Genomic DNA, 112,314 nt, shown 5'->3' on the forward strand with positions numbered 1-112,314 from the left:
AGTTGAACGGTGATCTGTACCGTCTTTAATGTCGGTTCGTGAGTGGCGCGGGTCGAAGACAATCGGTTATCGATTCTGGATCGAGAGGTCGCGGGTTCGAATCCCGCCCGGGGTGCGCATGCCCCGGTAGCTCAGCGGACAGAGCACTTATTCCGGTTGACGAAAACACATCCGCGCCATTCGCGAACGGCACCAGGACGGGTCGAAGTAGATCGGTTATCCCAAACCAGCTGGTTGTGGGTTCGAGTCCCACCCCCTCACCGAAATGAGGGGTAGCTCAAACGGCAGAGCAGCCGGAAAACATCGGTCGACGTCCCCATATCCGTCCACTCTTCATTTCGGAGGAATTGCCGTGCAGAACATCCGTGACCCCCTCGCCGAGTTCGGCGCCGACAAGGTGCGCAACGCGGCCGGCGGCGTCGTATTCGAGAAGGACCTGTGGGCGCGGGTCGAGGATTTCCTCATTCTCGGCACGTCCGGCGGCACCTATTACGTCGACGGCGGCAAGCTGACCGAGATCAACGTCGGCGTCGTCTACAAGGCGCTGCACACCGACGGCCCGCGCGTGGTCGAGATGCTCACCGAGATCTCCACCGCCCGGCCGCCCCGCGCCCCCAAGAACCAGCCCGCCCTGTTCGCGCTCGCCGCGGCCTACGCGCGCGGCGACGAGGCGACCCGCCGGGCCGCCAAGTCGGCGCTGCCCAAGGTCGCCCGGACCACCGACCACCTCGCGACGTTCTTCGGCTACTACAAGAACCTCGGCGGCAAGCGGACCGGCCGGGGCACCAGCCCGGTCATGGGCCGCTCGCTGCGGACCGCCCTCGGTTCGTGGTTCCTCCAGGGTGAGGCCGACGACGTGGCGTTCAAGGTCTGCAAGGCGGGTCAGCGCAAGACGCCGTCGGGTGAGTCGTTCGCGCTGCGCGACGTGCTGCGGATGGCCCACCCGGCGGGCGACACCGAGCAGCGCAAGGTGCTGTTCGGCTGGGTCGCCGGCAACGTGTCCGACGACGTCGCACGTCAGGCGCTGCCCTCGGTCGACCGGTTCCTCACCGCCAAGGCCGTGACCACGGTCGAGGAGGCGACCCGGCTCGACGTGCCGTGGGAGTTCCTGCCCGACGCGATGCTCACCGAGCCGAGGGTCTGGGACCACCTCGTCGACACCATCGGCATGACCGCGCTGCTGCGCAACCTCGCCCGGATGACCCGCATCGGCACGCTCGTGCCGCTGGGCGACGCGACGCGGCGGACGGTCGCCCGCCTCACCGCGTTCCACCAGCTGCGCAAGGCCCGCGTCCACCCGCTGGACGTGTGGCTGGCGATGCGCGTCTACGGCTCGGGCCAGGGCCGTGGCGGCGCGTCGTGGACGCCGGTCCCGGCGATCATGGACGCGCTGGAGGAGGCGTACGAGAAGACCTTCGGTTTCGTGAAGCCGACCGGCAAGAAGCTGCTGCTGGCGGTCGACTCGTCCGGCTCGATGACCTACGCGCAGTGCGTGGTCGGCGGTTCGCCCGTCGGCACGCCCTACGAGGTCGGCTCGGCCATGGCGGTCACGCTGGCGCGGATCGAGAAGGGCAACGTGCACGCCATCGAGGTCGACACCCAAGTCCACGCCTCGAAGGTGAGCGCGCGGACCAACCTGCGCGACATCGCCACCTGGCGGGCGTCGGGCGGCGGCACCGACCTGTCGCTGCCGTTCACGCACCTGCTGAAGGAGAAGACGCACGTCGACGGCGTCGTCGTCTTCACCGATAGCGAGACGTGGGCCGGCCGGGGCACCCCGGCGGACGCGCTGTTCCGTTATCGCAAGACGGTCAACCCGGACACCCGGGTGGTCGTGGCCGCGATGACGGCGGCCGGTTACTCGATCGCCGACCACCACGACCCGAACGCGCTCAACGTCGCCGGCCTCGACGCGTCGCTGCCGCTCGTCGTGAACGGCTTCATCCGCTAACGGGCCTGCTGGAAGGCGCGGCCGGCCCTCGTGGCGGTGCCGTCCTCGGTGAACAGCCCGCTGTTCGGTTCGGCCTCCTTGGCGGGGAGGCCGAACCACGCGTACCGCTGCACATAGGGCAGGGAGGCGAGCATCTTCGACGAGGCGGCCAGGAAGGCGGCCTGCTCGGCGTCGGAGGCGTACTCCGAGCCGTTGGAGAAGTCGATCAGGGCATACTCGGTCAGCCAGATCGGCTTCTTGTAGCGCTGGTAGACGCGCTGGAGATAGGTCTTGAGCTGCTGCGTCGCCGCCGCCGCGCGGAAGTCGCCGCCGTACCAGTGCAGGGTGACGAAGTCGACGCGGTAGCCGCGCTGCTTGGCCCCCTTCATGAACCGGTCGAGCCAGCCGCCCGGGGTGTCCCCGCCGAACGCGACGCCGGGCGAGCCGAGGACCTTGCCGGCCTTCTCCAGCTGCGGCCACAGCTCCAGCGCGCGCTCGACGGTCATGTTCGCCTGCCCGGCCAGGTCGGGCTCGTTGAAGCTCAGCAGGTAGGGGCCGGCCTTCCGGGCGGCGGTCAGCTGCTCCGGCGTGACGCTGTCCGCGCCCCAGATCATCGGGACGAACTCCACGTTCCTGGGGGTCCGTACGCCGTTCTCATGGCTCGCCCAGGTGTAATACCAGCTGGCCCCAGACTTGGCGAGCGAGGTGCTGACCCCGTTCATGGGCCAGACGCCGACCCCCTTCTTGACCGAGGGGGCGGCGGGTGGCGGGGGAGGCGGCGCGGGGGTCTTCGACGGCTTGGGAGAGGGCTTCTTCGACGGCTTCGGGGACGGGCTCCTGCTCGGCTTGGGAGAGGCGGCTTTCGACGGCGACGGGCTCTCGGCGACCACCACGGGTGGCGGAACGGCGATGGGCCTCGGCGGTTCGTCGGTCGTCCAGGGCTGGAGGACGAACACCCCCGCCGTCACCGCCGCCGCGCTCGCCGCGGCCGCGAGGGGCACCCACACGCTCTTGGCCGCCACGGCCGTCGTCTTGACCGCCACCGGCACGAGGAGCTTCGACAGCACGAACCCGGCCGGCACGGCCACCAGCGGCAGCCCGAGCAGCAGCCGTTCCAGCGGGACCATGCCCTGGGTGCGGCGGCCACAGTGCGCGCAGCCCCGGATGTGCCGGGCGAACCGCTTGCGCCACAGGGGCGACGGCACCCCGTCCCAGCCCAGGAACATGCCCCTGAGCTCGGCGCACTGCGCCTGCGCGTTCAGGCAGCGCACGACCGACTGCGCGACCTCGATCTGCTCCTTCATCCGCTGCACCCGCACGGCCGCGTGCTTGGCCGACAGCCCGAGCGAGGAGGCGAGATCGGCCCGGCCGAGCTCCCCGGTCTGCTCCAGCCACCACAGCGACAGCAGCGCCCGGTCGTCGGGGTCGAGCCAGCGGGTCGCCTCGGCGACCTCCCGCCGCTGGTCGGTCAGGCCGAGCTGGAGGATGGTCATCGCGGCGAAGTCGGAGGCCGGGTCGGCCACCTCGGTCGCCGTGTCGAGGTCGGTCCTGCGGTGCTGGGCGGTGCGTTTCTCGGCTTCGTGGTCGCGTACCTGCCGGACCGCGATGGCCACCAGCCACGACCGGTAGGCGGCCAGGTCGCGGAGCTGCGGCAGCCCGCGGACCATCCGGATCAGCGTCTCCTGCACGACGTCGTCGGTGTCGTCGTGGCCGTTCAGAGCCCTGCCGACGATGTTGTAGACGAGCGGGAGCGAGTCGGCGACCAGGCGGTCGAGGGCAGCCTGGTCTCCGTCGCGTGCCGCCGCGACCATCGACGTATCGGGCCCGATCCTCGCTCGCATGGTGCTTCCCCTTCTGAGGGCCGTGCTTCGGAGACCCCGGCACGGGCCTCGGACAACGAAATCTACTGAACCTTTTCTGCTGTTTTTTGTTGTTCTGCTGTGACCTGGGGGTCTCCGGTTACAGGAGCGACGCTCCCGGACCAACGATCCCCCACAGAGGACTCCGAATCCGTATGAATCGACACAAAAGTCTCGTGGCCGCCGGCGCACTCGTCGCCGTGCTGGCCGGATGCCTCGCCGGCACCTCGGCGGCGAGCGCGGCACCCGAGCCGTTGAAGGGTTCGATCAGCGCTTCCTCCTCAGAACGGGCCGACCTGGCCGCGTCCGCCGCCTTCGACGGGAAGACCACCACCCGCTGGTCGAGCAAGTTCGCCGACCCGCAGTGGCTCCAGGTCGACCTGGGCAAGCCCACCAAGATCAGCAAGGTGGTGCTGAACTGGGAGGCCGCCTTCGCCACGGCCTTCACCATCCAGACCTCCGACGGCGGCGGCGTGTGGGACGACGCCACCCCCGTGACACGCGGAACGCGTGGCCTCCAGACCCTGGACGTGACGGCGACCGCCCGCTACGTCCGCCTGTACGCCACCAAGCGCGCCACCCAGTACGGCGTCTCCCTGTGGGAGTTCGAGGTGCACGGCACCGGCGGCGCTTCGGCGACCCCGACGCCGACCCCCACTCCCACGCCCACGGTGAGGCCCACGGACGGCGACCCCGCGGTCGGGCCGGTCCCGGCGGGCGCGGTGCGCGTCGCCGAGTTCGTAGCCGAGTGCCCCTTCACCCACCGCCTGCCTGACGACCCGATCGTCATGCCCGGCCTGGCCGGCGCTTCGCACATGCACAGCTTCATGGGCAACAAGGTGACCAACGCCAGTACCAACCTCGGCGACCTGCTGGCCGGCTCCAGCAGCTGTGACCCGAAGGTCGACCTGTCGTCGTACTGGGTGCCGACCCTCTACAACGGCGACACCCCCGTCGAGCCGAGCAGCGCGACCTTCTACTACCTGGGCGAAGGCGTCAGCGAGGCCCTCCAGCGCCAGACCCGCGCGTTCCCGCAGGGCCTGCGCGTCGTCGCCGGCAACGCCAAGGCCACCGGCGCCGACAGCACCAGCTCGGCCCGCTGGTCGTGTCTGCACGCGGGGCACGTGGGGGCGTCCAAGAACTTCGTGAACTGCCCGGCCGGCACCAAGCTGGAGACCTACCTGGACTTCCCGCACTGCTGGGACGGCAAGAACCTCGACAGCGCCGACCACAAGTCGCACCTGTCCTACCCGCAGGGCAACGCCTGCCCCGCCACCCACCCGGTGGTCGTGCCGAAGGTCCGCATGGTCCTGCGCTACTCGGTCAACGGCGACCCGTCGGCGTTCCGCCTGTCGTCGGGCCCCGGCTACACGATGCACGGTGACTTCTTCAACGCCTGGCCGGTGGCCGAGCTGGAGCGCCGCGTGCGCGACTGCATCCGCCCGAAGGTCAAGTGCGGCCCTGACGGCACCGCTTAGGACTCACGAGGAGGGACGAAAGTGCGACTGACATCTGGCGCACCCTGGGTTATCGCGCTCGCGGCCCTCTTGGTGACCGGCTGCGCCGCCCCACAAGTTCATGGTCCTGCTGTGGCGGCGGCGCAGCCTTCTTCCGCGCCCGTGTTCAACCCGACGGACGTGGCCTGGATCCAACTGGAGATCCCCATGACGGAGTCGGTCCTGGCCCTGGCCGACCTGGCCCCCCAACGGACCCAGAACGCATCGGTCCTGGCCCTGGCGTCCCAGGTGGCCGCGAAGGAGAAGCAGCAACTTGCGGGACTACGGGGTTTGTTGAGCGAAGCGGGGCTTCCGCCGACAAACGTCCACGAGGGTCATGACATGCCCGGTATGGTGACCAAGAGCGACCTGTTGATCGCGCAACGTCTCAACGGCGGGCCGTTCGACAAGCTGTTCCGGAAACACCTGACGGACTTCCTGACCCAGTCCCTGCTGGTCGCGAAAGGCGAACAGACATCCGGCGCGAACGAGGCGACGAAACAGTACGCCCACGACCTGGCCGCAGCCCGCTCGACGACCCTGGCCGACCTCAAATGACGACCCACTGGGAGTCCCTGCTCAGACCCCCGGCCGACGCGAAGTGGGAGTCACTGCTCGACGGCGACGGCCCGTCCACGGGGACCCTCCACCCGGTCCCCGCCGACCGGGCCCCGTTCACGGCCGCTTCGCGCTCTTCGCGCCCTTCACGCCACCGGATCGGCGACGCGGACCCGAAGCTGGCAGCCCCCCGCTTCCGCCCAGGTGGTGTCGTGGCCGGCCTGCTCTGGGCCGGCGCCCTCCTGGCCACGGCCGCCTGCTGGATCGACCTCCCCGAGGTGGCCTCCACCACCGACGGCCTGGCCTGGCTGGGCCGCCTGACCGGCCTGCTCGCCGGATACGGCGCCGCGATCCTCGTGGCCCTGATGGCCCGCGTCCCCTACCTCGACCGCACCATCGGCGCCGACCGCCTGTCCCGCTGGCACGCCCTGGGAGGCCGGGGCATCCTGGCCCTGTCGGCCGCGCACATGGTCTTCGCCATGACGGCCCACGCGCTGAGATCCGGCGTGTGGGAGGGCACCTTCGGTCTCGTCCTGTACGGTCCGGGCATCCTCGAAGCGACCATCTCTTTGGCGCTGCTCCTGGGCGTGGGCCTGATCTCAGCCCGCGCGATCCGGGTCCGGATGTCCTACGAGACCTGGCATTACGCCCACTTCCTCACCTACCTGGCCATCTACCTGGGCTTCGCCCACCAGCTGACCGGCCCATCCTTCAGTGGCGGCGGCGCGTGGGCGTGGCGAGCCCTCTACATAGCCGTGGCCGTCCTGCTGATCTGGCACCGCTTCGCCGTGCCGGTGGTGCGCTCACGCCGCCACCGCCTGCGAGTGGCCGGAATCCGGCGAGAATCCGCGGACGTGGTCTCCGTCTACATCGCCGGCGAGAACCTGGCGGGCCTGAGGGCCGAACCGGGCCAGTTCTTCCGCTGGCGCTTCCTGACCAAGGGCATGTGGTGGGCGGCCAACCCGTATTCCCTGTCCGCCGTCCCCGACGGCCGCTACCTGCGCATCACCGTGAAAGCGGCCGGCTCCCACAGCCGGGCCCTCTTCTCGTTGACCCCCGGAACCCGAGTCTGGGCCGAAGGCCCGTACGGCGCGTTGACCGCCGCCCGGAGCCGCTCCGACAAGATCCTGCTGATCGCGGGCGGCGTGGGCATCAGCCCGCTACGAGCCCTGTTCGAGTCGATGCCCGGGCGAGTGACCCTGCTGTATTTGGCCCGCACGGTCGAGGACCTGGTGCTGCGGAACGAACTCGACGCCATCGCGGCGGCCCGGGGGGCGCGCATCCACTACACCGTGAACGAGGACCTGACGGTTCCGTTGACGGGCCGCTCGTTGTCACGCGCCATGCCTGACCTGCCGGACTACGACGTGTTCGTGTGCGGACCCCGCGGCATGACCCAGAAGGCGATGAACGCACTACGGCGTGCGGGCGTCCCGAGACAGCAGATCCATTTGGAGAACTTCGACTTCTAGACGTCGAAGACGCCGCGCCGCACCCCGTCGACGAACTCCCGCCATTCCTGAGCGGTGAAGTCGAGAACAGCGCTGTCCGGTCCGCGCTTCCGTCGCGTATTACATGATGTTCGGTGCGAGGGTTGGATCGCCCGGGGCGGAATCGATCACGGCGGGAAATCGCCACTCGAAACTTTGACCTTGTGCCTGAGAAGGGCGCACATCCTCGCGCATCTGTCATGATCAATCAGTCGTCGGCGTGTTGAGCAGGCATTTCGTCCAGCTGGAAATCATTATCTTCCCGAGAGTGGCTAACTCCGGATGCCTCGACTGGATCTTTGCTGCTGAAGTTAGCCCGACTTTATTGCCGCCCCCGCAGGGCCTTGATAATCGGCGGAATTGCGGCGAGCAGGGCCGCAACGCCGCCGAAGACACCGGCTATGACCACTGGTTCAGTAGTGGCTAGTTGGGCTACAGCGAAAGCAGCCAACCCAACCACGGCTAAGACGATCAGGGCGCTTGCCCAAATCAGATAGTGCTCACCACGTCGCATGTCGCAGCCCCTTTGGTTGTTCCCCGGGAAGGTACCAACCCTCAATCCCCCATGTACGGACGAACCCCATGTTGGCCACAAACTCTGGGGAACCTTTTCGATTCAGCGACTTGTCGGCGGGACGGGGGACCGAGACAGGTAACGGCATCGCCGGTTATCCGCAGATGACCAGGCAGGTCGTGCGGGCCCTGGAAAGCAGGGTGGCGCCGCCGAACCCTTTCGCGGTCATCTGGCGCTGGCGCTATGAAGCGGCTCTCCTCGTCGGGGGGCCATTTCTCGTCTCCGTGGCCTCTTGGCAGATCGTGGTCACCGTGGCCGGGTTGCTCGCCGGGCTGGTCTCCGTCTCGCCGTTCGCGCGGAGGATCGCGGTGGCCCGGTTCTGGTGTGTCGTCACGCCCCACCGGATCCGCACCGCCTGCGCCGAGGCTCTCCTCATCACCCGGCGCGGCAGGCTGCCGGTCGTCCTCTGGACGCGGCCGATCGAGTCGGGGGAACGGGTGTGGATCTACTGCCGGGCCGGGATCGTCGCGGCCGACTTCGTGGACAACGCCCCACTCATCGCCTCGGCGTGCTGGGCGCGGCAGGTCAGTGTCACAGAGTCGCCTAGCCGACCAGCAGTCATCCACGTCGATGTCATCCGATGACTTGCGTTGTCAGGAAACCTGAGTGATCCTTCTCTTAGGAAGGTTTCTTTATAGAAAGCTTAAGTTCGCGGCCGTCACCCCGCGTTCCCGAGCTGATCTTCCGTCATGGGCTCCGGCTCTCCTCACGAGGTGGCCGGAGTTCGCGTATCCGCTCCACGGAGCTCCACGGAGGAGAGCCAGGTGTTACGTAACAAGGTGGCCGCAGCCGCCGCCGGTCTGATGGCCGGTTCGCTGCTCGTAATCCTGCCGTCCGCGCCGGCCGGCGCCCACGGCACCATGTCGAACCCGCCGAGCCGGGTCTACCAGTGCAAGAACGAGGGGCCCGAGTCGCCCGACTCCGCCGCCTGCGCCGCCGCCGTCGCGGCCGGGGGCACCCAGGCCTTCTACGACTGGAACGAGGTCTCCCTGCTGGAAGCGGGGGGCCGACACCGCGAGCTGATCCCCGACGGGAAGCTGTGCAGCGCGGGGCGGGACAAATACCGGGGGCTCGACCTCGCGCGCACCGACTGGCCCGCCACGCCGTTCTCGGCGGGGCCGCGCACGATCACCTACCACGCCACCGCGCCCCACTCCAACAGCAACTTCGAGTTCTACATCACCCGGGACGGCTGGAACCCCTCGCAGCCGCTGCGCTGGTCGGACCTGGTGCACATCCAGACGTTCAACAACTTCAATCCGACCACGTTCACCAACTGGACCATCAACATCCCGCAGCGGTCCGGCCGCCACATCCTCTTCTCGATCTGGCAGCGCGTGGTGGGCTCGAACGAGGCCTTCTACACCTGCTCCGACGTGGTCTTCTCCGGCACCAACCCGACGCCGACCCCGACGCCCACCCCCACGGTGACGCCGACGCGGACGCCGACCCCCACGCCCACTCCGACCGTCACGCCGACCCAGAACCCGGGCGGCACCTGGGCGGCCGGCGTCTCCTACCAGGTCGGCAACCGGGTGACCTACGGCGGTGTCACCTACCAGTGCCGCCAGCCGCACACCTCGCTCGTCGGCTGGGAGCCCCCGAACGTGCCTGCCCTGTGGCTGCGCGTCTGATCTCGTGAGTGAACGCGGGCCGCGTCCGACGGGCGCGGCCCGCCGTCGAAGGAGGCGGGCATGCGCAGGCTGCTCATCGCTGTCTTGCTGTCCTGTACGGCCTGCGCCGGCGTACAGGCGGAACAGGCCCCGGTCAACGCGGCCGACGTCATGTTCCTGCAGATGATGGTCGAGCACAACAAACAGGGCCACGAGCTGGCCCGGCTCGCCGAGAACCGGGAGCTGCCCGCCGAGGTCGAGCAGCTCGCGGCCGCGATGCGGGTGACCCAGGAGACCGAGACGAGCACCATGACCACCTGGCTCCTCCAGTGGGACCAGCCGCTCACCCTCGACCAGGACGCCCACCACGCCCACGGCGGCGCGTCGATCGACGCCAAGAAGGACTTGGCCCGCCTGAGGAAGGCCGACGACGCCGACTTCTCCCGGGAACTCCTCAACGCGCTGATCGCCCACCAGGACGACGCGATCCAGTTCGCCCGCTACGAGAAGGGCAGCGGGTCCAACCCCGGCGCGCTCGACCTGGCCAGGCAGATCGACGTCGCCCGGTCGGCGCAGATCACCTACATGCTGGACCTGCTTGACTCGTAGGCATGCCGGAACTCCAGTTACTGCGGGCCGACCACGCCGGGCCGCTCCTGGCCTTCGAGACCGACAACCGCGCCTTCTTCGCGCGCACCGTCGAAGACCGGGGCGACGACTACTTCACCACGTTCCCCGACCACCACCAGGGCGTGCTCGACGACCAGGAGAAGGGCGTCCTGCGCTTCCACGTCCTGGTCGCCGACGACGGCGAGATCCTGGGCCGCTTCAACCTGTACGACCTCGACGGCGGCACCGCCGAAGTGGGCTTCCGGCTGGCCGAGAAGATGACCGGTAGGGGCGTGGCGACCCAGGCGGTCCGCGACCTCTGCGACCTCGCGAAGGGCTATGGGCTGAACAGCCTGCGGGCCGGGGCCGATGTCGGCAACCGGGGTTCGCGCGGGGTCCTGCGGCGGGCCGGGTTCGTCCAGACGGGCGAGACGTCCTTCTGGCGCGACCTCCACGACGAGTTCCTGATCGGCGGGGAACTGCGCGTCCGCCGCCTCGGGTTCGGCGCGATGCACCTGTCACCCGGCGACGGCGAGGTGGCCAGACGCGCGGTCGACCTGGGCGTCACGCTCATCGACACCGCGTATCTCTACGGCTGGGGCGCGAACGAGGAATTGCTGGCCCGCACCTTGTGGCCGTACCGGAGAGAAGTGCTGGTGACCACCAAGGTGGGGGTGGCGCGGCCGGGCCGGCTCGACGGGCGGCCCGAGGTGCTGCGCGCCCAGGTGGACGCCGCCCTCGAGCGCCTGCGGATGGACCGGCTCGACCTGCTCCAACTGCACCGGGTCGACCCGGAGGTCCCGCTCGCCGACCAGGTCGGCGCGCTCAGGGACCTGCGCGACCAGGGCAAGATCGGGCACATCGGGCTCTCCGAGGTCACCGTCGACCAGCTCGCCGAGGCGCGCGGGATCGTCGAGGTGGCGAGCGTGCAGAACCGCTACAACCTGCTCGACCGCGAGCACGAGCCGGTGCTGGAGGCCTGCGAGGCGGCCGGGATCGCCTTCCTGCCCTGGCGGCCGGTGCTGCCCGGGGTGGCCGATCCGGCGGTGGCCGAAATCGCGGCCGAAACAGGCGCGACCCCGGCCCAGACGAGTCTCGCGTGGCTGCTGGCCCGCTCGCCGGTCATCCTCCCGATCCCCGGCACGTCCACGATCGCGCACCTGGAGGAGAACGTCGCCGCCGGGGCGGTCCGGCTCGCCCGCTCCCAACGAGATCGACTCGGCTAGGAGGGCCGGCCGGGTCGCTCCGGTGGATTCAGCGGGAGACGCCGATGCCGCCCGGCGTCGTCGCGCCGAAGCGCTCGATCTCCCTCGGCAGGTTCAGCGGCTTGATCGCCGCCTTCGCGCCCGCGATCTCCTCGGTGATCAGGTCGGCCGGGACCAGCCACGACACCTCGAACTCCAGCCCGTCAGGGTCCTTGGCGTAGAGGGCCTTGGTGGTCGAGTGGTCGGAGGCCCCGACCAGCGCGCCGAGCTCGCTCAGCTTCGTGGAGATCCGCTCCAGTTCGGCCAGCGTGTCGACCTCCCACGCCAGGTGGTAGAGCCCGACCGCGCCGCGCCCGGCCGTGGTGGGCCCGGCGTCGCCGCCGACCTCGAACAGGCCGAGGTCGTGGTCGTTGTTGGAGCCCTCGGCCTGGAGGAACGCGGCTCCGGGGAAGCCCATGACCACTCGGAAGCCGAGGGCCTTCTCGTAGAAGTCGACGCTGCGTGCGACGTCGCGGACGTACAGCACGGCGTGGTTGAGTCGCTGAACCGGCATGACTCCAGCAGCAACCGGGGGTCTCGGCTTGTTCCCGCGAAACTGTCGGGCCCAGGTCCTAAGGTGGTCGGCGGCCATCTCGAAGGGGGACGTGAAGGATGATCGTCGACCGCGTGGCGCGGGAGCGCGCGGAGAACCAGATGCTGTTCCGGGCGGTCCACGAGGTCGCGCTCGGCCACGCCGGGGGCGCGGTCGAAGACGTGTTCGCGGCCTTGCAGGAGGCGCTGCCGCCGGCGCCCCGGCTGTCCGGCGACGAGGTGCGCCGGATCGCCGAGCAGATCAGCGTGGGCCGAGATCCCTCCGGTCTGTGAGCCGTTCCGACAGCGCGGCGGGGTCGGCGACGACCGTCTCCAGAACCTGACCGGCCGCGCCGAGCGCCGCCGCCTCCGAGCCCAGCCGGGAGACCTCGACCGGCGGGGCCGTGGCGCGCATCTGGGCGAGGCGTCCGCCGATGGTCTCGGCGACGACGCCGCCGATCCAGGGGAACAGCGGCGCGTAGATCCCGCCGAGCACGATCGTGTGGGGGTCGACCAGGTTGATCGCCGACGACAGCGCCACCCCGAGCGCCCAGCCCGCCTTCTCGCAGGCCGCCTCGGTGGTGGGGTCGCCCTGTTCCAGGTGGGCGACGATCGCCTCGATGCCGTGGGCGAAGGGGCTGCGGTCGGCGACCGCGTCGAGGAAGGCGTCCTGCCCCGCATACTGCTCCAGGCAACCGCGCGCCCCGCAGCGGCACTCGGGGCCCTCCGGGGTGACGACGACGTGGCCGAGCTCGCCCGCGAAGCCGCGTGAGCCGCGGAACAGCGCGCCGTTGACGACGAGCCCGGCACCGATGCCGATCTCGCCCGAGACGTAGAGGAAGTCGGCCCGCCCGGCGCCGAACCACAGCTCGCCGAGGGCGGCCAGGTTGGCCTCGTTCTCCACCCGCAGGGGCACTCCGAGGTCGAGGGCGGCGCCCACGGGCACGTTCCGCCAGCCGAGGTTGGGGGCGTTGTGGATCTCGCCCGACTCGACGTCGACCGGTCCCGGCACGGCCAGACCGGCGCCGACGACGAGGAGGCCGGTCCCCTCGGCCTGGGCGAGGGCCGAGCGGGCCAGCCGCCGGAGGTCGCCGATGACGTCCATCGGTTTTGACAAGCGGTTGTCGACAGCCTGGGTCAGCCGGAGCCTGACCCGGCGGGTGAGGTCGACCACCCGTACGGCCAGATAGTCGACGTTGATCTCCAGGCCGACGGCGGCGACGCGGTCGCCGCTGACCCGGACCTCGACCCCCGGACGGCCGCGCTCCCCGGCCCGCACCGCGCCGGTCTCCACCACCAGCCCGGCCTCGAGCAGGTCCGCGACCAGCTTGGATACGGTGGTCTTGGTCAGGCCGGTGACTTCGGCCAGGCTCGCCCGGGTGAGCGATCCGTGCGATCGGACCTCCCGCAGGACGAAGGCGAGGTTGCGTGCCCGCATCGCGTCGTGCCGTACGGCCTGCGCCATTCGCACCTCCTGACAGTCGGTCCAGAAATCTGGACGAAATCCTAGACACGCCTACTTGACCGGCGGGAGTCCCCGTTCCATATTTAGTCCACAACGTAGACTAATTCGGAGGCGCCCCATGTACACCCCCACTCCCGAGGACAAGTTCACATTCGGGCTGTGGACTGTCGGCTGGCAGGCGCGCGACCAGTTCGGTGACGCGACCCGGGCCCCGCTCGACCCCGTCGAGACCGTGCACAAGCTGGCCGAGCTTGGGGCCTATGGCGTGACCTTCCACGACGACGACCTGCTCGCCGTGGAGCCCGACCGCGACAGGGCGATCGAGAACTTCAAGAAGGCCCTGGCCGACACCGGCCTCAAGGTTCCGATGGCGACCACCAACCTGTTCACCCACCCGGTGTTCAAGGACGGCGGCTTCACCAGCAACAACCGCGAGGTCCGCCGCTACGCCATCCGCAAGGTGATCCGCAACCTCGACCTCGCGGCCGAGCTGGGCGCCAAGACCTACGTCTGCTGGGGCGGCCGTGAGGGCGCCGAGTCCGACGCCGCCAAGGACATCCGCGCCGCGCTCTCCCGTTACAAGGAGGCCATGGACATCCTGAGCCAGTACGTCGTCGACAAGGGCTACGACATCCGCTTCGCGATCGAGCCCAAGCCGAACGAGCCCCGGGGCGACATCCTGCTCCCGACCGTCGGCCACGCGCTGGCGTTCATCAACGAGCTCGAGCGCCCCGAGATGGTCGGCCTCAACCCCGAGACCGGTCACGAGCAGATGGCGGGCCTGAACTACTACCACGCCATCTCGCAGGCGATGTGGCACGGCAAGCTGTTCCACCTCGACCTCAACGGCCAGCGCGGCATCAAGTACGACCAGGACCTCATCTTCGGCCACGGCGACGTGCAGAACGCGTTCTTCCTGGTCGACCTGCTGGAGCACGGCGGCTACGAGGGCCCCCGCCACTTCGACTACAAGCCGGTCCGCACCGACGACAAGAACGACGCGTGGGACTCGCTCGCGGCGAACATGCGCACCTACCTGATCCTCAAGGAGAAGGCCAAGGCCTACCGGGCCGACCCGGAGGTCCAGGAGGCGCTGGCCGCCAGCAAGGTCGACGAGCTGGGCGCCCGCACCCTGGGCGAGGGCGAGACCCTCCAGGACCTGCTGAACGACGACTTCGACCTCGACGGCGTGGCCGAGCGCGGCTACCACTTCACCCGTCTGTCGCAGCTCGCCCTCGAGCACCTGTTCGGCGTGCGGTAATGACGCTCGTCGCGGGGGTCGACTCGTCGACCCAGAGTTGCAAGGTCGTGGTGCGCGACGCCGACACCGGCGCGCTGGTCCGCGAGGGCCGCGCCAAGCACCCTGACGGCACCGAGGTCCACCCGAGCCACTGGTGGACGGCGCTCCAGGAGGCCATCGCCCAGGCGGGCGGCCTCGACGACGTCGCCGCGGTGTCGGTCGGCGGGCAGCAGCACGGCATGGTCTGCCTCGACGAGAACGGCGAGGTGGTCCGCCCGGCGCTGCTGTGGAACGACATCCGGTCGGCCCAGGCGGCCCGCGACCTGATCGCGGAGCTGGGCGGCCCGGAGAAGTGGGCGGAGGCGGTGGGCAGCGTGCCCGTCGCGTCGTTCACGGTCACCAAGCTGCGCTGGCTGGCCCAGCACGAGCCGGAGAACGCCGCGCGCACCGCGTCGGTCTGCCTCCCGCACGACTGGCTGACCTGGAAGCTCGGCGGCACCCCCGCGACCATCACCACCGACCGCGGGGAGGCCTCGGGCACCGGCTACTGGTCTCCGGCCACCGGCAACTACCGGCTCGACCTGCTGGAGATGGCCATCGGCCACACCCCTCAGGTCGCCAAGGTCCTCGGCCCGCGCGAGCAGGCCGGCCAGTACAACCAGGCCCTGCTGGCGCCGGGCACCGGTGACAACATGGCCGCCGCCCTCGGCGTCGGCGCCCACCCGGGCGACGTGATCGTCTCGATCGGCACGTCCGGCACGGCCTTCGCCGTCGCCGAACACCCGTCGGCGGACGCGTCCGGAGGCGTCGCCGGGTTCGCCGACGCGACCGGGCGGTTCCTGCCGCTGGTCGCCACGATGAACGCCGCCCGCACGCTCGACGCGGTCGGCAGGGTGATCGGCGTGGGTCCGGCCGAGCTCAGCGATCTGGCCCTCGGGGCGCCTCCCGGGGCCGACGGCCTGACGCTCGTGCCGTACCTGGAAGGCGAGCGCACCCCGAACCGGCCCGACGCGACCGGTTCGTTCCACGGGCTGCGGCTGGCCAACGCGACGCCGGGCCACTTCGCCCGCGCGGCCGTCGAGGGCATGCTCTGCGGTCTGGCCGACGCGCTCGACGCGCTCGGCCTGGCGCCCAACCGGGTGCTGCTGATCGGCGGCGGCGCGCGGTCCGAGGCCGTGCGCACCATCGCGCCGAGCGTCTTCGGTGTGCCGGTGCACGTGCCCCCGCCCGGGGAGTACGTCGCCGACGGCGCCGCCCGTCAGGCAGCCTGGCTGCTCACGGGCGGCGAGGAGCCGCCGGAGTGGGCCGCCGGCGAGGTCACCGTCTACGAGGGTGACCCCATCTCCGGCCTGCGCGAGCGTTACAAGGAAGCCGCGAAGTGACCCTCCGGGGGTGGGGTTCGCCCCACCCCCGGCCCTGCGGCGACCCTGATCCCCCCTAGGGGGTATCCATCAGGGGCGAATAGGGTCTTAACCGGATGCATATCCGGCCGCTGAAGAGGCACTCTCGAAGTATGGTCAAGAGGCTCTTCCCCGTGCTCGCGGTCGCCGGTCTGGTGCTCGCGATGGCCGCCGTCGTGGCCGGTCAGCTTGATCCCATCCCTCGACTCGATCCGGTCGCGCTCTCGATCAGCGAATACGCCGCCCAGGAGGGCGGAGTGCTGACCGAGTTCACCCTCGCGATGCTGGGGCTGGCCTCGCTGGTCCTGCTCGCCGGGCTCAAGGCCGCTTCGGCGCCGATCGACGGCTGGCCGGAGCGCCTGCTCCTCATCTGGTCCCTCACCCTGCTCCTGATCGCCGCGATCCCCTGGGAGCCGGCGCAGGACTACCTCCTGGCAATCGCCTTCCTGGCGCTGCCGGCCGCGACCGCGCAGCTCGCGGGCCGGTTCGCCGACGACGACGCGTGGCGGCCGGTGGCCCGCACGCTGGAGTGGCTGACCCTGCTGGCCGGTCTCGGCCTGGCCGCCGTCACCTATGTGGCGCTGCCCGGCCGGGGCGTGATGATCGGGGTGGCCGAGCGCGGTCTGCTCCTCGTGGAGTTCGCACTGGTGGCGGCGGTGGCCTGGCAGCTGGTGCGAGTCGGACTCATGACCGCCATCACTACAGTTCCGGGAGTGGCCCGTCAGCCGGTGCAGACCGCGGTGCAAAACGCCACGTCCGAGGCGGTCAGCCCGCACGCTCACGCCGCGTGATCGGAGAATCCAGACTCCCGAACAACACAAAAAGGGGCAAACTGCTAACCTCATCGGCTACGTACGGCCGATGAGGTGCCATGGCTTCGAGCAGATCCATCCGGTTCAAGATTTCCGCGCTGTTGATCATCCCGCTGGTCTCGCTGGTGGGCCTGTGGGGATTCGCCGCTGTCATCACCACCGGTGACTCGCTCGATCTGCTCAAAGTCGAACGCCTCTACGACGGCATCGGCCGTCCCGGCGACACCCTCGTGCTCAGCCTGCAGCGGGAACACCTGCTCTCCGCCGAATACGTCGCCACCGGGACCCGTGAGGCGTTCGACCGCCTGGTCGAACAGCGCCTGATCACCGACGACGCGCGGGAGAACCTGCGCGAGCGGTCCAGCGTCCCCGACGTGCGGGACGCGCTGACGCCGGCCATGGAGGGCCGCTACAGCGACGTCATGGCGGCCGTGGACGAGCTCGACGACCTGCGCAACGACATCGACACCCGGGCGGTCGGGCTGACCGGCCTCGGTGAGCGCTTCGGCGTGCTGCCGACCGCGATGCAGGCGCTCGACCACACCATCACGCTCAACAACGACGTGCCGCTCTACCAGCAGTCGCGCAGCCTCGGCCTGCTCTCCTTCGCCAAGGACTTCCTGGCCCGCGAGAGCGCCCTCGGGGCCGGCGTGCTCGTCAACGAGCGGCCGTTCACCGTCGAGGAGAGCCGGGCCTTCATCCGCTACTCCGGCACCCGCGACTTCCTGTTCGGCCAGGGCATGAAGGAGCTCGACCCCGAACTGCGCAAGCCGTTCGAGGACATGCTGGTCTCCGACGCCTACCGGTCGTACATCCGGCTGGAGACGCGGGTGGTGAGCGCCGGGCCGGTGACCCACGCGGCGTGGCGCAAGGCCGTCGACGCCACCGAGAAGGCCTTCCGCGAGGCGATCCTGTCGAGCGAGCAGCGCCTGTCGGTCCGCGCCGAACCGGTCGCGGTCAGCACGTTCGTCCGCACCGGCATCGCCGGGCTGCTCGGGCTGATCGCCGTCGCGCTGACCCTCTTCGTGTCGGTACGCCTCGGGCGCGGCCTGACCCGGGAACTCGCCGCCCTGCGCAGCGCGGCGCAGCAACTGGCCGAGGTCCGGCTGCCCCGGGTGGTGGAGCGCCTGCGGCGCGGCGAGAAGGTCGACGTGGCCGCCGAGGCGCCCGCCCTGGAACCGCCCGGCACCACGGGCGAGGTCGCCGACGTGGCGCACGCCTTCAGCGCCGTGCAGCACACCGCCGTGGACGCGGCCGTCGACCAGGCCAGGCTGCGCGAGAGCGTCGGCCAGGCCCTGCGCAATCTCGCCCGGCGGAGTCAGGGGCTGCTCCAGCGGCAGCTCAAACTGCTCGACGGGATGCAGCGCCGTACCGAGGACCCGGGCTCTTTGGAGGAGCTCTTCCGGCTCGACCACCTCACCACCCGCATGCGGCGGCACGCCGAAGGCCTGATCGTGCTGTCGGGCGGCACGCCGGGCCGGACCTACCGGCAGGCCGTGGCCGTCGCGGAGATGCTCCAGGGCGCCGTGGCCGAGGTGGAGGACTACCCCAGGGTGCGCGTGTACCCGATGCCCGAGACGGCGGTCAAGGGGGCCGCCGTCGCCGACCTGATCCACCTGTTCGCCGAGCTCATCGAGAACGCCTCGGCCTACTCGCCGCCGCAGACCGAGGTGTCGGTCCGGGGCGAGGCGGTCGCCAAGGGGTTCGCGGTCGAGATCGAGGACCGGGGGCTCGGGCTTTCCCCAGCAGACCTCGACAAGATCAATTCGCGGCTGGCCAGCCCACCCGAGTTCGACCTCGCCGACACCGACCGGCTCGGCCTGGTCGTCGTCGGACGGCTGGCCACCCGACTGGGAGTCCGTGTGGAACTACGGCAGTCGCCGTTCGGCGGGACCACCGCCATCGTGCTCATCCCGACTTCGGCGCTCGCGCCGGAACCGGTGCTGGAAGGGGTGCGCGCATGAGCGCGTCGTCGGAGGAGTGGGTCGACGACGGGCCGGTCGTCCGGTCCTACGCGCTCACGAGAGGCCGGGCGACGACCGACGCGCCCCTGGACCTCATGTCGGTGGTCGCGGCCACCGGCGCCAGGATCCAGCAGGGCGCCGACCTCGGCCGCGAGCACCAGCGGCTGCTGTCGCTCATTCCCCGCTCCCGCCAGGTGGCCGACGTCGCGTCGGAGGCCGACCTGCCGCTGGGCGTCGTCAGAGTCCTGCTGGGCGACCTGCTCGACCACGGCCTGATCCTGGTCCGCCCCCCGAACGCGGCCAAGGCCCCCGCGGAGAACATCCTCCGCGAGGTCATCAACGGCTTGCGGGCCCTGTAAGGGGGTTCAGCGCTGGGTCGCGGTGAGGGTCTTCAGGGCGTGCTCGACGAGCGTGACCAGGACGACCTTGGCCGAGGCCCGGCGCCGGACGTCGCAGAGCATGACCGGGATCTCCGGGTCGAGGTCGAGCGCGATGCGGACGTCGTCGGGCTCGTAGCGCTCGGCGCCGTCGAAGCAGTTGACCGCGACGATGAACGGAGTGCCCCGCTGCTCGAAGTAGTCGATCGACGGGAAGCAGTCGGTCAGCCTGCGGGTGTCGGCCAGCACGACCGCGCCGAGCGCGCCGTAGGACAGCTCGTCCCACATGAACCAGAAACGTTCCTGTCCGGGCGTGCCGAACAGGTAGACGACGAGCCCTTCGCGGATCGTGATCCGGCCGAAGTCCATGGCGACGGTGGTGGTCGTCTTTGTCTCGACGCCGTCGAGGTCGTCCACGCCCACACCGCGGTCGGACAGCACTTCTTCGGTCCGCAGCGGGCGGATCTCGCTGATCGCCCCGACCAGCGTGGTCTTGCCGACGCCGAAGCCGCCGGCGACGAGGATCTTGAGAGCGACCGGCTCGTCAGAGGGCGCGAAGGCCATTGATCACTTCCTTGAGAATGCGCGCGCTGGGCAGCGGCGCAACCTGAGCCGGTGGGCGCACCCGCACCAGCCCCTGGTCTTGCAGATCACCGAGGAGCACCCGGACCACCCCGAGGGCGAGGTTCAGGTCGGAGGCGATGTCGGCGACCGAGGCGGTGTCGGCCGCCAGCTCCAGGATGTGGTGCTGTTCCGGCGAGATGTCGGCCCGGTCGCGCGGGCTGGCACCTGTCGTGGTGATCAGCGCGATCAGGTCGAGGTCGTCGCCGGAGGAACGGGCCCTGCCACCGATGAGCGCGAAGGGACGGACGACGGGCCCGGCGTCGTCGTCCAGCCACTCCTTGCGGGTCACGGTGTGGTCCGCCGGGGGTTGGTGGAGATGTGTTGACCCACTCTCTTCACCAGCATCGCCATCTCGTACGCGATGTGGCCGACGTCGGCGTCCGAGGCGGCCAGCACGGCCAGGCAGGTGCCCTGCCCGGCGGCCGTCACGAACAGGAACGCGGCCTCCATCTCGACGATGGTCTGGCGGACCTCCCCGCCACCGAAGTGGCGTCCGGCACCCCTGGCCAGGCTCTGGAACCCGGCCGCCACCGCGGACAGGTGCTCGGAGTCCTCACGGGAGAGTCCCTGGGAAGCCCCCACGACCAGACCGTCGGTGGAGAGGATCACCGCCTGACGGACGGCCCCCACCCGGCTGATGAGGTCGTCGAGCAACCAGTTCAGTTCGCCGGACGCCGTGACTTTCCCGGTCATTCCTCACCCTTCTCGCCGTTCGCGTTATCTGCGTAGTCTGCATCCTCACGGCCCCTGCGCGCGCCCTGTTGGAACGCGGAGAACATCGCCCGCGCCTGCTCCGGCGACCGTTCCTCCGTCGGCTCGGCGACGGGAGCGGTCAGCGGGGCCTCGCTGAGCTGCGGCGCCATGTTGGCCTGCCGAACCCGGCGGGGCAGACCGTTGTGGGTGCCGCTGGCGACCGAGGTCGGCATGTTGTTCGGCAGAGTCGGCCGGGAGGCGCCACCGGTGGTGGCACTGGCGGAGGCGCCGGCTGAGGCGATCGTACGGGTCCGGGTGGGCAGGCCGCGCGCGGAGCGCACCGGCTTCTCCTCGGGCTCCACCGGCGGCACCAGCTCGACGGCCGGAACCGGTTCCACGCGCCGCTCGGCGGGGGTGAAGTAGGGGGACGGCTCCTCCTCCTCGACCGGGGGCGCCTCGTCGACCGCGACGACGGTCTCCTGCTTCTTGTGCCGGGGCTCGTGGCTCGCCTCGCCGTCGTCCACCTCGGCCGCGGCCAGCACGGGCTGCGAGCCGTTGCGCGAGGGCAGGCCGCCGCCGGGCGTCCCGTCGGCCACGATGCTGCGCGGGATGAGCAGGATGGCGGTCGTGCCGCCGTACGGGGAGGAGCGGAGCACCACGCCGATGCCGTAGCGGGCGGCGAGCTGACCGACCACGAACAGCCCGAGGCGGTCGGAGTCGGCCAGGTCGAACTCGGGCGGTGCGGCGAGCTTGGCGTTGATCTCGGCGTACTCCTCGGGGGTCAGCCCGAGACCTCGGTCCTCGACCTCCATCACCAGGCCGTTGGCGACGAGCTCGGCCCGCACCTGCACCCTGGTCTGCGGCGGCGAGAAGATGGTCGCGTTCTCGATCAGCTCCGCGAGCAGGTGGACGACGTCGGCCACGGCCGCGCCGACCAGCGAGGCGCCCGGCATCGGCAGCACCGACACCCGGGTGAAGTCCTCGACCTCGGCGACGGCGGCGCGCATGACGTCCACGACCGGAACGGGCTTGCGCCACGACCGGCCGGGCGCCGCGCCCGAGAGGATGATGAGGCCCTCGGCGTGGCGGCGCATGCGGGTCGTGAGGTGGTCGAGGCGGAACAGGTCCTCCAGCGACTCCGGGTCCTTCGACCGGCGCTGCATGGCGTCGAGCAGCGTGAGCTGGCGGTGCAGCAGGCTCTGGTTGCGGCGGGCCAGGTTGAGGAACACGTGGCCGACGCCGCGCCGCAGGGCCGCCTGGCCGACCGCGGCCTCGATGGCGGTCCGCTGGACGGAGCTGAACGCCGAACCGACGTCCTCGACCTCGGCCGAACCGCCGGCGTCGATGGGCGGCGCCTCGTGCTCGACGTCGACGTCCTCGCCCTTCTTGAGGCGGTCGACGACGTAGGGCAGCCGCTCGTCGGCGAGTTCGAGCGCGGCGTTGCGCAGGCCGGCCAGGTCGGCGACGAGGCGGCGGCCGAAGCGCAGCGAGAAGATGATCGTGGCCACGACGGCGATCAGACCGACGCCACCCGCGATGGCGATCCGCCCGAGGATCCCGGTGGCCAGCTCGGCCGAGTGGGCGTTCAGCGCCTCGGTGGCGGGCACGCGGGCGCGGTCGAGCTCGCCGACCAGGCTGTCGGTCGTGGGCTGCCAGCGCATCACGTCGGGCGGCAGCGCGCCACCCAGCCGCTGCTGCGACAGGATCACGTCTTCGATCTCAGTGAACCGCTTGTACAGGTCGGAGTTGAGCACCCGCTCGTACGGGCCGCGCACGTCGGGCGGCAGCGTCGGCAGGTTCTTCGCGTAGTAGAACTTGCGCAGGGCGACGAACTCGGCGAACGCCTTGTGCGCCTCGGCCGACATCTGGTTCTGCGCCAGCGAGCTCTTCACCAGGGCGTCTTCACGGGCCAGCATCTCGTGGGCCGTGCCCATCGTGACCAGGGCGCTGGCCTGCTGGAACATCGTGACGTCGGGGATCTGGACCATCTGCTCGTAGAGATCGAACAGCTCATCCAAGATCGTGTTGTACGCCACAATCGCTTGCAGAACGTTGTACTTGCCGACTGAGATCGAGTCGCGGATGTTCGACAGCCCGTCGAGGGCGTCGAGCAGGCCCCCCATCGACCGCTGGAGGTTCTCGGACATGATCGCCCGGTTCTCCTCGGCCGTGGCGACCTTCACGAAGGCGGTCACCGTCGACGTCGTCTGCGCCTGCAGCGCGTTCAACTCGGGGGAGGACGTCCGGTTCTCGCTCAGGAGCCGGGCCACCATCGCGCGCTCCGCCTGGAGCCGCAGCCCGAGGTCGGTGGAGCTGACGCCGACGGAGTCGTACAACTGCCCCGTGCGCAGCAAGGCCACGCCGTCACCGACAGTGAGGTTGAGGACGAAGCCCCATAACGCGCTCAACGTCAGGAGAGGTAAGAGCAACAAGAGAAAGATCTTGAACCGAATCGACCGGTTTCTTGAACCCATGGCCACTCCTGCAGTGCGTGGAGGCTCGCGCCGCATTTGGGGGGAAATGCACCTCCGGAAGATCGCACAGGAGACTAGCACCGATACAGATCGAGCGCAGTGGAGGAATTGATGATTAGCGTGATCACCGGGGCCGGTTCGGGCATTGGTGCTGCTGCGGCCCTTGATCTGGCCCGAAAGGGATACCAACTTGTGTTGGTTGGGAGGGATCGTGACCGCTTAGAGTCAACTGCCTCCCGTGTCCGCTCTGCTACCGATAGTGATGTCAGCGTGGAGACGGCCGACTTCACCCGCTTCGCCGAAGTGCGCGACCTGGCGGCCCGGCTCCGCGACAACCACGACCACATCGACGTCCTGGCCAACAACGCGGGCGTCATGGTCCCCGACCGCAGAGTGACTGCGGACGGTCACGAACTCATGATCCAGGTCAACCACCTCTCACCGTTCCTGCTGACGAATATTCTTCTAGATCGCGTCGGGCGCGTCGTGACGACCTCCTCGCGTGCGGCCAAGGCGGGCAAGCTCGAACCCGACGACCTGTCCCGGGAACGCCGCCGCTGGAATGGCTGGCTCCAGTACGGCGACACCAAACAAGCGAACGCTTTAATGACGGTGGGACTCGCCACCCGCGGAGCCAAAGCGACGTGTTTCCACCCGGGCGTCATCAAGACGACATTCGCCGGGGGGACCGTGTTCATGAAACTCATCACCCTGCCCGGCCTGCACGAGCCCGTGGAGAAGGCGGCGTCGCGCTTGGCGTACCTGGCGACGTCGGAGGACGGTGAGCGCCTGGCGGGAACCTTCTTCCGCGACAACCGCCCGGACAAGGTGCCCGCCCAGATGACCGACCCGGACCTGGCGGAACGGTTGTGGACGGCGAGCGCCGAGGCGGTGGGGCTGGACGGGTAGCAGGCCTGCGAGACGGGTGATTCCCTTCGGGCTGGGTTGGCGGATGGCGGTGCCGCCCTTGGCCGCAGGACGCGGCCTGCTTGGGGGGCCAATGCGGCGCGGAAACTCAGACCGCATCCGTGTGACTCGGATGCTCGCCGGTTGACATTGACGGGACTTCCGAGGAGTCGGCCAACACGGTGGCCGAGGTGCCGGCGTCGTGGCGACGCGAGGGCGTCACCGTGGTGGCCGACCAGACGGGCGACCAGCGGAGGTCGCAGGCGACCGTCCATGCCGGTTGCGATGAATGCATAACCTTGTGTGACTGTTCGTTTACTATCTGCTGGTGACTCTCTGTCTCGCGGATGCCGCATCGATGTGGTTGCTGGCCTCCCGTCTGGAAGAGGCGGCCCAGGAGATCACCCGGCTGCAGGGTGGCTCGGTGACTGTCGGCCTGCCGATTACCGCCACTCCCGAACTGGCCCACTACGAGGCCCACCTGCGGAACATGGTCGAGTGGTGCCACTCCTCGGCCGCCGAGATCCGCAAGCGCGCGGCCGTCGCCGCTCAGGCCGACCTCATCGGCTGGGACCCCGCTGGGGACAACACCGCCCGCGAGGCGCTGATGACCGCGGCGGCCGGTGGCTTCGACGAGCAACTGGCCGCCTTCGACGCCTTGGGGGAAGACGGTGACGTGGCGGCGTACTTCGCCGCCCTCACTCCGGGGCAGGCGCTCGCGGTGGCGCTGGCCCGCGCGTCGCAGGTCGGCGCCAGGGCGGGCGTCCCGTTCGAGCTCCGCTACGCGGCCAACCGCCAGCTTGTACGCCAAGCCCACGCCGAGGCCATCCGAGTGGGGGACAAGGCGGCGGCCGACAGGTACACCAGACTCCTCAACCCGGACCGGCAACTCCTGCTCTTCGATCCGAGAGGCCTCGGGAAGATCGCCGAAGTCAAAGGTGATCTCGCCACGGCGAAGAACGTCTCCATCTTCGTGCCGGGCACCGAGAACAGCCTGCTGAACTACCTCAGGGGATCCGAGGGCACCCTCTCGACCCTTCATGGGGCCGCCACGGGAATCTCTGCGGACACCGCCACCATCCTGTGGATGGGCTCCCCGCTGCCGCAGAGCGTGGGAGCGGCGATGTTCGATCTGCGGGCCGACCGCAGTGCCCCAGAACTGCGTGACTTCTTCGATGGTCTCCGGCTCTCGCCCGAGGTGCGGACCACTCTCATCGGTCACTCCTACGGAAGCACTGTCACCGGCCACGCGGTGAAGGCCGGTCTCCATCCCGACAATCTGATCGCTGTCGCGAGCCCGGGTTGGGGTGTCACCTCTACGAGCGAACTCCACGCTCCGGAGACGAAGTTGTTCGCGATGCGGCACCAGGGTGACTACATCAAGCTCGTCCCGCCGGCTGAAGACGCCATCGGTTTTTTCATACCGGTGCCCGACACGATCGCGGGCCACGGCGAGGATCCCGTCTTCATGCCCGGCGTCGAGCGCCTGTCGTCGGGGTCGGAATCCCACCCCTTTTACGAAATCGACGCGGATGCCCACTCCGATTACTTCGGGGGCAGCGATGCCGGTCGAATCGCCGGACTGAACCTGGCCAGAGTGATCGTCGGCGACGACTACGAGACTTACGAGGAAGCGAAGGCCGCTCTGTGAAGCGCATCGTCGTCGTACTTCTGCTGTTGGTCGTCGGATGTGCGTCCGAGCCTCGGCCGCCGATTTCCGCCGCACTCAACGATCTAGATGCTGCCCTTGAGCGGGCACTTCAGGTGAGCTCACTCACGGAGAAACCTGTGCGCACGCCCGGAAAGTGGTGGTGCGAACTCGGGGAGGGACAAGCTTTCCAGCTCGGTTTCACCGCCCCCGCCCGGGATCCGCGCGCCACCGTCGTCGCCGTTGCTGAGCTCTGGCGTCGTGAAGGGCTGCTCGTTCAGATGGATCGCACCCAGCACGCCACTCGACCCGAAGTGATCGTCCGTGGTCGGCTGATCGAGATGTCAGTCCACGGCTTCCCCGAGCGCGGGACCGTCTGGATCGCCGGGAACACGGCCTGTCTCGACGGGGAGGTGCCCCCCGCATGGCGGGATGTGTGAACCAGGCGCGCACAGAACGGCGCCCCTGATCAAGGAGTGAGCCCGTCCCGCGACGTCCCCGAACAGTGACAATTCGCCCGTGTGGTTGAACACCCAGTGATTCTCGCTCACAGTGGTTCTCAAACATCTCCCAGCAAGTGTTCTCCCAGAGTTTTTTCGCAGCTCTCTGGTCTGTTTCCTCTCGTCCCCGATAGCGTCCCGGGGTGGCAGCGGCAGTGACTTCTTCCAGCCCCCCGGTTGTCTCGCAGCGCGACCCTTTCCTCGACAACGCCAAGTTCTGGGCGATCGTCCTGGTCGTGTGCGGGCATCTGGTGGAGGATCTGCGCGACGTACCGTACGCGCACGCGCTCTACCTTTTCGTCTACACCTTTCACATGCCGCTGTTCATCACGATCAGCGGCTATCTGTCGCGTAACTTCACCCGGTTACGGGCGCAGAAACTCGTCTCGACGCTGCTGGTGCCCTACGTCATCTTCGAGATCGCCTACTCGCTGCCGAGGCTCATCCTCTACGGCAAGTTCCAGCTCACCCTGCTCGACCCCTATTTCCTGACGTGGTTCCTGCTGTCGCTGTTCATCTGGCGGCTGTCGACGCCGGTCTGGTTCCAGGTGAAGTGGCCGCTGGCGGTGGCGGTGGGGATCTCGCTCATCAGCGGGGCCTCGGCGCTGCCGGACGAACTGTCGATGAACCGGACCCTCGGGCTGCTGCCCTTCTACGTGCTGGGCCTGGTGCTCACCCCGCAGCACTTCCAGATGCTGAAGAAGAGGTGGGTGCGGATCACCGGGGCGGTCGTCCTGCTCGCGGGGATCGGGATCACGTTCCTGGTCCACTACGACGTGTCGACCGAATGGATCCGGTGGCGCCACGCGTACACGCGGATCGGGGTCGACAACCTGACCGGGGCGGGCATCCGGCTGTTGATGCTGGTCATCGGGGCGGTGCTGGTGGCGTCGTTCCTGTCGGTCATCACGTCCAGGCGGACGTGGTTCACCGCGCTCGGCGGACTGACCATCTACGCCTACCTGCTCCACGGCTTCGTCGTGAAGGTCCTCGACCGGTTCCACGACCAGCTGAACAACCCGGTCGGGGTGGCCGCGGTCATCCTGTTCGGCGTCGTGCTGACCGCCGTGCTGTGCACGCCGCCGTTCCGGACCCTCTTCCGATGGGCGGTCGAGCCGAACCTGAAGTGGGCCTTCAAGACCGACGGCGCCCGTCCCAACGCCACCACGCCGGACCAGCCGGCGGCCGAGAACCCGCGATCCGTCAATCCTTGACCACGGAAAACGGCGCCTCCCTCTGCGAGGAGGGGGCGCCGTCCGGTCGTACGGGGAATTCAGATCATCACGTGTTCGTCGGGGTGGCCGACGAAGGAGAAGACCGCGTTGCGGGTCAGCTTGTAGTCGGCGGCCTGCCAGGTGTGCTGGGAGGCGTCCGAGCCGCGCATGTAGACGAAGTTGAAGCGGTCGGCGGAGTAGATGCGCACGCCGTCCTCCTTGAGCCGGCGGACCAGCCTGGTGTCCTCGCCCGCGTTGACGGCCTCGAAGGCGTAGGTGCGGAGCAGGTCGGCCTTGGCCAGGATGGTCGCGCCCTGCACGAGGTGCGTGTAGCGGTTCTCCAGGCCGGGCAGGCGGTAGACGGTCGTGTTCGTGTCGGGGAAGTAGGTGTAGTGCGCGCCCTTCCCGGTCAGCTCGGCGTCGGCGTAGTCGAAGACGCGCACCAGGTCCCACAGGTAGTTGGGGCCGTAGAGGTTGTCGTCGTCCATCTTGGAGATGAGCTCGCCCTCGGCCTGGAGGATGCCGTGGTTGAGGACCTCGCCCAAAGTGAAGTGGGGCGGGGCGTGCAGGACCTTCACGGCGGGGATGCCGGCCGCCAGGGCCTTGTCCCGGACCACGTCGGCGTCCTCCGACAGGCCGTGGAGCACGAGGATCAGTTCGAGGTTGCGGTGCTTCTGCCGCGCCACCTGCGCGATCGCGTGTTCGAGCTGGCCGGCGCGGTTGGTGGGCAATACGACCGAGACGCTGCGGGAGCGCTCGGCCACCGGGTGGCCCAGGTCACCGAGGATCTGGTCGACGCGGTGGGAGAACAGGTGCTTGTCGAAGACCTCGCGCAGGGCCAGCATGCCCTGCCGGGCGCGCAGCTCGGGGCTGTTGATGTAGTACAGCGCCCGGTTGTACGCCTCCTCCTGCGAGTGGGCGATCGGGATGAGCGGCCCGAACGTCTCTTCGATGGCCCGCGACCAGCCCGACAGGACCGTCGTGCCGCAGGCCGACAGCTCGAAGACGCGGCGCGCGCACATCGTCGGTGAGTCGATCACCGAGTTCACGTTCAGGAAAACCTTGTACATCTTGTACGCCGCCAGCATCTGCTCATAGGGCAGTTCGCCGACGATGTGGGGGCGGTACTCCTCGGGCCAGGCGTACTTGTCGGCCACCGAGGCGTTGCGGGCGAAGATGTGCAGACCGAGCTCCCGCGTCGGGGCGATGACGGTCTCCATCTGCTCCCGGCGCTCGGGGTGCTTGTCACGGAAGTACATGCCGCCGAAGACGACGTCGTACTTGCGGCCCCAGCGGGTCATGATCGGGTTGTGGATGCGCGGCTGCGCGGCGAACTGGAGCACGCCGACCCGGTCGTGGCCCAGGATCTCCCTGTACTTCGGGATCATGTCGCCGTCGCAGGTGTACACCTGGTCGAACAGCTTCGCCGTGTCGATGAAGAAGTCGAAGTTCGGCGGGTCCTCCTTGTTCCAGAAGACCGTCGGGATGCCCTCCGCCCTGCACCACGCGATGAGGTCGCGCAGCTCCTGCTTGGGCGCGTTGGTGCCGGTCATCTGGTAGCGCCAGCGGCCCTGGTTGCCGTGCCAGGCCGACTCGCAGAACAGCACGTCGGGGCGCTTCTCGGCGAAGATCTCGCGCCAGTCCTGGAGACCGAACTCGATCTGGTCCCACTCGTACTTGAACGCCAGGCGGGAGAAGTCGTCCAGGATCACCGCGACCTTGAGGTCGGGGCGGTTCTGGATGCCCTCCGGGTCGGGCCACTTCAGGTTCGGGATCTTGACCGTCGGGCCGCGCTTCTCGGCCTCGGCCTGCACGTCGAAGGCCGACGGCGGAGCCTTGGGAGCCTTGTTGCCCCGCCACGCCCGGCGCAGGTCGCTCGGCAGCTTGACGATCTTCTTCGGGTTGGTGCCGGCCTTGGTGATGGCCTCGCCCACCCGGTACTGACGCCCGGTCTGGGTGGCCTTCGCCTTCCAGAGCGCGTACTCGGCCCGCGCCTCCTGGTAGGCGAGGCGGGTCTCCAGCTCGCGGATCGTCTCCTCGTAGAACTCGACGGTGCGGCGGTCCTCGGGCAGCCAGTTGACCGGGCCGAGGCGCTGGAATCTCGGCTCGTCGGGGGTCGCGTCGGTCTCAGACATGCCTCGTCCCTGCTCGTCGTCTCAAGGGTCGATATCGTACGGCGCAGGCCGTGGTCGTTTGGTGTGTTTGTCGGACTTAGTCCCCGACAGTGCTCCGGGCGGCCGGCGAGAGGTTCTCACCCTGGAGCCAGGCCGCGATCACCCGGGCGATGCGCGGACCGGCCTTGCCGTCCCACAGCATCGGCAGGTCACCCGACGGCGTCGTCGCGCCGTTCGCCAGCGCGACGCCGGCCGCGGCGGGGAGCGAGGCGGGGGTCACCAGGCGGTTGGTCCCGTGGGTCACCGTGATCGGGCGCTCGGTGTTCAGCCGCACGGTCAGGCACGGCACCTCCAGCATCGTGGTCTCCTCCTGGACGCCGCCCGAGTCGGTCACGACCAGCGCCGCGCCCCGGACCAGCGACAGGAAGTCGACGTAACCCAGCGGGTCGATGATCCGCAGATTCGGCCCGTCGACCAGACCGGCCTCCGCCAGCCGGGTGCGGCCACGCGGGTGCAGCGGCACGATCACCGGCACCTGCTCGGCGACCCCGAGCACCGCGTCGACGAGCTCCTTCGCGGCGGCCGGGTCGTCGACGTTGGCCGGACGGTGCAGCGTCGCGACGGCGTACGCGCCCGTGACGCCCAGGCGCTCCTGCACCGGCGCCGGGTCGAGCTTCGGCAGCGCGGAGAAGAGACTGTCGATCATCGGGTTGCCGACCAGATGGACCTTGGACGACGGCACGCCCTCGTTCGCCAGGTAGGACAGCGCCTCCGGCGAGGTCGCGAACAGCAGCTCGGAGAGGCTGTCGACCACGATGCGGTTGACCTCTTCGGGCATCGTCCGGTCGAACGAGCGCAGGCCCGCCTCGACGTGGGCGGTGGGCACCCCCAGCTTCGCGCAGACCAGGATCGCGGCGAGGGTGGAGTTGACGTCGCCGTACACGACCACGAGCGAGGGCTTCTCCCGCTCGACGACCTCTTCGAGACCGACGAGGAGGGCCGCGGTCTGCTTCGCGTGGGAGCCGCTGCCGACACCGAGGTTCGCGATGGGTTCGGGGAGCCCGAGGTCGGCGAAGAACACGTCGGACATCAGGGCGTCGTAGTGCTGCCCGGTGTGGACGATGCCCTGACGGATGCCCAGGTCGGCCAGTCCGTTGACCACGGGAGCGGCCTTCGGGAAGTTGGGCCGGGCGCCCAGGACGTGCAGGACGAGGGTGTCCTGGAGACGCGAATCCCTCACTGACCTTGCCTTTCATCCATGATGGGGGCAAACGTTGCCTATGGTACGGTCACGCCGTGGTAGCTGAGGCCAACAAGCCCATTCCGGCAAAGGCCGCGAAGGCCAGTGCCCGAAGGTTCATGAAGGGGTTCGTCAAGAACCCGGTGACGACGTCCCGGATCTTCGTGGGGAAGGTCGTGCAGGACCCCCTCCGGGTGGCGCACGCCGCCGCGGAGACCGTGCCGAAGCCGCTTCGCCCGCTCGTGGGCAAGGTGGCGTGGCCGGTCGCGCGGGTCGCCAAGGTCACGATCCGCAAGATGTGGCGGCGGATGGCCAGGGCGCCCCTCAACGACTCCCGGGCCGTGTTCGACGCGGGTCACATGACCCAGGCGATCGACATGCTCAAGCCCCATGAGCGCTGGGTCTTCATCAAGAAGCGGCTGTCCCTGTACGAGGGTGAGCGCGGCGCGCTGCTGCCCAACCCGATCCCGCCGAAGCCCAAGGTGATCATGGGTGAGCGGGTGCCGGGCCGGGCGCTGCACATCGTGACCAACGCGCTGCCGTTCACGCAGGCCGGTTACACCGTGCGGACCCACCGCATCGTGACGGCGCAGAAGGCCGCCGGGCTCGACCCCCACGTGGTGACGAGCTGGGGCTGGCCCGCGCTCCAGGGCTTCCCCGACGTCGAGCCGTTCGAGGAGATCGACGGCATCCCCTACCGCCGGCTGCTGCCGAGCGGCCCGGACATCCCGATGGAGACCCGGGGCCGCATCACCCGCGGCGCCGAGGACATCACCGAGCTGGTCCGCCAGCTGCGCCCGCAGGTCCTGCACGCCGCCACCGACCACCGCAACGGGTCGGTCGCGATGGCCGTGCGGGAGAGGACCGGCACCCCGTTCGTGTACGAGGTCCGCGGCTTCCTGGAGGAGACCTGGGCCAGCCGCGACCCGGCCCGCGTGGGCACCGAGCGCCACCGCCTGATGCGGGAGCGCGAGGCCACCATCATGAACTCGGCCGACGCCGTGGTGACGCTGGCCGAGACGATGGTCGGCGAGATCGTCGAGCGCGGCGTGCCGCGTGAGCGCATCTTCCTGGCGCCCAACGCCGTCGACGCGTCGCTGCTGACCGCCGAGTACGACGGCGCGTCGCTGCGCCGCCAGTACGGCATCGAGGACCACGAGATCGTCATCGGCTCGGTGTCGTCGATCGTGGCCTACGAGGGCTTCGCGACGATGCTGTCGGCGGCCGCGTTGCTCAAGAGCGCCGGGACCCCCGTGAAGGTCCTGCTCGTGGGCGACGGGACCGAGCGCGAGAACCTGCTCGCGCAGGTGAACAAACTCGGTATAGGTGACATCGCGATCGTGCCGGGGCGCGTCGGGCCCGACGAGGCTCTCCAGGCGCAGGCGGCCATCGACATCTTCATCTGCCCCCGCGAGGACCTGCGCGTATGCCGTCTGGTGACGCCGCTGAAGCCGGTCGAGGCGATGGCGCTGGGCAAGCCGGTCATCCTGAGCGACCTGCCGGCCCTCGCGGAGCTCATCGGCGCGGGCGACCCGGGGATCCTCGTCCCGGCCGGGAACCCGGAAGCCCTGGCCAGGGCCGTGGCGGAGCTCCGCGACGACCCCGAGCGGCGGCGCAAGATGGGCGCCGCGGGCAAGGAGGAGGTTGCCGCGAAGCGAACGTGGAGCAGCCTTGCCAACACATATCGCGAAATTTACGAATCCCTCGCCCGCTAGAGATATTCACCAGGGACGCCGGATGTGCAGCATCAGGCATCATTGGTGCCGACTTGAGATAGCCTTTGCGACCATGAAGTGTTCTCTCCACCTCCAGGCCACGTCGTGAGCGAGATCGATCTCACGGTCATCGGGCTGGGCTACGTCGGCATGCCGCTGGCCAAGGAGGCCGTGGCGGCAGGTCTGAAGGTCGTCGGGCTCGACGTTGACGCGCGCAAGGTGGACGCGCTCAACGAAGGTCGTTCCTACATCGACGACCTCACCGACGCCGACCTCGACAGCATGATCTCCAACGGCTTCACCGCGACGCTCGACCCCACGGTGCTGGCCCGTTCCTCGACCATCGTCATCTGCGTTCCCACGCCGCTCGACGAGGACCACCGCCCCGACCTGTCGGCCGTCGAGGGCGCCACCCGCGCCGTCGCCGAGAACCTGACCGAGGGCACCCTCGTGGTGCTCGAGTCGACGACGTGGCCCGGCACCACCGACGAGGTGGCCCGGCCGATCCTGGAGAAGTCGGGGCTCCTCGCGGGCGCCGACTTCCACCTGGCGTTCTCGCCGGAGCGCATCGACCCGGGCAACCCCAAGTTCGGGCTGCGCAACACCCCGAAGGTCGTCGGCGGCTACACCACCGCCTGCCGCGACCGGGCGACCGAGTTCTACGCGCGCTTCGTCGAGCGGGTCGTCCCCGTCTCCGGGACGCGCGAGGCCGAGATGGCCAAGCTGCTGGAGAACACCTACCGCCACGTGAACATCGCGCTCGTCAACGAGATGGCGATCTTCTGCGACGAGCTGGGCGTGAACCTCTGGGAGTCGATCGAGGCCGCCGCGACCAAGCCGTTCGGGTTCCAGAAGTTCCTGCCGGGTCCCGGTGTGGGTGGTCACTGCATCCCCGTCGACCCGTCGTATCTCTCGTACGCCGTGCGCAAGCTGGGCTTCCCGTTCCGGTTCGTGGAGCTGGCGCAGGAGATCAACGAGCGGATGCCGTCCTACGTGGTGACCCGCGTGCAGCGGCTGCTCAACCGCGACAAGAAGGCCGTCAACGGCTCGAAGGTGCTGCTGCTCGGGGTGACGTACAAACCCGACATCGCCGACGAGCGGGAGACGCCCGCGATACCGGTCGCCGAGGCGCTCATGGAGCTCGGCGCGGTCGTCAGCTACGCCGACCCCTACGTCAAGGAGTGGTCGGTCGAAGGTACTCCGGTGCCGCGCGAGGAAGACCTCGAGACGGCCATCCGGGAGGCAGACGTCACGGTGCTGCTCCAGCAGCACTCGATGTTCGACCTGGAGCTGGTCGAACGGCAGGCCCGCCTGGTGCTGGACACCCGGGGCGTGCTGGCGACCGGCGAACGCGTCGAGCGGCTGTAAGGGGGCCAGGCGCGTGCACGTGCTCGTCATGACGGTGGTGCATCACCCCGAGGACGCCCGGATCCTGCACCGGCAGATCCGCGCGCTCGTCGATGCAGGTCATGAGGTCACGTATGCCGCGCCCTACTCGGCGCGCGGGGTGGTGCCCCGCTCGTGGGTGAACGGGGTCGACCTGCCCCGGGCGGCCGAGCGGCGGCGGTTCACCGCCGTGCGGGCCGCGCGCAAGGTGTTCAAGAGCATGCGCGGCAAGGTCGACATGGTGCTCATCCACGACCCCGAGCTGCTGTTCGCGGTCGCCGGGGTGCGCCATCGGCCGACGGTCGTCTGGGACGTCCACGAGGACACCCCCGCGACCCTGTCGCTGAAGCCGTGGCTGCCGTCGTTCCTGCGGCCGCCGACCCGGTTCATGGCCCGCATGCTGGAGAGCTGGGCCGAACGCAACTTCCACCTCCTGCTGGCCGAGACCGCCTACGCGGGCCGGTTCCGGGAGGCGCACCTGGTCGTGCCGAACGAGACCTGGGTGCCCGACACCGTCTCGCCGCCCGGCGACGACCGGGTGGTCTACCTGGGCTGGCTGTCGGAGGCCCGGGGCGTGCGCGAGGCCATCGAGGTCGGCCGCCTGCTGCGGCCCCACCGGGTGGTCGTCGAGCTCATCGGCTACGCCGACCCGCAGTCGCGCCGGATGCTGGCGGCGGCCGTGGAAGAGGGCGCGCTCGAATGGCGCGACTTCATGCCCAACGACGAGGCGCTCAAGCGGCTCGACGGCGCGCTGGCCGGACTGTCGCTGCTGCACGACGAGCCCAACTACCGCCACTCCATGCCCACGAAGATCGTGGAGTACATGGCCCACGGCATTCCGGTCATCACCACCCCGTCCCCCCGCGCGGTCGAGCTCATCGAGCGTTACCGCAGCGGCGTCGTGGTCCCGTGGAGCGACCCCGAGGCCGTCGCGAAGGCCGTGCTGGCCCTGCGTGACAACACCGAGGAGCGCCGCAACGCCGGCGCCCGGGGTTACGCCGCCGCCCGGGGCAACCACCACTGGCCCAACTCCGCCCGCCGGTTCGTCACCCAGCTCGAAGCCTGGACCGGCGTCAAGCCGTAGTCTGCCCGTACGTCGATCCGGATGAGGTGACGGTTTGCGCTGGCTTGCTCTGCTCCTTGGGATCGCGATCCTCGGGGGCGTGGCCACCGTCGTGATCGCCCTCCAGGAGCCGGAGCCCCCCCACGCCGCGCGCATCGGCAGCACCTCACCGTCCACCCCGAGCCCGACCCCGTCGGAAGCCGCTTTCACCGACCCGTGTGGCACGTTCGACACGAACATGCGCACGCCCTACTCGATCACCGGCTACTGGATCATGCCGTCGGCCGACCGCTGCAACTGGCGCCGTCAGCTGGAGGAGATCCACATGGTCGGCGGTGACACGGTGGTCCGCATCGGCTTCGGCCTCCAGCCCCGCTCGGTCGACGCCGAGGGCCGGATCCTCGAATCGCCCACCGGCGACGAGACCCCCAAGCCCGACGAACGCTACGGCTACTGCGTCGAAGACGGCCTGACCTGCTACCAGGCGGCCGAGCGCGACCTGAAGGCGGCCAACCCCGGCAACCGCGTGTCGTGGTCGTTCGTGTTCCGCACCGACGAGTCGTACGGCGACGGCGTGTTCCGCTGCCCGCAGATGGAGAAGAAGATCGTGATCGGCGAGCGGGTGTTCTTCCGCCTGATCGCCGACGAAGACGGCTCCGACGACGCGACCTGCGACTTCACCACGACGGGCAAGGGCTACCACCTGATCCTGGTGTCGGCCGGTGCGACCGACAGCCTCACCGAGCTGCTCGACCTCGGCGACCGGTTCGGCATCAAGGTCTTCCCCTCGCTGCCGCTGGCCCCGCGCGACCCGACCGGCGTCACCCGCGCCAACCCGCGCCACATCGGCACCCTCACCACGCTGACCCGCCGCATTCTCCAGGACTACGGCAGCCGCTTCGCGGGCCGCGAGTCGCTCGGCGGCGTCTACCAGCCGTTCGAGCTCCAGATCAGAGACTGGGCCGACCCTGAGAACGTTCCCACGCTCCAGGTGTACGCCGAACAGCACCGCATCGTCGAACAGACCCTCCCCGGCAAGCCGATCCTGGTCAGCCCCTATCTCGACGCCCGCAAACGGGTCGAGTACACCTCCACCCCCAAGCAGGTCGGCGAGGGCTTCAAGGCGCTGGCCCGCACGGGTGTCGGCATCATCGCGCCGCAGGACTCGCGTGGCACCGGCAAGGTCGGGCTGTTCTGGCCCAACTGGAAGAACCAGCCCGTCGACGAACGGCTGAAGCCGGTGGTGGGGGAGAGCACGTACAGCACCGCCTACTACGGCGCGACCCGCGACTACTACCGGGCCATGTTCGAGTCGCGCCAGCAGCTGCGCGACGAAGAGGGCATCGACGTGCAGCTGTGGGCCAACGTCGAGGCGTTCGAGCCGTCGGCGAGCGAGAAGTGCGGCACGCAGGGGACCCGGGGCCGGACCGACAAGCCCCGTCTCGACACGGCGGTCACGCTGGTCGGGCCGTACGTGTCGAAGATCATCTCGTACATGTGGAGTGACTTCTTCACCTGCGGGACCCCGTCGCTGGCGGAGGATCTCGCGGTCGACTGGGAGCGCCCGATCGCCATCCAGGCCGTCCGCGAGAAGCGGGACATCCAGGAGGGCCTCCAGATCCGCGGCTACCACCTGCGGGACGTGAAGGTCACGCTGAGCTGGACCGGCCTGGAGACTCCGCGCGTGGTCGACTCGCAGTCGGTGGGCCTGTTCGACGGCGAGCCGATGGCCGACTTACCACCCGCTGTGGGGAAGGTGTGGATTCCGGTCGACTGGGCGAGCGTGCCGGCGGGCACCTGGGTCAGGGTCGAGGTGACCGCCGCCGACGGCCGCAAGGCCGCCGAGCCGGTTTACTACCACAACGAGTGATCGCGGCAGCGTGTAACGTGCCTGCCATGGTCCCGCGCATCCCCGTCAGCGTGGATCTCGTCGTGCTGACGGTCAGGTCGAACGCTCTCTGCGCCCTCGTGTGGCGCCGGGACCGGCCGCCTTACGCGGATCTGTGGGCCCTGTCGGGCGGCTTCATCCATCTCGACGAGGACCTCCCGGCCGCCGCCGCCCGCGTGCTCGCCGAACGCGCCGGCATGGCGGGCGCGCCCGTGCATCTGGAGCAGTTGCGCACCTACGGCTACCCCGACCGCGACCCGCGCCAGCGCGTCGTGTCGGTCGCCTACCTGGGCCTGGCCCCCGACCTGCCGGCCTCCACCGAGGCCCACATGAGCTGGCAGCCGCTGAGCGAGCTGACCGAGATGGCCTTCGACCACCGCCGCATCATGATCGACGGCCTGGAGCGGGCCCGGTCGAAACTGGAGTACACCTCACTGGGCGCGGCCTTCTGCCCGCCCGAGTTCACGGTCGCCGAACTGCGCAGGGTGTACGAGATCGTGTGGGGCCGCCCGCTCGACCCGCGCAACTTCCACCGCAAGGTCACCAAGACCGAGGGCTTCCTGGTCCCGTCGGGCCGCACGACCACCCGCGACGGAGGCCGCCCGGCGATGCTCTACCGGCGCGGTCCGGCGGAGGCGCTTCACCCGCCGATGCTGCGGGTCTGAGGTTCACCGTCGGCGTTCTTCCGCTGGAGCGCGTGTTCCACGTGCAGGAACGCCTGGATGAAGATCATGCTGGTCTGGGGCCTGAGTCCGCGCCGGAAGGCGAGGTCGCTGGCCGCCCGGAGCAGCCCAGGGCCCTCTAACTGGAGCGTCATCGCCTCGGCGACGCTGCCGGTGGCCTCCTTCTTCCACCCGTCCGCCTCGCCGAGCAACTGCCGGCGGTAGGCGGGGGTCACCTCCTCCCGCGCGGCTTCGCAGGCCAGCAGCACGGCGGCCCGGTAGGCGGCGGTGGCGTCGCCCTGGCCGGCCCGGCGCAGGATGGCCGCGCCGATGCGGCCCCATGCCCTGGGCATGCGGAAGGCGGTCGGCGCCGGCTGCGCCAGGCGTACCTCCGGTTCCAGGATGTCGCCCGGCACGTAGGGCGACGCCGCCGGTCCGGCGGGGGCGTACCGGGTCTCGATGGCGTCCCACACCTCGGCGAACTCCCTGGTGAGTGTGCTGATCTTCTGAGGTGAGGCGTCCATGCGGCCGTGCAGGGTGCCGTGTTTGTAGAGGACCGTGACGATGGTGCGGATGAGCGGCCAGGCGGGGAGCCGGGTGAACTTGCCGTTCATGACGTTGGACAGCGTCGAGGTGGAGAGCGAACGCCACTCCTCGGGTCCGCCCTCGTCGATCATGGACTTCGCCAGTCTCACCATCTCGGGGTAGAAGGGTCGCCCCGCCTCGCGCCAGAGGTCGTCGAGCTTGGCCAAGAGGGCGTCGCAGTCGACCCGTCCGCGGCGTTTATCGCCCATGCGTGAGTTCCGTTTCCGAAGGAGTCAAACAGCGCGAGTAGCGCGTTCGGCCAATCACCGGCCACCGAAAGATCACCGGCGCGGCCGGTGATGGAGGTGACATTAATGGCTTCGGTGGGGCTGCGTCCCATAATTCCCAAAGGTCTCAACCATGAGGTTTCACCTTGTCGTCCAGTTTCATCCAGAGTCGTCCATAGGCGTCCAGACCTGCGGAAAGTCGTGCAGCTAAAATGATCTTCGAGATTTCGGGCGGGGCCGCTGATATCTCTGAGGCAACCGATTATGGCGCTATCAGAATGAAAGTCAGGAAATGACGCCCATCGTGTCTCTGGTCATCGCGGCGCTGTTTTCCGCAGTGGTCGCGCTGGTCTGGTACATCGTCAGTCTCCGGTCGGGCAAGACCGCGTCCATGGCCCTCATGACCTCCGGCGGGGCCTATCTGGGGGTGGCCACCCTCTGCCTGCTGGTGCTGGAGTACCTCCAGTGAGCCGGCTGCGCCTGCGGGAGGTGCATCCGCGGCTCGTCGCGAACGTGGTCTGGCTGCTCGGGTGGAACCCGCTCGCCGCGACCGTGCCGGACCTGCCCTACTACGGGGTCTGCGCGTGTTCGGCGACGTGCCGGAACCTGCTGACCGCGCCGCCCGGGTCGGCGAGTCCGCGGTCGATGCCGCTGCTGCTCGACGGGGCCGAGGTCATCGGGCTCAGCCTCGACCCCACGGGTGAGCGCATCACCGACCTGGAGGTGCTCGATCCGGCGCTGTACGGCCGGTCGGCTGGGGCGGAAGATATCGGGGTTTCTCGTGGGGTTTGACAGCTACTATTCCCCCTGTGCTGATATCGGAGCCCCGCCCCATGGTGGCGGGCGCCGTCGAACCCCCCTTCGCGCAGCCCCGCTTACGGGTGCTCGACCTGCTGCGGTTCTGCGCGGCGATGGCCGTGGTGCTGTTCCACTTCGGGGAGACCCGCGCCTGGGGGACGCCCAACGCGTTCCCGGCCCTGAGCGGCGTGACGATGTTCGGCGCCTACGGGGTGCGGCTGTTCTTCATGATCAGCGGCTTCGTGATCCTGATGAGCGCCTGGGGGCGGACCCCCGGCGAGTTCGTGGGCTCCCGGATCGCACGCTTATATCCGGCCTATTGGGCCAGCGTCGTCATCCTGGGCGGGCTGGCCCTGATGGGCTTCATCACCGACCACCGCCCGACCCTGAGCGAACTGCTCGCCAACCTGACGATGTTCCAGCACGGCCTGCGCGTCCGCGACCTGGAGATCGTCTACTGGACGCTCTGGCACGAGCTCATCTTCTACGTGATGATCGCGTGCTTCGCGGTGGTCGGGATCACGTACCGGCGAGTGCTCGGCTTCATGGGCGGGTGGATCGTGCTGCTCGCGCTGGCCGAGCGGCTCGACATCTCCCTGCTGAAGGTCGCGCTGGCGCAGTTCGGCGCGCCCTACTTCATCGCGGGCATGGCCCTCTACCTGATCTACCGCTTCGGCAGCTCACTGCTGCCGTGGCTGTTCGTCGGCATCGCCTACGCCTTCGGCATGGTGCAGCTCCTCGGCGAGGGGCCCTCGGCGATCAAGCGGTTCGGCGAGCCGCTCGGCACCGCGCTCGTCGTCGGCGTGATCTCGCTGATGTTCCTGGTGATGATCCTGGTCGCCGTCGGACGGCTCGACGGCGTCGACTGGCGCGGGCTGACGCTGCTGGGCGCGCTGACCTACCCGCTCTACCTGTTCCACCACCACGTCGGGTTCCTGCTGATCCAGTGGCTCAACCCGATCCTCGGCCACCGCTTCACGCTGCCGGTCGTCATCGGGGCCGTGCTGCTCGTGGCGTGGGCGGTCTACCGGTTCGTCGAGGTGCCCGCCCAGCCACGCTTGAAGGCGGCGCTGTCGCGCTCGCTGAAGATCGCCGACTAGCTACCTGTCTTCAGGCAGATTCCGGGGCGTGAGCCGCAGCCGGCCTCCGGCCGACCGCGACTCACTTCTTCTTGGACGGCTTGGGCCACGCCTCGCCGGGCTTGAGGACGCGGTCGCCGAGCAGGGTCGAGACGGTGACGAGCTTGTAGCCCTTCTTCGTCAGCGTGTCGACGACGGTCTCCATCGCCTTCACCGTCTCCGGCACGATGTCGTGCAGCAGGATGACGGCGTCGCGCTTGGCGAACTTGAGCGTGCGCTCCTTGATGACCTTGGTGTCGCGGGCCTGCCAGTCGAGGGTCGAGCCCGTCCAGAGGATCTGCGGCAGCCCGAACGTCTTCATCAGCGAGCCGACGCGGGTGTCGGTGGCGCCGTTCGGCGGGCGCATGAAGACCGGCGTGATGCCCGCGGTCTCCTGGATGACCTGCTGGGTGGAGGCGATCTCGGAGAGGATCTCCTCGTCGGACAGCTTGGTCAGGTCGGGGTGGTCCCAGGTGTGGTTGCCGATCTCGTGGCCCTCGTCGACCATGCGCTTCATCATGTCGGCGCGGCTCTCGACCTTCCGGCCGAGGACGAAGAAGGTGGCCTTCGCCTTGTGCTTCTTCAGGTTGTCGAGCAGGGCCGGCGTGTAGGGCCAGGGGCCGTCGTCGAACGTGAGGGCGATGCACTTGAAACGCTCGCAATAGGGCTTGACCTTCGCGTTCGCCGGTGCGGCCGGGGCGAGCAGGGACGTGGTTAAGGCGAGGGCGAGTGCCCCCCGGACGATCACGCGCATAGCGCCGAATCCTAGACGAACTCCCTGGGACCACCCTGAGACCACTTGGGAAGTATGGTGTGGGGCACATCGCCGCACCGGAGGGGTGGAACCAATGCCGCAGTTCAGGGCCGTCCTCGACACCATGACGGCCTACACGCCGGGCAAGGCCGTGGTGTCCGCCGAAGGTCGTTCGTACAAGCTGTCGTCGAACGAGTCGCCCGAGCCGCCGCTCTCCAGCGTCGTCGCCGCCATCGCCGAGGCCGCCGCGAACGTCCACCGCTACCCTGACCCGGCGGCCACCCGCCTGACCGAGGCGCTCGCGACCCGCTACGGCGTCCCCCCGGAGCACATCGCGCTCGGCGCGGGCTCGGTGACGGTGGCCCAGCAGCTCTTCGAGTCGGTCGGCGACCCGGGCGCGGAGGTCATCTACGCCTGGCGCTCCTTCGAGGCCTATCCGCTGCTCGCCGACCTGTCGGGAGTCGTCTCCGTACGAGTCCCGCTCGCCGCCGAGACCCACGACCTCGACGCGATGGCCGCCGCGATCACGCCGGCCACCCGCATGATCCTGGTCTGCAACCCCAACAACCCGACCGGCACGACCAACCGCGCGGCCGAACTCGTCGAGTTCCTCGACAAGGTCCCCTCCGACGTCCTGGTGATCCTCGACGAGGCCTACCGCGAATACGTGCGCGACCCGGCGGTCCCCGACGGCCTGACCATCTACGGCGACCGCCCCAACGTCGCCGTGCTGCGCACCTTCTCCAAGGCCTACGGCCTGGCCGGCCTGCGCGTCGGCTACCTGATCGGCCCCGAGCCGATCGCCGCCGCGGTCCGTAAGACGATGGTCCCCTTCGCCGTCAACCACCTCGCGCAGGCCGCCGCCGTGGCGTCGCTGGCCGCCGAGCAGGAACTGCTGGAGCGCGTCGAGCGCGTTGTCGCCGAACGCACCCGCGTGCGCGAGGCGCTGATCACCCAGGGCTGGACGGTCCCCGAGTCGCAGGCCAACTTCGTCTGGCTCCGCCTGGGCGACGACACGGCCGCGTTCGCGGCGGCGTGCGCCGTCGAGGGCGTCGCTGTACGCCCGTTCGGGACGGAGGGTGCCCGTGTGTCCATCGGGGACCGCGAGGCCAACGACGTCTTCCTGAGCGCCGCGCAGGCCTTCAGGTCACGCGCCTCCGCTCGGTAGAGACGACCAGCGCCACCCCCGCGACGATGACGAGACCGGCGACCACCATCATGGTCGTCACGGTCTCGCCCAGAATGATCATCCCCAGGGCGACCGCGACGACCGGGTTGACGTAGGCGTAGGTGGACACGAGCGAGATCGGCGCGTTCCCCAGCAGCCAGACGTACGACGTGAACCCGACCAGCGACCCCACCACGATCAGGTAGGCCAGCGCCCACCACGACCGCCCGGACACCTCCGACAGCACGAGGTGCTCCCCGGTCAGCACACTGCCCAGCAGCAGCCCGCCGCCGCCGACCACCATCTCCACGGTCGACGCCGCGAACGGGTTCCGCGGCATCGGCGCCCGCCCCGACATGAACGACCCGACCGCCCACGAGAACGACGCGACGAGGATCACGACCACCCCGACCGCGCCCCCCGACACCCCGCCGGTCAGCGAGATCCCGGCCACGCCGAGGAAGCCGATCAGCACCCCGGTCAGCGTGAGGACGTGCGGCCGGTCACGGAAGACCATCCGCATGACGACGAGCCAGAGCGGCGTCGCCGCGACCAGCAGCGCGGCGAGCCCGGTGGAGATGTGCTGCTCGGCCACCGCGACCATGCCGTTGCCGCCGGTCAGCAGCAGCAGCCCGACCAGCGCCGCGTCGAGGAACTCGCGCCGGGTCATCCGGAACGCCTCGGGCCCCTTGCGGACCAGTAGGAACGCGCCGAGGATCACCGCGGCCACGACGAACCGCAGACCGCCGGAGACCAGGGGCGGCATGGTCTCGATGACGATGCCGATGCCCAGATAGGTCGATCCCCAGACGATGTAGACGGTCGTCAGGAGGATCCACACACGTATGTCACGACCGTCCCGCTGCATGGCTCATGACAATAGCCAAACGCGGGCAAAGCGTTCCAGGGCGGGTCCTGAAATCGGGCACGATCAGCCGGGTCGAGGTGACCCTGTCCTCGTCGTCGGTGTACAGCCAGACGGGGATGTCCCCGTCGTCCTCATCCAGCTGGGCGAGCCCGGCCATCCGGCACCGGGCGGCGCGGTGTTCGACTGGCCGCAGGAGGGGTCGCAGGCACACGCCCCGTAGCAGGGAGATCGCCGATCGTGCGGCCCGGAAGTCGTCACCGAGCAGCCTCAGGATCGACGCGCCGAGCTCCGGGAAGACCTCGGCGAGCTTCCGAGAGGGTTCGCCGCCGGCGTCTCTCGTTTCGGCCATGCGGCGAGCATGCGAGATTAGCGTGAGGCGATGCGATACAGACTCCCCAAGAGCCCGGTCACCCGGTTCAACGCGTGTGTGATGGACCTGCGCACCTCTCCCCGGTGGGGCGGGCTGGTCAGCCGCCGCGTCACGGTCCTCACCTACACGGGCCGGCGCTCCGGGCGCACCTTCAGCATCCCGGTCGGCTACCGGCGCACGGGTGACACCGTGGTCATCGGGTCGCAGTTCCCCGACGCGAAGGTGTGGTGGCGCAACTTCCTCGGCGAAGGCGGCCCGGTGACCCTGGAACTCGACGGAACCCCCCGCACCGGTCACGCCACCGCCCACCGCGATGACCGAGGCCGCGTCACGGTAACCGTCACCCTCGACTGACCGCAGTCGCCCAGGCGGTCGGGTGCGCCGTCGAGCGGCGACAGCGACCGAGGGCGGGCCGCCTCACCGCAGGCGGCACGCTTCCGAGCAACCGCACATATCGAACCACGACAGTTCATGCGCGATCGTCCGAGGGGCGGGCGTTCCTTGAGCTTGAGCGGTCTTACCGGACGAAAGGATCATGCACCGTGGTCCGCCGTCTCCGTAGCCCTCCTGGGCGGTGACCCGAGGAGGTCTGGTTCGCGCCGTCAGGAGGAGTGATGCCCTGCCGTGTCGGTGCCGTGATCCTTGGCCGGGCCGGGCGGGATGACGTGGCGATCCGGTCGGCCTGGCGGCGTGAGGTGGTCCGGCTCGTGCCGTCGGTGAGGAGCGACGTCCAACGCGTCAGCACCGCCGTCCTTCGCAGGGCCGAGCATTGCGTCTCACCATTGCCGCCTTCGAGAGGGTGGTCCTTGTCAGAAGCGGCTCTTTCGAGCGACCTCGTCCGCCATTCCTGACTTTGTTTTTGATAGTGCTATTGGGAACTCCAGACACCCCCGTACCGCACTTGTCGAAATCGGTGAAGTGAATGCCGCCCGGATATATCCGGATCCTTCCGGACGTGAAAAGCCCGGCACCCCCGAATAGGGGATGCCGGGCTTCGGACGTGCTCTAGCGGTTCAGCTTCTCCACGATCAGCCGGTAGAGCTGCCGTGGCCGGCCGGGTTGTGGTGTCCGGTTCGGTGGGAGCGGCCACGCTAGCCCCTCGTCGACCAGCGTGCGCAGGAGTCTCCGCGCCGTTCTCGGTGTCACCCCCAGCATCTTCCCCGCGCCCTCGGCGTCGACGACGGTGTCGCCGCCTTCCAGCTTCGCCGCCAGTCTCGCCAGCACCTCGACGCCCTTCGGCTTGGCCGGCCCGGCGGACTGCGGGGGCATCCGGGGCGGTGGCACCAGAGTGCGTCCCTCCCGGTCGACCGCGAAGCCCTGGGCCTGCTTGCCCGCCTGCGTACGGGCCAGTGCGGCCCGTGCGTGGGTCTCGGCGTCGTGTGTGGTCCGGCCCATGCCGACGCCGACCTCGACCGCCAGGCCCAGCTCGTCGCGGATCCTCGCCGCGAAGGGCAGCACCCGGAAGCCGTCGGTGGCTCCGGCGATCGATCCCCTTGTCGCCACCACCAGGTAGCTGTGGTCGTCGATCGGCCACACGCTGGCGTTGATGCGGTTGGCCTCCTGCACCAGCAGGCGGTGCAGGGAGAGCCGCAGCTCGTCCCGCCAGTATCTCGGCGCCGCCCGCCTTATGGGCTCCCGCAGCGTCGGCACCTCGACGAGGATCACCGTCAGCTGGGATTCCTCCAGCCGGTGGTGCGCCCCGAGCAGGGCCGCCGTGTGGAGAGCGGTGCGGACCGCCGCCGAGGTGGGCCGGATCCGGACCGTGGGGATGCCCGCGGCCGTTAATCGGTCGGCCACGCCCGGAATGCAGGTCAGGGCGCCCGTCGTGGCGCCCTGGCGGACCAGCCGCTCGTGATAGGCCGCGATCGTGCCGGTGGCTCCCGGCTCGTCGCGGCTGTGTACCTCTGCCGTGGATATGCCCAGGTCCGCGAACGCCTCATCGACCTCGCCCCGGCTCAGCACGTCAACGCTGACCCGGCGGGGATCGATGCGGTCGTCGAGGGCCGCCCGTGCGATCGCGGCCGTCAAGGCCGCTCCGCCGAGCTGGACGTGGGTCGCCGGCATCGTCAGGACCCCGGCTCGCCGGGCCAGCTCGTAAGGAATCGGGCTGGCGAATAGGCAGGCGTCGACGCCGCCCAGCCGGGTCACCTTGTCGGATGCCTCCTGCTCGTCCCGGTATGCGGCCGCCACGAGGCGGCACGGCACCGGGGCGGCGGCGTGTCCCATGAGCATGACCCGCTCGACGAGGTCATGGGGCCCCACCACACCGATGGTGAGGTCCGGCGTCCCAGCGCCCATCCCGCCCCCCACGCGTCCGCGCGGCGAGTCTTCAGTGCGCTCGACCAATGTTCGTCCCATCCCGCGCGCCTTCTCGATTGGTTTCTCTTTGGAACGATCGCTCCCGGAGGCCGTAATGTCACGCCCGGATTTTCCGGAATACCGTTCCGAGAAGCGCGGCACGGTCCTTTCCCATTATGTTGTGGCTGGTCAATGCCATTATGGACGTCGAACTAGGCAAAAGGGGAAATCTCGCGTTCCACATCGGCGCCGAGGGCTCTGAGGCGCTGGGCGATGTCCGCGTGCCCCCGGTCGATGCGGTAGCCCGACTCGATCACCGTCTCGCCCTCGGCCGCCAGACCCGCCAGCACGAGCGCGATGCCCGACCGGAGGTCGTGCGCCTCGACGTGGGCGCCCTGCAGCGGGGTCGGCCCGTGGACGAGCGCCTGGCTGCCGTTCACCTCGACCTTGGCGCCCATCTTGTTGAGCTCCTGGGCCAGCGCGAAGCGGCCGTCGAAGACGCGCTCGTGGATGTAGCTCGGGCCGTCGGCGAGCGTCGCCATCGCCATCAGCTGCGGCTGGAGGTCGGTCGCGAAGCCGGGATAGGTGTCGGTGATCACGTTGATCGGCCGCAGCCCCCCGTCGCGGCGGGCGTGCACGACCGCGCCCTCCTGGAAGAACTCCACGCCCATCTGCTCCAGCTTCCACCGCACCACGCCGAGGTGTTCGAGGGAGGTGCCGAGCAGGGTGACCTCGCCCCCGGTGATCGCGGCGGCCATCATGAACGCGCCCGCGTCGAGCCGGTCGGGCATGACGGTGTGTTCGACGGCCTTCAGCTCGCGGACGCCCTCGACGGTGATGAAGCCGGTGCCCTCGCCGCTGATGTTCGCGCCCATCTTGCGCAGCATCTCGATGACGTCGAGGACCTCGGGCTCCAGCGCGGCGTTCTCGATGACCGTCGTGCCCTGGGCCAGCGCGGCGGCCATGATGAGGTTCTCGGTGCCCGTGTGGGAGGGCCGGTCGAGATAGAGCGCGGCGCCGGTCAGCTGGGCGGCCTTGATGTGGATCGCGCTCTCCTGCTCGTCGACCAGCGCGCCGAGCCGTTTGTAGCCGTTGTAGTGGAAGTCGAGGTTCCGGGCGCCCAGATTGCACCCGCCGACCCCCTCGACGATGACCTCGCCGACCCGGTGGAGCAGCGCCGGCACGAACAGGATCACGCCGCGGAACCGCGACGCGATCTCCTCGGGCAGCACCGGGGAGCGCACCCCCGAGGCGTCGATGACGAGCGTGCGCTCCTCCTCGTGGAACTGCACCCGGGCGCCGACGGCCTCGGCGAGCTCGACCGCCCGGCGCACGTCCTCGATGAGGGGGACGTTGCGCAGGACCGTCCGGCCCTCTGCCGCCAGCAGGGCCGCCCCGATCATGGGCAGCACGGCGTTCTTCGCGCCCTGAACAAACGCGGTTCCACGCAGCGCATTGCCACCGCGCACGCGGTAACGAACCATGAATGAGTCTCCTCGGTTGGGGGTGGAGAGGATGGTGCGGCAGGTGCGGTAGCCGGGTATCGGCCCACAGTAGCCGCTAGGCGGGGTCATTCGCGGCGAAACCACCCCTGCAAAGTCCGGCCCGTAAGGCCGTTAAAGGCCGCCACATAGCGACCCGGTGTTCTGACCTGGAATGCGAAGTTCCATGCCAATCATCCCGACATCAGCGCATGGAACAAGAACACCTGACCGGCCCGACCGAAACGCTTCGAAATCAGGCCCAAAACCGCTGTCTCTCCAGGTAGCGGCAGGTTGGCCCAGTCACGTGCACGCAGCCACGGACCGAAATCCAACTCGCCGCCACCACCGGCCGAGTGGCGCCATCCGTCGCGTACCGACAGCGCGCCTTACCGGAATACCGCTCTTTCGCCTGTCCTTTCTGTCAGGACCAGGTGCCCGGATCAGCGAAAACGGGGATCAACGCCCGGCGGCGATGTCCGTGCGGTGGAAGGAGCCGCGCATCTCGATGCGGTTCACGAGTTCGTAGGCGCGGGCGCGGGCCTCGGCGACCGTCTCGCCCGTGCCGACCACGTTGAGCACGCGCCCGCCGTTGGAGACGACCTCGCCGTCCCTGAAAGCGGTGCCGGCGTGGATGACGTAGGCGCCCTCGACCTCGGCGTCGAGGCCGTGGACGACGTCGCCCTTCACGGGGGTGTCGGGGTAGTTCTCGGCGGCGACGACCACGGTCACGGCCGCCCCCGGGCGGGACAGGATGGGGGGCTGGGACGCCAGTTCGCCGGTGGCGGCGGCCAGGAGCAGGTCGGCGAGGGGGGTCTCCAGGCGGTCGAGGACGACCTGGGTCTCCGGGTCGCCGAAGCGCGCGTTGAACTCGATGACCTTGGGGCCCTTGCTCGTGAGGGCGAGACCGGCGTAGAGGACGCCGGTGTAGGGCATGCCCCGGCGGGCCAGCTCGTTGACGGTCGGGGCCACGACGGTCGCCATGACCTCGTCGACCAGGCCCTCAGGGGCCCAGGTCAGCGGGGTGTAGGCGCCCATGCCGCCCGTGTTCGGGCCCTCGTCGCCGTCGTAGGCGCGCTTGAAGTCCTGGGCGGGCTGGAGCGCCACGGCGGTCTTGCCGTCGCACAGGGCGAACAGGGAGACCTCGGGGCCGTCGAGGTATTCCTCGATCACCACGCGCTCGCACGCGGCGGCGTGGGCCAGCGCGGCGGCGCGGTCGGTCGTGACGACGACGCCCTTGCCGGCTGCCAGGCCGTCGTCCTTCACCACATAGGGCGGGCCGAACGCGTCGAGGGCGCCGGCGGCCTCTTCGGGGGTGGTGCAGGAGAAGGCGCGGGCGGTCGGGACGCCGGCCGCCTCCATCACCGACTTGGCGAAGCTCTTGGAACCCTCGATCGCGGCGGGTTCGCGCGAGGGGCCGAAGCAGGGGATGCCGGCCGCGCGCACGGCGTCGGCGACCCCGGCGACCAGGGGCGCCTCGGGGCCGATCACGACGAGGTCGGCCGCGAGATCGCGGGCCAGCGCCGCCACGGCGTCGCCGTCGAGAGGCGACACGTCGTGGAGCGACGCCACCTCGCCGATGCCCGCGTTGCCGGGCGCGCAGTGCACCTCGGCGGGTCGGAGAGCACGGCAGATCGCGTGCTCGCGGCCTCCTGAACCGATCACCAGAACTCGCACCCACACATTCTCGCAGGCCCCAGAACCGCAGTTATCCTGGGACCCTGTGATATTTTGAGTTGGCTTTGCGGTGTCAAGAGGCGATTGGAGGTGGTACGGGTGTCTTCTGGCGATCCCGTCAGTACGTGCACGCGCACGTCTGACGTGCGCGACATCCCTCTCCATTTCCATATGACCGACGCCCGCATGCCCGCGCCCGTGTAAGGGGTGACTCCGCTGTTCGCGTGGAGCATGTGAGCCCGGCTTCGAAGGGACCCTCATGCGCTCCGCCACCCTCTTCCCCCGGATTCGCGCTCCTCGTCCCGTCGTGGTCTCCACGGCGGGTGAGCCGAAGAAGTTCCCCTGTGTTCCGTCGAGCGACTCGCTCGTCACCTTCGGCGCCTACATCGGCGGCCGGAAGGTGGCCTGCGACGGGATAGCGCAGGCCGTCCAGCTGGTCCGCCAGCACAACGAAGACGCGCCGAAGCCCGAGGCCTACGTCTGGGTCGGGCTCTACGAGCCCGAGGCCCCCGAGGTCGAGTGGCTGGCCGAGACGTTCGGCCTCCACCCCCTCGCCGTCGAGGACGCGGTCAAGGCCCACCAGCGGCCGAAGGTGGAACGTTACGGCGACTCGCTGTTCGTCGTGCTGAAGACGGTCGCCTTCCTCGACCACGAGGTGCTGACCGAGTCGGCCGAGATCATCGCCACGGGCGAGATCATGGTGTTCGTCGGGCCCGACTTCGTGGTGACGGTGCGCCATGGCGCCCACAGCCCGCTCAGTGACGTGCGCGAGAAGCTGGAAGACAAGACCAAGCTGCTCAACCGGGGGCCCGCCGGGGTCCTCCACGCGATCGCCGACCACGTCGTCGACAAGTACCTCTACGTCGCCGACCAGATGCAGGCCGAGCTCGAAGAGGTCGAGGCGGCGGTGTTCGCCGAGGTCAGCTCGCGTGACATCAACCGGATCTACCACCTCAAGCGCGAGATGCTGGAGCTCAAGCGGGCCGTCGCGCCGCTCTCGACGCCGTTCTCCCAGCTGTCGCAGCGCCGCATCATCCCGTCGGAGATGCGCGAGTACTTCCGTGACGTCTCCGACCACCTGTCGCGCGTCTGCGAGCAGGTCCAGTCGAGCAACGAGCTCTCCGACTCGATCCTGCAGGCCGCCTTGGCCCGCACGAACGCCCTGGCCAACGAGGACATGCGCAAGATCTCCTCATGGGTGGCGATCCTGGCCGTGCCGACCATGATCGCGGGCATCTACGGCATGAACTTCGAGCACATGCCCGCGCTCGACGCGGTGTGGGGCTATCCGGTCGTCGTCGGCGTCATGGTCGTCGCCTGCGCCCTGCTCCACCGCGCCTTCCGCCGCAACGGCTGGTTGTGAAGCGCGGCCGCTGAGATCTCTCCCGCCGCGCCTTCGAGACGCGGCGGCCGATTTTCAGACCGCCGCGACCGCTTTCACGGAACGCGGGAGCGGGATGCCGCGGGTCGCCCACAACTCCCGCATGCGGTCGGGATAGTCGGTCACGATCGCGGCCACGCCCAGGTCGAGCAGTTCGGCCGCCTCGGCGACGTCGTTGACCGTCCAGACCACCACGGGCAGGCCGCGCCGGGCCGCGCCCGTCATCAGGTGCTTGTCGACGAGGACCCGGTCGGGTGACAGCACGGTCGCGCCGACCGCCTCCGCCGCGCCGGCGATGTCGACCTCGAAGTCGCGGATGTCGAAGCCGGCCATCCACACGGGATCGATGGTCGCCGCCTCCACCAGCGCGTATCTGTTCGGCACGGCATCCCGCGCCGCCGCCAGGACCCGCCAGTCGAAGCTCAGGACGGCCGAGTTGTCGATCCGGCGGTGCCTGGCCAGTTCGTCGAGCACCAGGTTGGTGAAGAGCTTCGGGTCGGCCGAGAGGTCGGGCCTCGTGGGGTCTGACTTGAGCTCGACGTTGAGCCGCACATGGTCGGCGCCGTAGGCGCTGACGAGCCCGAGCACCGCGCCCAGGGTGGGCATGCGGGTGTCGGGGCGGCCGACCTGGGTCAGCATGAACGGATCGTTGTCGCGCACGGGGCGGCGCACCCCCACGTCGAGGGTGCGCAGTTGCGAGAGGGTCAGCTGGTTGATCGGCCGGCCCACGAGTTGCTCGCCGCCGGTGTCGCGGCTGGTGATCGGGGAGACGGTCAGGTCATGACTGAGGACCAGCTGCTGGTCCGCGGTCAGTACGACGTCGAACTCAAGGGCGTCGACGCCGATCTCCAGCGCGTAGGCGAGACCGGGCAGGGTGTTCTCGGGCCGCAGGCCGCGGGCACCCCGGTGCCCGTGCAACTCAACAGGTCGATGCACAACCGCGAACCCTACAAGGCACGCCGGTCGGTCCCCTGTATTGGGGCTCCGATCGGCGTGCCCCCTGCTCAGACCAGCGACCTGATCTGCAGCGTCTGGGTCCGGCCCGGGCCGACGCCGATGGCGGAGATCGGCGCGCCGGACATGTCCTCCAGCGCCTTGACGTAGGCCTGCGCGTTGGGCGGCAGGTCGTCGAGGGTCTTGGCGGAGGTGATGTCCTCTTCCCAGCCGGGGAACTCCTCGTAGATCGGCTTCGCGTGGTGGAAGTCGGTCTGGGTCATCGGGATCTCGTCGTGGCGCACGCCGTTGACGTCGTAGGCCACGCAGACCGGGATGCGCTCCAGGCCCGACAGCACGTCGAGCTTGGTGAGGAAGAAGTCGGTCACGCCGTTGATGCGGCTGGCGTAGCGGGCGATCACGGCGTCGTACCAGCCGCAGCGGCGGTTGCGGCCGGTGGTCGTGCCGTATTCGTGGCCCACCCTGCGCAGCCACTCGCCGGTCTCGTCGAGCAGCTCGGTCGGGAAGGGGCCGGAACCGACCCGGGTCGTGTACGCCTTCACGATGCCGATCACCCGGTTGAGGCGGGTCGGCGGGATGCCCGAACCGGCGCAGGCGCCGCCGCTGGTCGGCGACGAGGAGGTGACGAACGGGTAGGTGCCGTGGTCGATGTCGAGCAGGGTGCCCTGACCGCCTTCGAGCAGCACGAACTTGTCGTCGTCGAGCGCCTTGCTCAGGATGAGCGAGGTGTCGGCGATGTGCGGGCGCAGCCGCTCGGCGTAGCCGAGGTACTCCTCCAGCACCTTGTCGGAGTCGAGCCCCCGACGGTTGTAGATCTTGGTGAGGATCTGGTTCTTCTCGTTGAGGGCGACCTCGATCTTCTTGGCGAGGATGCCCGGGTCGAGCAGGTCCTGCACCCGCACACCCATGCGGTAGATCTTGTCGCCGTACGCCGGCCCGATGCCCCGACCGGTCGTGCCGATCTTGGCCTTGCCGAGGTAGCGCTCGGTGACCTTGTCGAGGGCCTTGTGGTGGGGCATGATCAAATGCGCGTTCGACGAGATCAGCAGCTTCGAGCAGTCGATGCCGCGGGCGGCCAGGCCGTCGATCTCGCCGAGCAGCACCCCCGGATCGATGACGACGCCGTTCCCGATCACGGGTGTGACGTTGGGGGACAGCACTCCCGTGGGCAGCAGATGCAAGGCGTATTTCTGGTCGCCGATGACGACGGTGTGACCCGCGTTGTTGCCGCCCTGGTAGCGGACGACGTAGTCGACGACGCCACCGAGGATGTCGGTGGCCTTCCCTTTGCCCTCATCGCCCCACTGGGCGCCCACGAGAACGACAGCAGGCATGGTCAATCTCCCGGAACAAAAACCAAAGCCCCTGCGCGCAAGCGACAGGGGCTCTTGCAAACCGAGACTACCTGAGGTGCCGGAAAAAGGGGATCTCCGGTCAGTTCGACAGCGCGTCGGCCGCTTCGGGGGAGGAATCACGCAGGAACTGCTGGCACCGTTCGGCCTCGTCCTGCTCCCCGATCGCGTAGGCCGCGCGGGCCAGCGCGTTCAGGCAGCGCAGGAAACCGCGGTTGGGCTCGTGCTCCCACGGGATGGGCCCGTGGCCCTTCCACCCCGCCCGCCGCAACTGGTCGAGGCCGCGGTGGTAGCCGGTGCGGGCGAAGGCGTACGACGTGATCGCGTGACCCGCGGCGAAGTAGTCGTCGGCGAGCGCGCCCCAGGCGGCGGAGTAGGTGGGGAAGCGCGCCGCGACGTCGGCGGGCTTGATCCCGCTCTCCATCATCTTGCGGGCCTCGTCGTTGTCGGGAAGCTGCGTGGGGGGTGGGCCGGCCAGCAGGTTCTCGTGCGTTTCCACAGCGGCTCCCGTTCTCGTGATCGGTCTTTGAACACTGTCTTACCAGTAGCGGCAAACCGTAATCATTTAGTCCTGCGTATGCCAAAGGCCCGAATCTTCGACGATCCGGGCCTTCCGGTCATAGCACTTAGCTGATCTTGGTGCCGGCGGACTTGAGGTGCTGGCAGGCCTCGACGATGCGCTTGGCCATGCCGGCCTCGGCCAGCTTGCCGTAGGCGCGCGGGTCGTAGGCCTTCTTGTTGCCGACCTCGCCGTCGACCTTCAGCACGCCGTCGTAGTTCTTGAAGATGTGGTCGACGATCGGACGCGTGAAGGCGTACTGGGTGTCGGTGTCGATGTTCATCTTGATGACGCCGTAGGAGATCGCCTCGTGGATCTCCTCCAGCAGCGAGCCCGAGCCGCCGTGGAAGACCAGGTCGAACGGCTTGTCCTTGCCGTACTTGGCGCCGACGGCGTCCTGGATGTCCTTCAGCACCGACGGGCGCAGCTTGACCGCGCCGGGCTTGTAGACGCCGTGGACGTTGCCGAAGGTGGCGGCGAGCAGGTAGCGGCCCCGCTCACCCAGGCCGACGGACTCGACGGTCGCGATGGCGTCCTCGGGGGTGGTGTACAGCTTGTCGTTGATCTCGTGGGAGACGCCGTCCTCCTCGCCGCCGACGACGCCGATCTCGATCTCGAGGACGACCTTCGCCTCGGCGGTCTTCTCGATGAGCTCGGAGGAGATCCGGAGGTTCTCCTCCAGCGGCACGGCGGAGCCGTCGAACATGTGCGACTGGAACAGCGGCTCCTCGCCGCGGGAGACCCGCTCGCGCGAGATCGCCAGCAGCGGGCGCAGGAACCCGTCGAGCTTGTCAGCCGGGCAGTGGTCGGTGTGCAGCGCGACCGTCACGTTGTACTTCGCGGCCACCACGCGGGCGTACTCGGCAAGGGCGGTCGCACCGGTGACCATGTCCTTGATGGTGGTGCCCGAGGCGAACTCGGCGCCGCCGGTGGAGACCTGGAGGATGCCGTCGCTCTCCGCCTCGGCGAAGCCGCGCAGCGCAGCGTTCACCGTCTGCGACGACGTCACGTTGATCGCCGGGTAGGCGAACCCGCCGGCCTTGGCCCGGTCGAGCATCTCGGCGTAGACCTCTGGGGTTGCGATAGGCATCGAAAGTCAGCTCCAATGAGTGAGGATTGGCCTAGACCAGTATTCCGAAGCGTGCCCGGATGTGTGAAGCGCCCCGGCTTGCCGCGGGTTCACATCATGCCGGGGTACGCTCTTGTCGCGATGGACCTCACGAATCTTCTCAGCGCCGAATGGTGGATCGTCACCTTCGGGCTCATCGGCATCCTCGTCATCATCTTCGCCGAGACCGGTCTTCTGATCGGCTTCTTCCTGCCCGGAGACTCGCTGCTGGTGGTGGCGGGAATGGGCGCGTCGGCGCAGGTGGCCTCGGCGGTCGGGCTCGACACGCCGTTCCCGCTGACGGTCCTGCTGATCGGTGCGCCCGTCTGCGCGATCGCGGGGGCCCAGCTCGGTCACTACATCGGCGCGAAGGCGGGTCCCCGCCTGTTCGCCCGGCCCGAATCGCGGCTGTTCAAGCAGGAATACGTCGAGAAGGCGCAGCACTACTTCGAGAAGTTCGGCCCGGAGAAGGCCGTCGTGCTGGCCCGGTTCATCCCGATCGTGCGGACCTTCCTCAACCCGGTCGCCGGCATGCTGGGCATGAACCCCCGCCGCTTCCTCATCTGGAACATCGTCGGCGGCATCCTCTGGACCGACGGCCTGCTGATCTTCGGCTACTTCATCGGCAGCCGGATCCCCAACGTCGACCGCTACATTTTGCCCGGCGCGGCGGTGATCATCCTGCTGTCGGTGATCCCGATCGTCCGCGAGATCATGAAGAACAAGAAGGCCGCCGCGGGCGCGCCTCCGGTCGTTCCCGGCACCGAGCCCAAGGGGAAGCACCACCGCGAGACGGCGTGACCCAAACCCGATAGCGGATCGTAATATCTTACTTTTTGGGACAGCTCGGTCTTCCCAAGCGGTTACCGTCAGAAGAGTGGGACGACATAGGTCCGATCCGTTGGGGATCGCCCGGATCGTGCTCATCGTGATCGCGGTATGCGCCTTGCTGTCGCTTGTCGTGGTGGGCGTCGTAGGGCTGCTCACCGCCACCGACCCCATCGAGGCCCCCGACACCCCTGTTCCCCCGGCGGCCTCCGCCCAGGCCGCGCGGACCGCCCCGGCGACCCTGCAGATCTCCTGCCAGGCCGAGAGCTGCCCGGTGTTCGTCCGGATCCCCGGCGGCGACGTGCTCTTCAACGGGCAGCTCACGAAGGGGGAGCAGGTCGCCTACTTCGACGGGAAGCTCGACGTCGTCCTCGACGACGCCTCACTCGTGAAGATCTGGGAGAACGGCAAGCCGCGCCCCCCGGTTCCGCCCGGGGAGCCCGGCTCGTTCACCGTCACTAGAGGCCAAGGTCAGCCAAGCTGAACGCCGAGCGGTAGGGCACCCCGGCGGTCGCCAGATTGTCGTCGCCCCCTCGGTGGACGATCGTCGCGATGCCCACCACGACCGCCCCCGCCTCGTTCAGCGCCTGTACGGCGGTCAGCACCGACCCGCCCGTCGTCGTCGTGTCCTCCACGGCCAGCACCCGGCGCCCGGCCACGTCGGGGCCCTCGACGCGGCGCTGGAGCCCGTGGGCCTTGCCCTCCTTGCGGACCACGAACGCGTCGAGCCGCCGCCCCCGCGCGGCGGCGGCGTGGAGCATCGCCGTGGCCACGGGGTCGGCGCCCAGCGTCAGCCCGCCGACCGCCTCGAAGCCGAGATCCTCGGTCAGGTCGAGCATCACCCGGCCCACCAGCGGCGCGGCCGTCCCGTCAAGGGTGATGCGGCGCAGGTCGACGTAGTAGTCGGCCTCCTTTCCCGACGAAAGGGTCACCCTGCCGTGCACGACGGCCTTGCTCTTGATCTCGTCCAGCAGAAGCTCTCGGTCAGTCATGACCCCCAGCGTAGGGACGTTCCAGGGGAGTCAGTTTTCCTGACTGCTCATCGTCACGTTACAGACGGGCTCAGGAGCGGAATCATCAGGCGGTCAACCCCGGGTAATCGAGAGGTAACATTGAGTGTCCAAATCGGGCAAAGCGACCCGCAATTGCTCGACGCCCTCCGGGCCGGCGACTCCGCCGCCTACGGCGCCCTCTACGAACGCCACCGCCCCGCCGCCCGCGCCCTCGCGCGGCACCTGCTCCGCCTCGGTTCCATCGACGACGCCGACGACATCGTCGCCGAGACCTTCACCCGCATCCTCGACCTGATCCGCCGGGGCGGCGGCCCGAGGGGGGAGTTCCGCCCCTACCTCCTGGCCGCCGTCCGCCGCGCCGTCTACGACCGGGCCGACCGCCGCGACGTCCCCACCCACGAGATCGAGCGCTACGCCCCCGGTGAGCCCTTCGTCGACCCGGCGCTGGCGCGCTGCGAGCGGGCCGACGTCGCTCGGGCCTTCCAGTCGCTGCCCGAACGGTGGCGCGTGGTCCTGTGGCACACCGCCGTGGAAGACGCCCAGGCGGCCGAGATCGCCCCGCTCCTGGGTCTGACGGCCAACGGCGTAGCGGCGCTGGCCTACCGCGCGAGGAAGGGTCTGAGGGATGCGTACCTTCGCGCATAACAGAGGGCAGGAACTGGACAAAATGGTACGGTCGGCGAGGAGACAATCGGCGGGATTCCTCCTCGCGCCCTGAGCTGCCCGATTACCCTGAGACGGCCATGTTAAGGAAGGCGGTGTCGCGTGGATCGCTGCGCGCTTTTCGTCGACGCCGGCTATCTGCTGGCCGATGGCGCGATGGCCGTTCACGGAACCCGCCACCGTGAGGCCGTCAGCTGGGACTACCCCGGCCTCCTCCAGCTCCTCACCAACCTCGCCCGCGAGCGCACCGGCCTGCCCCTGCTGCGCTGCTACTGGTACGAGGCCACGGTCGAGGGCCGCCGCACCCCCGAACACGACGTGCTGGCCGACATCCCCGGCTTGAAGCTCCGCCTGGCCCGCATCCGGCCGGGCCGCCGCGAGGGCGTCGACGCCCAGGTCCACCGCGACCTGATGACCCTGGCCCGCAACAACGCCGTGGCCGACGCCGTCGTGGTCAGCGGCGACGAAGACCTGGCCCAGGTGGTCAGCGACGCGCAGGACCTGGGCATCCGGGTCACCGTGATCTCCATCGCCTCCGACGGGAGCTGGGCGGTGTCCCGCACTCTGCGCCAGGAGTGCGACGACCTGATCGAGATGGGCAGCGGCCACCTGCGCCCCTTCGTCACCCTGGTGACCGGCGCCGACGGCGTCGTGTCGCAGAACGGCTCCCGCCACACCGGCGCCCTCCCGGCCGTCAACGGCGCCCAGGCGGCGCTGCCGCCCGCGCCGCCGCCGGCCGCCCCGCCGCCCGCTCCGGCCTCGCCGCCGCAGCAGGTGCCCCAGCCGCAGTCGAAGGGCTCCCACGCGGCCCCTCCGTCGAGGCCGCCGACGCCGACCTACACCTACAACCCGCCGCCCCAGGAACAGCCCGCGCCCCCGCCTCCTCCGCCGCCCCAGCCCCAGTACCAGGGCTCCCACGGCAGTGACCGGGGCACCGGCGGCGGCTACCGCGAGTCGAACACCGGCAGCTTCCCCGCGGCCCAGCTCGGCCCCTACACCGGCCCCCAGGCCGCGCCGGTCTCCGCCGCCCACGGCGGCGCGACCACCACCCTGGCCGACGCCGTCAAGGCGGCCCACAAGGAGGGCCACGACTTCGGCGACTCGATCGCCCGCGACGCCCCGGCGCTCTGGCTGGAGGCCGTTCTCGCCAGGAAGCCCCGGATGCCCTCCGACCTGGAGGCCAGGCTCCTCCAGGGCTCCTCGCTCCCGATCGACTTCCTGCTCCACGACGAGGTGCGCCACGCCCTGCGCCGGGGTTTCTGGGACGCGCTGGAGCGGGCCCGCCGCTAGCTCAGGTTTAACTCAGGGCGTCGAAGCCGGCCCTGAGGTTGGCGACGCGCTGGCCCAGGTCGGCCAAGGGACCGGTCATGGGGGAGTCGCCGTTCTTGCGGGCGAGGTCGCGTACCCGCCCCAGTTCCTCCTCGACCGCGGTGAGGCGGCGGGAGAGTTCCGGCAGGACCGCGGGCTCGTCGCCGTTGCCGGGGAGTTCGGCGGCGAGGCGTTCGCGCAGCAGGGCGGCCTGCTCGGACAGGCGGCGGTTCATGTTGTAGAGCTCGACGAAGACCGCGACCTTGGCCCGCAGGACCCACGGGTCGAAGGGCTTGGTCAGGTAGTCGACGGCCCCCGCCTGGTAGCCGCGGAAGGCGTAGTCGGGGGCGCTGTCGACGACGGTCAGGAAGATGATCGGGATGTTCCTGGTGCGTTCGCGCCGCTTGATGTGGGCGGCGGTCTCGAAGCCGTCCATCCCGGGCATCCGGACGTCGAGGAGGATCAGCGCGAACTCGGTGCTGAGCAGGGCTTTGAGGGCTTCTTCGCCGGAGCGGGCGCGAACGGGGGTCAGGTCGAGGGAGCTGAGGATCGCCTCAAGCGCGATGAGGTTCTCCTCACGGTCGTCGACCATGAGGATCTTCGCCCGGTCTGGCATCGATCACGCACCTTCAGTGGAATCCGTCGCATCCGAGTCTGCCCGACCAGCACTACCCGATACACGCCCGCGCATGAGCCATCCGCGGAGACGTTCGAGAAGTCGGTCGACGTCGACCGGTTTGGGCACGTAGTCGGAGGCGCCCGACGCGATGCTCTTCTCGCGGTCGCCCCGCATGACCTTAGCGGTCAGGGCGATGATCGGCAGGTCAGCGAACTGGGGCATCCGGCGGATCGCAGACGTCGTGGCCCATCCGTCCATTTCGGGCATCATGATGTCCATCAGAACCAGGGCGACGTCCTCGTTGCGTTCGAGCTGCTCGATGCCCTCGCGCCCGTTCTCGCCGTAGACGACGGTGGTGCCGTGGCGTTCCAGGACGCTCGTGAGGGCGAAGACGTTGCGGATGTCGTCGTCGACGATGAGGATCTTGGCGCCGGTCAGCGGGTCGTCGCCGACCCAGTCGCGGCCGTTGACCTCCTCCGCCGGACGCGTCTGGAGCTGGCCCGTCGCCACCGGCAGGGGGAGCTCGGGGAGCACCTCGTCGGTGGTGGTCTGGAGCACCGTCTCGGGGCGTTCCACGCCCGCCAGGGTCGTCGCGGCGCCGCCGTCCCTGGCCGAGAGCGGGCCGGCGTAGGCCGTCGGCAGATAGAGCGTGAAGGTGCTGCCGTGGCCGGGCTCGCTGTCGACGTGGATCTCGCCGCCCAGCAGGCGGGCGATGTCGCGGCAGATCGACAGGCCGAGGCCGGTGCCGCCGTATTTGCGGCTGGTGGTGCCGTCGGCCTGGCGGAACGCCTCGAAGATCACGTCGAGTTTGTCGGGCGCGATGCCGATGCCCGTGTCGACGACCGAGAAGGCCAGCATGTTGTCGCTGGTCTGCAGGGTCTCGTCGACGAAGGCGACGTCACCGGCCGGTTGGACGCGCAGCCGGACCTCGCCGCGCGGGGTGAACTTGACCGCGTTCGAGAGCAGGTTGCGGAGCACCTGCTGGAGGCGCTGCTCGTCGGTCCGCATCTCCGTCGGCATCGCGTCGTCGACGTCGATCGCGAACGACAAGCCCTTGTCCTGGGCCAGCGGGGCGAAGGCGGCGTCGACGTAGTCGTAGAGCTTCGGGAGCGACAGCTCGGCCGGGTGGATGTCCATCCGGCCGGCCTCGACCTTGGACAGGTCGAGGATGTCGTTGATCAGCTGGAGCAGGGCCGAGCCCGCGCCGTGGATGGTCTTGGCGAACTCGACCTGCTGGTCGGTCAGGTTGCCCTCGGAGTTCTCGGTCAGCAGTTTGGCCAGCACGAGCAGGCTGTTCAGCGGGGTGCGCAGCTCGTGGGACATGTTCGCGAGGAACTCGCTCTTGTAGCGGCTGGAGACCGCGAGCTGCTCGGCGCGCTCCTCCAGCGTGCGGCGGGCCTGCTCGATCTGGAAGTTCTGGATCTCGATCGCGCGGTTCTGCTTGGCCAGCAGCGCCGCCTTGTCCTCCAGTTCGGCGTTGGAGCGCCGCAGCTCCTCCTGCTGCCGCTGGAGCTCGTCGGACCGCTCCTGGAGCTCGGTCGCGAGCCGCTGGCTCTCCTTCAGCAGATCTTCCGTACGGGAGTTCGCGATGATCGTGTTGATGGTGATCCCGATCGACTCGACGAGCTGCGTCAGCAGGTCGAGGTGCACCTCGGAGAACCGGCCGAACGAGGCCATCTCCAGCACGCCCAGCACGTGGCTCTCGAACAGGATCGGCATGACCACGATCTGCGCCGGGCGCGACGACGTCAGCGCCGTGTCGATCGTGAACGAGTCGGCCGGCACCTGGTGGATGATGATCTGCTTGGCCTCCATGGCGGCCTGGCCGACCAGGCCCTCGCCGAGCGCGAACCGCCGCCGGGGGCTGCGGCCGGGCTGGATGCCGTAACCGGCGATCAGGGTCAGCTCGCCGTCGACGACCAGGTAGCAGGCGCCGTAGCTGGCCGACACGAGCGGCGTCAGCTCGCTCATGATCAGGCGGGCGACCTCGATCATGTCGCGGTGGCCCTGCATCAGGCGGGAGATCCGGGCCAGGTTGGACTTCAGCCAGTCCTGCTGCTGGTTGGCGGTGGTGGTGTCGCGCAGGTTGGACACCATCGTGTTGATGTTGTCCTTCAGCTGGGCCAGCTCGCCCGGGGCCTCGACGGTGATCGACCGGGTCAGGTCGCCGCGGGCGACCGCGCTGGTCACCTCGGCGATGGCGCGCACCTGGGTGGTCAGGTTGCCGGCCAGCTCGTTGACGTTCTCGGTGAGGCGCTTCCAGGAGCCCTCGACGCCCTCGACGCGCGCCTGACCGCCGAGCTGGCCCTCGGAGCCGACCTCGCGGGCGACTCGGGTCACTTCGGAGGCGAACGACGAGAGCTGGTCGACCATCGTGTTGATCGTCGTCTTCATGACGAGCATCTCGCCCTGGGCGTCGACGTCGATCTTGCGGGTCAGGTCGCCGCCGGCGACCGCCGTGGTCACCTCGCCGATGTTGCGGACCTGGTAGGTCAGGTTGGTCGCCATCGAGTTGATGTTGTCGGTGAGGTCCTTCCAGACCCCCGACACGCCGGGCACGCGGGCCTGCCCGCCCAGCTTGCCCTCGGTGCCCACCTCGCGGCCGACGCGGGTGACCTCGTCGGCGAACGACGAGAGCTGGTCGACCATCGTGTTCATCGTGTCCTTGAGCTCCAGGATCTCGCCCTGGGCGTCCACGGTGATCTTCTTGGTCAGGTTGCCCTGGGCGACGGCGGTGGAGACGGCGGCGATCTGGCGGACCTGGCTGGTCAGGTTGTTCGCCATGAAGTTGACGTTGTCGGTGAGGTCCTTCCAGACCCCCGACACACCGCGCACCTGGGCCTGGCCGCCCAGCCGGCCCTCGGTGCCGACCTCGCGGGCGACGCGGGTCACCTCGGCCGCGAACGACGAGAGCTGGTCGACCATCGTGTTCATGGTCGACTTGAGTTCGAGGATCTCGCCCTGGGCGTCGACGTCGATCTTGCGGGTCAGGTCGCCGCCGGCGACGGCGGTGGTGACCTGGGCGATGTTGCGGACCTGGTAGGTCAGGTTCTTGGCCATCGAGTTGACGTTGTCGGTGAGGTCCTTCCAGACGCCCGACACGCCCTTCACCTCGGCGCGGCCGCCCAAGCGGCCCTCGGTGCCGACCTCGCGGGCCACGCGGGTGACCTCGTCGGCGAAGCCCGAGAGCTGGTCGACCATCGTGTTGAGGGTCTCCTTGAGCTCCAGGATCTCGCCCTGGGCGTCGACCGTGATCTTCTTGGTCAGGTTGCCCTGGGCGACGGCGGTGGAGACGGCGGCGATCTGGCGGACCTGGCTGGTCAGGTTGTTGGCCATGAAGTTGACGTTGTCGGTGAGGTCCTTCCAGACCCCCGAGACGCCGCGCACCTGCGCCTGGCCGCCGAGCTTCCCCTCGGTGCCGACCTCGCGGGCGACGCGGGTGACCTCTTCGGCGAAGGCGGAAAGCTGGTCCACCATCGTGTTGACAGTGATCTTGAGCTCGAACATCTCGCCGACGGCGTCAACGGTCACCTTGCGTGACAGGTCGCCGTTGGCGACGGCCGTGGTGACCTCACCGATGTCGCGCACCTGTGCGGAGACGCGGCTGGACATCGTGTTCACGGCCTCGGTCAGGTCACGCCAGCTGCCCGACATGCCGCGCAGGTTGGCCCGGCCGCCGAGCTTGCCCTCGGTGCCGACCTCGCGGGCCACCCGGGTCACCTCACCGGTGAACAGGGCCAGCTGGTCGACCATGCCGTTGATCGCCTTGCCGAGGCGGCGCACCTCGCCGCGCGCGGCGCGGTCGAGGTCGATGCGCTGCGACAGGTCGCCCTTGGCCACGGCGTCGATCACGTCGGCGGCGCCGGTCACCGGCGTGACCAGGGCGTCGATCAGGCCGTTGACCGACTCGACGCTCTCGGCCCACGAGCCCACACCGGGCCCGGGGGTCAGCCGTTCGCCGAAGCGTCCCTCTTTGATCACCTCGCGGCGGACGCGGGCGAGCTCGTTGGCCAGGTGTTCCCGGCGGTCGGCCACCTCGTTGAGGAGCAGCCGGATCTCGCTCAGGATGCCCGGAGGGGCGTGGGGGACCCTCCGGCGGAAGTCTCCGTCTCGCCATACGGTCAACGTGTCCAGGAGTGGCTTCAGGTCGGACTCGGTGTATCGGCGTTCGGTCCGGGCCGGTTCGACGTCCGCACGCGTCATGTGGCCTCCTTACGTGTCTGCCCAGTCTGTCACGTTCCGTGGTAGCTCTACCGGCCGTTGATTGACCACGCGTCAGAGCGAATTGTGGTAAGCACGTGTGCAGTGGCGAATTCTCCACGCGCCGTTCTCGCCGCCTCTTTCACGATGGGCGAGACGGCCGTTCCGGCGGCGAAGCGGTTCACCCAGGAGGTGATGACCGCGTGGGCTGCCATGCCCGTCGGCGCCGAGGCCGAGCGGCTCACCCGCGCGCTCGTCGAAGGGGTCTCCGGTGAGTCGTTCGAGGTGAGATGGCTCCACCAAGGCGACTCTATCCAGCTTGAGGTGGTCGAGCGCGGAGTTGACTACGGTCCTCCCCTCGACGCGGCCGACTGGGGGGTCTCGTTCTCCGGGAACTCCCGGGTGAGGTGGGCCCGGCTCGATCTGCCGGGCGGTGGCGGCGTACCGGAGGAAGAGGCCTGGACCGAGCCCACGCCCAGCCCCGGCTGGCTCGGGTTCCTGGCCGACGCCAGCGATCTCCTCGCGGGCACCCTCGACCCGGGCATGGTGCCGGCGATCATCGCCCAGATCGTGGTGCCCCGGCTGGCCTCCTGGTGCGCGGTCTACACGGCCGACCAGGGCACCGGCCCGCTGCGGCTCGACTATCTGTGGCACGCCGACGAGGCGCAGAGCGACGCGCTGCGCGAGCGGCTGACCGATGTGGTGCTGCCGTCGGCCGACGGTCCCGCGGTGCTCAGCGTCGACGGCACCCAGGCGCTCGGGTTCCCGCTGACCGCGCGCGGGCGGCGGCTGGGCGTCATGTGCCTGGGGCGGCGCGACCGGCTGCCCGACGAGACGCTCCAGCTGGCCGAAGACCTGGCCCGGCGGGCCGCGCTGGCGCTCGACAACGCCCGCCTCTACGCGCAGCAGGCGGCGGCCAACCGGGCGCTCCAGCGGAGCCTGCTGCCGCCGGAGGAGCCGCGCACGCCCGGCCTCGACTCCTATGTCATCTACGAACCGGCCGGGGAGACCAACGAGGTCGGCGGCGACTTCTACGACCTGTTCCCGATCGGCGACGGCGTCTGGCGGTTCGCCATCGGCGACGTGTGCGGCACCGGCCCCGCCGCCGCCGCGGTCACCGGCCTGGCCCGCCACACGATCCGCCTGCTGGCCCGGGAGGGCTACGGCATCGCGGCCGTCGTCGAGCGGCTGAACCAGGCGATCCTCGAAGAGGGCGAGCGGGCCCGGTTCCTCACCCTGCTCCACGGCGAGATCACGATCGCGGCCGACGGGCTCGACATGCGCCTGGTGTCGGCCGGTCACCCCGAGGCGCTGCGACTGCGGCCGAGCGGCGTCGTCGACGTGGTGGGAACGCCCCAATCGCTGCTGGGGGTCTTCCCCGAAGTGGAGTTCGAGGCCGACTCGATCCACCTGGGGCCGGGAGACGTGCTGCTCGGCGTCACCGACGGGGTGACCGAGCGGCGGCAGGGGTCGCGGCTGCTCGACGACGAGAGCGGCCTGGCCAAGCTGCTCGCCGAGTGCGTCGACCTGTCAGCCCGCGCGGTCGCCGAGCGGATCAGGCGCGCCGTCCAGGACTTCGCCCCCGAGCCCAGCGCCGACGACCTGGCCATCCTCGTGCTCCGGGCGCCGCTCGACCCGCTCTAGCAGCATCACGGCCAGGCCCACGACCGCGAGGCCCGCGCCGACCAGCGCCGCCGACATCCAGCCCCAGCCCGCCGCGATGGCCAGGCCGCCCAGGTAGACGCCGCCCGCGTTGGCGAGGTTGAAGGCCGAGTGGTTGGACGCCGCCGCCAGGGTCGGCGCGTCGGCGGCGTACCGGATGACCATGGTCTGGAGCGGCGCGGTCATCAGGAACCCGACGGCGAGGATCGGCGCCACCAGCACCGGCGAGGGCCAGACGGAGAAGGCGGCCAGGACCAGGGCCAGCCCGGCCAGGCTCGCGTAGGCGGTGGGGCGGGCTGCGAGGTCGGTCAGCGGCCCGGCGGCGGCCACGCCGATGGTCATGCCGACGCCCGCCAGCGCCAGCACCCACGTCACCGCGCTCTCGGGCAGGCCCATGACCTCGGTGGTGACGGAGGCCAGGTAGGCGTAGGCGGCGAAGACCCCGCCGAAGCCGAAGACCGCGGTCCCCAGGAAGAGCAGGACGCGGCGGTTCCGGAACGCCCGCAGCTCACGGCGCAGGCTCGCGTGCGCCTCGGGGGGCTGGTAGGGGACCAGCAGGCTCAGCGCGAGCAGGGCGAGCACCCCGATGGCGGTGACCACCAGGAAGGTGGCCCGCCAGCCGAGATGCTGGCCCAGCAGGGTCGCGCCGGGGACGCCGACGATGTTGGCCAGCGTCAGTCCCAGCATGATCGACGCGACCGCGCGCCCCTCCCGGCCTTCGCGGGCGAGCCGGGTGGCCACGACCGAGGCGACGCCGAAGAACGCGCCGTGCGGCAGCCCGGCCGCGAATCGCCCGGCCATCAGCCAGCCGAAGCCGGGGGCCAGCGCCGACAGCAGGTTGCCCGCCACGAAGAAGGCCATGAGCGTCGTCAGCAGGTGCTTGCGGGACATCCGCACCCCCGCAGCGGCGAGCAAGGGCGCTCCGACGACCACGCCGATCGCGTAGGCGGCGACGAGGTTCCCGGCGGCGGGCACCGAGGTGTCCAGGTCGCCGGCGACGACGGGCAGCAGCCCCATGATCACGAATTCGCTGGTGCCGATGCCGAACGCGCTGATCGCCAGCGCCAGGAGTGCGAGATGCATCGTCTCCCTCACCGAGCCGGGCGTGGAGCGGGAGGCGGTGGCCCGGGAGCTCGCCCTTTCCGTCGACGCGCGCCTGCGGGCGGCGCGGCGGGTGAGTGTCAGAGACCCGGCGTCGCCGGTTGCTTGCGGCTGTCCATGACCCTGGTGGCGAACTCGATCTGGGTGCGCATCTGGCGGATGCGCTCCTCGACGACCAGTGAGGCGTGGCCGGCGTCGTAGCGGTAGACCTGGCAGTCGACCGGGACCGCCTCGATGAAGTGCTCGATCTGCCTGATGGGGCAGCGGGGGTCGTTCTCCCCGGCCAGGATCAGCAGCGGGGCCTCGACCATGTCGGCGTAGGTGATCGGGGAGGACGCCGCGTAGCGTTCCGGGACCTCCTCCGGCGAGCCGCCGAGCAGGGAGCGGTGGAGGGAGCGCAGGACCTCCGACTCGTCCTCGTAGGCGGCGCGGTGGTCGGCGATCGGGACGGCCGCGATGCCGGCGCTCCAGATCTTGGGCTGAGTGCCGAGGCCGAGCAGGGTCAGGTAGCCGCCCCACGAGCCGCCCGCCAGGATCAGCCGGTCGGGGTCGGCGATGCCCCGGTTGACCACCCAGTCGCGGACCGCCGACACGTCGGCCAGCTCGATGTGGCCGACGTCGCCGTGCAGGGCGTCGCGCCAGGCCGAGCCGTAGCCGATCGAGCCCCGGTAGTTGATCCGGACGACCGCGAAGCCGCTGTCGACCCAGGCCGCCACGTGGGGCAGGAACGAGTCGTTGTCCTGCGCCGACGGGCCGCCGTGTAGGAGGAAGACGGTCGGGTAGGGCGCCGCCTGGCCGGTGGGGCGGGAGATCATCGCGTGGATCCAGCCGCCGGGGCCGTCGACGTCGACGTCCTCGACCGGGACCGACGGGGGCGCGGTCGGGCCGGGGCTCATCACGACGTGGCCGTGGCTCGACCTGATCACCGGCGCGTGGGCGGCGCTCGACCAGGAGTACTCGACCGTGCCGTCGGGGCGGGTGGCGGCCTCCTCGATCACGCCGTGGGGCGTCTCGATCGGGATCATCGCGCCGCCCACCAGGTCGTACTTGAAGAGCTGGGTTCGGCCCCTGTGGTGGTTGACGATCAGCAGGGCGCGGCCGTCGTCGTACCAGTCGGCGGTGACCTCGCCGGGGTCGCGGAGGTAGATCTCGCGCTGCTCGCCGGTCAGCGGGTCCCAGACCAGCGGCTCGTGGCGGCCGCGGCGCTCGTGCAGGACCAGCAGGCGGCGGTCGCCGAGGACGGGGGAGAAGCGGATGCCGCGCACGCCCTTGCCGGGGCCGTCGTACAGGTCGCCGACGACCGAGCCGTCGGACTTCACCACGCGAAGTGCCGGGTGGCGGGCGTCGCCGTGTTCGCTGTGGTCGATGGCGACCAGGGCGCCGTCGAGGGAGATGCCGGACACCGAGGCCGACTCCTTGTGCTGGTAGAGCACGGTGGGGTCGCTGCCCTCGCCCATCAGCACGATCTGGAAGCCGAGCCGGCACGCGCGCCCTATGGCGGCGGTGCCGTTGGCGGCCAGCGCGAGGCCGGCGGGGTGACCGGGCGAGATGTCGAGCGGCTTGGCCGCGCCGCCGTGGAAGTGCTGGCGGATCCAGACGCCGTATTCGTCGCCGTCGGTGTCGGCGAACCACCAGATCCACTGGCCGGTGGGGTCGATGTCGCCGTAGGCCGTGCCGTTGGGGCGGTCGGTCACCTGGCGGCTGGTGCCGGTGGCCCGGTCCCAGGCGTAGATCTCCCAGGTGCCGGAGGCGTTGCTCCGGTAGACCGCGTGGTGCGGAGCCTGACGAGCCCAGGTGGGCAGCGTCATGCGCGGGGAACGGAACCTGGTCTGCCAGCGTTCCTCGGCCTTCATCGGCTTTCCTCCCGGGTCCGCCGTCGGTCGCGGTCAAGTATGTCCCGTCAGCCCCCGGAATGGCCGACAAACAGGGGATCTCAGGTGGGAATTTACGGTGAAAAACCCCTTTGGTCACTAGTGCTGCGGGCACCTTTTTCAGCTTTTCGGACGCCACACCGTGACCTGCACCGACATCCGCACGCGCGCGCCCTCGCGGACGTCGCCCGCGCGCGCGTGCCAGGCGTTCGGACCCATCGCGATCACCGACATGACCTCGGCCGCCGTCAGGTCGAGCCACCCGGCGACGGGCTCGGTCACGTCGCGTGCGAAGTGGTCGCCGAGTGTGTCGGACAGCCGCCGGTCCTTTTCGTCGTCGACGGTGAGAAGACCGAAACGCTCGACCACGGGTTCCAGATGGTCGGGGTTTGGTGTGACCGTTATCAGGCGTCCCGTGGGTTTCAGGACACGATGAAACTCACTGGCGTTCCTGGGGGCGAACACGTTGAGAACCGTGTCAAAGGCCGCGTCGCGTACCGGAAGGGGTTTCCAGACGTCGGCGGCCACCGCGCCGATCTTCGGATGGGCCTTGGCGGCCTTCTTCAGGGCGTGTTTGGAGACGTCCAGAGCCAGGCCCCGATCCCGCACGGCCCGCGCCAGGTAGTGGCCCGTCCCGGCGCCCGCGTCCAGGACGTCGCCCGCCGACAGCGCCGCGACCGTCTCGGCGATCGGGGCGTAGTGGCCGCGTTCCAGGAACGCCGTCCGGGCCGCGACCATCTCCGGGGTGTCGCCCCGCACCGGGGTGTTCAGCAGGTTGAGGTAGCCCTGCCGGGCGACGTCGAACGAGTGGCCGCGCGGGCAGCGGACCGACCCGTCACTGAGGATCAGGTCGTCGCGGCAGACCGGGCAGACCAGCAGGTCGATGACGTCTCCAAGCATCCGACCAGTATCCCGTCAAGTCTCCTGCAGCCGTTCTGGGGTGAACTGTCCCTATGACGAAGAACAGGCGCAGTTGCCCGAGTTGTCGGACTACTCTCGACGAAGGTCCCATCGTCTACCGCTGCGCGAAGTGCCAGCGTGCGGTCTACGCCGCCGACGTGAACTTCGATTATTCCAACCGATGATGCACGATGAGCGCATGTGGCGGAATAAAGTGCGGTAATGCCGTACGAACCGATGACCTTCGCCGGTGTCGAGGTCACGCCGCTGTGTGATGCGATCGGGCCCATGGGGCCGAGCATCAGCCGGCCGCTGCCCGAACTGTTCCCCGGAGGGTCGTTCGCCGACGGCGAGGAATGGATCCTGCACTTCCACTGCTTCCTGCTGCGCACCGGCAGCCACACCATCCTGGTCGACACCGGCGTCGGCGACCTTACCGGTCCCGCCGCGGGCTGGGCGCCGGTCCCCGGGCGGCTGCTCCAGGAACTCGACGCGGTGGGCGTCGCCCCCGCCGACGTGGACACGGTGATCCTCACCCACCTGCACAGCGACCACGTGAGCGGCTGCGTCGCCGAGGGCGCCCCGGTGTTCGCCAACGCCCGCCACGTGATCCAGGAGGCGGAGCTCGACTGGCCGGGCGGCGGGCTGATGCGCGACCGCATCGTCAAGCCGCTGGGCGAGCAGCTCCAGGTCATCCACGGGTCCAAGGACCTGTTCGAGAACGTCCGGGTGGCGCACACCCCCGGCCACACGCCCGGCCACCAGGTGGTCCTGGTCGGCGATCTGATCGTCTCCGGCGACGTGCTCCACCACCACCAGCAGCTCGCCGACCCGACGATCGGCTACTACTACGACGACGACTCCGAGCGGGCGCTGACCAGCCGCCAGGTCGTGCTGGGCCGGGCCGCCTACCTCGCGACCTCCCACTTGGCCGAGCCGTTCACGAAGGTCCGCTGACGCAGGCGCACGACCTGGAACACGCCGAGCGCCCAGATCGGATACTGGACGGCCAGCGCCCACCGGAAGTCGCCGTGCAGGTCGAGCCCGACGCCGATCAGGCCGAGCAGGGCGACCGTGACCATGAAGCCGCCGCCGTTGACGATCCCGGTGGCCACGCCGATGCGTTCGGCCGGGTTGTGGCTGCGGGCGAAGTCGAAACCGATCACCGAGCCCGGCCCGTTGGTGGCCAGCACGGCCATCAGCAGCACGAGCAGCCACAGGGGCGAGGGGCCCGGCCAGAGCAGGACGGCCGTCCACACGGCCGCGGTCGAGCCGACGATCCCCAGGATCATCCACCAGCGGCGGTGCGGCCACCGTCCGGCGATCCAGCCGAAGAGCGGGTTGCAGGCCAGCGACACCACGGTGACCGTGGTGAGCAGCGCCCCGGCCGCGTTCGGCGACAGGCCCTGGTCCTGGAGCAGGAACGGATAGCCCCAAAGAAGCAGGAACGCCGCCATCGACGACTGGGTCGCGGCGTGTGACCACAGGCCGAGCTGGGTGCCCGGCTCGGCCCAGGCGGCGCGCAGCCCGCGCGCGGTCGCGGCCCTCTCCGGCCGGGCCTCCCTGAGCACCACGGCCACCACGGCGAAGGCGACCACGCTCAGCCCCGCCGCGCCGAGGAAGGTGTCTCTCCAGCCGAAGGTGTGCAGGGCCGAGATCAGCGGCACGGCGGCCAGCACGCCCCCCAGCGCCCCCAGCAGCCCCGTGGTCTGCACCATCAGAGGGTTGCGGCCGGACGGGAACCACAGGTTCACGATGCGGATCACACTGATGAACGTGGCCGCGTCACCCGCGCCGATCAGGACCCGGGCCGTGATCGCCCCGCCGGCGTTGCCCGCGAAGGCGAAGACCAGGTTGCCCGCCGCCAGCACGACCGCCCCGGCGATCAGCATCGTCTTGGAGCCCACCCGGTCGACGAGGATGCCGACGGGGACCTGGAGAGCGGCGTACACGAGCAGTTGGAGCATCGCGAGCGCCGACAGTCCGGCGGCGCCGAGGTCGAAGCGGGCGGCGGCCTCCAGGCCGGTGACGCCGAGGGTCTGGCGGTGGAAGACCGCGACGAGGTAGGCGACGACTCCGGCGCCCCAGTAGAGGTAGGCCTTCCGCGTCCCCGGCATGGGGGGAATTTTACCTTTGGACCGTTTCGCCCTTCGGGCGGTGCGAAGATCGCATGCCATGAGAAGACTGCTCGCCGTCGCCGCCGCCCTCGTCGCGGTCATCCCCGCCGCGCCCGCCGCGGCCGCCCTCCCGTCGGGGCTGGTCTTCTACCGGTACGAGAAGGGCGTGGCCATCCACTCGCCCTACGCCCGGCAGATCGTCGACCCGAACGGCCAGTTCTCGGTCTCGCCCGACGGCCGCAAGATCGCCTACATCGACCTCAAGGGCAAGGTGCACGTCAGGGCAGACGCCGTCGACAAGGTCGTCGCCTCCGGCGCGGTCGCGGGCACGCCGTGCGCCACCCCGGCCTGGTCCCCCGACAGCACGAAGGTCGCCTATGCGCTCATGTCCACCGAGGGCAGCGCCCCGATCGCGGTCGTGGGCGCCGACGGCAAGGGCCGCAGGACGGTCGGCCGGACCTACGGCGTCTGCCATCTGGCCTGGTCGGGCAACGGCCGCTACCTGGCGGGCTACACCGGCACGACCGACGGGGTGCACCTGCTCGACGTCAGGAGCGGGAAGTCGCGCAAGGCCAAGGGGATCGGCGGGGCCAACCACGTGCAGTCGCTGTCGCCCGACGGGCGCAAGGTGGTCTACCAGGCGCTGAAGCCGACCGCCGAGGGCGGCGACGGCACCTGGCCGCTCTGGTACACCCCGCGCATCGTGGACACCGTGACGGGCAAGCGGGTCGTGCCGCCGGTCAAGGGCACCCTGATCGGGGCCATGTACCTGAACGACGGGCGGCTGGCGGTCCGGGTCAAGGGCGCGACCCGCAACACGATCGTGGTGCTCGACCGGGGCTTCAAGGTGGTCAGGAAGATCGCCGAACCGGCGATGTACCGCACGTACGGGCTGCTGCGGGTGCTGTGACGGGAAAAGGCCCGGCCCCCAGAAGGAGCCGGGCCTTCCCGCCCGTGGCTAGACCAGCGCCGGCTCCTTGCGGGGGACGGGGAGCTCGTCCTCGTCGTCGTCCCCGCCGTGGGAAAGGGTCGGCAGCCAGTTCAGCCAGCGAGGCAGGTACCAGTTCCACTCGCCCAGCAGGCGCATCGTGGCCGGGAGCAGCACCGCGCGGACGATCGTGGCGTCGATCAGGATCGCCGCCGCCAGGCCCACGCCCATCTGCATGAACGTCAGCAGCGACAGGGTGGCGAAGACCGCGAACACGGCCACCATGATCAGGGCGGCGCTGGTGACCACCCCGGCCGTCGAGCGGATGCCGTGGGCGACCGCGTCCTCGGTGCGCATGCCCTTGTCGTAGGCCTCCCTGATCCGGCTCAGGATGAACACGTGGTAGTCCATCGACAGGCCGAACAGGATGACGAACAGGAACATCGGCAGCCAGTCGGTGATCGTGCCGGTCGACTGGAAGCCGATCACGCTCTCGCCGTACCCCCACTGGAAGACCAGCACGAGCACGCCGTAGGCCGCCGCGACCGACAGCAGGTTGAGCAGGATCGCCTTGACCGCCACCACCAGCGAGCGGAACGAGACCAGCAGCAGCACGAACGCGAGCAGCAGCACGAACCCGAAGACCAGCGGCCGGGTGGCCGACATCTGGTCGTTGAAGTCCATCGACCCGGCGGTCGAGCCGGTGACGTGGGCGCCGGGCACGGTGGCCGGGATGATCGTGTCGCGCAGCGCGTGGATCGCGTTCTCCGAGACCGCGTCGGTCCCGGTGCCCTTGATGCCGATGCTGATCCTGGCGACGTCGCCGCGCGGGTTGACGTCGACGGTGAACGGCTCGTTGAAGTGGCCGGAGGCCAGCGCCCGCTCCTTGAGCCGATCGATCGCGGCCGTGTCGGGGTTCTTCACGACCACCACGGCCGGCTCGTTGCCGCCGGGGAACGCCTTGTCGATCGCCTTGAACGTCTCGGCGATCTTGTAGTCGCCCTGGAGTTCGTCGATCGTCTGCGGGCCGGGCTTGAGGCTCAGCCCCGGGACGGCCAGCGCGACCATCAGGCCGCCGGCGACGACGATCGAGACGACCGGGTACTTCAGCACCGGGCGCAGGATCGCCCCCCACAGCCTGCTCTCGCCGCCCCGCACGCCCAGGACGCGCCGCCAGGTGACCCGGCCCCCGGTCAGCACCCGGACGGTGCCGTGGAAGGCGCGGGCGTCGATCTTGTCGCCGATCAGCGACAGCAGCGCGGGCAGCGCGGTCAGCGAGCCGACCACGGCGGTCAGCACGACCAGGATGGTGCCTTCGGCGAAGCCCATGAAGATGCCGTTGCCGGTCAGGAACATGCCCGCCATGGCGACGATCACGGTGATGCCGGAGATCAGCACCGCCCGGCCGGAGGTGCCGGCCGCGATCTCGATCGAGCGCTGCTTGCTGCGTCCCTTCGCCCGTTCCTCCCGCTCCCGCATGATGTAGAAGAGCGAGTAGTCCACGCCCACGGCCAGGCCGATCAGCAGCATCACGTTGGTGGTGGCGGCGTCCACGGCCAATAGCTGGCTGGTCAGGGCGAGCAGGCCGGTCGCGCCCACGATCGCCGTCAGCGCCAGCGCCACCGGGATGACCGCGGCCAGGATCGCGCCGAACGCGGCCAGCAGGATGCCCAACGTGATCGGCAGCGACAGCTGCTCGGCCCGGACGAAGTCCTGGTCGATGGCCTCGCCGATCAGCTTGTCGGCGCTGGCCCCACCGGCCTGCTCGACCCGCAGGTCAGGGTGCCGGGCCTGCACGCCGTCGACCGCGTCGAGCAGCGGTTTCACCCGGTCGGCGGCGGTGTCGGCGGCTCCCTTCATGGTGAACTGGATCAAGGTGGTCCGGCCGTCGGGCGACACCGGGGACGGCGTGGCGATCTTCTCCACCAGGCCGGTCGCGGTGATCGAGCGCTCCACGTCGTCGATCGCCCGTTGGAAGGCCGGGTCGTCGGTGGTCACCTTGGCGCTCTGCACCAGAACCATCTCACTGGCCGGGTCGACGAACCCGGCGCCGTCCAGGATCTGCCCGGCGGCGCGTGAGTCGCCGTTGGAGCTCTCGTAGGACTTCATCTCCGCCGTGCCGACGGCGCCTCCGACGAACGTGGCCGCGGCCACGAACCCCACCCAAATCAGCAGCGCCCACCAGCGGTTGCGCGCGCTCCAGCCGCCCACCCGGGCGGCGATGTTCCGATCCTTCGTCATGTCTTCGAAAGTAGGAATCGATCGGGGCCGGAACCTCCTGCGTGAACGGGAGATCGGCTCTCCTTCCGAAGAGCTAGGGGACAACCCCGGCTAACCTCAGGGCTGTGATGCCCGCAGACGTGTTCTACGCCCAGCTCCACCGCGTGATCCCGGCCGCCGCCGGGTTCGTCACCGACGCCGGGGGGCGGGTCCTCCTCGTGAAACCCAACTACCGCGAGCGGTGGGGGTGGCCCGGCGGCCACGTCGACGACGGGGAGACCCCTGAGATGGCCTGTGCCCGGGAACTCAGGGAGGAGGTCGGGTTGACGCTCGAGACCGGGCGGCTGCTCGTCGTCCATTGGGTGCCGGAAATGGACGAACGGCCGTTCCCTCTCGTCCATTTCACCTTCGACTGCGGCACCCTCCCCGACGGCGCGCGGATCACGTTGCAGGAGGACGAGCTCGACGACTGGGGCTTCTTCACCGCCGCCGAGGCCGACGAGATCCTCCCCGGCTGGCAGGCCGAGCGCCTGCACGCCTCCATCGCCGCGCGCGCGTCGGGACAGGTCACCTACCTGAGTTGAGGCGGGCGAGCTCGTCGCCGGACAGCTCCAGGTCCAGGGCCTTGACCGAGTCGACGATGCTCTCCGGGCGGCTCGCGCCGGGGATCGGCACGATCCGGGGGCTGCGGGCCAGCTGCCAGGCCAGGCAGACCTGCTGCGGCGACACACCGTGGGCGGCGGCGATCTCGCCGAAGGCGGCGTGCTTGCTGCCCAGGTCGGACGCCGAGCCCATGCCGCCCAGCGGCGACCACGACAGGAACGCGATGTCGATCTCGTCGGCGACGTCGATCTCCGGCTCGCTGGTGCGGAACCGGGGCGAGAACTCGTTCTGGACCGCCACCAGGTCGTCGCCGAGGATCTCCAGGGCCACCCGCATCTGCTCGGGGTCGGCGTTGGAGATGCCGGCCGTCTGGACCTTCCCGGCCTGCACGAGCTCTTTGATCGCGCCGATCGCCACCTCGTACGGGACCTCCGGGTCGGGCCGGTGGTGGAAGTAGAGGCCGATCGACTCCACCCCGAGGGCCTTCAGCGAGCGGTCGCAGGCCTGGAACAGGTACTCGGGACGGCTGTCCCTGCCCCAGCCGCCGCCGGGCGTACGGGTGTGGCCGCCCTTGGTCGAGACCAGGACCGAATCGGCGTCGCCGCCCCAACTGGCCAGGGCCTTGGCGACCAGGCGCTCGTTGTGGCCGACGTCGGTGTGGGAGGGCGTGTAGGCGTCGGCGGTGTCGATCAAAGTGACCCCGGCGTCGAGGGCCGCGTGGATCGTGCGGATCGACTGGGCCTCATCGGGCATGTGACCGGCGGTGGACATGGGCATGGCGCCAAGTCCGATTGCGCTGACCTGACGGCTTCCGATGCTTCGGGTTCTCATGGGTCCAGCTTTACAGACGCCTCAGCAGCGCCTGCTTGGCGGTCGCGAACTCCTCGTCGGTCAGCACCCCGTCGCGGTGCAGCGCGCCGAGTTCGCGCAGGCGGCGCAGGACCACGTCGTGGTCCTCCTCGGGCGCCTCGATCGCGGGCGGCTCGGCCAGCGGGTGGGGCAGCCGGGCGATGACGGCGGTCACCAGCAGGGCGACGGTGCGGGTCTCCTTGCTGAGGCCCCACAGGGTGACGGCGGCCGGGTCGTGCTTGATCGGCATCCGGGTCGACGGCTCGCTCCTGCGGGTGAACCTGAGCCGGCCGTTCTCCATGCCGCCGTTGGGGATCCACTCCACGGCGGCGACGTCGGCCAGCGGGATCCGCTGCGGCCCGGCCTTCTGCTTGGCGCCGTCGGCCGCCCAGTTGGGCTCGATCATGATCACGTCGCCGTCGAAGGTGACCATGCCGTCGGAGGCGTTCGCGGTCAGCGGCACCGGCGGGCCGGGCAGCAGATAGCGGTTGCTCGGGCCCTCGGGCACCCCTTCGGCCAGCAGCGCGGCGCGGACCTCGTCGGCGAAGTATTCGGCCACGCCCGCCCGGTCGGCGTCGATCGTGAGACGGTAGGGGTCGGCGGCCTCGGGGAGGCGTCCGCCGGTGGCCTGGGTGAACGGGTCGGCGCCCTCCCGCATGCGTAACTTCAGCAGGCCACCCTTGCGGCCGGGCTGGTAGGCGATCCCGGCCACCGCCGCCAGCGGCACCACGAGTTCCCCGAGGGCCTGGCGCAGCTTGTTCACGCTGCGGTCGGTGGCGGGCACGATCCGGATCAGGTCGCCGTTGAAGGTCCACGTGCCGTCTCGTACCAACACCTCGGTCATGGCCGGATCTTACGCATTAGGTGGCACAGTGGGTGATATGCACGTGGGGATTCTCGGGCCGCTCGAAGTGCGGGCCGATGGGGGCGGCTCCGTCACGATCGGCGGGGCCCGGCTGCGTGCTCTTCTCGTACGTCTGGCGCTCGACCCCGGCCGTCTGGTCACCCACGACGAACTGGCCGAGGCCCTGTGGGGCGCGGCGCCCCCGGCCGACCGGGCCAACGCCCTCCAGTCGCTCGTCTCCCGGCTGCGCCGGGTGCTGCCCGACCCGGGAGCGCTGCGCTCCGAGCCCGGCGGATATCGGCTGGCGCTGCCGAAGGAGAACGTCGACGCCCACCGGTTCGCGGCGCTGGCCGCCCGGGGCCGGACCGCGCTGAACTCCGGGGACCACCGGCAGGCCGCCGCCTGCCTGGGGGAGGCGGCGGCGCTCTGGCGGGGCCGTCCCCTGGCCGACGTGGCCGACGCGCCGTTCGCCGACGCCGCCGTGGCGCTGCTCGACGAGGCCTGGCTGACCGCCACCGAAGACCGGCTTGAGGCCGAACCGGTGATCTCCGAACTGCGGGACCTGGCCGCCCGCCATCCGCTGCGCGAGCGCGTCCACGCCCTGCTGATGCGGGCGCTGGCCGCGTCCGGCCGCCGGGCCGAGGCGCTGACCGTCTTCGAGGAGGTCCGGCACGCCCTGGCCGACGACCTCGGCGTCGACCCCGGCCCCGAGCTGCGCGAGGCCCACCTGGCCGTGCTGCGCGAGGAACCGGCGCCGCGGCGGGGCCGGCCGGTGCTGCGCGCGCCGCTGACCAGCTTCGTCGGGCGCGACCGCGACATGGCCGAGATCTCCCGGCGGCTGGCCGACAGCCGCCTGGTCACCCTGGTCGGGCCGGGCGGCGCGGGCAAGACCCGGCTGGCCAGCACGGTGGCCGCCGGGCTCGACCGGCCGGTCTGGCTGGTGGAGCTGGCCCCCGTCACCAACCCCGACGACGTGCCGCAGGCGGTGCTGACCGCCGTCGGGGCGGGGCAGACCAAGGCGCAGGAGGGCACCCTCGCCCGCATCGTCGAGGTGCTGTCCGGCGTCGAGGGCGTGCTGCTGCTCGACAACTGCGAACACCTCGTCGACGCCGCCGCGCGGCTGGCCGACGAGCTGCTCGGGCTGTGTCCCCGGCTGACGGTGCTGGCCACCAGCCGCGAGGCGCTCGGCATCTTCGGCGAGTCGCTCTGGCCGGTGCCCCCGCTGGCCGACGAACCGGCGGTCCGGCTGTTCCTCGACCGGGCCGAGGCGGTGCGTCCCGGGTTCGCGCTCACGGACGACAACACGCCGGTCGTCCAGGAGATCTGCCACCGGCTCGACGGGCTGCCGCTGGCGATCGAGCTGGCCGCCGCCCGGCTGCGCTCGCTCACGGTGGATCAGGTGGCGGCCCGGCTCGACGACCGGTTCCGGCTGCTGACGGGCGGGAGCCGTACCGCCATGGCCCGGCACCAGACGCTCCGCGCGGTGGTCGCCTGGAGCTGGGACCTGCTCGGCGACGACGAGCGCGACCTGGTCGAACGGCTCGCGGTCTTCCCCGGCGGGTTCACCGCCGAGGCGGCCGAGGCGCTCGGCGGGTCGCTCGACCTGCTGGCCTCCCTGGTCGACCGGTCGCTGCTCCAGCTCATCGACGGGCCGCGCTACCGGATGCTGGAGACCATCCGCGAATACGGCCTGGAACGCCTGGCCGAACGCGGCGAGGTCGGCGAGGTCCGCGCCGCCCACACCCGCTACTTCCTCGACCTCGCCGAGCAGGGCGGCGGCCAGATGCACGGCCACGGGCAGCTCACCTGGATCCGCGTCCTCGGTGCCGACCACGACAACCTGCTGGCCGCCTTCCACCACGCCATCGAGCGCGGCGACGCCGCCACCGCGACCAGGATGACCGCCGCTCTCGGCACGTTCTGGATGATCACCGGTCGGCGGGCCGAATCGGTGCCCTGGCTCAAGTCGGCCCTCGACCTCGATGGCGAGACCGACCGGGAGGCCTGGCTCGTCACCACGATGATGTACCTGCTGAACTCGCTGATGAGCCAGCCGGTGGAGGACGTCGAAAGGCTGATCGACCGGTTCGGGGAGATCTCCCAGGCGGCCGACATCGACGACGACCCGGTGCTCTGCCTGATCACGCCGATCTACCACATGTTCCGCGACGACATCGAGGGCGGTCTCGTCGCGATCGACCGGGCCTTCCGGGTGGCCGACATGTGGAGCCGGTCGATGCTGCTGATGTTCCGGGGCTTCATGCGGGAGAACGAGGGCGACCCCACCGGCATGCTGGCCGACCTGGGAGAGGCCGCGGCCGGGTTCCGCGAGGTCGGCGACCGCTGGGGGCTGGCCCAGGCGCTGACGTTCGTCGCCGACGCGGCCATGCTGTTCGGCGACTTCGACCTCGTCGTGAAGTCGCTGGAGGAGGCCATCGAGCTGACCCGGCTGCTCAACCCCGACGACGACGCCGGGCACCAGCGCATGTACCTGGCCACCGCGCGCAGCCGCCAGGGCGACGTCGACGGCGCCCGCCGCGAGCTGGAGCTGATGGCCGGGGCGAGCCGGACCGAGTGGTCGATCAGGGACGCCGCGTTCTCCCGGATCGGCCTGGGCGATCTGGCCCGCGAGGTGGGCGACCTCGCCGAGGCGAGGTTCCAGTACGAGAGGGCCGCCGTCGCCATCGACCAATCGGGCATCGTGTCGCCGCAGTTCCGGGCGCTGGTGCTGACCTCTCTCGGGCATCTGTCGGTCGCCGAGGGCGACCTGGAGGCCGCCGGGTCGGCCGTCGCCGAGGCCGCCGGACTGGCCGACTCGGTGCGCGACCGGCCGGTGCTGGCCCGGGTGGGGGTGCTGGCCGCGGAGGTGGAGGCGGTGAGCGGGAACGCCGAAGGGGCGGCCCGGATGCTCGGCGCGAGCGAGCAGCTCCGGGGCGCCCCCGACGCGTACAACCCCGACGTCTTCCGGATCTCCGCCCAGTTGCGGGAGACCCTGGGGGACGAGGCCTACTTCGCGGCCTACGGCAAGGGGGCCGCCCTGGACCGGGCGGCCGCCATCGATCAGGTCCTGCGCCGGTAGGCCCGCACGGCCAGCGGCGCGAAGACCGCCAGCAGGCCGACGCCCCAGACGACGACCCAGACGAGATGGCCGGCCACCGGCCCGCCGATCATGAGACCGCGGGCGGCCTCCATCGCGTGGGCGACCGGATTGATGTGCACCCACGTCTGGAGCCAGCCCGGCAGGGTGTCGGTCGGGGCCATCATGCCGGTGCCGAAGGTCAGCGGGAACATCACCATGAACGCCGTGCCCTGCACCGCGCCCGGCTCCCGCATCACCATCCCGAGCAGGACGAACGCCCAGCTCAGGCAGAACGCGAAGCCGATGGTCATGGCCACGGCCGCGAGCGCGGGCAGCACGCCGGTGACGAGCTGGAAGCCCAGCACCAGGCCGCAGACCGCGAGGGAGACGGTCGCGACCACGTAGCGGATGAGGTCGCCGAGCACCGACCCGATCAGCGGTGCCGAGCGCCCGATGGGGAGGCTGCGGAACCGGTCGAAGACGCCCTTCTTGAGGTCGGTGTTGAGGCTCACGCCGGTCGCGACCGAGGCGAACACCACGGTCTGCACCATGATCGCCGGAAGCAGGAACTGCAGGTACTGGTGGGTGTCCCCGGCGATCGCGCCGCCGAGCAGGAAGACGAACAGCATCACGAAGATGATCGGCTGGAGGGTCACGTCGAGCAGCTGCTCGGGCGTCCTGATCGTCTTTATCAAGCTCCGCCTCGCGAGGGCGAGACTATGTCTGACCAGCCCGAAAGGGCGTGGCTGCGGCCGCGCGACGGTGGCTTCGGGGTTCTGCACGGGAGGGATGACGGTCGTGGTCATGGGGAATTCCTTCTCAGGCCGCGGCGGAGTCGTCGGTCGCGCGCTCGCCGGTGAGGGTGAAGAACACCTCGTCCAGGCTGGGCAGGCGCAGGGAGAGTTCGGTGACGGAGATGCCGGCCTGGGCCAGCCGCGCCACCACTTCGGTGAACTGGGCGTCGCCGTCGACGGGCACGGTGACCACGCCCCGGCTGGGCGATTCGGCCGGACGGCCCGACACGCCGGTGAGAATGGCCTCGGTCTCGGCGAGGCGGCCCGGGTCGGCCGGGCGGGCGAGGACGGTCTGGCCGCCGACGATCTGCTTGAGCTGGGCCGGGGTGCCGTGGGCGATCGACCGGCCGTGGTCGATGACGGTGATCTCGTCGGCCAGCGCGTCGGCCTCCTCCAGGTACTGCGTCGTCAGCAGCACCGTGACGCCGTCGGAGACCAGGCCGCGCACGATGTTCCACACGTCGTCGCGCTTGGACGGGTCGAGCCCGGTCGTGGGCTCGTCGAGGAAGATGACGTCGGGCCGGCCGACCAGGCTCGCGGCCAGGTCGAGACGGCGGCGCATGCCGCCCGAGTAGGTCTTGGCCTGCCGGCCCCCCGCTTCGGCGAGCCCGAACTCGGCGAGCAGCTCGGTGGCCCTGGCGCGGGCCTCGTCCTTGCGCAGGTCGAGGAGCTGGCCGATGAGGACGAGGTTCTGCATGCCGGTCAGGTCCTCGTCGACGGAGGCGTACTGGCCGGTCAGGCCGATCAGGCGGCGGACCCTGGCGGCGTCCTTGACGACGTCGAGCCCGCCCACGAGGGCGCGGCCCTCGTCCGGGCGGAGCAGGGTGGCCAGGATCCGGACGGCGGTGGTCTTCCCGGCCCCGTTCGGCCCGAGCACGCCGAGCACCCGGCCCTGCCGGACCGACAGGTCGAGCCCGGCGAGGGCGGTGGTCTTCCCGAAGCGTTTCACGAGGCCGTGGGCCTCGAATGCGTAGTCCATGTCCCCAAGAGTGCGGCGTGTCGCTGTCATCCGCCGCACAGCGGCCTGTCAGGCTCAGCGGGCCCTCAGCAGCGCCTCAGCGCGCTCTCAGCGACCTGACATCTCCCCAGGTCAGGCGGCCTTTCCCGATGACAGTCTCCGGGCCAGGTCGCGGGCCGCGTCCCGGCCCGCCCGGTTGGCGCCGACCGTGCTGGCGGAGGGGCCGTAGCCGACCAGGTGGACGAGCGGGTTGGCGACCACGCGGGTGCCGTCCATGCGGATGCCGCCGCCGGGTTCGCGCAGTTTGAGGGGGGCCAGGTGGCGGAGGTCGGCGCGGAAGCCGGTCGCCCAGATGATGACGTCGGCGGGGAGGACCTCGCCGTCCCACGACACGCCGTCGGGGACCAAATGGGTGAACATGGGGCGGCGGCGCGACACGCCGGTTTCCAGGGCCTTCTTGACGACCGGGGTGTAGGTCAGGCCGGTCACGCTGACCACGCTCTGCGGCGGCAGGCCGGCCCTGACCCGCTCGTCGACCAGCGCCACGACCTCGCGGCCGTCGAAGCCCTCGGGCCGGAAGTCGGGTTCGCGGCGGGTCACCCATACCGCCGACGCCGACACGCCGACGATTTCCGAGAGTACGTGCATGGCCGAATGTCCGCCGCCGACCACCACGACGTTCAGGCCGGCGAACTCCCCGGGGCCCCGGTAGGAGGCGTAGTGCAACTGCCGGCCCTCGAAACGGCCGGGATAGTAGGGCCAGTGGGGGCGGGTCCACGTGCCGGACGCGTTGACGATCGCTCGGGCGCGCCATTTGTCATCGACCACGAATCCCGGTCTGACATTTCCCACTTTGTGAGGTCGGACGATGTTCAAACCCATTTCCGCTTCATAAGAAGCGAAATATTCTGGGACGGCTTCCGCGGCCGCCCGCGCGGGGTCGATTTCGGGCTTGCGCATACCGGGCAGATCGAATATTCCGTGCACTCTGTCCATCGTCAAGGTCGGCGAACGGTGGCGCCAGGCGCCTCCGGGCGATTCCTCCGCATCCAGGATGACCTGTGACAGCCCGAACCGGCGCAAGAAGTACGAGGCCGACAAACCGGCCTGACCGGCCCCGATCACCACAACGTCGACATCCATCACGTCACTCTCAACCAAGCAAACCTCCCGGATCTTCCCGAATAAGCGGACATTTGCAGGATGAGCTTTCCCATTGCTTTGTGCGTGCTGCTAAGGGAGATCCGACCCGTTATTGCATGATCGATCCATGAGGTTCGGGACGTACGTGATCGCCCTAATCATGGGGCTGGGCTTTTGGGGCGCTGCGCTTCCTGCGCAGGCCGCGGCCCCGATCTCGGATACCGAGATCGTGGGTCACTGGGACAAGCCGCGTAAGAAGCTGAAGAGGGTCAAAGTGGTCAAGTGGCGGCATCACCGCCACCACCGGCCGCGGGTGAGGGTGAAGGTGCAGTGGCACCACATTCACCACCGTCACCACATTGACCACACTCGCCATTGGCTTCACCGGCACCACCACCACAGGCGCCACTTCATTCACCGGCATCACCACCACAAGCACCATGACAACATCATTCACAACCGGTGCATCAGGCACCACGACCACCACGTGATCCACCACAAGGCGCGCAAGCACCACCGCGATCACCACGGTCACCACCACGGCCGTCAGCACCACCAGCCGCCGCTGGAGATGCTGGAGCCGACGACCGGTTTCGAGGCGCTCGAGGGCGCCGAGACCGCTCCGCGTCTTGAGAGCGCCGACGCCGCTCAGGGCATGGAGTGGGCCCCCGCGGGCGCCGAGGTCGTCGACGGTGTCGAGGGCATGGACGCCACCATGGGTTCGGCCCAGCGTCTCGCGACGGTCAGCTCTGACCACTGCGAGGGCCGTCACCACGACCACGGCGGCGACGAGGGCTTCGAGGACGAGGGCTTCGACGACGAGGGTGGCTTCGAGGACGACGACGAGCTCGGCGGCGGCGCCATCGCCGGCCCGACTGGTCCGTCGGCCTCGACCGGCACCGGCGTGCTCAACGTCGGTACGGTCCGTGAGCACCGGGCTCCGGCCCGCCGCGCACTCGTGAAGGTTCAGGAGTCGGCCGGCAGGTAGCGGGTCGACAACCAGATCACCGCTCCAAGGACCAGTCCTGCTGAGAGAGCCAGCCGTAGGGACGTAGCCTCGGCGAGGAACCCGATCAGGACTGGTCCGAGGAGCAACCCGGCGTAGCCGATGGCGGCCGTCTGTGCGATGGCCGGCCCCGACTGCGCCGGGTCCGCGCCGCCCGCGAGCGACAGCGCGAACGGGATCACGGTGGCCATCGCCACCCCGGCGACCAGCAGCCCGGCCAGGGCCACCCCCACCACGGGAGCCGTGATCATCACGGCGAACGACAGCGCCACCACGATGCCGCCGAACCGCAGGCACGCGGCGGCGCCGTAGCGTCTGCGCAGCCGGTCCCCGGCCAGCCGGGCGGCCAGCATGCCCCCGGCGAACAGCGGATAGCCGAGGGCGGCCAGCGACTCGGGCGCGCCGAGCACGTCACGCAGGTAGAGACCGTTCCAGTCTCCGACCATCCCCTCGATCATGAAGGCCGCGAAGACCACCACGCCGAGCAGGTAGACGACGGGTGGCAGCCGCCGCCGTACCGCCGCGCCGCCCTCGTCGGCGCCGGGATCCGGCAGGTACGTCCGGCTCAGCGCCGCCGCCACCGGCACGCTCGCCAGCGCCACCAGGATCAGATGGTCGTGGAACGACAGGTCCAGCCGGATCGCGCCGATCCCGATGGCCCCCGCCGCGATGGCCCCGATCGACCACCCGGCGTGGAAGCCGCTCATCAGCGACCGGCCCGAGGCGTTCTCGACCACCGCGCCCTGGGCGTTCATGGAGATGTCGAACAGGCCGACGGCCATGCCGAACGCGGCGGCCGCGAGGATCAGCTCCAGATAGCCGGGGGCCATCGCCACCCCGGCGAGGGTGAGCGCGCTGATCGGCATCGACAGGGTGAGCGCCCGGCCGCTGCCCAGTCGCCGCAGCAGGGGCCGCGAGCCCTGCATGGCCAGCAGCCCGCCGACCGCCCACGCGAGCAGGACGATCCCGAGCTGCGACTTGGTCAGGCCGATCGCGTCGGTCATGGCGGGGACGCGGACCGTGAGCGTGCCGGACATGATCCCGCACAGCACGAAGGCCAGCGTCGTTCCTAATCGGGCCCGGGTGAGGTCATGGGCCAACAGAGGTGTCCTCTCGATCGGTCAGGGAGGGGAGGGCACGCAAACCCGATCAGGTTAAAAGACCGATCGGAAATGTGGGGAATTGGCCCGCATGTGAGGATGGATACATGCGAGCCGGAATCACGATCCTGCCTGAACACCGCCGCCCTGAGCTCGAACGCCGCTGGCGCGCCGCCGAGGCGTACGGCTTCCACCACGCGTGGACCTACGACCACCTGGGCTGGCGGAGCCTCGTCGACGGCCCGTGGTTCGGCTCGGTGCCGACCCTGACCGCCGCGGCGATGGTGACCTCGCGCATCGAGATCGGCATGCTCGTCGCCTCGCCCAACTTCCGGCTCCCGGCGCCCTTCGCCCGCGACCTGATCGCTCTCGACGACCTGTCGCGGGGCCGGTTCACGCTTGGCGTCGGCGCGGGCAGCCGGGGCGACTACGACTCCCACGTCATGAACTGGAGCCCGGCCAGCCAGCACGCCCGCTTCGCCGAGTTCGTCGAGGTCCTCGACCTGCTGCTGCGGGAGGACCGGGTGTCGTGGTCGGGCGACTACTACGAGGTCGTCGAGGCGCGGAACGCGCCCGGGTGCGTGCAGCGGCCCCGGCTGCCGTTCCTGGTGGCGGCCAACGGACCGAAGGCGATGGCGCTGGCGGCCCGGTTCGGCGAGGGCTGGGTCACCACCGGCATGCGCGGCGCGGAGACCATGGACGCGTGGTGGAACGCGGTGGCCGAGGCGCACCGCCGGTTTGACGACGCGCTCGACGCCCTGGGCCGCCCGCGTGATCAGGTGCGCCGATTTCTGCAGACCGATTCGGCACCTGTCTATTCGCTGTCCGGTGTCGAGTGTTATCGCGATTTTGTAGGAAGGTCTGCCGAACTCGGTTACACCGACCTGGTGGCGGCCTGGCCGCGCGAGACTGGCATCTACGCCGGGGACGAATCGGTTCTCGACGCGGTGGCGGCGGACGTGCTGCCGGAACTCAGAGGGGCGACATGACCGAACTGTTCGGCAACCTGACCCCGGCGGAGCAGATCGACTTACGGGCCCGCGGCCGCCAGCGCCTCTGGGGCCGGGGCGACATCGTGTTCACCGAGGGCGACTCGTCGACGTGGGTGCTCCTGGTCCTGTCGGGGCGGGTGAAGATCTCGGCCTCGACCGAGTCGGGCACCGACGTGGTCCTTGCCGTACGCGGCCCTGGAGCCGTCGTCGGGGAGATGGCCTCCATCGACGGCCAGCCCCGGTCGGCGACCGTGACCGCGGTCGAGCCGGTCGAGGGCCTGGCCATCCACGACTTCGCCGGGTTCCTGCGGGACAACGGGCGGGTCGCGGTGCTGCTCATGCGCACCGTCACCGAACGCCTGCGCGACGCCGACCGCAAGCGCGTCGAGTACGGCGGGCTCGACACCGCCGTCCGGGTCGCCAACCGGCTGGTGGAGCTGGCCGACCGCTACGGCGAGGCGGTGCCGGGCGGGGTCAGCCTGGAGCTGCCGCTCTCCCAGGACGAACTGGCGAGCTGGGTCGGCTCCTCCCGGGAGGCCGTGAACAAGGCGCTGCGCGGATTGCGCGACCGAGGTCTGATCGAGACGGGCCGCCGGCGCGTACTTATCAATGACATGGACGGATTGCGGAGCCGCGCACGTCAGTCGTAGTGAGTACTGGTTCACAGAACTTCCCGACGGTCCGCCCTACTGTCGATCATGTTGCGGGAATGGTGCGGGAAGGACGGATGGGGACATGAGCGACCGCCTGGCGGAGTTCGCCGCCGTCTATGTCACGCTCTACACGACCCACATGATCGTGGATCACTGGATCCAGACCGACCACCAGGCGTGCACCAAGATCCAGCCCGGCTGGGCCGGCCGCCTGGCCAACACGTGGCACGTCCTCACCCACGTCGTGCTGGCCTTCGGCGGCCTGATGGTGCTGGTCTGGCAGCTCGGCGCGGTCTTCGCCCCGGCCGACGTCGCGATCGGCCTGGCCGTCACCGGCGTCACCCACTGGATCGCCGACCGCCGCTGGCCGATCCAGTGGCTCGCCGCCAGGACCGGCCGGGCCAGGTTCAGCGCCCTGGGCATCCCGCGACCCGGCCATGACGACAATCCGTCGATCGGGACGGGGGCGTATGTTCTTGACCAGACCTGGCATCTCGCCTGGCTGTTCGTCTCGGCACTGATCATCGTCTAGGGGGCGTCATGATCCTCAGGTACGCGGCCTTCACCACCGACCCGTCCGGAGGCAACCCCGCCGGGGTCGTGCTCGACGCCACCGGCCACACCGACGCCGAGATGCTCGCCGTGGCCGCCGAACTCGGCTACTCCGAGACCGCCTTCCTGTTCCCCGAGGGCGGCTCCCGCTACACGATCCGCTATTTCAGCCCGCTGGCCGAGGTCGCCTTCTGCGGCCACGCCACCATCGCCACCTCGGTGGCGCTCGGCGAACGCACCGGCTCGGGCACCCTCCACCTCACGACCAAGGCCGGCCCGGTCGACGTCGACGTGGTCGCCGAACCGAACGGCCCCGTCACCGCCACCCTCACCTCCCCGCCGGCGAGCACCCGCCCCGCCGACCCCGCCGACGTGACGGCGGCCCTGGAGGCCCTCGGCTACACCCCCGCCGACCTCGACCCGGCCTTCCCGGTGCACGTCGCCAACGCCGGCATGAACCACCTGGTCCTGGGCCTGGCCTCCCGGAACCTGCTGGCCGGCCTCGACTACGACTTCGACGCGCTCGGCGCCCTGATGGCCGCCCGCGACTGGATCACCGTCAACCTCTTCTGGGCCGAGTCGCCGCTGATCTTCCACGCCCGCAACCCGTTCCCCCCGGGCGGCGTCACCGAAGACCCGGCCACCGGAGCCGCCGCGGCGGCCTTCACCGGCTACCTCCGCGACCTCGCCCTGATCAAGGAGGACGACGTCGTCACCATCCACCAGGGCGCCGACATGGGCCGCCCCAGCCTGCTGACCGCCGCCCCGCTGCCCGACGACCAGCGCATCAGAGTCAGCGGCCGGGCCGTCGCGATCTGAACGTGTACGATCATGCCGCACTCCCATGGCCCTGGTCGGCGGGGTCATGGCAGAGACGATCATGCCCTAGTTGGTGACGTCCCAGAACGCTATTTCGTGTTCCATCCCCCGCAGGAACAACTCCCGCGCCCGGCCCGGATGGACGTCGGCCTCGTCGATCATCTTGGCGATGCGTTCGGTGAGGGCCTGGAAGCCGGGGTCGGCGTAGGTCTCGACCCACGCCCGATAGCGCGGTGCGGCCTTCTCGGCCAACGTCTGGCCCAGGGTCGAATAGCCCCACATGCACGGATAGAGCGCCGCCAGCCCCTCGCCGTAGTGGGCGGCGCTGTCGAGGAGGAACTCGGTGTAGGCGGCGCACGCCTTGCCCTTGGTCGCCGTGTTCAGGTCGGCGCCGTAGCGGGCCGACAGGGAGCGGTGGAGGGCGAGTTCGTCGTGGAAGGTCGAATAGGCCAGGTCGACGAGGTCGCCCAGGTGGGCGTCGGGGGCCTGCCAGGCTAGCCGGGAGAAGACCCGGACGTAGTCGAGCAGGAACAGATAGTCCTGTTCGAGCCAGGCGCGGAAGGTCGCCTCGGGGAGGCTGCCGTCGGCGATGCCCCGGACCGTCGGGTGCGCGAGCTGCCGCTCCACGAGGGGACGGCCGAGACTGTGAAGTTCGGTGGAAAGCGACACGCCCCCTTTCTACCCGCCGCATCCGACGTTTCCCCCGGGGGCTTAAGGTAAGGACGTCGCCGCGCCTGGTGGAGGATCGCATGCCCGCTGGCCCATTGCAGCCGGGAGATCCGCCCGTCCTCGGAGCCTTCGAGCTGCTCGGGCGGCTGGGCGAGGGCGGGCAGGGGATCGTCTACGAAGCCCGCTCCCCGGCCGGAGAACGGGTGGCCGTGAAACTGCTGCGCAGCGGGGCCGATCCCGCGACCCGGCGGCGGCTGGCGCGGGAGCTGGAGTCGGCCCAGCGGGTGGCGCCGTTCTGCACCGCCCGGGTGCTCCACGCCGAGCTCGACCGGCCCGACCCGTTCGTGGTGAGCGAGTTCATCGACGGGCCGTCGCTGCAGGACCGGGTGCGCGACCGGGGGCCGCTCAAGGGCGGCGACGTCGACCGGCTGGCGGTCAACACGGCGACCGCGCTGGCGGCGATCCACAGCGCCGGGGTGGTCCACCGCGACTTCAAGCCCGCCAACGTGCTGCTCGGGCCCGACGGGCCCCGCGTGGTCGACTTCGGCATCGCCCAGCTCGCCGACGCGAGCACCATGCCGACCTCCATCTCCGGCACGCCGCCCTACATGGCTCCCGAGCAGCTCGGCGGGGTCCACGGGTCGCCGGCGGCCGACGTGTTCTCGTGGGCGGCGACCATGGTCTACGCGGCGATCGGCGAGCCGCCCTTCGGCAACGACACGGTGGCGGCCGTCTTCAGCCGCATCCTCAAGGCGGAGCCCCGGCTCGACGGCGTGGCCTCGCCCCTGCGGGAGACGCTGCTCCGCTGCCTGGCCAAGGACCCCCAGCTCAGGCCCACGGCCCACGACCTGATGATCATGCTGGTCGGAACCGGTCCGCAGACGGTCGTGCCGCGCGACGACCGGCGGTTCGCCGGGTCGCGGCTGGCCGCCGCCGGGGTCGGTTTCGCCGTCGCGGTGACGGTCGGCGTCCTGTGGGCGACCCTCAACGACCCCGCCGAGACCGGCGCCCAGGCCGAACCGGCCGCCCAGTCCCCGGCCGCGGAAGACCCGAAGCCGGCCGTGGGCGCGGGCGTCCCCGGGCCCTTCGCGGGGACCTGGACCGGTCAGGTCACCCGGGAGGACCGGCCTTCCGATCCCACCACCGTCACGCTCACGCTCGAAGGCGGCGCCCAGAACGGCAAGTGGCAGCGCGACGACTGCGAGCAGGACGTCCAGTTCAGCTCGACCCGGCGGAACGACGAGGTCCTGGAGATGCACATCGTCCAGGCCGGTCAGTGTGTCGGCGGTGACATCACCCTCACGCTCCTCAAGCCGGAGACGCTGGGCTTCGAGGGTCAGGAGGGCGGCGGCTCCACCGTCTACGAAGGGTCGCTGAGCAGGAGTTAGCCCCGGGTGAGCTGGAAGGTGTACCCGCCGGTCTTGGCCGTCCCCGACCTGACGACCAGGGCGTAGGGGCCGTCGCCGTTGGAGAGGGGGATGGGCGCCTCGTAGTCGCAGAGCGGGATCGGCTGGCGCGGGGTCGAGATGCTCTTGTCGGCCGCGTCCACGAGTTCCAGTTCGATGGCCTGGCAGGCGCCGCTGCCGCCGACGATCTTGATGGCGGTGGCGCCGTCGGAGTCGAACTCGTAGCGGTCGATGCGGCCGGGGACGTCGAGCTGGCCGTTGACGTTCAGGCCGATCGTGGTGGGGATGTCGCGGACCTTCACCGTCGCCACGCGGAAGCTGTAGGGGCCGATGACGTTGGTCTGGCCGTACACCTCGAGACGGTGCTCTCCGGCTTTGGTGAGCTTGACGACGGTGGAGCCCCACTGGAGGGCGAAGCCCGAGGGGCTGACCGGCTCGCCGTCGATCTCGGAGACGACCTGGAACTCGATGCCGTCGCCGGACATGTCGGTCACGTAGAACTCGCGGGCGTCGCCCAGGTCGAGCGGATAGGTGTCGCGCTGGCCGGTGCGGGTGAGCTCGGCGGAGATCGTCGCGCCGTCGGCGATGACGCCGGGCTGAGCGGCGGTGCCGGGCTCTTCCGCGGCGGTCGTGGGTTCTGCCGTGGATTCGTCGGCGGCGGCGGTGGTCTCTTCGGGGGTGGCGGTGCTGACGACCGTGGTCGCGGGCTTTTCCGCGGCGGTCTGCGCGGCGCAGCCGGTGGTGAGTGCGAGGAAGACGACGACGAGGGGGAGAGCGGCCTTCATGCGACACATGGTCCTCAATGAGGCTTGCAGCCTGCTTTCCGGCCGCTCTCTCCGCGGTTGCTAGTCCATGAGCATGTCCATCGTGATCGGCAGTGACCTGATCCGCTTGCCGGTCGCGTGGAAGATCGCGTTCGCGACGGCGGCGGCGACGCCGACCAGGCCGATCTCGCCCACCCCCTTCACGCCGATCGGGTTGAACGCGTCGGGCTCCCCGACGAACTCGATGTGCACGTCGGGCATGTCGGCGTTGACCGGGACCAGGTAGTCGCCGAAGGTCGCGTTGGCGATGCGGCCGGTGTCCATGTCGGTCACCGTGTCCTCGAACAGCGCCATCCCGATCCCGCCGACTGTCCCGCCGAGGATCTGACTGCGGGCCAGCTTCTCGTTCAGGATCCGGCCGCCGTCGTTGACCGTCACGATCCGGGCCAGCCTGACCCGCCCGAGGTCCTCGTCGACCCTGACCTCCACGAACCGGGCGCCGCGCGCCCCGGCCGGGGTCATCCCCAGCTCGTCCGGCGAGTTGGGGGTCGAGGACCCGTCGGCCGCCAGCTCGTCGAGGCCGTGGACGGCCAGGATGCGGGCCAGCGACTCCCCGCGCGTCGGGTCGCCCTTGCGGTAGAGGCGGCCCTCGGAGACCTCGACGTTCTCGATCCCCACGTCGGCCAGCGGCGAGAACGGGTCGGTCGCGGCCAGGTCGACGAACTTCTGGACCAGCCGCCCGCACGCGTCGTGCACCGCGCTGCCCACGGCCGCCGTCAGGCCGGACCCTCCGGCGGCGGCGCCGGCCGGCATCTCGCTGTCGCCGAGCTGCATCTCGACCTGCTCGACGTCCAGCCCGAGGAGCCGGGCGGCGAGCTGGGCCATGATCGTGTACGTCCCGGTCCCGATGTCGGTCACCGCGCTGCGCACGTAGGCCGACCCGTCGGCCCTGAAGATCACCTTCGCCGAGCACGGCTGCTGGTACCAGAAGAAGCTGACCCCGGCCACACCGTAGCCGATCAGCTCGTGGCCCTCGCGCATCGAGCGGATCTCCGGGTTGCGCCGCGACCAGCCGAACCGCTGCGCGCCGATTTCCAGGCACTGCCGCAGCGCGTTGCTCGACCACGGGCGGCCCGTCTTCGGGTCGACCTCCGCGTAGTTGAGCAGCCGTATCTCCAGCGGGTCGAGCCCGACCTCCCACGCCAGCTCGTCGATGGCCGACTCCAGCGCGAAGTTGCCCTGCGAGTCGCCGGGGGCGCGCATGAAGTTCGTCCACGGGATGTTCAGCTTGACCTGCTGGTCGCGGGTGGTGACGTTGGGGCTGGCATAGGCCGAGCAGGAGACCGAGGAGCACGGTTCGTACTCGTCGCCCTCCATCGACAGGGTGGTGAGGCTCTCGTGCTCGATCGCGGTCAGCCGGCCGTCGCGGGTGGCGCCCAGCTTGATCCAGTTGAAACTGGCGGTGCGGTGGCCGAGACCGGTGAACATCTCCGGCCGGGTCAGCTCCAGCTTCACCGGGCGGCCGACGTGCCGGGCCGCCATCACCGCGAGCGGGATGTGCGACCAGCAGCGCAGCCCGGCCCCGAACCCGCCGCCGACGAACGGCGTCAGCACGCGGACCGCGTCCTCCGGGACGCCGAACATCGTGGCCACCACCATCTGGACCATGTTCGGCCACTGGTTCGAGTCGTGCAGGGTCAGCGTGTCGCCGTCCCAGGCGGCCAGGGTGGTGAACAGGCCCAGCGGGTTGTTGGTGTTCTCCGAGGTCGTGTACGTCTGGTCGATCATCACCGGCGCGCGCTTGAGCGCCGTCCTGACGTCGCCCCAGGCCGTGTCCTCCCCCCACGGGTCCTTGATCCGCTCGGCCCTCGGGTCGTGCGGGTCGAGGAGGGCCTCGTGGAGTTCGTACTCGACCTCCACCAGCCGGGCGGCGGCGGTGGCGTTCTGCTGCGTGTCGGCCACCACGACGCCGATGTACTGGCCGTGGTAGCGGATCACGTCGTCCTGCAGCGGCGCCTGCGGGTTCTTGATGAACGTCGCCGGGGCCGCGGCCAGGTGGTCGGCGTTCTCGTGGGTGATCACCCTCATCACGCCCGCCGACTTCTCCGCCGCCGTCGTGTCGATGCGGGTGATCCGGCCGGACGCGATGGTCGAGCGCACCACGGCGGCGTAGGCCATGCCGGGGAGGCTGAAGTCGTTGGCGTACCGGGCCTGCCCGGTAACCTTCAGGGGTCCGTCGACCCGGTTGATGCCCGGCCCGAGGATGCGGGGCTGCTGCTGGATCGTGGTCACGAGGTCACCTCCGTGAGGGCGCGGATCAATGTGCGTTTGGCCAGTTCGACCTTGAACGCGGTGCCCGGCACGGTGAACGTGTCGTGGATCATGCCGTCGGCCGCGCTCCGGAAGGTGTCAGGGGTGGCCGGGGCGTCGCGCAGCACCTCCTCGGCCTCGAACCCGCGCCACGGGATGGTGCCCACGCCGCCCATCGCGACCCGGGCGTCCATGATGACCGAGCCGTCCATGGTCAGCGCGACGGCGGCGGAGGTGAGCGCGAACTCGTACGAGGCCCGGTCCCGCACCTTGAGATAGGTCGACCTGATCCCTTCGGGCGGCAACGGGATGTCGATCGCGGTGATCAGCTCGCCGTGCCGGAGCACGTTCTCGCGGTCCGGCGTGTCACCGGGCATCAGGTAGAACTGCGTCAGCGGGACGGACCGCTCCTCCTGCTCGCTCTGCAGGTGCACCACCGCGTCCAGCGCGACCAGCGCGACGGCCAGGTCGGAGGCGTGCAGCGCGATGCAGTCGCGGCTCGCCCCGAGGATGGCGTGCATCCGGGCCACGCTGTTGACCGCCTCACAGCCGCTCCCAGGCTCCCGCTTGTTGCACGCCGCCACGGCCGGATCGCGGAAGTAGCGGCAGCGGGTGCGCTGGAGCAGGTTGCCGCCGATGGTCGCCATGTTGCGCAACTGCGTCGAGGCCCCGAGGAGCAGCGCCTCGCGGACGAAGGGCGCCCGCTCCATGAGAGTGCGGTCGGCCGCCAGCTCCTCCATGGTGGTCAGCGCCCCCACCTGGAGCATCGTCCCGTTCCTGCGCACCCCGCGCAGCGGCAGCCGGGTGATGTCGACCAGCAGGTCGGGGTGGAACACGCCGTCCTTCATCAGGTCGACCTCGGTCGTGCCGCCTGCCAGGAAGTCGGCCTCCGGGTCTTCGCTGACGGCCCTGATCGCCTCGGCGACCGTGGTGGGACGTTCGTACCGGAACTCACGCATGACGGGCCACCTCCCGGACCGCCGCGACGATGTTGGAGTAGGCCCCGCAGCGGCACAGGTTGCCGCTCATGAACTCGCGGATGTCGTCGTCCGAACCGGCCCGGTCCTCACCCAGCAGTGCGACGGCCGACATGATCTGCCCCGAGGTGCAGTAGCCGCACTGGAACGCGTCGTGCCGCATGAACGCGTCCTGCATCGGATGGGACTCCAGCCCCTCGATCGTGGTGATCTCCCGGCCGTCGCACTGCGCGGCGAGCGTGAGGCAGGAAAGGATGCGCCGCCCGTCGGCGATGACCGTGCAGGCCCCGCAGGCGCCCTGGTCACAGCCCTTCTTCGTGCCGGTGAGCCCGAGTCTGTCGCGGAGGGCGTCCAGGAGAGTGACCCGGGGGTCAGCCAGGTCGAGCGGATGTTCCATGCCGTTGACGATCAGCGTGGTCATGAGGTCCCCCTTTGTTGCGACGCTAACCGTGCAGGTGGGGGCCGTCACAAGCCTGGAGGAACGAGGATCAACGCCCTCATGGGGGAGATGTGACCTGCGCCAGGGGTTCAGCCCGCCAGCGCGTGGTGCAGGGCTTCGAGGCCGTCGCGGTAGATGGTGGTGAACAGGTCGACCGCCTCGCTCTCGCTCACCCCCGCAGGCGTGAAGCATCCCGACCACATCACCTCGGCGGCGTCCGCGTTCCCGGGGATCGGATGGACCCGCAGGATGGAGAGGTAGCTGGTGACGGGGAAGGGCGATTTGACGAAGGAGTAGCTGTAGTGGCGCTCGGCCTCGCTGAAGGCCAGCAGGCGTTCGACGATCACCTTGCCGTCCGGCGTCACCAGCCGGCGGAGGCGCCCGCCTTCGAGCATGGTGCTCTCAGGGATGTAGGGGAGCCAGTCGGGCAGGGAGTGGAACCCTCCGACGAGATCCCAGACCTGCTGCGGGGAGGCGGGCAGGACGCGGCTGACGGAGGTCGATGCCATGGTCGTTCTCCTGACGGTCGTGGCTGATGGGTCGGGGTTCAGGCTCCGCCCGGGAGAGGCGCGGCCGTGCTGACCAGGCCGAGAGCGCGGAGCTCCTGCCAGAACGCGGCCGGGACGGTCTCGTCGACGGCGGCGGCGTCCTCGGCGATCCGGCCGGGCCGGGTGGCCCCGGGGATGGCGGCGGCGGCCACCGGGTGGGCGAGGGAGAACTGCAGGGCCGCCGCCTTCACGCCGACGCCGTGCCGTTCGGCGAGGGTCCTGAGCTTCCTGACGCGCTCGACGGTCTCCGATGACGCCGGCTGGTATTCGAAGTGGGAGCCCCCGGCCAGGACGCCGGAGTTGTACGGCCCCCCGACGACCATGCCGACGCCCTGCTCCCGGGCGATGTCGCGGACCCAGACGATGTCCAGCCGGTCGACGCCCAGACGTCGCAGACTGTCCTCGATCGAGCGCTCGGAACATGTTGCCCAGGGGAGCCGTGCCGAACCCGCGCCGGCCGGGAAGGATCGCGGTCAGCGACATGGCGTCTCTCCACTTCACCGCCCAGGACCGTCTGGGGCCAGATTCCCCGCCGGTGAGAGGCCGCCACGCCTCGGCGAGCAAAGATCTCAGAGGTAGTGGCTCTGTTCCAGGACGGCACTCTCCGTGGCCGACAGATAGACGTCCGCGGCGCGGATCGCCTCCAGGAAGGGCGCCCAGCCTTCGGAGGACCCCATGAGCACCTCGGAAAGCCTGTCCACGGCGTTCTCCATGGCAGAGGTCCGCGCGGCGGCCCGCAGAAGGGCCCTCACCCGGCCGTCGCGGGCCCGCGCCGCCGCGATGCGGGCCGGGCTCGTCTCGATGCCCATGAGTTCGCCGCGCTCCTCCAGCAGGACGAGCCGCGCCTCCTCCAGCAGGAGCAGCACGTCCGGTACGGCCATCCCGGTGATCGCCAGGTGCTGCACGACCCGCAGGCGGACCCGGTTCACGGCCAGGGGCAGCGACAGGGCGTGCGGGCCCGCGAACAGGGGCGCCGCCGCCTCGACGGTGCCGACGGTGAGCAGGCGGACGCGGTCGTCGGCCACGGCGGCCTGGAGCCGGAGCGCCTCGGCGTGCCGGGGACCCACGAGGAGGTCCAGTTCGGCAAGAGCGGAAGGTTCGTCGTCCGGGCAGTGCACCAAATTCATCAGGACGTTCTCGGCGGCGTGCCTGATGGAACCGGGGCGAGCCGCGGCCGGGTCCGTGGCCCCCTTGAGACGGCTCATGGCCGCGCAGGCGCCGGCTCCGTCGTGTCGCAGGATCGTGAGGCAGGCCGGGCCGAGGTCGTACCACAACCGGAAAGCCCGGGGCGGGGGCAGCGCGACCGGGCGGCTGCCTGGCGGAGTGTCGTAGAGACGCAGCATCGTGTCCACGTCCACGCGGATCAGCTCGGCGGCGACCGGATCGAGCCCGGCCGAGCGGAAGGCGGCCAACGTCCGGGACAGCGCCCCGGTGACCAGCGCGTCCGGGGTCACGAGGGCATAGGTCCAGTTGATGCTCATGGCGATCGACCTTCGGCAACAGAAAAAGGCCCGACCCACCGAAGTGGATCAGACCTTTGACTGCTGCTACACCGTCGGGGTGGCGGGATTTGAACCCACGACCTCTTCGTCCCGAACGAAGCGCGCTGCCAAGCTGCGCTACACCCCGGTGCCTTCTGCCTCGATGAGTCTAGCGGACTTTCGGGGCTCATGCGTCACCGCGCCGCGCGGGGCACCAAAGTCAGCAGCGTCGCCTCCGGCGGGCAGGCGAACCGCGCCGGCGCGAACGGCGACGTGCCGAGCCCAGCGGACACGTGGAGCCACGCGGACTCGTGGTGGGACAGTCCCTTCACCCGGGCCCGGTCGATCCCGCAGTTGGTCACCAGGGCCCCGTAGAAGGGGATGCAGAGCTGCCCCCCGTGCGTGTGGCCCGCCAGCAGGAGCTGGTAGCCGTCGGAGGCGAACCGGGTCATGTTCCGGGGCTCCGGAGAGTGCATGACCCCGAGACGGAGGTCCGCCTCGGCGGGAGCGGGGCCGGCGATCCGGTCGTAGCGGTCGAGGTCGATGTGGGAGTCGTTGATCCCGCCGACAGCCACGTCGAGGTCGGCGACCTTGAGCCGGGCCGTCGTGTTGTTCATGTCGAGCCAGCCCGCCGAGGTCATCGCCGTGCCGAGCTCCAGCCACGGCAGGTCGGGGATGTTCCGCTTCGAGCTGTCGGTCTTGGACGTCCGCCACAGGTAGCGTGCCGGATTCTTGAAATGGGGCGAGTAGAGGTCGTTGGAGCCGTACACGAACAGGCCCGGAAGGCCGAGGAAGGGCTCGACGGCGCGCAGGTAGGCGGGGATCGCGTCGGGGTGGGAGATCGTGTCGCCGGTGTTGACCACCAGGTCGGGCTCCAGCGAGGCCAGGGAGCGGACCCAGTTGATCAGGCGGGTGCGGCCGGGGGTCAGGTGCAGGTCGGAGATCTGCAGGATCTTGACCGGACGGCGGCCGGGCTCCAGCACGGGCACGTCGAAACGGCGCAGCCGGAACCAGTTCCGCTCGACGATGGACGCGTAGCCCAGCCCGGCGAGACCGAGTCCGACCACTCCCAGAGGTACCGCTACGACTTTCCGCACATCCCAATCATGCCCGAACGCCGGGTGAGCCCGGGATAACCCGGAGAGATCCCGGCTCGGGACACGGCAAGATAGTGGGCCATGAGCGCTCTCAAAGACAGGCTGAAGGCCGACCTCACGACCTCCATGAAGGCCCGCGACGACATCCGGCTGCGGACCATCCGCATGGCGCTGGCCGCCATCAACGTCGAGGAGGTCGCGGGCAAGGCCGTCCGCGAGCTGTCCGACGACGAGATCGTCAAGGTTCTCACCAAGGAGGCCAAGAAGCGCCGCGAGGCGGCCGAGGCGTTCGCCGGGGCCGGCCGCGAGCAGCAGGCGCAGGCCGAGCTCGAGGAGCAGGCCGTGCTGGAGGAGTACCTTCCGGCCCAGCTCTCCGACGCCGAGCTGGCCGCGCTCGTCGACGAGGCCGTCGCCGAGACGGGGGCGGCCGGGCCGCAGGCCATGGGCCAGGTCATGAAGGTCGTCAACCCGAAGGTGGCGGGCCGGGCCGAGGGCGGCCGGGTCGCGGCGGCGGTGAAGGCGCGGCTGGCCGGCTGATCGTCCGGCTGAACGGCTGAGGGCCCTCCCCCGCTCGGGGAAGGGCCCTCAGCCGTTTCTCAGCCGTTGTCGGGCGGGATGATCACGCCACCGCCGTTGTCGTCCGGGGGCGGCGGCGGGTTGAAGTCGTTGCCGCGGTCGGGGCCGCGGTCGTCGCCGCCGCGGTTGTCGCCGCCACGCTCGGGCTTCGGCTTCGGCTTCGGCTGGCAGAAGCCCGGGGAGCAGCCGCCGAACTCGGACATGTCGACGTTGGTGAACGACGTGGCCGGGACGCCCTTGAGCGCCTTCAGCATCGTGTCCTTCCAGATCGGACCGGAGATCGAGGCGCCGTAGACGTACGGGAACGGGTCGCCGCCGATGGTGACGCCGGTCAGGTCGTACTTGAAGGCGCCGCGCGGGTCGCCGAGGCTGACGGCCGCCGCGAGGTCGGGGGTGTAGCCGGCGAACCAGGCGGCGGTGTAGCCGTCGGTGGTGCCGGTCTTGCCGGCCGCGTCACGGCCGATGCCGCCGACCTGCGACATGGTGCCCTTGGTGAAGACGCCGCTCAGGATCGAGCTGGCCGCGTCGGCGACCTTCTCGTCGAAGACCTGGTCGCAGTCGGGCTTGTAGTTGGTGGCCTTGCCCTCGCGGTCGACGATCTCGGTGATGACCATGGGGGCGCAGTACTTGCCGCGGGCGCCGATGGTGGCGTAGGCGTTGGCGACCGTCACCGGGTCCATCTCGTTGACGCCGAGGGTGAAGGTCGGCACCTCGCGCAGGTTCGCGCCGTCGGCCCGCTCGATGCCCAGCTTCTTGGCCATCTTGACGACCTTGCAGAGGCCGACGTGCTCCTCCAGCTTCATGAAGAACGTGTTCACCGAGCCCCAGGTGCCGGTCTGGAGGGTGTTGAACCCGCCCGCGCCCTCGCTGGAGTTGAACACCTGGTGGGTCTCGCCGGCGCGGTTGCCCTTGCAGTCGCGGAAGGGCGACAGCGAGTTGGTCGGGATGTCGTAGGTCTTGCCGGTGGCGAACCCGTCGTTGAGCTTCATGCCGTTGTCGAGGGCGGTCAGCAGGGTGATCACCTTGAACGTGGAACCCGCCTGGAAGCCGGAACCGCCGCCGTGGGCGCGGTTGGCCGCCAGGTTGTAGCTCATCTCGTTCTTCTTCTTGTTGTCACCGAACTTGCGGCTGGCGGCCAGCGCCTTGATCGCGCCCGTGCCCGGTTCGACCAGCGCCTCGGCCGCGACCTGCTCGTCGCTCGCGTAGACGTGCTTCTTGATCGCGTCGTTGGCGGCCTTCTGCATCTTCGTGTCGAGCGTGGTGCGGATGACCAGGCCACCGCGGTTCAGGAAGTCGCGCCGGGCCTTCTCGGTCTTGCCGAAGTCGGGGTTGTTCAGGATGTCGTTCTGCACGTAGAGGCAGAAGAACGGGTAGGAGCTGTCCTCGCAGCCACCGGGCATCTTCTCGCCCTTGTAGCCGAGCTTCTCCTTCTTGGCCTCGGCCGCCTGCGCCACGGTGATCTTCCCGAGTTCGGCCATCCGGTCGAGCACGGTGTTGCGGCGGGCGAGCAGCCGCTCGCGGAACTCCTTGCCCCGGCCCGGGTCGGTCTGGCTCGGGTTCTGCACCGCGCCGGCCAGCGTCGCGGCCTCGTGCAGCTCCAGCTCAGAGGCGTGCTTGTCGAAGAAGCGCTTGGACGCCGCCTCGATGCCGTAGGCGCCGTCGCCGAAGTAGGAGATGTTCAGGTAGCGGTTGAGGATCTCGTCCTTCGAGTACTTCTTCTCGATCGCCATGGCGTAGCGGATCTCGTTGAGCTTGCGCGTGTACGTCGCCTCGATGGCCTTGAGCTGCTCTTCCTCGGTCTCGGCCGAGTTGAAGATGACCAGCTTGACGTACTGCTGCGTGATCGACGAGCCACCCTGCACGACCCCGCCGCCGAAGACGTTCTTCGTGAGCGCGCGGACCGTTCCCTCGATGTCGAGGGCGCCGTGCTCGTAGAAGCGGAAGTCCTCGATCGCGATGATGGCTTGCTGCATCACCGGCGCGATCTTGCTCAGCGGCACCGACTCGCGGTTCTGGAAGTAGAACTGCGCGATCTGCTTGCCGTCGTTGTCGAGCAGGACGGTCTTCTCGGGCAGCGGGGGCTCGTCGAGCTCCTCCGCCTCGATGCGCAACGACTCGACGCCCGACTTCGCGCCGAACCCGGCTCCACCCACGGCGGGCAGCCCGACGGCCGCAACGATCACGCCGGCCATGGCGGCGGCGGCGACCAGCTTGACCAGCGTCAAGATCGCGTTCCCGAAACGGGCTTTGCCTGAAGCTTGCACGGAGCTAAGCGTACGTCGAAGTAAGGGGAGATTCGGTACCAAACGCACCACGTCGCATTACCCGCGCTTGGGATGACTAGTCATACCCGGACACCGCCGCCCGCCAAATTTGGTCCCTGCGGGTCTGTCCATTCGGATGCGGAGTCTCGTACGTTCTCCTCTGCGGCAACTGAATAAGGAGGCTCGGCGACCGCGCCCGTCGGCCCCAGAAGTCACGACTGACCACCTAAGGGGAGTGGGGTCGAAAAATGTGGATCACGGATTGGACCTCCCGTGCCGCCTGTCGAGGTGCGGATCCTGACGCTCTGTTCGTTCAGGGCGCCGCACAAAACCGGGCGAAGTTGATCTGTCGAGGATGCCCTGTCCGTACCGAATGCCTCGCCGATGCGCTGGACAACCGCATCGAGTTCGGGGTTTGGGGCGGAATGACCGAACGGGAAAGGCGCGCCCTCCTGCGCCGTCGGCCCGACGTCGACTCCTGGCGTGACCTGCTGGAGCTGGCGAAGGAAGAATACGAACGCACTAATGAGCTGATCGCCGGCTGACCCTCACCGCTTGGCCAGGAGTTCGCCGATCTCACGCAACCCGTCGAGGTCGTGGACGTCCTGTGACATCGCGGGCACCTGGGTGGCCGGCACAGTGGGGTGGGCCGAAGCGAAACGTTCCTGCTCCCGGTGCTCGCGAGCGGCGAGTTGCATCCGGTCGGCGTGCAGTCTCAGTACAGCGGCGGTGAGCTCGTGTTCACCACGTGACTCCAGGTCTTCCGCGGCGGCGGTGCTCCGCGCCGCGGTAAGACCGGGAGCCGGTGAGCGGTGCACCCGGTTGACCACCAGACCGGCCAGCGGCATCCGCTCCTCGGCCAGCCGCTCCACGAAATAGGAGGCCTCCCGCATCGCGTCACGCTCCGGCGTGGCCACCACGACGAACGCGGTGCCAGGAGCCTGCAACAGCTTGTAGGTCTGCTCCGCCCGCTGGCGGAATCCACCGAAGACGGCGTCGAGCGCGGAGACGAACGTCTGGATGTCCTTCAGCACCTGGGCGCCGAGCACCTTCGTGAGCACCCCGGCGACGAGGCCGAACCCGGCGTTCAGGATCTTGAACGCGCTGCGCCCGCCCGCCTTGGCGGGGGCCATCAGCAGCCGGATCAGCTTCCCGTCGAGGAACCGCCCGAGCCGTTCGGGCGCGTCGAGGAAGTCGAGCGCCGACCGTGACGGAGGCGTGTCGACGATGATCAGATCCCACTCGCCCGACCGCCGGAGCTGGCCGAGCTTCTCCATGGCCATGTATTCCTGCGTGCCGGAGAAGCTCGACGAGAGCGACTGGTAGAAGGGGTTCGTCAGGATCTGGCGGGCCCGCTCGGGGTCGGCGTGGGCCTCGATGATCTCGTCGAAGGTCCGCTTCATGTCGAGCATCATGGCGAACAGCTCGCCGTCGGCCCCCGCCACCTTGCGCGGGGTGTTGTCGAGCGAGGTCAGCCCCATCGACTGGGCCAGCCGGCGGGCGGGGTCGACGGTCAGCACCACGACGTTGCGGCCCCGCTCGGCGGCCCGGAGCCCGAGGGCGGCCGCCGTGGTCGTCTTGCCGACACCGCCCGATCCGCAGCAGACCACGATCCGGGTCCCCGGATCGTCGATGATGCCGTCGAGGTCGAGCTCAGGCGGCGTCGGAGGCGTGGTCATCAGAACTCCTGGAGCAGGGTCGGTGCCGTGGGCAGGCGGGAGAGGTGTTTCTTGGTGTCACAGGATCGAACTTGTGTGCGATTATCGACTGATGGCGGGTTGACTTCTCTACCGTGGCGCAGATCGTGAAGCGGGCCTACAAGTACCGCTTCTACCCAACCCCTGAGCAGGCCGAGGAACTGGCCCGGACGTTCGGCTGCGTGCGCCTGGTTTACAACAAGGCTCTGGAAGAGCGCACCCGCGCCTATCGGCTGGAAGGCCGCAAGCTCTCCTACGCCGAATCCTCGGCCGCCCTCACGGCCTGGAAGCGAACCGAGGAGCTGAGTTTCCTCAACGAGGTCTCCTGCGTGCCTCTGCAGCAGGCATTGCGGCACCAGCAGATGGCGTTCTCGAACTTCTTCGCCAGACGAGCCGGTCATCCAGTGTTCAAGTCGCGCAAGAAATCCCGGTCGTCGGCCGAGTACACCCGATCGGCATTCCGCTGGCGCGAGGGCAACCTGACGTTGGCCAAGATGGACGGTCCCCTGGACATCGTGTGGTCGCGCCCACTGCCCGAGGGCGCGAAGCCGTCCACGGTCACGGTGTCGAGGGATGCGGCGGGCCGCTGGTTCGTGTCCATCCTGGTGGAAGAGAAGATCGCCCCGTTGTCCCCGGCTGGGTCGATGATCGGCGTAGACGTCGGGATCTCCGCTCTCGCGACGTTGTCGACAGGCGAACGGCTCGCCAACCCGCGATATGAAGCCTCGGACAGGAGGAAACTCGCCAGAGCGCAGCGCGCGCTCGCCCGCAAGTCCCCCGGCAGTGGCAATCGGGCCAGAGCGAAGCTCGCCGTCGCCCGGATCTATGCCAGGATCGCCGACCGAAGACGGGACTATCTGCACAAGGTCACCACACGGCTTGTTCGCGAGAACCAAGTGATCGCCGTTGAAGACCTGACCGTCGCCAATATGGTCAAAAACCGTTCGCTCGCCCGAGCCATTTCTGATGCGAGCTGGCGGGAACTGCGCTCCATGCTGGCGTACAAAGCGTCCTGGTACGGACGGGAACTGCTGGTCGTTGATCGCTGGTTTCCCTCCAGCAAGCTGTGCTCGGCCTGCGGGGTGCTGACCGCCTTGATGCCGCTCGACGTCCGAGAATGGTCGTGCGGCTGTGGGGCGGCCCACGACCGGGATGTCAACGCCGCGAAGAACATCCTCGCCGCAGGGCTTGCGGAGAGGTGAAACGCCTGTGGAGCTGGCGTAGGACCCCAAGGAGACTCCTCTCTGGCGGGCGGCCGGCCGTGAAGCAGGAATCCTCACGGGCGACCGTGAGGATCCCCTCTCGTCAAAGAGGGGACGATGTCAAGCGGCTCCTTGGGTGCGGATCGCTTCGGCGAGTTCGTAGAGGCCCGCGAGGTCGGCGCCGTCGGCCAGCAGGGGCAGTTCATATCGTGGCACCCCGGCGGTCTCCAGCGCGTCGCGCTCGGTTATTTCGAGCTCGGCCCGCCGCTGCTGCTCGGCAACCTCTCCGCCGAGGGCCTCGGCGATGACCGCCGCGTTGCCGTCGTCGCCCAGCCCGGCCGCCTTCACGCCCAGCGCCAGTTCGGCCACGTCGAAGGGGCCTTCGAGGACGGGGTCGACGGTGCGCACCATGTTGACGAAGATCCCGCCGACGGGCAGCTTGGCCGCCCGCAGCTCGGTGACGCCGTCGAGGGTCTCCTGGACGGGCATCTCCTCCAGCAGGGTGACGAAGTGGACGGCCGTCTCGGGCGAGGCCACCACTCCGCGGACCATGTCGGCGTGGGCGCGCACCGGGCCGACTCTGGCCAGCCCCGCCACCTCCTGGGTGACGTTGAGGAAGCGGGTGACCCGGCCGGTGGGCGGGGCGTCCATGACGACGGTGTCGTACACCCTCTTGCCGGTTCTGTCGCGCCGCCGGACCGCCTCGCTGGTCTTGCCGGTGACCAGGACGTCGCGCAGGCCGGGGGCGATGGTGGTGGCGAAGTCGACCACGCCCATCTTGGTCAGCGCCTTGCCCATGCGCTTGAGGCCGTAGAACATCTCCAGGTATTCGAGCATGGCCTCTTCGGGGTCGATCGCCAGGGCGTGGACGTCACCGCCTCCCGGCGCCACCGCGATCTTGCGCTCCTCGTAGGGGAGCGGTGGAAGATCGAAGACCTGCGCGATGCCCTGGCGGCCCTCCACCTCCACGAGCAGCACCTTGCGGCCCCCGGCCGCGAGGGCCAGGGCCAGGGCGGCGGCCACGGTCGTCTTGCCGGTGCCGCCCTTGCCGGTCACGACATGGAGACGTACTCCGTCCCAGTCGGTGTCGCGAGATCTCACACCCGTGAGGCTACCCAAACGTCATTTCCCGATACGCCGAGGCCTGCTGGGTATCGATAACCTTCCGCCATGACGAAGTGGGAGTACGTGACCGTGCCGCTGCTGACGCACGCGACCAAGCAGATCCTCGACAACTGGGGCGACGACGGGTGGGAGCTCGTGGCCGTCGTCCCCGGCCCGAACCCCGAGCAGCTCGTGGCCTACATGAAGCGGGCCAAGGCGTGACCAGCCCCGAAGACCGTCTGTCGGCCCTGGGCCTGTCGCTGCCCGAGGTGGCGGCGCCCCTGGCGGCCTACGTGCCGGCGGTCCGTTCGGGCTCTCACGTCTACACCTCGGGCCAGCTGCCCATCGCGGCCGGGGAGCTGCTGAAGACGGGCAAGGTCGGCGCGGAGGTCACCCCCGAGGAGGCCTACGAACTGGCCCGCGTGTGCGCGCTGAACGCCATCGCGGCGCTCAAGTCGGTCGTGGGGGATCTCGGCCAGGTCGCCGGGATCGTCAAGGTCGTCGGGTTCGTCGCCTCCACGCCTGACTTCACCGGCCAGCCGCAGGTCGTGAACGGCGCGAGCGAGCTGCTCGGCGAGGTCTTCCAGGGCGCCCACGCCCGCAGCGCGGTCGGTGTGGCCGTCCTGCCCCGGGATGCCCCGGTCGAGGTGGAACTGATCGCCGAAATCCGTTAGATCTACACTCTTACGGTGGACATTGCGCTGCCGGGCGAGCTGGGTGAACGGGCGCGTGACCTGCTGGCCGGGCGGCTCGTCCCGGTTCCGGCCAGGGCCGCCGCCACGGTGGCCCTGCTGCGGGAGCCCCCTCTGGAGGTCTACCTGCTCCGCCGCGTGGCCACGATGGCCTTCGCGGCCGGCGCCTACGTCTTCCCCGGGGGCTCCGTCGACCCCCGGGACGCCGGCCCGGACATCGGCTGGGCCGGCCCCTCGCCCGCCGAGTGGGGCGACCTGCTGAACGCCGACGAGGACACGGCGCGGGGCCTCGTCTGCGCGGCGGTGCGCGAGACGTTCGAGGAGAGCGGCGTCCTGCTGGCCGGTGACCCGGTCGACGACACGACCATGTGGGAGGCCGAGCGGCTGGCGCTGATCAGCCGGGAGCTCTCGTTCGCCGAGTTCCTGGCCGCCAACGGCCTGGTGCTCCGCTCCGACCTGCTCAAGCCGTGGGCCCACTGGATCACCCCGGAGATCGAGACCCGGCGTTTCGACACCCGCTTCTTCGTGGCGGCCCTGCCGCCGGGCCAGCGCACCAGGGACGTGGGCGGCGAGGCCGACACGGTCGTCTGGACGAGTCCCGCCGACGCCCTCACATCCGGATATTTCCTGATGCCGCCGACCCTCCACACGCTGTCCGCCCTGGCGGCGGCCGGAACGATCACCGACGTGTTCGCCGCCGACCCCAAGATCACCACCGTCATGCCCGCCCCGGTCGAGCGGAACGGGCAGATGGTCCTGACGACCGAGGGACAGATCTGATGAGCGGCCTCTCCCTGCCCATAGAGGGGCCCATCGAAGGGCCCATCGACGGCTCCGGCACCGCGACCGCCGTCAACGTGCTGGCCCCCAACGCCTCCCCGATGACCCTCGACGGGACCAACACCTGGGTCCTCGGCCGAGGCGAGTCGGTCGCGGTGGTCGACCCCGGCCCCGACGACCCGGGCCACCTGTCGACGGTCGTGTCGCGCCTGGGCGGCCGGAACGTGGAAGTGATCCTGCTCACGCACGGCCACGAGGACCACAGCGGCGGAGCCCGCCGGTTCGCCGAGATGGTGAAGTCCCCGGTACGAGCCCTCGACCGCACCCACGTCCTGGGCGAGGAGGGCCTGGAGGACGGCGACGCCCTGACGGCCGGCGGCGTGGAGATCCGGGTGATCGGAACGCCGGGCCACTCGTTCGACTCGCTCTGCTTCTGGCTCCCCGAGGACGGCGCCCTGCTGACGGGCGACACGATCCTGGGCCGCGGCACGACGGTGATCGCCCCCGACGGCGACCTGGCCGACTACCTCCGCAGCCTCGACCGGCTCAGGGCCATGGCGGAGCTGTCGGAGGCGGAGTCGCTGCTGCCGGGCCACGGCCCGATCCTGGCCGACCCGATCGGCAAGCTGGACGAGTACATCACCCATCGCAGGCAGCGCCTCGACCAGATCCGCCAGGCGATCAGGGACGGCGCGAAGGACGCGCGCGAGATCGTGGAGATGGTCTACGCGGAGGTGCCCAGGGAACTGTGGCCGGCGGCGGAGATGTCGGTCGCGGCCCAGCTGAACTACCTGAAGAAGCTCTAGCTAGCGCGAGCGGTTGTAGAGCCGCTCCATGTCCATGATCACGACGGCCTTGGCCTCGATGCGGAGCCAGCCTCGCCCCGCGAAGTCGGCCAGCGCCTTGTTGACCGTCTCCCGGGACGCCCCCACGAGCTGGGCCAGCTCTTCCTGGGTCAGGTCGTGGTGGACCCGGATGCCGTCTTCGACCTTCTGCCCGAACCGCTCGGCCAGGTCGAGCAGGGCCTTGGCCACCCGCCCGGGGACGTCGGTGAAGACCAGGTCGGCCAGCACGTCGTTGGTCCGCCGGAGCCGCTGGGCCAGCGCCCGGAGCAGGTGGAGCGCCACCTCGGGACGGCCGGTCAGCCAGGGTCGCAGGTCGTCGTGGGACAGGCCGGCGAGCTTCACGTCGGTCAGCGCGATGGCGGAGGCCGTGCGGGGGCGCGGGTCGAACAGCGAGAGCTCGCCGAACATCTCGGAGGGGCCGAGGACCGACAGCAGGTTCTCCCGGCCGTCGGAGGCGGTGCGGGCCAGCTTGATCTTGCCTTCGAGGACGACGTAGAGGGTGGCCCCGGTCTCGTTCTCGCTGAACAGGGTCTGACCCTTCGTCAGGGTCACCTCGGTGATGCTGGTGCGGAGGGCCGCGGCGCTCTCACGGTCGAGCGCGGAGAAGAGGGGGGCCCTGCTCAGGACTTCTTCGGTGTTCATGCCTGCCTCCCAACTTCATTCGCGATCGTAGCCATTGTGGCCTATGCCCCGCCTTCCGTATCACCTGGACTGCCAGAAAGCAGACGTCGCACGGCTGCCTCGACGTAACCGGCGCGCTCGTCGGGGGTGAGGGTCTCGACGGCGGCGGTGTAGTGGGGAGTGACCGACGTCCACGCGGAGGCGAGGGAGAGCAGCAGGCCGAGCAGCACCCCGGCGGGGAACACGGCGGGCAGGACGCCCTCGGCCTGCGCCTTGGCGATGGCCTCGACCTTGGCCCGGGTGCTCTCCACGGCCCGGGGGTTGGGCGGGTCGTCCGCGCGCTCCAGTCGCTGCCAGGTGGCCAGGCGGGCGATCTGCGGGTGGGCGTCGTAGCCCCTGGCCAGGGCGGCGGCGTAGCCGGGGAGGTCGTGGACGTCGATCGGGGTCTCCCGGACGACCGTCTCGACGATGCCGGTGAAGACGGCGTCGAACAACTGATCCTTGCTGCCGAAGTAGTGGTAGATCTGCGCCTTGTTCGTGCCCGCCACCGCCGCGATGCGGTCGACCCGGGCGCCGGCGATGCCGTAGGCGGCGAACTCCTCCATCGCGGCGTCGAGCAGTCGCTGTCGGGTGGCGTCGGCTTTACCAGGCATGCCCCAAGACTATTTTCTAACCGGTTAGTTGACAACTTCCGAGACCGCTGCCTAGTGTTCTAACTAACCAGTTAGTCAGAAGGAGTCGAACATGATCTGGTTCGTCACCGGCAGCTCCCGCGGTCTCGGCCGCGAGATCGTCCTGGCCGCGCTCGAACGCGGCGACAGCGTCGCGGCGACCGCCCGCACGCCCGCCCAGCTCGACGACCTCTCGCAGAAGTACGGCGACCGCGTCCTCGCGCTCCCCCTCGACGTCACCGACGCCGAAGCGGTCGAAGACGCCGTGGCCACGGCCGTGGAGGCGTTCGGCACGCTCGACGTCGTGGTCAACAACGCCGGCTGGGCCGACATGTCGGCCTTCGAGGACACCCCCATCGACAACTTCCGGGCGCAGGTCGAGACCAACTTCTTCGGCGTCGTCAACGTGACCAGGTCGGTCGCGCCGATCCTGCGCCGGCAGGGGCACGGCTCGCTGATCAACGTCTCCTCGATCGGCGGCCGTCTCGGCACGCCCGGCCTGTCCGCCTACCAGGCCTCAAAATGGGCCGTGAACGGCTTCACCGAGGTCATCGCCCAGGAGCTCGGCCCGCTCGGCGTCCGGGTCACCACGATCGAGCCAGGCGGCATGACCACCGACTGGGGCGGCGCGTCGATGACGATCCCGCCGATCTCCGAGCCCTACGAGCAGAGCGTCGGGGCCATGGTGCGGCTGCTGCGGCAGGGCGAGCGCAAGCCGCTCGGCGACCCCGCCAAGGTCGCCCAGGTGATCGTCCGGATCACCGAGATGGACGAGCCGCCGGTCCGGCTGCTGCTCGGTTCCGACGCCCTCAACGGCGCCCGGTACGCCGCCCACACCACCGCCGAGCGCGACGCGGCGTACACGGATCTGAGCCGTTCCACCGACCGTGACGACGCCACCGCCCAGGAGCGTGATCCTCTGGGTCAAGCATTCTCCACGAGCGCCGATGGCGCCGCGGTGGAGTGAGGCGGGTCGTGTATCGGTAGCCGGGTGACCGACTCGATGACCATCCGGGACGTCCTCAACTCGACCCGCGAACTGATCGAACCCGCCCACCGGGCCGCGATCGACCGGCTCTCCCCGGAGCTGCGGCACGTCGCGGGCTACCACATCGGCTGGTGGGACGACGAGGGCAACGAGCTCATCGGCGGCCAGGGACGGTTCGTGCGGCCCGCGCTGGCGCTGGGGTGCGCGCGGGCGGCCGGGGGGCACGCCGCCGACGCGGTGCCGATGGCGGTCGCGACCGAGCTGGTCAACGACTTCTCCCTGCTCCACGACGACGTGATCGACGGCGACGACATCAGGCGGGAGCGCCCGGCGGCCTGGACCGTCTTCGGGCTCAGCGAGGCGCTGCTGACCGGCGACGCCCTGCTGGCGGTCGCGATGGCGCTGGTCGGCCCGGCCGGGGTGCGGACCCTCGCCGACGCGCTGCTCGACCTGTGCCACGGGCAGGCCAGCGACCTGGCCTTCGTCGACCGGCCCCAGGTCACCCTGGCCGAGTGCATGACCATGGCCGAGAACAAGACCGGCGCGCTGCTCGGCGCGGCCTGCGAGCTGGGCGCGCTGGCCGGGGGAGCCGGTGACCTCCAGGTCTTCCGGGAGTTCGGCACCCGCCTCGGGCTGGCCTTCCGGCTCACTGACGACGTGCGGAAGCTGGTCGCCGACCTGGGCTGCCGCCGCAAGTCGCTGCCGGTCGTCGCCGCCCTGGAATCGGGTACGCCCCCCGCCGCCCGCCTGGCCGAGTCACTGCGCGACGGGGGCGACCCCGAGACGCAGGCCGACCTGGTCGAGCGGACGGGCGCCCGCGAATGGGCGCTCCGGGAGGCCGACCGTCAGGTCGAGCTCGCTTTCACGGCGCTCGGCCACGGGGCCACCCCGGAGCTGCGGCTGCTGGCCGACCTGAGTCTCGGCCGGACTCGCTAGTGGATGCCGGTGCGGACCGAGGTGATCCGCCCGGTGTTGAAGCCGAGCCAGTGCATGCGGCCCATGTAGCGGGCGTGCTCGATCTTCATGCAGCGGTCCATGATCACCGTGAGGCCGCCCTCCTCGGCGATGCGGGCGCCCTCCTCGCTGATCACGCCGAACTGGAGCCACAGCGCGCCCGCGCCGATGGCGACCGCCTCACGCGCGATGCCGGGGACGGCGTCGGGCGCGCGGAAGACGTTCACCACGTCGACCTTGACGGGGATGTCCGAGAGGCTCGGGTAGGAGGTCTCGCCGAGGATCTCCTTCTCGCGCGGGTTGACCGGGATCATCCGGTAGCCGTGGCGCTTGAGGTAGAAGCCGACGAAGTTGCTGGCCCGCAGCTCGTTGCCCGACAGGCCGACGACCGCGACGGTCTTGGCGGTGTTGACGATCCGCTGGATGTCCTGTGGTTCCTGATATCTCATGCCTTCTCCACGTGCGCGAAGCCCTGCTCCAGGTCCCAGATCAGGTCCGCCACCGACTCGACGCCGACCGACAGGCGGATGGTGCCGGCCCCGACCCCGGCGGCGGCCAGTTCGGCGTCGCCGAGCTGACGGTGGGTGGTGCTGGCCGGGTGGATGATCAGGCTCTTGGCGTCGCCGACGTTGGCCAGGTGGGACCAGAGCGTCGTGCCGCGGATGAAGGCCTGGCCGCCCTCACGGCCGCCGGCGCACTCGAAGGAGAAGACCGCGCCCGCGCCGCGCGGCAGGTACTTCTCCACCAGCGCCTTGTACGAGCTGTCGGCCAGCCCCGGGTAGGTCACCTTCGAGGCCAGCTCGTGGGCCTGGAGGAACTCCGCGACCGCGAGGGCGTTGTCGACGTGGCGGTCCATCCGCAGCGACAGCGTCTCCAGGCCCTGGAGGAACAGGAACGCGTTGAACGGCGACATCGCCGCGCCCAGGTCGCGGAGGGTCTCGGCGCGCAGCTTCATCAGGTAGCCGTATTCGCCGAACGTCTCGTGGAACTTCAGCCCGTGGTAGGCCGGAGACGGCTGGGCGATCACCGGGAAGCGGCCGTTGGAGTAGTCGAACGTGCCCGCCTCGACGACGACGCCGCCGATGCTGGTGCCGTGGCCGCCGATGAACTTGGTCGCGGAGTGGACGACGATGTCGGCGCCCCACTCGATCGGCCGGCACAGATAGGGCGTCGCGAACGTGTTGTCGACGATCAGCGGCAGGCCGTTGTCGTGGGCGATGGCCGCGACGGTCTCGATGTCGAGCACGTTGCCGGCCGGGTTGCCGATCGTCTCGCCGTAGAACGCCTTGGTGTTCGGCTGGACCGCGGCGCGCCAGGCCTCGGGGTCGTCGGGGTCGACCCAGGTCAGCTCGACGTTCATCTTGCGGAACAGGTGCTTGAGCTGGTTGACCGTGCCGCCGTAGAGGGCCGAGGAGGAGACCACGTGGTCGCCGGGCTCCAGCAGCGTGAACAGCGACGCGGCCTGGGCGGCGATGCCGCTGGCGAACGCCACCGCGCCGGTGCCGCCCTCCAGGTTGGCCATCCGCTCCTCGAACACCGCCGTGGTCGGGTTCATGATGCGGGAGTAGGTGTTGCCGTACTCCTGGAGGTTGAAGTAGGCCGCCGCCGACTCGGGGTCCTCGAAGACGTAACTGGTGGTCTGGAAGATGGGCACCGCGCGGGCGCCGGTGTTCGGGTCGGGCCGCTGTCCCGCGTGGAGCTGGCGGGTCTCGAACCCGAACTCCCGGGCTTCTTCGGTACGGAATGGTCTGTCGCTCACGAAGCCATCTTCCTCGTCAAGAACTGCCGGATGAGGGGGGTCTGCCGTGCTTCCTCCAGCAGGAAGCAGTCATGACCGTACGGTGCGTCGATGAGGTGGTTCTCCACCGGTTTGCCCAGATTAGTGAGGGCGGCGGCGATCTCGTCCGACGCCTCCGGCGGATAGAGCCAGTCGGAGCTGAACGAGATGAGCAGCGTCCGGGCCTGGACGTTCTCCAGCGCCTTCTCCAGCGACCCGCCGCCGTGCTCCCTGGCCAGGTCGAAGTAGGTCAGCGCGCGGGAGATGTAGAGGTAGCTGTTGGCGTCGAACCGCTTCACGAACGAGTCGGCCTGGTGGCGCAGGTAGCTCTCGACCTCGAACTCGGGCTCGACGATCGTGTGGCGGATGTCGTCGGAGAACTGGAGCCGCCGGCCGAACTTGTCGGTCAGGGCCACGCCGGAGAGATAGGTCACATGGCCGACCATGCGGGCCACGCCCATGCCGGCGTCGGGCTTGCGGCCGGTGCCGTAGTAGTGGCCGCCCTGCCAGTCGGGGTCGCGCATGATGGACTCGCGGGCGATCGCGTTCCACGCCAGACCCTGGGGGTGGAGGGCGTGGGTGGAGGCGATGACCACTATGGAGTCGACCTGACCCGGATACTGGACCGCCCATTCGAGGGCCTGCATCCCGCCCAGCGAACCGCCCGCGATCACCGCGAGACGCTCGATTCCGAGCTCGTCCAAGAAGGCGCGTTCGGTGCGGACCATATCCGCCACGGTGACCACCGGGAAGTCGGAGCCATAGGGGCGCCCGGTGGCGGAATCAATGGTGGAAGGGCCTGTCGTGCCGCTGCAGCCGCCAAGGAGGTTCGTGCAGACGACGAAGTATCGGTCGGTGTCGAAAGCCTTTCCGGGCCCGATCATCCCGTCCCACCAGCCCAGCCCTTTCCCCTTCACGCCGTCGCGATCCTCGGCGCCGAAGCCGTCGCGGGCGCTCGCTTCGGGGGCCGTCTTCGCGGAACCTGCCGCATGGGCGTTGCCGCTGAGGGCGTGGCAGACGAGTATGACGTTGTCGCGCTCGGGGGAGAGTGTGCCGTAGGTCTCGTAGGCCACACGGACGTCGCGCAGTTCCCGACCGCTGTCGAGGCGTATCGGACCAGGCAGGTCGAGGTATTGAGTTTCAACGAAACCTATGGAGCCCATGGGTTTCATTGTATTGTTCATTTAACCTGTAGGAAATGAGGGGATCATCATGACGAACGGAGTGAACGTCCAGGCCCTGCTGGACGCCCGCGAGGTTCTCAAGGGCGCGCCCGAGGCGGCCCAGTTCACCTGGCGCGCCAGCTCCAAGTGGCAGCACGGCGTCCACAGCACCACCAGGATCGAGAAGTTCTTCGGCCTCGGCCAGGAGCAGAGCCACAAGAGCGAGTCGGTCTTCGAGGCCGACCACCCCGCCATCTTCGCGGCCGAGGACAACGGCATCACCCCCATCGAGTACCTGCTCGTGGGCCTGGCCTCCTGCCTGACCGCCGGCATCGCCTCGGTCGCGCAGAACCGCGGCATCAAGCTCAACTCGGTCGAGGCCTCCGTCGAGGGCGGCCACGACATCCGCGGCATCCTCGGTGCCGACAGCGACGTGCGCAACGGCTTCAACGACATCAAGGTGACCTTCTCCATCGACGC

Annotated in this window: 105 protein-coding genes, 1 tRNA gene and 2 pseudogenes (1 of these 108 cut by a window edge); 55 read left to right on the plus strand and 53 right to left on the minus strand. The window is 69.8% G+C overall.

Translation table 11 applies throughout. From position 1 onward, the window contains the following. Positions 1 to 352 precede the first annotated feature (352 nt). Positions 353 to 1,951, plus strand: a complete 1,599-nt coding sequence (locus AW270_RS20405) for a TROVE domain-containing protein (RefSeq protein WP_061296695.1) — start codon at positions 353 to 355, stop codon at positions 1,949 to 1,951. Here AW270_RS20405 and AW270_RS20410 read toward each other — a convergent pair. Then, entirely contained in the window at positions 1,948 to 3,771 is a 1,824-nt protein-coding gene (locus tag AW270_RS20410) for a sigma-70 family RNA polymerase sigma factor (protein ID WP_218009293.1), read from the minus strand. The two genes, AW270_RS20405 and AW270_RS20410, sit on opposite strands and share 4 nt — an antisense overlap. 173 nt (positions 3,772 to 3,944) lie before the next feature. On the opposite strand from AW270_RS20410, the gene AW270_RS20415 reads away from it, so the two are divergent. The 8 genes and pseudogenes from AW270_RS20415 (at position 3,945) to AW270_RS41330 (ending at position 11,355) form a co-directional block, all read left to right on the plus strand. Continuing rightward, positions 3,945 to 5,267, plus strand: coding sequence for a DUF1996 domain-containing protein (locus AW270_RS20415; RefSeq protein WP_061296697.1), 1,323 nt, complete (start codon positions 3,945 to 3,947; stop codon positions 5,265 to 5,267). Positions 5,268 to 5,288: 21 nt separating this feature from the next. Next, on the plus strand, positions 5,289 to 5,843 hold the full coding sequence (locus AW270_RS20420) for a DUF305 domain-containing protein (protein ID WP_157522297.1): 555 nt from the start codon (positions 5,289 to 5,291) through the stop codon (positions 5,841 to 5,843). Further along, positions 5,840 to 7,315, plus strand: a complete 1,476-nt coding sequence (locus AW270_RS20425) for a ferredoxin reductase family protein (RefSeq protein ID WP_082801694.1) — start codon at positions 5,840 to 5,842, stop codon at positions 7,313 to 7,315. The genes AW270_RS20420 and AW270_RS20425 overlap by 4 nt, the downstream gene beginning before the upstream one ends. Positions 7,316 to 8,011: 696 nt before the next feature. Beyond that, the gene (locus AW270_RS20430) at positions 8,012 to 8,491 is read left to right on the plus strand and encodes a hypothetical protein (RefSeq protein WP_061296699.1); all 480 of its coding nucleotides are present in this window, start codon (positions 8,012 to 8,014) and stop codon (positions 8,489 to 8,491) included. Between the two features lie 180 nt (positions 8,492 to 8,671). Next, the gene (locus tag AW270_RS20435) at positions 8,672 to 9,541 is read left to right on the plus strand and encodes a lytic polysaccharide monooxygenase auxiliary activity family 9 protein (RefSeq protein WP_061296701.1); all 870 of its coding nucleotides are present in this window, start codon (positions 8,672 to 8,674) and stop codon (positions 9,539 to 9,541) included. Positions 9,542 to 9,601: 60 nt separating this feature from the next. Further along, complete coding sequence (locus AW270_RS20440) at positions 9,602 to 10,129, plus strand: DUF305 domain-containing protein (protein ID WP_061296703.1); 528 nt, start codon at positions 9,602 to 9,604, stop codon at positions 10,127 to 10,129. 2 nt (positions 10,130 to 10,131) lie between these two features. After that, positions 10,132 to 10,536, plus strand: a pseudogene (locus AW270_RS41325) (GNAT family N-acetyltransferase); the annotation flags it as partial. 57 nt (positions 10,537 to 10,593) lie between these two features. Beyond that, entirely contained in the window at positions 10,594 to 11,355 is a 762-nt protein-coding gene (locus AW270_RS41330) for an aldo/keto reductase (protein WP_061296817.1), read from the plus strand. Positions 11,356 to 11,383: 28 nt separating this feature from the next. Here AW270_RS41330 and AW270_RS20450 read toward each other — a convergent pair whose 3' ends face one another. Further along, positions 11,384 to 11,887: a VOC family protein gene (locus AW270_RS20450; RefSeq protein WP_061296705.1), complete on the minus strand. Its 504-nt coding sequence runs from the start codon at positions 11,885 to 11,887 to the stop codon at positions 11,384 to 11,386. A 98-nt stretch (positions 11,888 to 11,985) separates the two neighbouring features. Between AW270_RS20450 and AW270_RS20455 the strand changes: the two genes are divergently transcribed. Further along, positions 11,986 to 12,198 carry a hypothetical protein gene (locus tag AW270_RS20455; protein WP_061296707.1) on the plus strand — a complete coding sequence of 71 codons (213 nt, stop codon included), beginning with the start codon at positions 11,986 to 11,988 and terminating at the stop codon, positions 12,196 to 12,198. Here AW270_RS20455 and AW270_RS20460 read toward each other — a convergent pair. Further along, positions 12,167 to 13,369 (minus strand): ROK family transcriptional regulator, encoded by a 1,203-nt coding sequence (locus AW270_RS20460; protein ID WP_061296709.1) that lies wholly within the window; start codon positions 13,367 to 13,369, stop codon positions 12,167 to 12,169. The two genes, AW270_RS20455 and AW270_RS20460, sit on opposite strands and share 32 nt — an antisense overlap. Positions 13,370 to 13,487: 118 nt before the next feature. On the opposite strand from AW270_RS20460, the gene xylA reads away from it, so the two are divergent. The 5 genes from xylA (at position 13,488) to AW270_RS20485 (ending at position 19,144) form a co-directional block, all read left to right on the plus strand. Further along, positions 13,488 to 14,630, plus strand: a complete 1,143-nt coding sequence (xylA, locus tag AW270_RS20465) for a xylose isomerase (protein ID WP_061296711.1) — start codon at positions 13,488 to 13,490, stop codon at positions 14,628 to 14,630. Next, complete coding sequence (gene xylB, locus AW270_RS20470) at positions 14,630 to 15,991, plus strand: xylulokinase (protein WP_061296714.1); 1,362 nt, start codon at positions 14,630 to 14,632, stop codon at positions 15,989 to 15,991. Before xylA ends, xylB begins: the two co-directional genes overlap by 1 nt. A gap of 131 nt (positions 15,992 to 16,122) precedes the next feature. Continuing rightward, positions 16,123 to 16,800: a DUF998 domain-containing protein gene (locus tag AW270_RS20475; protein WP_061296716.1), complete on the plus strand. Its 678-nt coding sequence runs from the start codon at positions 16,123 to 16,125 to the stop codon at positions 16,798 to 16,800. Positions 16,801 to 16,880: 80 nt separating this feature from the next. After that, a complete protein-coding gene (locus AW270_RS20480; RefSeq protein WP_061296718.1) occupies positions 16,881 to 18,785 on the plus strand; it encodes a sensor histidine kinase in 1,905 nt (634 codons plus the stop codon). Next, positions 18,782 to 19,144 (plus strand): DUF742 domain-containing protein, encoded by a 363-nt coding sequence (locus tag AW270_RS20485; RefSeq protein ID WP_061296720.1) that lies wholly within the window; start codon positions 18,782 to 18,784, stop codon positions 19,142 to 19,144. The genes AW270_RS20480 and AW270_RS20485 overlap by 4 nt, the downstream gene beginning before the upstream one ends. 6 nt (positions 19,145 to 19,150) lie before the next feature. Here AW270_RS20485 and AW270_RS20490 read toward each other — a convergent pair whose 3' ends face one another. Genes AW270_RS20490 through AW270_RS20505 form a run of 4 tightly spaced genes read right to left on the minus strand, consistent with a single transcriptional unit; the run spans position 19,151 to position 22,911 of the window. Continuing rightward, positions 19,151 to 19,726, minus strand: coding sequence for a GTP-binding protein (locus tag AW270_RS20490; protein ID WP_061296721.1), 576 nt, complete (start codon positions 19,724 to 19,726; stop codon positions 19,151 to 19,153). Continuing rightward, positions 19,707 to 20,075 carry a DUF742 domain-containing protein gene (locus AW270_RS20495; RefSeq protein WP_061296722.1) on the minus strand — a complete coding sequence of 123 codons (369 nt, stop codon included), beginning with the start codon at positions 20,073 to 20,075 and terminating at the stop codon, positions 19,707 to 19,709. The genes AW270_RS20490 and AW270_RS20495 overlap by 20 nt, the downstream gene beginning before the upstream one ends. Further along, positions 20,072 to 20,479 carry a roadblock/LC7 domain-containing protein gene (locus AW270_RS20500; protein WP_061296723.1) on the minus strand — a complete coding sequence of 136 codons (408 nt, stop codon included), beginning with the start codon at positions 20,477 to 20,479 and terminating at the stop codon, positions 20,072 to 20,074. Before AW270_RS20500 ends, AW270_RS20495 begins: the two co-directional genes overlap by 4 nt. Continuing rightward, positions 20,476 to 22,911 carry a sensor histidine kinase gene (locus tag AW270_RS20505; protein ID WP_169807343.1) on the minus strand — a complete coding sequence of 812 codons (2,436 nt, stop codon included), beginning with the start codon at positions 22,909 to 22,911 and terminating at the stop codon, positions 20,476 to 20,478. The genes AW270_RS20500 and AW270_RS20505 overlap by 4 nt, the downstream gene beginning before the upstream one ends. Positions 22,912 to 23,064: 153 nt before the next feature. Here AW270_RS20505 and AW270_RS20510 point away from each other — a divergent pair, with 153 nt between their 5' ends. The 4 genes from AW270_RS20510 (at position 23,065) to AW270_RS20525 (ending at position 27,221) form a co-directional block, all read left to right on the plus strand. Continuing rightward, on the plus strand, positions 23,065 to 23,862 hold the full coding sequence (locus tag AW270_RS20510) for an SDR family NAD(P)-dependent oxidoreductase (protein WP_061296818.1): 798 nt from the start codon (positions 23,065 to 23,067) through the stop codon (positions 23,860 to 23,862). 325 nt (positions 23,863 to 24,187) lie between these two features. After that, the gene (locus tag AW270_RS20515) at positions 24,188 to 25,510 is read left to right on the plus strand and encodes an alpha/beta hydrolase (protein ID WP_157522300.1); all 1,323 of its coding nucleotides are present in this window, start codon (positions 24,188 to 24,190) and stop codon (positions 25,508 to 25,510) included. Continuing rightward, positions 25,507 to 25,947, plus strand: coding sequence for a hypothetical protein (locus AW270_RS20520; RefSeq protein WP_157522303.1), 441 nt, complete (start codon positions 25,507 to 25,509; stop codon positions 25,945 to 25,947). The genes AW270_RS20515 and AW270_RS20520 overlap by 4 nt, the downstream gene beginning before the upstream one ends. A 203-nt stretch (positions 25,948 to 26,150) precedes the next feature. Beyond that, on the plus strand, positions 26,151 to 27,221 hold the full coding sequence (locus tag AW270_RS20525; protein WP_061296727.1) for an acyltransferase family protein: 1,071 nt from the start codon (positions 26,151 to 26,153) through the stop codon (positions 27,219 to 27,221). A 59-nt stretch (positions 27,222 to 27,280) separates the two neighbouring features. Here the strand turns inward: AW270_RS20525 and AW270_RS20530 are convergent, their stop codons facing one another. Then, positions 27,281 to 29,356, minus strand: a complete 2,076-nt coding sequence (locus AW270_RS20530; protein WP_061296728.1) for a glycosyltransferase family protein — start codon at positions 29,354 to 29,356, stop codon at positions 27,281 to 27,283. A 76-nt stretch (positions 29,357 to 29,432) separates the two neighbouring features. Beyond that, on the minus strand, positions 29,433 to 30,575 hold the full coding sequence (gene wecB, locus AW270_RS20535; protein WP_061296729.1) for a non-hydrolyzing UDP-N-acetylglucosamine 2-epimerase: 1,143 nt from the start codon (positions 30,573 to 30,575) through the stop codon (positions 29,433 to 29,435). Between the two features lie 119 nt (positions 30,576 to 30,694). Between wecB and AW270_RS20540 the strand changes: the two genes are divergently transcribed. From AW270_RS20540 to AW270_RS20560, 5 genes are all read left to right on the plus strand, one after another. Next, positions 30,695 to 32,290: a glycosyltransferase family 4 protein gene (locus tag AW270_RS20540; RefSeq protein ID WP_082801698.1), complete on the plus strand. Its 1,596-nt coding sequence runs from the start codon at positions 30,695 to 30,697 to the stop codon at positions 32,288 to 32,290. 105 nt (positions 32,291 to 32,395) lie between these two features. After that, positions 32,396 to 33,658: a nucleotide sugar dehydrogenase gene (locus AW270_RS20545; RefSeq protein ID WP_061296731.1), complete on the plus strand. Its 1,263-nt coding sequence runs from the start codon at positions 32,396 to 32,398 to the stop codon at positions 33,656 to 33,658. 13 nt (positions 33,659 to 33,671) lie between these two features. After that, entirely contained in the window at positions 33,672 to 34,760 is a 1,089-nt protein-coding gene (locus AW270_RS20550; protein ID WP_174549875.1) for a glycosyltransferase, read from the plus strand. A 34-nt stretch (positions 34,761 to 34,794) separates the two neighbouring features. Continuing rightward, a complete protein-coding gene (locus AW270_RS20555; RefSeq protein WP_061296732.1) occupies positions 34,795 to 36,609 on the plus strand; it encodes a DUF4434 domain-containing protein in 1,815 nt (604 codons plus the stop codon). Positions 36,610 to 36,635: 26 nt separating this feature from the next. Then, positions 36,636 to 37,292, plus strand: a complete 657-nt coding sequence (locus AW270_RS20560; RefSeq protein ID WP_061296733.1) for an NUDIX hydrolase — start codon at positions 36,636 to 36,638, stop codon at positions 37,290 to 37,292. Here AW270_RS20560 and AW270_RS20565 read toward each other — a convergent pair. Beyond that, a complete protein-coding gene (locus tag AW270_RS20565) occupies positions 37,268 to 38,083 on the minus strand; it encodes a hypothetical protein (protein WP_061296734.1) in 816 nt (271 codons plus the stop codon). The genes AW270_RS20560 and AW270_RS20565 overlap by 25 nt on opposite strands. Positions 38,084 to 38,393: 310 nt before the next feature. Here AW270_RS20565 and AW270_RS38920 point away from each other — a divergent pair, with 310 nt between their 5' ends. From AW270_RS38920 to AW270_RS20575, 3 genes are read left to right on the plus strand one after another with little or no spacing between them, the layout of a single operon-like run. After that, positions 38,394 to 38,570 (plus strand): hypothetical protein, encoded by a 177-nt coding sequence (locus AW270_RS38920; RefSeq protein ID WP_157522306.1) that lies wholly within the window; start codon positions 38,394 to 38,396, stop codon positions 38,568 to 38,570. Continuing rightward, positions 38,567 to 38,893 carry a hypothetical protein gene (locus AW270_RS20570; protein WP_061296735.1) on the plus strand — a complete coding sequence of 109 codons (327 nt, stop codon included), beginning with the start codon at positions 38,567 to 38,569 and terminating at the stop codon, positions 38,891 to 38,893. The genes AW270_RS38920 and AW270_RS20570 overlap by 4 nt, the downstream gene beginning before the upstream one ends. A 17-nt stretch (positions 38,894 to 38,910) precedes the next feature. Continuing rightward, positions 38,911 to 39,999: an acyltransferase family protein gene (locus tag AW270_RS20575; protein WP_157522309.1), complete on the plus strand. Its 1,089-nt coding sequence runs from the start codon at positions 38,911 to 38,913 to the stop codon at positions 39,997 to 39,999. Positions 40,000 to 40,060: 61 nt separating this feature from the next. Here AW270_RS20575 and AW270_RS20580 read toward each other — a convergent pair whose 3' ends face one another. Further along, positions 40,061 to 40,771, minus strand: a complete 711-nt coding sequence (locus tag AW270_RS20580) for a polysaccharide deacetylase family protein (protein ID WP_061296737.1) — start codon at positions 40,769 to 40,771, stop codon at positions 40,061 to 40,063. Between the two features lie 94 nt (positions 40,772 to 40,865). Here AW270_RS20580 and hisC point away from each other — a divergent pair, with 94 nt between their 5' ends. Continuing rightward, positions 40,866 to 41,939, plus strand: coding sequence for a histidinol-phosphate transaminase (gene hisC / locus AW270_RS20585; protein WP_061296738.1), 1,074 nt, complete (start codon positions 40,866 to 40,868; stop codon positions 41,937 to 41,939). On the opposite strand, the gene AW270_RS20590 is transcribed toward hisC, so the two are convergent. Both AW270_RS20590 and AW270_RS20595 read right to left on the minus strand, forming a co-directional pair. Then, the gene (locus AW270_RS20590; protein WP_061296739.1) at positions 41,914 to 42,807 is read right to left on the minus strand and encodes an EamA family transporter; all 894 of its coding nucleotides are present in this window, start codon (positions 42,805 to 42,807) and stop codon (positions 41,914 to 41,916) included. The two genes, hisC and AW270_RS20590, sit on opposite strands and share 26 nt — an antisense overlap. After that, positions 42,788 to 43,156, minus strand: coding sequence for a hypothetical protein (locus AW270_RS20595; protein ID WP_061296740.1), 369 nt, complete (start codon positions 43,154 to 43,156; stop codon positions 42,788 to 42,790). Before AW270_RS20595 ends, AW270_RS20590 begins: the two co-directional genes overlap by 20 nt. A 30-nt stretch (positions 43,157 to 43,186) precedes the next feature. Between AW270_RS20595 and AW270_RS20600 the strand changes: the two genes are divergently transcribed. Further along, on the plus strand, positions 43,187 to 43,531 hold the full coding sequence (locus tag AW270_RS20600) for a nitroreductase/quinone reductase family protein (protein WP_061296741.1): 345 nt from the start codon (positions 43,187 to 43,189) through the stop codon (positions 43,529 to 43,531). A gap of 651 nt (positions 43,532 to 44,182) precedes the next feature. Here the strand turns inward: AW270_RS20600 and AW270_RS20605 are convergent. The 3 genes from AW270_RS20605 to purD all read right to left on the minus strand — a co-directional run bounded on the left by AW270_RS20605 (position 44,183) and on the right by purD (position 48,633). Beyond that, positions 44,183 to 45,475: a transcriptional regulator gene (locus tag AW270_RS20605; protein ID WP_030456307.1), complete on the minus strand. Its 1,293-nt coding sequence runs from the start codon at positions 45,473 to 45,475 to the stop codon at positions 44,183 to 44,185. Positions 45,476 to 45,687: 212 nt separating this feature from the next. Beyond that, positions 45,688 to 46,959, minus strand: a complete 1,272-nt coding sequence (gene murA, locus AW270_RS20610; protein WP_061296742.1) for a UDP-N-acetylglucosamine 1-carboxyvinyltransferase — start codon at positions 46,957 to 46,959, stop codon at positions 45,688 to 45,690. A 456-nt stretch (positions 46,960 to 47,415) separates the two neighbouring features. Continuing rightward, positions 47,416 to 48,633, minus strand: coding sequence for a phosphoribosylamine--glycine ligase (gene purD, locus AW270_RS20615; RefSeq protein ID WP_061296820.1), 1,218 nt, complete (start codon positions 48,631 to 48,633; stop codon positions 47,416 to 47,418). Between the two features lie 259 nt (positions 48,634 to 48,892). Here purD and corA point away from each other — a divergent pair, with 259 nt between their 5' ends. Beyond that, complete coding sequence (corA, locus tag AW270_RS20620; RefSeq protein ID WP_061296743.1) at positions 48,893 to 49,996, plus strand: magnesium/cobalt transporter CorA; 1,104 nt, start codon at positions 48,893 to 48,895, stop codon at positions 49,994 to 49,996. Positions 49,997 to 50,050: 54 nt separating this feature from the next. Here corA and AW270_RS20625 read toward each other — a convergent pair whose 3' ends face one another. The 4 genes from AW270_RS20625 to fbaA all read right to left on the minus strand — a co-directional run bounded on the left by AW270_RS20625 (position 50,051) and on the right by fbaA (position 53,969). Beyond that, positions 50,051 to 50,950 (minus strand): glycerophosphodiester phosphodiesterase family protein, encoded by a 900-nt coding sequence (locus tag AW270_RS20625; protein WP_061296744.1) that lies wholly within the window; start codon positions 50,948 to 50,950, stop codon positions 50,051 to 50,053. A gap of 68 nt (positions 50,951 to 51,018) precedes the next feature. Next, positions 51,019 to 52,302 carry an adenylosuccinate synthase gene (locus AW270_RS20630; protein ID WP_061296745.1) on the minus strand — a complete coding sequence of 428 codons (1,284 nt, stop codon included), beginning with the start codon at positions 52,300 to 52,302 and terminating at the stop codon, positions 51,019 to 51,021. A gap of 100 nt (positions 52,303 to 52,402) precedes the next feature. Next, positions 52,403 to 52,819 (minus strand): DUF3151 domain-containing protein, encoded by a 417-nt coding sequence (locus AW270_RS20635; RefSeq protein WP_061296746.1) that lies wholly within the window; start codon positions 52,817 to 52,819, stop codon positions 52,403 to 52,405. Between the two features lie 127 nt (positions 52,820 to 52,946). After that, positions 52,947 to 53,969 (minus strand): class II fructose-bisphosphate aldolase, encoded by a 1,023-nt coding sequence (gene fbaA / locus AW270_RS20640; protein WP_061296747.1) that lies wholly within the window; start codon positions 53,967 to 53,969, stop codon positions 52,947 to 52,949. Positions 53,970 to 54,089: 120 nt separating this feature from the next. Here fbaA and AW270_RS20645 point away from each other — a divergent pair, with 120 nt between their 5' ends. Together AW270_RS20645 and AW270_RS20650 are read left to right on the plus strand one after the other, a co-directional pair. Then, entirely contained in the window at positions 54,090 to 54,788 is a 699-nt protein-coding gene (locus AW270_RS20645; protein WP_061296748.1) for a DedA family protein, read from the plus strand. 76 nt (positions 54,789 to 54,864) lie between these two features. Next, positions 54,865 to 55,299, plus strand: a complete 435-nt coding sequence (locus tag AW270_RS20650; protein WP_157522312.1) for a hypothetical protein — start codon at positions 54,865 to 54,867, stop codon at positions 55,297 to 55,299. On the opposite strand, the gene pyrE is transcribed toward AW270_RS20650, so the two are convergent. Next, positions 55,274 to 55,807 carry an orotate phosphoribosyltransferase gene (gene pyrE, locus AW270_RS20655; protein WP_061296750.1) on the minus strand — a complete coding sequence of 178 codons (534 nt, stop codon included), beginning with the start codon at positions 55,805 to 55,807 and terminating at the stop codon, positions 55,274 to 55,276. The two genes, AW270_RS20650 and pyrE, sit on opposite strands and share 26 nt — an antisense overlap. 153 nt (positions 55,808 to 55,960) lie before the next feature. Here pyrE and AW270_RS20660 point away from each other — a divergent pair, with 153 nt between their 5' ends. Then, positions 55,961 to 56,473, plus strand: a complete 513-nt coding sequence (locus AW270_RS20660) for an RNA polymerase sigma factor (RefSeq protein ID WP_061296751.1) — start codon at positions 55,961 to 55,963, stop codon at positions 56,471 to 56,473. Between the two features lie 120 nt (positions 56,474 to 56,593). Next, entirely contained in the window at positions 56,594 to 57,781 is a 1,188-nt protein-coding gene (locus AW270_RS20665; RefSeq protein ID WP_061296752.1) for an NYN domain-containing protein, read from the plus strand. Positions 57,782 to 57,788: 7 nt separating this feature from the next. Here the strand turns inward: AW270_RS20665 and AW270_RS20670 are convergent, their stop codons facing one another. Both AW270_RS20670 and AW270_RS20675 read right to left on the minus strand, forming a co-directional pair. Further along, positions 57,789 to 58,415 (minus strand): response regulator, encoded by a 627-nt coding sequence (locus AW270_RS20670; protein ID WP_061296753.1) that lies wholly within the window; start codon positions 58,413 to 58,415, stop codon positions 57,789 to 57,791. Between the two features lie 3 nt (positions 58,416 to 58,418). Next, on the minus strand, positions 58,419 to 62,621 hold the full coding sequence (locus tag AW270_RS20675; RefSeq protein WP_061296754.1) for a HAMP domain-containing protein: 4,203 nt from the start codon (positions 62,619 to 62,621) through the stop codon (positions 58,419 to 58,421). 192 nt (positions 62,622 to 62,813) lie between these two features. Here AW270_RS20675 and AW270_RS37075 point away from each other — a divergent pair, with 192 nt between their 5' ends. Next, positions 62,814 to 64,262 (plus strand): PP2C family protein-serine/threonine phosphatase, encoded by a 1,449-nt coding sequence (locus AW270_RS37075; RefSeq protein WP_082801717.1) that lies wholly within the window; start codon positions 62,814 to 62,816, stop codon positions 64,260 to 64,262. Here AW270_RS37075 and AW270_RS37885 read toward each other — a convergent pair. The 3 genes from AW270_RS37885 to AW270_RS20690 form a co-directional block, all read right to left on the minus strand. Then, positions 64,149 to 65,363, minus strand: coding sequence for an MFS transporter (locus tag AW270_RS37885; protein ID WP_082801700.1), 1,215 nt, complete (start codon positions 65,361 to 65,363; stop codon positions 64,149 to 64,151). The genes AW270_RS37075 and AW270_RS37885 overlap by 114 nt on opposite strands. Before the next feature lie 98 nt (positions 65,364 to 65,461). After that, a complete protein-coding gene (locus AW270_RS20685) occupies positions 65,462 to 67,234 on the minus strand; it encodes a S9 family peptidase (RefSeq protein ID WP_061296755.1) in 1,773 nt (590 codons plus the stop codon). A 138-nt stretch (positions 67,235 to 67,372) separates the two neighbouring features. Further along, positions 67,373 to 68,152, minus strand: coding sequence for a putative RNA methyltransferase (locus tag AW270_RS20690; protein ID WP_061296756.1), 780 nt, complete (start codon positions 68,150 to 68,152; stop codon positions 67,373 to 67,375). Positions 68,153 to 68,374: 222 nt separating this feature from the next. Here AW270_RS20690 and AW270_RS20695 point away from each other — a divergent pair, with 222 nt between their 5' ends. Continuing rightward, positions 68,375 to 69,109 (plus strand): MBL fold metallo-hydrolase, encoded by a 735-nt coding sequence (locus AW270_RS20695; protein ID WP_061296757.1) that lies wholly within the window; start codon positions 68,375 to 68,377, stop codon positions 69,107 to 69,109. Here the strand turns inward: AW270_RS20695 and AW270_RS20700 are convergent. Beyond that, on the minus strand, positions 69,061 to 70,269 hold the full coding sequence (locus AW270_RS20700; RefSeq protein ID WP_061296758.1) for an MFS transporter: 1,209 nt from the start codon (positions 70,267 to 70,269) through the stop codon (positions 69,061 to 69,063). The two genes, AW270_RS20695 and AW270_RS20700, sit on opposite strands and share 49 nt — an antisense overlap. 58 nt (positions 70,270 to 70,327) lie before the next feature. Between AW270_RS20700 and AW270_RS20705 the strand changes: the two genes are divergently transcribed. Next, entirely contained in the window at positions 70,328 to 71,179 is an 852-nt protein-coding gene (locus AW270_RS20705; protein ID WP_061296759.1) for a PD40 domain-containing protein, read from the plus strand. A gap of 48 nt (positions 71,180 to 71,227) precedes the next feature. On the opposite strand, the gene AW270_RS20710 is transcribed toward AW270_RS20705, so the two are convergent. Beyond that, on the minus strand, positions 71,228 to 73,438 hold the full coding sequence (locus tag AW270_RS20710; RefSeq protein WP_061296760.1) for an MMPL family transporter: 2,211 nt from the start codon (positions 73,436 to 73,438) through the stop codon (positions 71,228 to 71,230). 107 nt (positions 73,439 to 73,545) lie between these two features. On the opposite strand from AW270_RS20710, the gene AW270_RS20715 reads away from it, so the two are divergent. Further along, positions 73,546 to 74,001: an NUDIX domain-containing protein gene (locus AW270_RS20715; protein ID WP_061296761.1), complete on the plus strand. Its 456-nt coding sequence runs from the start codon at positions 73,546 to 73,548 to the stop codon at positions 73,999 to 74,001. Here the strand turns inward: AW270_RS20715 and AW270_RS20720 are convergent. Next, on the minus strand, positions 73,985 to 74,797 hold the full coding sequence (locus AW270_RS20720) for an aldo/keto reductase (RefSeq protein ID WP_245674787.1): 813 nt from the start codon (positions 74,795 to 74,797) through the stop codon (positions 73,985 to 73,987). The two genes, AW270_RS20715 and AW270_RS20720, sit on opposite strands and share 17 nt — an antisense overlap. Before the next feature lie 64 nt (positions 74,798 to 74,861). Further along, entirely contained in the window at positions 74,862 to 75,713 is an 852-nt protein-coding gene (locus tag AW270_RS20725; RefSeq protein ID WP_061296763.1) for a DUF4429 domain-containing protein, read from the minus strand. Between the two features lie 37 nt (positions 75,714 to 75,750). Here AW270_RS20725 and AW270_RS20730 point away from each other — a divergent pair, with 37 nt between their 5' ends. Then, entirely contained in the window at positions 75,751 to 78,792 is a 3,042-nt protein-coding gene (locus AW270_RS20730; RefSeq protein WP_063819274.1) for an AfsR/SARP family transcriptional regulator, read from the plus strand. Here AW270_RS20730 and AW270_RS20735 read toward each other — a convergent pair. The 4 genes from AW270_RS20735 to AW270_RS38925 form a co-directional block, all read right to left on the minus strand. Then, positions 78,774 to 79,598: an ABC transporter permease gene (locus AW270_RS20735; protein ID WP_061296764.1), complete on the minus strand. Its 825-nt coding sequence runs from the start codon at positions 79,596 to 79,598 to the stop codon at positions 78,774 to 78,776. The genes AW270_RS20730 and AW270_RS20735 overlap by 19 nt on opposite strands. A 13-nt stretch (positions 79,599 to 79,611) precedes the next feature. After that, positions 79,612 to 80,565 (minus strand): ATP-binding cassette domain-containing protein, encoded by a 954-nt coding sequence (locus AW270_RS20740; protein ID WP_061296765.1) that lies wholly within the window; start codon positions 80,563 to 80,565, stop codon positions 79,612 to 79,614. Between the two features lie 111 nt (positions 80,566 to 80,676). Beyond that, entirely contained in the window at positions 80,677 to 81,687 is a 1,011-nt protein-coding gene (locus tag AW270_RS20745; RefSeq protein WP_061296766.1) for an NAD(P)-binding domain-containing protein, read from the minus strand. A 154-nt stretch (positions 81,688 to 81,841) separates the two neighbouring features. Further along, positions 81,842 to 82,243, minus strand: a complete 402-nt coding sequence (locus AW270_RS38925) for a hypothetical protein (protein ID WP_157522318.1) — start codon at positions 82,241 to 82,243, stop codon at positions 81,842 to 81,844. Positions 82,244 to 82,258: 15 nt separating this feature from the next. On the opposite strand from AW270_RS38925, the gene AW270_RS38930 reads away from it, so the two are divergent. After that, entirely contained in the window at positions 82,259 to 82,675 is a 417-nt protein-coding gene (locus tag AW270_RS38930) for a hypothetical protein (RefSeq protein ID WP_157522321.1), read from the plus strand. Here the strand turns inward: AW270_RS38930 and AW270_RS20755 are convergent. Beyond that, a complete protein-coding gene (locus AW270_RS20755; RefSeq protein WP_157522325.1) occupies positions 82,654 to 83,793 on the minus strand; it encodes an MFS transporter in 1,140 nt (379 codons plus the stop codon). The two genes, AW270_RS38930 and AW270_RS20755, sit on opposite strands and share 22 nt — an antisense overlap. Before the next feature lie 107 nt (positions 83,794 to 83,900). Between AW270_RS20755 and AW270_RS20760 the strand changes: the two genes are divergently transcribed. From AW270_RS20760 to AW270_RS20775, 4 genes are all read left to right on the plus strand, one after another. Next, positions 83,901 to 84,782: an LLM class flavin-dependent oxidoreductase gene (locus AW270_RS20760; protein ID WP_061296768.1), complete on the plus strand. Its 882-nt coding sequence runs from the start codon at positions 83,901 to 83,903 to the stop codon at positions 84,780 to 84,782. Beyond that, positions 84,779 to 85,435, plus strand: a complete 657-nt coding sequence (locus tag AW270_RS20765) for a Crp/Fnr family transcriptional regulator (RefSeq protein WP_061296769.1) — start codon at positions 84,779 to 84,781, stop codon at positions 85,433 to 85,435. The genes AW270_RS20760 and AW270_RS20765 overlap by 4 nt, the downstream gene beginning before the upstream one ends. Before the next feature lie 85 nt (positions 85,436 to 85,520). Next, on the plus strand, positions 85,521 to 85,970 hold the full coding sequence (locus AW270_RS20770) for a DUF3307 domain-containing protein (protein ID WP_061296770.1): 450 nt from the start codon (positions 85,521 to 85,523) through the stop codon (positions 85,968 to 85,970). A gap of 8 nt (positions 85,971 to 85,978) precedes the next feature. Next, positions 85,979 to 86,809, plus strand: a complete 831-nt coding sequence (locus tag AW270_RS20775) for a PhzF family phenazine biosynthesis protein (protein ID WP_061296771.1) — start codon at positions 85,979 to 85,981, stop codon at positions 86,807 to 86,809. 66 nt (positions 86,810 to 86,875) lie between these two features. On the opposite strand, the gene AW270_RS20780 is transcribed toward AW270_RS20775, so the two are convergent. Next, a complete protein-coding gene (locus tag AW270_RS20780) occupies positions 86,876 to 87,478 on the minus strand; it encodes a TenA family protein (RefSeq protein WP_061296772.1) in 603 nt (200 codons plus the stop codon). A gap of 80 nt (positions 87,479 to 87,558) precedes the next feature. Here AW270_RS20780 and AW270_RS20785 point away from each other — a divergent pair, with 80 nt between their 5' ends. After that, on the plus strand, positions 87,559 to 88,866 hold the full coding sequence (locus AW270_RS20785; protein ID WP_082801702.1) for a serine/threonine-protein kinase: 1,308 nt from the start codon (positions 87,559 to 87,561) through the stop codon (positions 88,864 to 88,866). Here the strand turns inward: AW270_RS20785 and AW270_RS20790 are convergent. From AW270_RS20790 to AW270_RS20830, 9 genes are all read right to left on the minus strand, one after another. Beyond that, positions 88,863 to 89,669 carry a hypothetical protein gene (locus AW270_RS20790; RefSeq protein ID WP_061296774.1) on the minus strand — a complete coding sequence of 269 codons (807 nt, stop codon included), beginning with the start codon at positions 89,667 to 89,669 and terminating at the stop codon, positions 88,863 to 88,865. The two genes, AW270_RS20785 and AW270_RS20790, sit on opposite strands and share 4 nt — an antisense overlap. A 60-nt stretch (positions 89,670 to 89,729) precedes the next feature. After that, the gene (locus AW270_RS20795; RefSeq protein ID WP_061296775.1) at positions 89,730 to 91,940 is read right to left on the minus strand and encodes a xanthine dehydrogenase family protein molybdopterin-binding subunit; all 2,211 of its coding nucleotides are present in this window, start codon (positions 91,938 to 91,940) and stop codon (positions 89,730 to 89,732) included. Further along, positions 91,937 to 92,917, minus strand: coding sequence for an FAD binding domain-containing protein (locus AW270_RS20800; RefSeq protein ID WP_061296776.1), 981 nt, complete (start codon positions 92,915 to 92,917; stop codon positions 91,937 to 91,939). Before AW270_RS20800 ends, AW270_RS20795 begins: the two co-directional genes overlap by 4 nt. Next, a complete protein-coding gene (locus AW270_RS20805) occupies positions 92,910 to 93,356 on the minus strand; it encodes a (2Fe-2S)-binding protein (RefSeq protein WP_061296777.1) in 447 nt (148 codons plus the stop codon). Before AW270_RS20805 ends, AW270_RS20800 begins: the two co-directional genes overlap by 8 nt. A gap of 107 nt (positions 93,357 to 93,463) precedes the next feature. Continuing rightward, on the minus strand, positions 93,464 to 93,883 hold the full coding sequence (locus AW270_RS20810; protein ID WP_061296778.1) for an SRPBCC family protein: 420 nt from the start codon (positions 93,881 to 93,883) through the stop codon (positions 93,464 to 93,466). Between the two features lie 38 nt (positions 93,884 to 93,921). Further along, on the minus strand, positions 93,922 to 94,329 hold the full coding sequence (locus tag AW270_RS20815) for an aldo/keto reductase (RefSeq protein WP_082801703.1): 408 nt from the start codon (positions 94,327 to 94,329) through the stop codon (positions 93,922 to 93,924). A 162-nt stretch (positions 94,330 to 94,491) separates the two neighbouring features. Continuing rightward, positions 94,492 to 95,403: a nucleoside-diphosphate kinase gene (locus AW270_RS20820; RefSeq protein WP_061296780.1), complete on the minus strand. Its 912-nt coding sequence runs from the start codon at positions 95,401 to 95,403 to the stop codon at positions 94,492 to 94,494. Positions 95,404 to 95,477: 74 nt separating this feature from the next. After that, positions 95,478 to 95,551, minus strand: a tRNA-Pro gene (locus AW270_RS20825). A gap of 46 nt (positions 95,552 to 95,597) precedes the next feature. Then, positions 95,598 to 96,500 carry a metallophosphoesterase gene (locus tag AW270_RS20830; RefSeq protein ID WP_061296781.1) on the minus strand — a complete coding sequence of 301 codons (903 nt, stop codon included), beginning with the start codon at positions 96,498 to 96,500 and terminating at the stop codon, positions 95,598 to 95,600. A gap of 81 nt (positions 96,501 to 96,581) precedes the next feature. Here AW270_RS20830 and AW270_RS20835 point away from each other — a divergent pair, with 81 nt between their 5' ends. Then, positions 96,582 to 97,037, plus strand: a complete 456-nt coding sequence (locus AW270_RS20835; RefSeq protein ID WP_061296782.1) for a GatB/YqeY domain-containing protein — start codon at positions 96,582 to 96,584, stop codon at positions 97,035 to 97,037. A 59-nt stretch (positions 97,038 to 97,096) separates the two neighbouring features. Here the strand turns inward: AW270_RS20835 and AW270_RS20840 are convergent, their stop codons facing one another. Beyond that, positions 97,097 to 99,340, minus strand: a complete 2,244-nt coding sequence (locus AW270_RS20840) for a transglycosylase domain-containing protein (protein WP_082801704.1) — start codon at positions 99,338 to 99,340, stop codon at positions 97,097 to 97,099. Positions 99,341 to 99,588: 248 nt separating this feature from the next. Between AW270_RS20840 and AW270_RS20845 the strand changes: the two genes are divergently transcribed. Next, positions 99,589 to 99,885: a WhiB family transcriptional regulator gene (locus tag AW270_RS20845; protein WP_061296783.1), complete on the plus strand. Its 297-nt coding sequence runs from the start codon at positions 99,589 to 99,591 to the stop codon at positions 99,883 to 99,885. A gap of 3 nt (positions 99,886 to 99,888) precedes the next feature. Here AW270_RS20845 and bagB read toward each other — a convergent pair whose 3' ends face one another. After that, positions 99,889 to 101,019 (minus strand): ATPase BagB, encoded by a 1,131-nt coding sequence (bagB, locus tag AW270_RS20850; protein WP_061296784.1) that lies wholly within the window; start codon positions 101,017 to 101,019, stop codon positions 99,889 to 99,891. 113 nt (positions 101,020 to 101,132) lie between these two features. Here bagB and AW270_RS20855 point away from each other — a divergent pair. Further along, positions 101,133 to 102,325 (plus strand): annotated as a pseudogene (locus AW270_RS20855) (RNA-guided endonuclease InsQ/TnpB family protein); the annotation flags it as partial. 34 nt (positions 102,326 to 102,359) lie between these two features. Here AW270_RS20855 and bagA read toward each other — a convergent pair. Further along, positions 102,360 to 103,340: an ATPase BagA gene (gene bagA / locus AW270_RS20860; RefSeq protein WP_061296786.1), complete on the minus strand. Its 981-nt coding sequence runs from the start codon at positions 103,338 to 103,340 to the stop codon at positions 102,360 to 102,362. A 69-nt stretch (positions 103,341 to 103,409) separates the two neighbouring features. On the opposite strand from bagA, the gene sp36 reads away from it, so the two are divergent. The 4 genes from sp36 to AW270_RS20875 are packed head-to-tail and all read left to right on the plus strand — an operon-like array spanning position 103,410 to position 105,621. Then, positions 103,410 to 103,565, plus strand: a complete 156-nt coding sequence (gene sp36, locus AW270_RS39655; RefSeq protein WP_169807346.1) for a Sp36 family protein — start codon at positions 103,410 to 103,412, stop codon at positions 103,563 to 103,565. Then, positions 103,562 to 104,017, plus strand: a complete 456-nt coding sequence (locus tag AW270_RS20865; protein ID WP_061296787.1) for a RidA family protein — start codon at positions 103,562 to 103,564, stop codon at positions 104,015 to 104,017. Before sp36 ends, AW270_RS20865 begins: the two co-directional genes overlap by 4 nt. A gap of 15 nt (positions 104,018 to 104,032) precedes the next feature. Further along, entirely contained in the window at positions 104,033 to 104,815 is a 783-nt protein-coding gene (locus AW270_RS20870) for an NUDIX hydrolase (protein ID WP_439649067.1), read from the plus strand. Further along, positions 104,815 to 105,621 carry an MBL fold metallo-hydrolase gene (locus AW270_RS20875; RefSeq protein ID WP_061296788.1) on the plus strand — a complete coding sequence of 269 codons (807 nt, stop codon included), beginning with the start codon at positions 104,815 to 104,817 and terminating at the stop codon, positions 105,619 to 105,621. The genes AW270_RS20870 and AW270_RS20875 overlap by 1 nt, the downstream gene beginning before the upstream one ends. On the opposite strand, the gene AW270_RS20880 is transcribed toward AW270_RS20875, so the two are convergent. Together AW270_RS20880 and AW270_RS20885 are read right to left on the minus strand one after the other, a co-directional pair. After that, positions 105,622 to 106,302, minus strand: coding sequence for a Crp/Fnr family transcriptional regulator (locus tag AW270_RS20880; protein ID WP_061296789.1), 681 nt, complete (start codon positions 106,300 to 106,302; stop codon positions 105,622 to 105,624). It abuts the gene before it with no gap. Positions 106,303 to 106,343: 41 nt separating this feature from the next. Further along, positions 106,344 to 106,934 carry a TetR/AcrR family transcriptional regulator gene (locus tag AW270_RS20885; RefSeq protein ID WP_063819276.1) on the minus strand — a complete coding sequence of 197 codons (591 nt, stop codon included), beginning with the start codon at positions 106,932 to 106,934 and terminating at the stop codon, positions 106,344 to 106,346. Positions 106,935 to 107,025: 91 nt separating this feature from the next. Between AW270_RS20885 and AW270_RS20890 the strand changes: the two genes are divergently transcribed. Both AW270_RS20890 and AW270_RS20895 read left to right on the plus strand, forming a co-directional pair. After that, positions 107,026 to 107,919 carry an SDR family NAD(P)-dependent oxidoreductase gene (locus tag AW270_RS20890; RefSeq protein WP_063819277.1) on the plus strand — a complete coding sequence of 298 codons (894 nt, stop codon included), beginning with the start codon at positions 107,026 to 107,028 and terminating at the stop codon, positions 107,917 to 107,919. Positions 107,920 to 107,943: 24 nt separating this feature from the next. Then, on the plus strand, positions 107,944 to 108,876 hold the full coding sequence (locus AW270_RS20895) for a polyprenyl synthetase family protein (protein ID WP_061296791.1): 933 nt from the start codon (positions 107,944 to 107,946) through the stop codon (positions 108,874 to 108,876). On the opposite strand, the gene AW270_RS20900 is transcribed toward AW270_RS20895, so the two are convergent. Genes AW270_RS20900 through metX form a run of 3 tightly spaced genes read right to left on the minus strand, consistent with a single transcriptional unit; the run spans position 108,873 to position 111,834 of the window. Beyond that, entirely contained in the window at positions 108,873 to 109,343 is a 471-nt protein-coding gene (locus AW270_RS20900; RefSeq protein WP_061296792.1) for a CoA-binding protein, read from the minus strand. The genes AW270_RS20895 and AW270_RS20900 overlap by 4 nt on opposite strands. Beyond that, positions 109,340 to 110,653 carry an O-acetylhomoserine aminocarboxypropyltransferase/cysteine synthase family protein gene (locus tag AW270_RS20905; RefSeq protein WP_061296793.1) on the minus strand — a complete coding sequence of 438 codons (1,314 nt, stop codon included), beginning with the start codon at positions 110,651 to 110,653 and terminating at the stop codon, positions 109,340 to 109,342. Before AW270_RS20905 ends, AW270_RS20900 begins: the two co-directional genes overlap by 4 nt. Beyond that, positions 110,650 to 111,834, minus strand: coding sequence for a homoserine O-acetyltransferase MetX (gene metX / locus AW270_RS20910; protein ID WP_245674788.1), 1,185 nt, complete (start codon positions 111,832 to 111,834; stop codon positions 110,650 to 110,652). Before metX ends, AW270_RS20905 begins: the two co-directional genes overlap by 4 nt. Before the next feature lie 49 nt (positions 111,835 to 111,883). Between metX and AW270_RS41335 the strand changes: the two genes are divergently transcribed. Then, a protein-coding gene (locus AW270_RS41335; protein ID WP_061296795.1) for an OsmC family protein crosses the window boundary here: on the plus strand, positions 111,884 to 112,314 show its 5' portion. Its footprint extends 109 nt past the window's final position; only the first 431 of its 540 coding nucleotides appear in the window; the start codon lies at positions 111,884 to 111,886; the stop codon falls past the right edge of the window.

The organism is Herbidospora cretacea (assembly GCF_001570605.1).
Lineage (GTDB): Bacteria > Actinomycetota > Actinomycetes > Streptosporangiales > Streptosporangiaceae > Herbidospora > Herbidospora cretacea.

Excerpts from the sequence above, each read along its gene's own strand:
- AW270_RS20500 (WP_061296723.1), bottom strand. The coding sequence starts at position 20,479 with ATGACCGGGAAAGTCACGGCGTCCGGCGAACTGAACTGGTTGCTCGAC.
- AW270_RS20785 (WP_082801702.1), top strand. The coding sequence starts at position 87,559 with ATGCCCGCTGGCCCATTGCAGCCGGGAGATCCGCCCGTCCTCGGAGCC.
- AW270_RS20710 (WP_061296760.1), bottom strand. The coding sequence starts at position 73,438 with ATGACGAAGGATCGGAACATCGCCGCCCGGGTGGGCGGCTGGAGCGCG.
- metX (WP_245674788.1), bottom strand. The coding sequence starts at position 111,834 with ATGGGCTCCATAGGTTTCGTTGAAACTCAATACCTCGACCTGCCTGGT.
- AW270_RS20645 (WP_061296748.1), top strand. The coding sequence starts at position 54,090 with ATGGACCTCACGAATCTTCTCAGCGCCGAATGGTGGATCGTCACCTTC.
- AW270_RS20415 (WP_061296697.1), top strand. The coding sequence starts at position 3,945 with ATGAATCGACACAAAAGTCTCGTGGCCGCCGGCGCACTCGTCGCCGTG.
- AW270_RS20430 (WP_061296699.1), top strand. The coding sequence starts at position 8,012 with ATGACCAGGCAGGTCGTGCGGGCCCTGGAAAGCAGGGTGGCGCCGCCG.
- AW270_RS20885 (WP_063819276.1), bottom strand. The coding sequence starts at position 106,934 with ATGCCTGGTAAAGCCGACGCCACCCGACAGCGACTGCTCGACGCCGCG.
- AW270_RS20475 (WP_061296716.1), top strand. The coding sequence starts at position 16,123 with ATGGTCAAGAGGCTCTTCCCCGTGCTCGCGGTCGCCGGTCTGGTGCTC.
- AW270_RS20730 (WP_063819274.1), top strand. The coding sequence starts at position 75,751 with ATGCACGTGGGGATTCTCGGGCCGCTCGAAGTGCGGGCCGATGGGGGC.
- AW270_RS20690 (WP_061296756.1), bottom strand. The coding sequence starts at position 68,152 with ATGCTTGGAGACGTCATCGACCTGCTGGTCTGCCCGGTCTGCCGCGAC.
- AW270_RS20810 (WP_061296778.1), bottom strand. The coding sequence starts at position 93,883 with ATGGCATCGACCTCCGTCAGCCGCGTCCTGCCCGCCTCCCCGCAGCAG.
- bagB (WP_061296784.1), bottom strand. The coding sequence starts at position 101,019 with ATGACCACGCCTCCGACGCCGCCTGAGCTCGACCTCGACGGCATCATC.
- AW270_RS20560 (WP_061296733.1), top strand. The coding sequence starts at position 36,636 with ATGGTCCCGCGCATCCCCGTCAGCGTGGATCTCGTCGTGCTGACGGTC.
- fbaA (WP_061296747.1), bottom strand. The coding sequence starts at position 53,969 with ATGCCTATCGCAACCCCAGAGGTCTACGCCGAGATGCTCGACCGGGCC.
- AW270_RS37885 (WP_082801700.1), bottom strand. The coding sequence starts at position 65,363 with ATGCATCTCGCACTCCTGGCGCTGGCGATCAGCGCGTTCGGCATCGGC.
- AW270_RS20775 (WP_061296771.1), top strand. The coding sequence starts at position 85,979 with ATGATCCTCAGGTACGCGGCCTTCACCACCGACCCGTCCGGAGGCAAC.
- AW270_RS20540 (WP_082801698.1), top strand. The coding sequence starts at position 30,695 with ATGAAGGGGTTCGTCAAGAACCCGGTGACGACGTCCCGGATCTTCGTG.
- AW270_RS20685 (WP_061296755.1), bottom strand. The coding sequence starts at position 67,234 with ATGAAGGCCGAGGAACGCTGGCAGACCAGGTTCCGTTCCCCGCGCATG.
- AW270_RS20440 (WP_061296703.1), top strand. The coding sequence starts at position 9,602 with ATGCGCAGGCTGCTCATCGCTGTCTTGCTGTCCTGTACGGCCTGCGCC.
- AW270_RS20720 (WP_245674787.1), bottom strand. The coding sequence starts at position 74,797 with ATGCCCATGTCCACCGCCGGTCACATGCCCGATGAGGCCCAGTCGATC.
- AW270_RS20700 (WP_061296758.1), bottom strand. The coding sequence starts at position 70,269 with ATGCCGGGGACGCGGAAGGCCTACCTCTACTGGGGCGCCGGAGTCGTC.
- AW270_RS20845 (WP_061296783.1), top strand. The coding sequence starts at position 99,589 with ATGTGGATCACGGATTGGACCTCCCGTGCCGCCTGTCGAGGTGCGGAT.
- AW270_RS20900 (WP_061296792.1), bottom strand. The coding sequence starts at position 109,343 with ATGAGATATCAGGAACCACAGGACATCCAGCGGATCGTCAACACCGCC.
- AW270_RS20595 (WP_061296740.1), bottom strand. The coding sequence starts at position 43,156 with ATGGCCGAAACGAGAGACGCCGGCGGCGAACCCTCTCGGAAGCTCGCC.
- AW270_RS20875 (WP_061296788.1), top strand. The coding sequence starts at position 104,815 with ATGAGCGGCCTCTCCCTGCCCATAGAGGGGCCCATCGAAGGGCCCATC.
- AW270_RS38920 (WP_157522306.1), top strand. The coding sequence starts at position 38,394 with ATGACGCCCATCGTGTCTCTGGTCATCGCGGCGCTGTTTTCCGCAGTG.
- pyrE (WP_061296750.1), bottom strand. The coding sequence starts at position 55,807 with ATGACTGACCGAGAGCTTCTGCTGGACGAGATCAAGAGCAAGGCCGTC.
- AW270_RS20835 (WP_061296782.1), top strand. The coding sequence starts at position 96,582 with ATGAGCGCTCTCAAAGACAGGCTGAAGGCCGACCTCACGACCTCCATG.
- xylA (WP_061296711.1), top strand. The coding sequence starts at position 13,488 with ATGTACACCCCCACTCCCGAGGACAAGTTCACATTCGGGCTGTGGACT.
- hisC (WP_061296738.1), top strand. The coding sequence starts at position 40,866 with ATGCCGCAGTTCAGGGCCGTCCTCGACACCATGACGGCCTACACGCCG.
- AW270_RS20760 (WP_061296768.1), top strand. The coding sequence starts at position 83,901 with ATGCGAGCCGGAATCACGATCCTGCCTGAACACCGCCGCCCTGAGCTC.
- AW270_RS20735 (WP_061296764.1), bottom strand. The coding sequence starts at position 79,598 with ATGACCACGACCGTCATCCCTCCCGTGCAGAACCCCGAAGCCACCGTC.
- AW270_RS20770 (WP_061296770.1), top strand. The coding sequence starts at position 85,521 with ATGAGCGACCGCCTGGCGGAGTTCGCCGCCGTCTATGTCACGCTCTAC.
- AW270_RS20695 (WP_061296757.1), top strand. The coding sequence starts at position 68,375 with ATGCCGTACGAACCGATGACCTTCGCCGGTGTCGAGGTCACGCCGCTG.
- AW270_RS20740 (WP_061296765.1), bottom strand. The coding sequence starts at position 80,565 with ATGGACTACGCATTCGAGGCCCACGGCCTCGTGAAACGCTTCGGGAAG.
- AW270_RS20580 (WP_061296737.1), bottom strand. The coding sequence starts at position 40,771 with ATGCGCGTGATCGTCCGGGGGGCACTCGCCCTCGCCTTAACCACGTCC.
- AW270_RS20790 (WP_061296774.1), bottom strand. The coding sequence starts at position 89,669 with ATGAAGGCCGCTCTCCCCCTCGTCGTCGTCTTCCTCGCACTCACCACC.
- AW270_RS20880 (WP_061296789.1), bottom strand. The coding sequence starts at position 106,302 with ATGAACACCGAAGAAGTCCTGAGCAGGGCCCCCCTCTTCTCCGCGCTC.
- AW270_RS20805 (WP_061296777.1), bottom strand. The coding sequence starts at position 93,356 with ATGACCACGCTGATCGTCAACGGCATGGAACATCCGCTCGACCTGGCT.
- AW270_RS20705 (WP_061296759.1), top strand. The coding sequence starts at position 70,328 with ATGAGAAGACTGCTCGCCGTCGCCGCCGCCCTCGTCGCGGTCATCCCC.
- AW270_RS20630 (WP_061296745.1), bottom strand. The coding sequence starts at position 52,302 with ATGCCTGCTGTCGTTCTCGTGGGCGCCCAGTGGGGCGATGAGGGCAAA.
- AW270_RS20600 (WP_061296741.1), top strand. The coding sequence starts at position 43,187 with ATGCGATACAGACTCCCCAAGAGCCCGGTCACCCGGTTCAACGCGTGT.
- AW270_RS37075 (WP_082801717.1), top strand. The coding sequence starts at position 62,814 with ATGACCGCGTGGGCTGCCATGCCCGTCGGCGCCGAGGCCGAGCGGCTC.
- sp36 (WP_169807346.1), top strand. The coding sequence starts at position 103,410 with ATGACGAAGTGGGAGTACGTGACCGTGCCGCTGCTGACGCACGCGACC.
- AW270_RS20510 (WP_061296818.1), top strand. The coding sequence starts at position 23,065 with ATGATTAGCGTGATCACCGGGGCCGGTTCGGGCATTGGTGCTGCTGCG.
- AW270_RS20455 (WP_061296707.1), top strand. The coding sequence starts at position 11,986 with ATGATCGTCGACCGCGTGGCGCGGGAGCGCGCGGAGAACCAGATGCTG.
- AW270_RS20670 (WP_061296753.1), bottom strand. The coding sequence starts at position 58,415 with ATGCCAGACCGGGCGAAGATCCTCATGGTCGACGACCGTGAGGAGAAC.
- AW270_RS20820 (WP_061296780.1), bottom strand. The coding sequence starts at position 95,403 with ATGAGCATCAACTGGACCTATGCCCTCGTGACCCCGGACGCGCTGGTC.
- xylB (WP_061296714.1), top strand. The coding sequence starts at position 14,630 with ATGACGCTCGTCGCGGGGGTCGACTCGTCGACCCAGAGTTGCAAGGTC.
- AW270_RS20530 (WP_061296728.1), bottom strand. The coding sequence starts at position 29,356 with ATGTCTGAGACCGACGCGACCCCCGACGAGCCGAGATTCCAGCGCCTC.
- AW270_RS20675 (WP_061296754.1), bottom strand. The coding sequence starts at position 62,621 with ATGACGCGTGCGGACGTCGAACCGGCCCGGACCGAACGCCGATACACC.
- AW270_RS20590 (WP_061296739.1), bottom strand. The coding sequence starts at position 42,807 with ATGCAGCGGGACGGTCGTGACATACGTGTGTGGATCCTCCTGACGACC.
- AW270_RS20410 (WP_218009293.1), bottom strand. The coding sequence starts at position 3,771 with ATGCGAGCGAGGATCGGGCCCGATACGTCGATGGTCGCGGCGGCACGC.
- AW270_RS20715 (WP_061296761.1), top strand. The coding sequence starts at position 73,546 with ATGCCCGCAGACGTGTTCTACGCCCAGCTCCACCGCGTGATCCCGGCC.
- AW270_RS20725 (WP_061296763.1), bottom strand. The coding sequence starts at position 75,713 with ATGACCGAGGTGTTGGTACGAGACGGCACGTGGACCTTCAACGGCGAC.
- AW270_RS20485 (WP_061296720.1), top strand. The coding sequence starts at position 18,782 with ATGAGCGCGTCGTCGGAGGAGTGGGTCGACGACGGGCCGGTCGTCCGG.
- corA (WP_061296743.1), top strand. The coding sequence starts at position 48,893 with ATGCGCTCCGCCACCCTCTTCCCCCGGATTCGCGCTCCTCGTCCCGTC.
- AW270_RS20460 (WP_061296709.1), bottom strand. The coding sequence starts at position 13,369 with ATGGCGCAGGCCGTACGGCACGACGCGATGCGGGCACGCAACCTCGCC.
- murA (WP_061296742.1), bottom strand. The coding sequence starts at position 46,959 with ATGGTTCGTTACCGCGTGCGCGGTGGCAATGCGCTGCGTGGAACCGCG.
- AW270_RS20890 (WP_063819277.1), top strand. The coding sequence starts at position 107,026 with ATGATCTGGTTCGTCACCGGCAGCTCCCGCGGTCTCGGCCGCGAGATC.
- AW270_RS20765 (WP_061296769.1), top strand. The coding sequence starts at position 84,779 with ATGACCGAACTGTTCGGCAACCTGACCCCGGCGGAGCAGATCGACTTA.
- AW270_RS20450 (WP_061296705.1), bottom strand. The coding sequence starts at position 11,887 with ATGCCGGTTCAGCGACTCAACCACGCCGTGCTGTACGTCCGCGACGTC.
- AW270_RS20745 (WP_061296766.1), bottom strand. The coding sequence starts at position 81,687 with ATGGATGTCGACGTTGTGGTGATCGGGGCCGGTCAGGCCGGTTTGTCG.
- AW270_RS20565 (WP_061296734.1), bottom strand. The coding sequence starts at position 38,083 with ATGGGCGATAAACGCCGCGGACGGGTCGACTGCGACGCCCTCTTGGCC.
- AW270_RS38930 (WP_157522321.1), top strand. The coding sequence starts at position 82,259 with ATGCTGGAGCCGACGACCGGTTTCGAGGCGCTCGAGGGCGCCGAGACC.
- AW270_RS20490 (WP_061296721.1), bottom strand. The coding sequence starts at position 19,726 with ATGGCCTTCGCGCCCTCTGACGAGCCGGTCGCTCTCAAGATCCTCGTC.
- AW270_RS20425 (WP_082801694.1), top strand. The coding sequence starts at position 5,840 with ATGACGACCCACTGGGAGTCCCTGCTCAGACCCCCGGCCGACGCGAAG.
- AW270_RS20605 (WP_030456307.1), bottom strand. The coding sequence starts at position 45,475 with ATGGGCGCTGGGACGCCGGACCTCACCATCGGTGTGGTGGGGCCCCAT.
- AW270_RS20480 (WP_061296718.1), top strand. The coding sequence starts at position 16,881 with ATGGCTTCGAGCAGATCCATCCGGTTCAAGATTTCCGCGCTGTTGATC.
- AW270_RS20800 (WP_061296776.1), bottom strand. The coding sequence starts at position 92,917 with ATGCGTGAGTTCCGGTACGAACGTCCCACCACGGTCGCCGAGGCGATC.